Annotated in this window: 94 protein-coding genes and 4 tRNA genes (1 of these 98 cut by a window edge); 27 read left to right on the top strand and 71 right to left on the bottom strand. The window is 70.7% G+C overall.

Translation table 11 applies throughout. The annotated features are described in order from the left end of the window. Both ACIPK3_RS01935 and leuS read right to left on the bottom strand, forming a co-directional pair. Positions 1-46: the 5' end (the start) of a hypothetical protein gene (locus ACIPK3_RS01935; RefSeq protein ID WP_402565727.1), read on the bottom strand. It extends 590 nt beyond the left edge of the window; only the first 46 of its 636 coding nucleotides appear in the window; the start codon lies at positions 44-46; the stop codon falls past the left edge of the window. A 139-nt stretch (positions 47-185) separates the two neighbouring features. Further along, positions 186-3,065: a leucine--tRNA ligase gene (gene leuS, locus ACIPK3_RS01930; RefSeq protein WP_402565725.1), complete on the bottom strand. Its 2,880-nt coding sequence runs from the start codon at positions 3,063-3,065 to the stop codon at positions 186-188. Positions 3,066-3,567: 502 nt separating this feature from the next. Here leuS and ACIPK3_RS01925 point away from each other — a divergent pair. Continuing rightward, on the top strand, positions 3,568-4,794 hold the full coding sequence (locus tag ACIPK3_RS01925) for a cytochrome b/b6 domain-containing protein (protein ID WP_402565723.1): 1,227 nt from the start codon (positions 3,568-3,570) through the stop codon (positions 4,792-4,794). Next, positions 4,791-6,401 carry an NADH-ubiquinone oxidoreductase-F iron-sulfur binding region domain-containing protein gene (locus ACIPK3_RS01920; protein ID WP_402565721.1) on the top strand — a complete coding sequence of 537 codons (1,611 nt, stop codon included), beginning with the start codon at positions 4,791-4,793 and terminating at the stop codon, positions 6,399-6,401. The genes ACIPK3_RS01925 and ACIPK3_RS01920 overlap by 4 nt, the downstream gene beginning before the upstream one ends. Before the next feature lie 113 nt (positions 6,402-6,514). Here the strand turns inward: ACIPK3_RS01920 and ACIPK3_RS01915 are convergent. Then, positions 6,515-6,587: transfer RNA gene (locus tag ACIPK3_RS01915), tRNA-Ala, on the bottom strand. A 113-nt stretch (positions 6,588-6,700) separates the two neighbouring features. On the opposite strand from ACIPK3_RS01915, the gene ACIPK3_RS01910 reads away from it, so the two are divergent. Further along, positions 6,701-7,936 carry a glycosyltransferase 87 family protein gene (locus ACIPK3_RS01910; RefSeq protein ID WP_402565719.1) on the top strand — a complete coding sequence of 412 codons (1,236 nt, stop codon included), beginning with the start codon at positions 6,701-6,703 and terminating at the stop codon, positions 7,934-7,936. Here the strand turns inward: ACIPK3_RS01910 and ACIPK3_RS01905 are convergent. The 8 genes from ACIPK3_RS01905 to ACIPK3_RS01870 all read right to left on the bottom strand — a co-directional run bounded on the left by ACIPK3_RS01905 (position 7,915) and on the right by ACIPK3_RS01870 (position 12,744). Then, complete coding sequence (locus tag ACIPK3_RS01905) at positions 7,915-8,148, bottom strand: hypothetical protein (RefSeq protein WP_006136074.1); 234 nt, start codon at positions 8,146-8,148, stop codon at positions 7,915-7,917. The genes ACIPK3_RS01910 and ACIPK3_RS01905 overlap by 22 nt on opposite strands. A gap of 342 nt (positions 8,149-8,490) precedes the next feature. Next, positions 8,491-8,563: transfer RNA gene (locus ACIPK3_RS01900), tRNA-Ala, on the bottom strand. A gap of 76 nt (positions 8,564-8,639) precedes the next feature. Then, a complete protein-coding gene (locus ACIPK3_RS01895) occupies positions 8,640-9,308 on the bottom strand; it encodes a histidine phosphatase family protein (protein WP_402565717.1) in 669 nt (222 codons plus the stop codon). Then, positions 9,308-9,751 carry a ribosome silencing factor gene (gene rsfS / locus ACIPK3_RS01890; protein ID WP_402565715.1) on the bottom strand — a complete coding sequence of 148 codons (444 nt, stop codon included), beginning with the start codon at positions 9,749-9,751 and terminating at the stop codon, positions 9,308-9,310. The genes ACIPK3_RS01895 and rsfS overlap by 1 nt, the downstream gene beginning before the upstream one ends. Positions 9,752-9,848: 97 nt before the next feature. Beyond that, a complete protein-coding gene (locus ACIPK3_RS01885; protein WP_402565714.1) occupies positions 9,849-11,555 on the bottom strand; it encodes an LCP family protein in 1,707 nt (568 codons plus the stop codon). A gap of 16 nt (positions 11,556-11,571) precedes the next feature. Beyond that, the gene (nadD, locus tag ACIPK3_RS01880; protein ID WP_402565712.1) at positions 11,572-12,258 is read right to left on the bottom strand and encodes a nicotinate-nucleotide adenylyltransferase; all 687 of its coding nucleotides are present in this window, start codon (positions 12,256-12,258) and stop codon (positions 11,572-11,574) included. A 39-nt stretch (positions 12,259-12,297) separates the two neighbouring features. Beyond that, a complete protein-coding gene (locus tag ACIPK3_RS01875; RefSeq protein WP_402566872.1) occupies positions 12,298-12,471 on the bottom strand; it encodes a hypothetical protein in 174 nt (57 codons plus the stop codon). Between the two features lie 111 nt (positions 12,472-12,582). After that, entirely contained in the window at positions 12,583-12,744 is a 162-nt protein-coding gene (locus ACIPK3_RS01870) for a hypothetical protein (protein ID WP_402565710.1), read from the bottom strand. Between the two features lie 125 nt (positions 12,745-12,869). On the opposite strand from ACIPK3_RS01870, the gene ACIPK3_RS01865 reads away from it, so the two are divergent. Continuing rightward, positions 12,870-14,003: a M48 family metallopeptidase gene (locus tag ACIPK3_RS01865; protein WP_402565708.1), complete on the top strand. Its 1,134-nt coding sequence runs from the start codon at positions 12,870-12,872 to the stop codon at positions 14,001-14,003. Between the two features lie 96 nt (positions 14,004-14,099). Here ACIPK3_RS01865 and ACIPK3_RS01860 read toward each other — a convergent pair whose 3' ends face one another. After that, positions 14,100-14,639 (bottom strand): hypothetical protein, encoded by a 540-nt coding sequence (locus ACIPK3_RS01860; RefSeq protein WP_402565706.1) that lies wholly within the window; start codon positions 14,637-14,639, stop codon positions 14,100-14,102. A 14-nt stretch (positions 14,640-14,653) separates the two neighbouring features. Further along, positions 14,654-15,226 (bottom strand): MauE/DoxX family redox-associated membrane protein, encoded by a 573-nt coding sequence (locus tag ACIPK3_RS01855; RefSeq protein ID WP_402565705.1) that lies wholly within the window; start codon positions 15,224-15,226, stop codon positions 14,654-14,656. Between the two features lie 212 nt (positions 15,227-15,438). Between ACIPK3_RS01855 and ACIPK3_RS01850 the strand changes: the two genes are divergently transcribed. From ACIPK3_RS01850 to ACIPK3_RS01830, 5 genes are read left to right on the top strand one after another with little or no spacing between them, the layout of a single operon-like run. Beyond that, positions 15,439-15,609, top strand: a complete 171-nt coding sequence (locus tag ACIPK3_RS01850; protein ID WP_402565703.1) for a hypothetical protein — start codon at positions 15,439-15,441, stop codon at positions 15,607-15,609. 51 nt (positions 15,610-15,660) lie between these two features. Further along, a complete protein-coding gene (locus ACIPK3_RS01845; RefSeq protein ID WP_402565702.1) occupies positions 15,661-15,828 on the top strand; it encodes a hypothetical protein in 168 nt (55 codons plus the stop codon). Positions 15,829-15,873: 45 nt separating this feature from the next. Beyond that, a complete protein-coding gene (locus ACIPK3_RS01840; RefSeq protein ID WP_402565700.1) occupies positions 15,874-16,044 on the top strand; it encodes a hypothetical protein in 171 nt (56 codons plus the stop codon). Continuing rightward, entirely contained in the window at positions 16,044-17,957 is a 1,914-nt protein-coding gene (locus ACIPK3_RS01835) for an ABC transporter ATP-binding protein (RefSeq protein WP_402565698.1), read from the top strand. Before ACIPK3_RS01840 ends, ACIPK3_RS01835 begins: the two co-directional genes overlap by 1 nt. Before the next feature lie 44 nt (positions 17,958-18,001). Next, on the top strand, positions 18,002-18,454 hold the full coding sequence (locus ACIPK3_RS01830) for a S26 family signal peptidase (RefSeq protein ID WP_402565696.1): 453 nt from the start codon (positions 18,002-18,004) through the stop codon (positions 18,452-18,454). Here the strand turns inward: ACIPK3_RS01830 and ACIPK3_RS01825 are convergent. The 11 genes from ACIPK3_RS01825 to rplU form a co-directional block, all read right to left on the bottom strand. Next, positions 18,435-19,520 (bottom strand): hypothetical protein, encoded by a 1,086-nt coding sequence (locus ACIPK3_RS01825; protein WP_402565694.1) that lies wholly within the window; start codon positions 19,518-19,520, stop codon positions 18,435-18,437. The two genes, ACIPK3_RS01830 and ACIPK3_RS01825, sit on opposite strands and share 20 nt — an antisense overlap. 90 nt (positions 19,521-19,610) lie before the next feature. Further along, on the bottom strand, positions 19,611-20,210 hold the full coding sequence (locus ACIPK3_RS01820; RefSeq protein ID WP_402565692.1) for a hypothetical protein: 600 nt from the start codon (positions 20,208-20,210) through the stop codon (positions 19,611-19,613). 70 nt (positions 20,211-20,280) lie between these two features. Next, positions 20,281-21,567: a glutamate-5-semialdehyde dehydrogenase gene (locus tag ACIPK3_RS01815; protein ID WP_402565690.1), complete on the bottom strand. Its 1,287-nt coding sequence runs from the start codon at positions 21,565-21,567 to the stop codon at positions 20,281-20,283. 72 nt (positions 21,568-21,639) lie between these two features. Next, positions 21,640-22,068 (bottom strand): hypothetical protein, encoded by a 429-nt coding sequence (locus tag ACIPK3_RS01810; RefSeq protein WP_402565688.1) that lies wholly within the window; start codon positions 22,066-22,068, stop codon positions 21,640-21,642. Between the two features lie 130 nt (positions 22,069-22,198). Continuing rightward, a complete protein-coding gene (gene proB / locus ACIPK3_RS01805) occupies positions 22,199-23,305 on the bottom strand; it encodes a glutamate 5-kinase (RefSeq protein WP_402566833.1) in 1,107 nt (368 codons plus the stop codon). 139 nt (positions 23,306-23,444) lie between these two features. Continuing rightward, positions 23,445-24,647, bottom strand: coding sequence for a glycosyltransferase family 2 protein (locus tag ACIPK3_RS01800; protein ID WP_402565686.1), 1,203 nt, complete (start codon positions 24,645-24,647; stop codon positions 23,445-23,447). Positions 24,648-24,890: 243 nt separating this feature from the next. Next, the gene (locus tag ACIPK3_RS01795) at positions 24,891-27,008 is read right to left on the bottom strand and encodes a hypothetical protein (RefSeq protein ID WP_402565685.1); all 2,118 of its coding nucleotides are present in this window, start codon (positions 27,006-27,008) and stop codon (positions 24,891-24,893) included. Positions 27,009-27,171: 163 nt separating this feature from the next. After that, positions 27,172-28,671 carry a D-ribitol-5-phosphate cytidylyltransferase gene (locus tag ACIPK3_RS01790; RefSeq protein WP_402565683.1) on the bottom strand — a complete coding sequence of 500 codons (1,500 nt, stop codon included), beginning with the start codon at positions 28,669-28,671 and terminating at the stop codon, positions 27,172-27,174. Between the two features lie 447 nt (positions 28,672-29,118). Further along, the gene (obgE, locus tag ACIPK3_RS01785; protein WP_402565681.1) at positions 29,119-30,567 is read right to left on the bottom strand and encodes a GTPase ObgE; all 1,449 of its coding nucleotides are present in this window, start codon (positions 30,565-30,567) and stop codon (positions 29,119-29,121) included. A 125-nt stretch (positions 30,568-30,692) separates the two neighbouring features. Then, a complete protein-coding gene (gene rpmA, locus ACIPK3_RS01780; RefSeq protein ID WP_402565679.1) occupies positions 30,693-30,947 on the bottom strand; it encodes a 50S ribosomal protein L27 in 255 nt (84 codons plus the stop codon). A gap of 14 nt (positions 30,948-30,961) precedes the next feature. After that, positions 30,962-31,282, bottom strand: a complete 321-nt coding sequence (rplU, locus tag ACIPK3_RS01775) for a 50S ribosomal protein L21 (protein ID WP_401430486.1) — start codon at positions 31,280-31,282, stop codon at positions 30,962-30,964. A gap of 254 nt (positions 31,283-31,536) precedes the next feature. Here rplU and ACIPK3_RS01770 point away from each other — a divergent pair, with 254 nt between their 5' ends. Continuing rightward, on the top strand, positions 31,537-32,139 hold the full coding sequence (locus tag ACIPK3_RS01770; protein ID WP_402565677.1) for an acyltransferase: 603 nt from the start codon (positions 31,537-31,539) through the stop codon (positions 32,137-32,139). A 39-nt stretch (positions 32,140-32,178) separates the two neighbouring features. Here ACIPK3_RS01770 and ACIPK3_RS01765 read toward each other — a convergent pair whose 3' ends face one another. The 12 genes from ACIPK3_RS01765 to ACIPK3_RS01710 form a co-directional block, all read right to left on the bottom strand. Further along, positions 32,179-33,519, bottom strand: a complete 1,341-nt coding sequence (locus ACIPK3_RS01765) for a hypothetical protein (RefSeq protein WP_402565675.1) — start codon at positions 33,517-33,519, stop codon at positions 32,179-32,181. A 106-nt stretch (positions 33,520-33,625) separates the two neighbouring features. Next, entirely contained in the window at positions 33,626-34,909 is a 1,284-nt protein-coding gene (locus tag ACIPK3_RS01760; protein ID WP_402565673.1) for a nucleotide sugar dehydrogenase, read from the bottom strand. Positions 34,910-34,922: 13 nt separating this feature from the next. Further along, complete coding sequence (locus tag ACIPK3_RS01755) at positions 34,923-36,605, bottom strand: glycosyltransferase family 2 protein (protein WP_402565671.1); 1,683 nt, start codon at positions 36,603-36,605, stop codon at positions 34,923-34,925. Further along, positions 36,602-38,185, bottom strand: coding sequence for a glycosyltransferase family 4 protein (locus ACIPK3_RS01750; RefSeq protein WP_402565669.1), 1,584 nt, complete (start codon positions 38,183-38,185; stop codon positions 36,602-36,604). The genes ACIPK3_RS01755 and ACIPK3_RS01750 overlap by 4 nt, the downstream gene beginning before the upstream one ends. Positions 38,186-38,205: 20 nt before the next feature. After that, positions 38,206-40,794 carry a glycosyltransferase family 4 protein gene (locus ACIPK3_RS01745; protein ID WP_402565667.1) on the bottom strand — a complete coding sequence of 863 codons (2,589 nt, stop codon included), beginning with the start codon at positions 40,792-40,794 and terminating at the stop codon, positions 38,206-38,208. Between the two features lie 81 nt (positions 40,795-40,875). Beyond that, on the bottom strand, positions 40,876-41,892 hold the full coding sequence (locus ACIPK3_RS01740; RefSeq protein WP_402565665.1) for a Gfo/Idh/MocA family protein: 1,017 nt from the start codon (positions 41,890-41,892) through the stop codon (positions 40,876-40,878). Beyond that, positions 41,889-43,004 carry a DegT/DnrJ/EryC1/StrS family aminotransferase gene (locus ACIPK3_RS01735; protein ID WP_402565663.1) on the bottom strand — a complete coding sequence of 372 codons (1,116 nt, stop codon included), beginning with the start codon at positions 43,002-43,004 and terminating at the stop codon, positions 41,889-41,891. The genes ACIPK3_RS01740 and ACIPK3_RS01735 overlap by 4 nt, the downstream gene beginning before the upstream one ends. A gap of 459 nt (positions 43,005-43,463) precedes the next feature. Next, positions 43,464-47,630: an Rne/Rng family ribonuclease gene (locus ACIPK3_RS01730; RefSeq protein ID WP_402565661.1), complete on the bottom strand. Its 4,167-nt coding sequence runs from the start codon at positions 47,628-47,630 to the stop codon at positions 43,464-43,466. Between the two features lie 263 nt (positions 47,631-47,893). Then, positions 47,894-48,694, bottom strand: coding sequence for a TIGR03936 family radical SAM-associated protein (locus ACIPK3_RS01725; RefSeq protein ID WP_402565659.1), 801 nt, complete (start codon positions 48,692-48,694; stop codon positions 47,894-47,896). A gap of 47 nt (positions 48,695-48,741) precedes the next feature. Beyond that, entirely contained in the window at positions 48,742-49,860 is a 1,119-nt protein-coding gene (locus ACIPK3_RS01720) for a hypothetical protein (protein ID WP_402565658.1), read from the bottom strand. 82 nt (positions 49,861-49,942) lie between these two features. Continuing rightward, entirely contained in the window at positions 49,943-50,572 is a 630-nt protein-coding gene (locus tag ACIPK3_RS01715; protein WP_402565656.1) for a hypothetical protein, read from the bottom strand. Positions 50,573-50,644: 72 nt separating this feature from the next. Then, positions 50,645-52,123, bottom strand: coding sequence for an alpha/beta hydrolase (locus ACIPK3_RS01710; protein ID WP_402565654.1), 1,479 nt, complete (start codon positions 52,121-52,123; stop codon positions 50,645-50,647). A gap of 65 nt (positions 52,124-52,188) precedes the next feature. Here ACIPK3_RS01710 and ACIPK3_RS01705 point away from each other — a divergent pair, with 65 nt between their 5' ends. After that, complete coding sequence (locus tag ACIPK3_RS01705; RefSeq protein ID WP_402565653.1) at positions 52,189-53,115, top strand: MerR family transcriptional regulator; 927 nt, start codon at positions 52,189-52,191, stop codon at positions 53,113-53,115. Positions 53,116-53,119: 4 nt separating this feature from the next. Here ACIPK3_RS01705 and ACIPK3_RS01700 read toward each other — a convergent pair whose 3' ends face one another. Together ACIPK3_RS01700 and ACIPK3_RS01695 are read right to left on the bottom strand one after the other, a co-directional pair. Then, the gene (locus ACIPK3_RS01700; protein WP_402565651.1) at positions 53,120-53,839 is read right to left on the bottom strand and encodes a DUF2637 domain-containing protein; all 720 of its coding nucleotides are present in this window, start codon (positions 53,837-53,839) and stop codon (positions 53,120-53,122) included. A 24-nt stretch (positions 53,840-53,863) separates the two neighbouring features. Next, positions 53,864-54,067: a hypothetical protein gene (locus tag ACIPK3_RS01695; protein WP_402565649.1), complete on the bottom strand. Its 204-nt coding sequence runs from the start codon at positions 54,065-54,067 to the stop codon at positions 53,864-53,866. 240 nt (positions 54,068-54,307) lie between these two features. On the opposite strand from ACIPK3_RS01695, the gene ACIPK3_RS01690 reads away from it, so the two are divergent. Next, on the top strand, positions 54,308-54,892 hold the full coding sequence (locus ACIPK3_RS01690; RefSeq protein WP_402565648.1) for a TerD family protein: 585 nt from the start codon (positions 54,308-54,310) through the stop codon (positions 54,890-54,892). Between the two features lie 127 nt (positions 54,893-55,019). Then, a complete protein-coding gene (locus ACIPK3_RS01685) occupies positions 55,020-56,540 on the top strand; it encodes an FAD-binding oxidoreductase (RefSeq protein ID WP_402565646.1) in 1,521 nt (506 codons plus the stop codon). Between the two features lie 78 nt (positions 56,541-56,618). Here ACIPK3_RS01685 and ACIPK3_RS01680 read toward each other — a convergent pair whose 3' ends face one another. The 11 genes from ACIPK3_RS01680 to ACIPK3_RS01630 all read right to left on the bottom strand — a co-directional run bounded on the left by ACIPK3_RS01680 (position 56,619) and on the right by ACIPK3_RS01630 (position 72,105). Continuing rightward, the gene (locus ACIPK3_RS01680; RefSeq protein ID WP_402565644.1) at positions 56,619-58,607 is read right to left on the bottom strand and encodes a TIGR03960 family B12-binding radical SAM protein; all 1,989 of its coding nucleotides are present in this window, start codon (positions 58,605-58,607) and stop codon (positions 56,619-56,621) included. A gap of 71 nt (positions 58,608-58,678) precedes the next feature. After that, positions 58,679-60,196, bottom strand: coding sequence for a CHAD domain-containing protein (locus ACIPK3_RS01675; protein WP_402565642.1), 1,518 nt, complete (start codon positions 60,194-60,196; stop codon positions 58,679-58,681). Positions 60,197-60,304: 108 nt separating this feature from the next. Then, entirely contained in the window at positions 60,305-61,504 is a 1,200-nt protein-coding gene (rodA, locus tag ACIPK3_RS01670; protein ID WP_402565640.1) for a rod shape-determining protein RodA, read from the bottom strand. Beyond that, positions 61,501-63,747, bottom strand: a complete 2,247-nt coding sequence (mrdA, locus tag ACIPK3_RS01665) for a penicillin-binding protein 2 (RefSeq protein ID WP_402565638.1) — start codon at positions 63,745-63,747, stop codon at positions 61,501-61,503. The genes rodA and mrdA overlap by 4 nt, the downstream gene beginning before the upstream one ends. A gap of 137 nt (positions 63,748-63,884) precedes the next feature. Beyond that, complete coding sequence (gene mreD, locus ACIPK3_RS01660) at positions 63,885-64,562, bottom strand: rod shape-determining protein MreD (protein WP_402565637.1); 678 nt, start codon at positions 64,560-64,562, stop codon at positions 63,885-63,887. 13 nt (positions 64,563-64,575) lie between these two features. Continuing rightward, a complete protein-coding gene (gene mreC / locus ACIPK3_RS01655; RefSeq protein ID WP_402565635.1) occupies positions 64,576-65,517 on the bottom strand; it encodes a rod shape-determining protein MreC in 942 nt (313 codons plus the stop codon). A gap of 144 nt (positions 65,518-65,661) precedes the next feature. Further along, positions 65,662-66,681, bottom strand: coding sequence for a rod shape-determining protein (locus ACIPK3_RS01650; RefSeq protein ID WP_006133575.1), 1,020 nt, complete (start codon positions 66,679-66,681; stop codon positions 65,662-65,664). Positions 66,682-67,078: 397 nt separating this feature from the next. Next, positions 67,079-67,492 (bottom strand): nucleoside-diphosphate kinase, encoded by a 414-nt coding sequence (gene ndk, locus ACIPK3_RS01645; protein ID WP_402565633.1) that lies wholly within the window; start codon positions 67,490-67,492, stop codon positions 67,079-67,081. 48 nt (positions 67,493-67,540) lie between these two features. Then, a complete protein-coding gene (locus ACIPK3_RS01640; protein ID WP_402565631.1) occupies positions 67,541-67,864 on the bottom strand; it encodes a DUF4233 domain-containing protein in 324 nt (107 codons plus the stop codon). An 11-nt stretch (positions 67,865-67,875) separates the two neighbouring features. Further along, the gene (locus ACIPK3_RS01635) at positions 67,876-69,393 is read right to left on the bottom strand and encodes a bifunctional folylpolyglutamate synthase/dihydrofolate synthase (protein ID WP_402565629.1); all 1,518 of its coding nucleotides are present in this window, start codon (positions 69,391-69,393) and stop codon (positions 67,876-67,878) included. Positions 69,394-69,480: 87 nt separating this feature from the next. After that, complete coding sequence (locus ACIPK3_RS01630; RefSeq protein ID WP_402565628.1) at positions 69,481-72,105, bottom strand: valine--tRNA ligase; 2,625 nt, start codon at positions 72,103-72,105, stop codon at positions 69,481-69,483. Positions 72,106-72,242: 137 nt separating this feature from the next. Between ACIPK3_RS01630 and ACIPK3_RS01625 the strand changes: the two genes are divergently transcribed. Beyond that, on the top strand, positions 72,243-73,184 hold the full coding sequence (locus ACIPK3_RS01625; RefSeq protein WP_402565626.1) for a hypothetical protein: 942 nt from the start codon (positions 72,243-72,245) through the stop codon (positions 73,182-73,184). A 68-nt stretch (positions 73,185-73,252) separates the two neighbouring features. Here the strand turns inward: ACIPK3_RS01625 and ACIPK3_RS01620 are convergent, their stop codons facing one another. The 6 genes from ACIPK3_RS01620 to ACIPK3_RS01595 form a co-directional block, all read right to left on the bottom strand. Next, a complete protein-coding gene (locus ACIPK3_RS01620) occupies positions 73,253-73,537 on the bottom strand; it encodes a hypothetical protein (RefSeq protein WP_402565625.1) in 285 nt (94 codons plus the stop codon). Positions 73,538-73,727: 190 nt separating this feature from the next. Then, entirely contained in the window at positions 73,728-75,014 is a 1,287-nt protein-coding gene (gene clpX / locus ACIPK3_RS01615) for an ATP-dependent Clp protease ATP-binding subunit ClpX (RefSeq protein WP_402565623.1), read from the bottom strand. Positions 75,015-75,207: 193 nt separating this feature from the next. After that, entirely contained in the window at positions 75,208-75,873 is a 666-nt protein-coding gene (locus tag ACIPK3_RS01610) for an ATP-dependent Clp protease proteolytic subunit (RefSeq protein ID WP_402565621.1), read from the bottom strand. Between the two features lie 70 nt (positions 75,874-75,943). Further along, the gene (locus ACIPK3_RS01605) at positions 75,944-76,549 is read right to left on the bottom strand and encodes an ATP-dependent Clp protease proteolytic subunit (RefSeq protein ID WP_402566832.1); all 606 of its coding nucleotides are present in this window, start codon (positions 76,547-76,549) and stop codon (positions 75,944-75,946) included. 1,222 nt (positions 76,550-77,771) lie between these two features. Then, positions 77,772-79,133 (bottom strand): trigger factor, encoded by a 1,362-nt coding sequence (gene tig / locus ACIPK3_RS01600; RefSeq protein WP_402565620.1) that lies wholly within the window; start codon positions 79,131-79,133, stop codon positions 77,772-77,774. Positions 79,134-79,324: 191 nt separating this feature from the next. Beyond that, positions 79,325-79,401 (bottom strand) — tRNA-Pro (locus ACIPK3_RS01595). 166 nt (positions 79,402-79,567) lie between these two features. Between ACIPK3_RS01595 and ACIPK3_RS01590 the strand changes: the two genes are divergently transcribed. Continuing rightward, positions 79,568-79,638: transfer RNA gene (locus ACIPK3_RS01590), tRNA-Gly, on the top strand. Between the two features lie 71 nt (positions 79,639-79,709). On the opposite strand, the gene ACIPK3_RS01585 is transcribed toward ACIPK3_RS01590, so the two are convergent. Then, positions 79,710-79,904, bottom strand: a complete 195-nt coding sequence (locus tag ACIPK3_RS01585; protein WP_402565618.1) for a hypothetical protein — start codon at positions 79,902-79,904, stop codon at positions 79,710-79,712. Between the two features lie 460 nt (positions 79,905-80,364). Here ACIPK3_RS01585 and ACIPK3_RS01580 point away from each other — a divergent pair, with 460 nt between their 5' ends. After that, positions 80,365-81,543, top strand: a complete 1,179-nt coding sequence (locus ACIPK3_RS01580; protein WP_402565616.1) for an acyltransferase family protein — start codon at positions 80,365-80,367, stop codon at positions 81,541-81,543. On the opposite strand, the gene ACIPK3_RS01575 is transcribed toward ACIPK3_RS01580, so the two are convergent. Together ACIPK3_RS01575 and ACIPK3_RS01570 are read right to left on the bottom strand one after the other, a co-directional pair. Beyond that, positions 81,533-82,012: an HD domain-containing protein gene (locus tag ACIPK3_RS01575; RefSeq protein ID WP_402565614.1), complete on the bottom strand. Its 480-nt coding sequence runs from the start codon at positions 82,010-82,012 to the stop codon at positions 81,533-81,535. The two genes, ACIPK3_RS01580 and ACIPK3_RS01575, sit on opposite strands and share 11 nt — an antisense overlap. A 34-nt stretch (positions 82,013-82,046) precedes the next feature. Then, positions 82,047-83,222: a PP2C family protein-serine/threonine phosphatase gene (locus tag ACIPK3_RS01570; RefSeq protein WP_402565612.1), complete on the bottom strand. Its 1,176-nt coding sequence runs from the start codon at positions 83,220-83,222 to the stop codon at positions 82,047-82,049. A gap of 138 nt (positions 83,223-83,360) precedes the next feature. Here ACIPK3_RS01570 and ACIPK3_RS01565 point away from each other — a divergent pair, with 138 nt between their 5' ends. Continuing rightward, positions 83,361-84,614, top strand: a complete 1,254-nt coding sequence (locus tag ACIPK3_RS01565; protein ID WP_402565611.1) for a GNAT family N-acetyltransferase — start codon at positions 83,361-83,363, stop codon at positions 84,612-84,614. A gap of 10 nt (positions 84,615-84,624) precedes the next feature. On the opposite strand, the gene ACIPK3_RS01560 is transcribed toward ACIPK3_RS01565, so the two are convergent. Together ACIPK3_RS01560 and ACIPK3_RS01555 are read right to left on the bottom strand one after the other, a co-directional pair. Further along, positions 84,625-85,434 carry an Fpg/Nei family DNA glycosylase gene (locus tag ACIPK3_RS01560; RefSeq protein ID WP_402565609.1) on the bottom strand — a complete coding sequence of 270 codons (810 nt, stop codon included), beginning with the start codon at positions 85,432-85,434 and terminating at the stop codon, positions 84,625-84,627. 7 nt (positions 85,435-85,441) lie between these two features. After that, the gene (locus ACIPK3_RS01555) at positions 85,442-85,930 is read right to left on the bottom strand and encodes a ribose-5-phosphate isomerase (protein WP_402565607.1); all 489 of its coding nucleotides are present in this window, start codon (positions 85,928-85,930) and stop codon (positions 85,442-85,444) included. A 218-nt stretch (positions 85,931-86,148) separates the two neighbouring features. Between ACIPK3_RS01555 and ACIPK3_RS01550 the strand changes: the two genes are divergently transcribed. Next, positions 86,149-87,576 (top strand): amino acid permease, encoded by a 1,428-nt coding sequence (locus ACIPK3_RS01550; RefSeq protein WP_402565606.1) that lies wholly within the window; start codon positions 86,149-86,151, stop codon positions 87,574-87,576. Positions 87,577-87,653: 77 nt separating this feature from the next. On the opposite strand, the gene ACIPK3_RS01545 is transcribed toward ACIPK3_RS01550, so the two are convergent. Next, positions 87,654-89,255, bottom strand: a complete 1,602-nt coding sequence (locus ACIPK3_RS01545; protein ID WP_402565604.1) for a serine/threonine-protein kinase — start codon at positions 89,253-89,255, stop codon at positions 87,654-87,656. A gap of 124 nt (positions 89,256-89,379) precedes the next feature. Between ACIPK3_RS01545 and ACIPK3_RS01540 the strand changes: the two genes are divergently transcribed. Beyond that, entirely contained in the window at positions 89,380-90,108 is a 729-nt protein-coding gene (locus ACIPK3_RS01540) for a hypothetical protein (RefSeq protein ID WP_402565602.1), read from the top strand. Positions 90,109-90,227: 119 nt separating this feature from the next. Here ACIPK3_RS01540 and ACIPK3_RS01535 read toward each other — a convergent pair whose 3' ends face one another. After that, positions 90,228-90,806, bottom strand: a complete 579-nt coding sequence (locus tag ACIPK3_RS01535; RefSeq protein ID WP_402565600.1) for a biotin transporter BioY — start codon at positions 90,804-90,806, stop codon at positions 90,228-90,230. Positions 90,807-91,154: 348 nt separating this feature from the next. Here ACIPK3_RS01535 and ACIPK3_RS01530 point away from each other — a divergent pair, with 348 nt between their 5' ends. Beyond that, complete coding sequence (locus ACIPK3_RS01530; protein ID WP_402565599.1) at positions 91,155-92,540, top strand: amino acid permease; 1,386 nt, start codon at positions 91,155-91,157, stop codon at positions 92,538-92,540. Positions 92,541-92,561: 21 nt separating this feature from the next. Here ACIPK3_RS01530 and ACIPK3_RS01525 read toward each other — a convergent pair whose 3' ends face one another. Further along, the gene (locus tag ACIPK3_RS01525) at positions 92,562-93,224 is read right to left on the bottom strand and encodes a DsbA family protein (RefSeq protein WP_402565597.1); all 663 of its coding nucleotides are present in this window, start codon (positions 93,222-93,224) and stop codon (positions 92,562-92,564) included. Between the two features lie 129 nt (positions 93,225-93,353). Here ACIPK3_RS01525 and pepN (ACIPK3_RS01520) point away from each other — a divergent pair, with 129 nt between their 5' ends. Both pepN (ACIPK3_RS01520) and ACIPK3_RS01515 read left to right on the top strand, forming a co-directional pair. Continuing rightward, on the top strand, positions 93,354-95,960 hold the full coding sequence (gene pepN / locus ACIPK3_RS01520; protein WP_402565594.1) for an aminopeptidase N: 2,607 nt from the start codon (positions 93,354-93,356) through the stop codon (positions 95,958-95,960). A gap of 192 nt (positions 95,961-96,152) precedes the next feature. Beyond that, positions 96,153-97,190: a hypothetical protein gene (locus ACIPK3_RS01515; RefSeq protein ID WP_402565593.1), complete on the top strand. Its 1,038-nt coding sequence runs from the start codon at positions 96,153-96,155 to the stop codon at positions 97,188-97,190. A gap of 262 nt (positions 97,191-97,452) precedes the next feature. Here the strand turns inward: ACIPK3_RS01515 and ACIPK3_RS01510 are convergent, their stop codons facing one another. Both ACIPK3_RS01510 and ACIPK3_RS01505 read right to left on the bottom strand, forming a co-directional pair. Next, positions 97,453-99,198 carry a TIGR03767 family metallophosphoesterase gene (locus ACIPK3_RS01510; RefSeq protein ID WP_402565591.1) on the bottom strand — a complete coding sequence of 582 codons (1,746 nt, stop codon included), beginning with the start codon at positions 99,196-99,198 and terminating at the stop codon, positions 97,453-97,455. Between the two features lie 199 nt (positions 99,199-99,397). After that, positions 99,398-99,871 carry an NUDIX hydrolase gene (locus tag ACIPK3_RS01505; protein WP_402565589.1) on the bottom strand — a complete coding sequence of 158 codons (474 nt, stop codon included), beginning with the start codon at positions 99,869-99,871 and terminating at the stop codon, positions 99,398-99,400. Between the two features lie 206 nt (positions 99,872-100,077). Here ACIPK3_RS01505 and ACIPK3_RS01500 point away from each other — a divergent pair, with 206 nt between their 5' ends. Further along, entirely contained in the window at positions 100,078-103,386 is a 3,309-nt protein-coding gene (locus tag ACIPK3_RS01500) for a S8 family serine peptidase (RefSeq protein WP_402565587.1), read from the top strand. Between the two features lie 260 nt (positions 103,387-103,646). After that, positions 103,647-104,666, top strand: a complete 1,020-nt coding sequence (locus ACIPK3_RS01495) for an aspartate-semialdehyde dehydrogenase (RefSeq protein WP_402565585.1) — start codon at positions 103,647-103,649, stop codon at positions 104,664-104,666. Positions 104,667-104,722: 56 nt separating this feature from the next. Here the strand turns inward: ACIPK3_RS01495 and ACIPK3_RS01490 are convergent, their stop codons facing one another. Next, positions 104,723-105,220, bottom strand: coding sequence for a DUF1203 domain-containing protein (locus ACIPK3_RS01490; RefSeq protein ID WP_402565583.1), 498 nt, complete (start codon positions 105,218-105,220; stop codon positions 104,723-104,725). Between the two features lie 164 nt (positions 105,221-105,384). Here ACIPK3_RS01490 and pepN (ACIPK3_RS01485) point away from each other — a divergent pair, with 164 nt between their 5' ends. Further along, on the top strand, positions 105,385-107,958 hold the full coding sequence (pepN, locus tag ACIPK3_RS01485; protein ID WP_402565581.1) for an aminopeptidase N: 2,574 nt from the start codon (positions 105,385-105,387) through the stop codon (positions 107,956-107,958). Between the two features lie 91 nt (positions 107,959-108,049). Here the strand turns inward: pepN (ACIPK3_RS01485) and ACIPK3_RS01480 are convergent, their stop codons facing one another. Then, positions 108,050-109,477 (bottom strand): FAD-dependent monooxygenase, encoded by a 1,428-nt coding sequence (locus ACIPK3_RS01480; RefSeq protein WP_402565579.1) that lies wholly within the window; start codon positions 109,475-109,477, stop codon positions 108,050-108,052. Between the two features lie 128 nt (positions 109,478-109,605). On the opposite strand from ACIPK3_RS01480, the gene ACIPK3_RS01475 reads away from it, so the two are divergent. Next, entirely contained in the window at positions 109,606-110,178 is a 573-nt protein-coding gene (locus ACIPK3_RS01475; protein WP_402565577.1) for a TetR family transcriptional regulator, read from the top strand. 91 nt (positions 110,179-110,269) lie between these two features. On the opposite strand, the gene ACIPK3_RS01470 is transcribed toward ACIPK3_RS01475, so the two are convergent. From ACIPK3_RS01470 to ACIPK3_RS01455, 4 genes are all read right to left on the bottom strand, one after another. Next, on the bottom strand, positions 110,270-110,536 hold the full coding sequence (locus tag ACIPK3_RS01470) for a hypothetical protein (RefSeq protein WP_402565576.1): 267 nt from the start codon (positions 110,534-110,536) through the stop codon (positions 110,270-110,272). Between the two features lie 47 nt (positions 110,537-110,583). Next, a complete protein-coding gene (gene malQ / locus ACIPK3_RS01465) occupies positions 110,584-112,665 on the bottom strand; it encodes a 4-alpha-glucanotransferase (protein WP_402565574.1) in 2,082 nt (693 codons plus the stop codon). Next, positions 112,666-112,926 carry a hypothetical protein gene (locus ACIPK3_RS01460; RefSeq protein ID WP_402565572.1) on the bottom strand — a complete coding sequence of 87 codons (261 nt, stop codon included), beginning with the start codon at positions 112,924-112,926 and terminating at the stop codon, positions 112,666-112,668. A 259-nt stretch (positions 112,927-113,185) separates the two neighbouring features. Further along, entirely contained in the window at positions 113,186-113,722 is a 537-nt protein-coding gene (locus tag ACIPK3_RS01455; RefSeq protein ID WP_402565571.1) for an HNH endonuclease, read from the bottom strand. A gap of 360 nt (positions 113,723-114,082) precedes the next feature. On the opposite strand from ACIPK3_RS01455, the gene ACIPK3_RS01450 reads away from it, so the two are divergent. Then, the gene (locus ACIPK3_RS01450; RefSeq protein ID WP_402565569.1) at positions 114,083-115,189 is read left to right on the top strand and encodes a mechanosensitive ion channel family protein; all 1,107 of its coding nucleotides are present in this window, start codon (positions 114,083-114,085) and stop codon (positions 115,187-115,189) included. The last annotated feature ends 154 nt before the right edge of the window (positions 115,190-115,343 follow it).

Below are 115,343 nucleotides of genomic sequence, written 5' to 3'. Positions count from 1 at the left end.
CGAAAATCAGGAACAGCAGGGCGAACACGGTGATGACTGTTTCCACGCCGCTCCTCCTCAGCCCGGTGCGGCATCGGCCGCTCGCTCTCCACGGTAAACGCAACAGGCGGGCCCGGAGTTCCGGAGGAACCCCGAACCCGCCCCGTAACGAACCCTGAGGCCGCCCCTAGGGGACTGCCCCGCGCCTACGCCGGGACGATGTTGACCAGCTTCGGCGCGCGCACGATCACCTTGCGGACGCCCGCTCCGGCCAGCGCCCGCACGACGTTGTCGTCGGCCAGCGCCACCTTCTCCAGCTCCTCGTCGGAGATGGAGGGCGGGACCTCCAGCCGGGCCTTGACCTTGCCCTTGATCTGCACGACGCAGGTCACGGTCTCGTCCACCACGTACCGCGGGTCGGCGACCGGGAAGTCCCGGTGGACGACCGAGTCGGTGTGGCCCAGGCGGCGCCACAGCTCCTCGGCGATGTGCGGGGCCAGCGGCGCGACCATCAGGACCAGCGACTCGGCGACCGGGCGCGGAACCGCGCCGCCCGCCTTGGTCAGGTGGTTGTTCAGCTCGGTGATCTTGGCGATGGCGGTGTTGAAGCGCAGGCTCTCCAGGTCCTGGCGCACGCCGTCGATCGCCTTGTGCAGGGCACGCAGGGTGTCCTCGTCGGGCTCGGCGGCGGAGACGGTGATCTCGCCGGTGGTCTCGTCGACGACGTTGCGCCACAGCCGCTGCAGCAGCCGGAACTGGCCGACGACCGCGCGGGTGTCCCACGGGCGGGAGACGTCCAGCGGACCCATGGCCATCTCGTACAGGCGCAGCGTGTCGGCGCCGTACTCGGCGCAGATCTCGTCCGGGGTGACGGCGTTCTTCAGGGACTTGCCCATCTTGCCCAGCAGACGGGTGACCTGCTCGCCCTGGTACCAGTACGCGCCGTCGCGCTCCTCGACCTCGGCGGCCGGCACCGCGATGCCGCGGCTGTCGCGGTAGACGTAGGCCTGGATCATGCCCTGGTTGAACAGCTTGTGGAAGGGCTCGACCGACGACACGTGCCCCAGGTCGTACAGGACCTTGGACCAGAAGCGGGCGTACAGCAGGTGCAGTACGGCGTGCTCGGCGCCGCCGACGTACAGGTCGACGCCGCCGTGCGGCATGCCCTCGCGCGGGCCCATCCAGTACCGCTCGATCCCGGGGTCGACCAGCCGGGCGCTGTTGTGCGGGTCCAGGTAGCGCAGCTCGTACCAGCAGGAACCGGCCCAGTTGGGCATGGTGTTGGTCTCGCGGCGGTACTTCCTGGGGCCGTCGCCCAGGTCCAGGGTGACGTTGACCCAGTCCTCGTTGCGGGACAGCGGGGTCTCGGGCTGGGTGTCGGCGTCGTCCGGGTCGAAGGTGCGCGGGCTGTAGTCCTCGACCTCGGGCAGCTCCAGCGGCAGCATCGACTCGGGCAGCGCGTGAGCGACGCCGTCCTCGTCGTAGACGATCGGGAAGGGCTCGCCCCAGTAGCGCTGGCGGCTGAACAGCCAGTCGCGCAGGCGGAAGTTGACGGTGCCCTGGCCGATGCCCCTGCGCTCCAGCCACTCCGTGATGCGCGCCTTGGCCTCGGTGACGCCCAGGCCGTCCAGCCGTACGTCCTCACCGGCCGAGTTGACGATCTTCGCGTCGTAGGAGGCGAAGGCGTCGTCCCAGGCGGAGGTGTCCGTGCCCCGGCCGTCGGTCGGCTCGACCACGCACCGGATCGGCAGCTCGAAGGCGCGCGCGAAGGCGAAGTCGCGGGTGTCGTGCGCCGGTACGGCCATGATCGCGCCGGTGCCGTAGCCCATCAGGACGTAGTCGGCGATGAAGACCGGGACCTTCTCGCCGTTGACCGGGTTGACCGCGAACACGCCGGTGAAGACGCCGGTCTTGTCCTTGGCCTCGGCCTGGCGCTCGACGTCGGACTTCGAGGCGGCCTGCGCGCGGTAGGCGGTGACGGCCTCGGCCGGGGTGGCGTGGCCGCCGGTCCACACCTGATGGGTGCCCTCGGGCCAGCTGTCCGGGGTGAACGTGTCGACCAGCGGGTGCTCGGGCGCCAGCACCATGTAGGTCGCGCCGAACAGGGTGTCGGGGCGGGTGGTGAAGACGGTGATGTGCTCGCCGTCCACGGGGAAGTCGACGCGGGCGCCCTCGGAGCGGCCGATCCAGTTGCGCTGCTGGAGCTTGATGGCCTCGGGCCAGTCCAGCGCGTCCAGGTCGTCCAGCAGGCGGTCCGCGTAGGCGGTGATGCGCATGTTCCACTGGCGCAGCTTGGACTTGAAGACCGGGTAGTTGCCGCGCTCGGAGCGGCCGTCGGCGGTGACTTCCTCGTTGGCCAGCACGGTGCCCAGGCCAGGGCACCAGTTGACGGGTGCGTCGGAGGCGTAGGCCAGGCGGAACTCGCTCAGGACGTCGGCGCGCTCGGCGACGGTCAGTTCGTTCCACGCGCGCGTGTGGCCCGGTACACCGCGCTCACCGGACTCGAACTGGGCGATCAGTTCGGAGATCGGGCGGGCCTTCTTCGCCTCGTCGTCGTACCAGGAGTTGAAGATCTGCAGAAAGATCCACTGGGTCCACTTGTAGTAGTCCGGGTCGATCGTGGCGAACGACCGGCGCCTGTCGTGGCCCAGGCCCAGCCTGCGCAGCTGGGCCTTCATGTTCTCGATGTTGGCCTCGGTGGACACGCGCGGGTGCGTGCCGGTCTGCACGGCGTACTGCTCGGCGGGCAGGCCGAAGGCGTCGAAGCCCAGGGTGTGCAGGACGTTGTGGCCGGTCATCCGCTGGAAGCGGGCGAAGACGTCGGTGGCGATGTAGCCCAGGGGGTGGCCGACATGCAGACCCGCACCGGACGGGTACGGGAACATGTCCATGATGAACTTCTTGGGCCTCGCGACCGGCGCGGGGTCACCGGCCAGGTCGCCGCTGGGGTTGGGCGCCGCGTAGGTGCCCTCGGCGTCCCAGAAGTCCTGCCAGCGTGCCTCGACCTCGGCCGCGGTGGCGGCCGTGTAGCGGTGCGGCGCGGCCTCCGCCGGCGTAGCAGCGGCGGCGGGGTTCGTCTCGCTCATGATCCTCAAAGCTCCATCGGTCGTCTCTGCCAGCGACAGTTCTGGAAACGAAAAATCCCCTCACACAGGAGGGGATGCCGCGCCGATGCCGACCATCCGGTTCGCCCGGCGGTCGGGGCTGATCAGCGCGGCTCGCTAAGCAGAAGGCGTACGGCACGCATGGCGTCAGGGTACCGCAGGCGTTGAGCAAGTCGCGACGCGTTTCCGTATGCCTGCTCGACAGAAGATCACATGCCTCTTCGGCGTGGATCACGTGCCCGTTTGACACAGATCACATTGAACCTTGGTCAAAGATTACTCCGCGTAACAGCCACTACTGGGACATCGCAACGGTCTCATTGTCCTTTGATAACAACGCAATAACTCAAAGCTCGTACTGATCGGTATGGCGCCGCTTAGAGTTCGGAAGCGGGACCGCTTTCCCGGACTGCTCGGAGTTGCCCCCATGAACGCTCGTCGTAGTAACAGCTCGCTTCCCAAGCCAGGCCGTTCGGCCTATGGGATGGCGTCCGCTGCCGTCCTGCTCCTCATACCCCTGGTCGTGCTGCTCGGCGGCAGCCAGTTCCGCGAGTTCCTGAACTTCGGCGCGGGCGTGCTGTCCCTCGTCTCACTCAGCTGCTCGGTCATCTGGGGCCTGGTCGCCCAGGACCGGATCATCCTCAACACGCGCCAGCGGATCGTCGGGCAGGCGGTCCACCGGACGACAGCGGTCGCCTCGATCGCGTTCCTGCTGCTCCACATCACCACGAAGATCGCTCTCGACCACACCCAGCTGATCGCCGCGATCATCCCGTTCTCGCTCGGCTTCACCGGCATCGGCGGCCTGATCGGGCTCGGCTCGCTGGCCGGCCTGCTGATGGTCTTCGTGGGTGTCACCGGTGCCCTGCGCAGCAACTTCGCCACCCCGGCCCCGGTCGCGGCCCGCTGGCGGGCCATGCACATGCTGGCCTACCCGGCCTGGTGCGCGGCGCTGGTCCACGGGCTCTACGCGGGTCGCGCGGCCAAGCCGATCTTCGTGATCCTCTACAGCCTTTCCCTGCTGGGTGTCATGGCCGCCCTCGCCCTGCGCTCCGCTCCCGGCCCGTTCAAGCGCAAGGTCGCCGACCGGATCGTCGCGGTCCTGGGCGGCTCCGAGCGGCCGGAACTGGACGAACTGGACGCCAGCCGCTCCCGGGTGGCCGAGTCCGGCTCGCTGCCGGGGACGGCTGGCTACGAGCGGCGGTCGGCCTACGCCGACGGCGTCGTCAGCCCGCGCGGCGAGTCGCGCACCGGCTCCTCACCGCTGTACGACAGCGCGGCGGGGGCCGCCGCGCAGGAACCCGCCTCCGGCTTCGCGGCCGCCTACCGGGCCGTACAGCCGTCCTCGCGGCCCCAGCAGCAGCCCTTCGCCACCGGTCAGACCGCGCGCATGGACGCCTTCCCGGATTCCTCCGGCGCCTCGGGCAGCTGGCCGGTCCCGTCCCCGCCGCCGGTCGGCGAGGCACCGCCGTCGGCTTACGACCCGCTCCAGGACACCGGATACACCATCCCCGTCTACGGCAATCCGGGCCCCGGCGGATACGCCGGACGTGACATGTACGACACCGGTGAGACGAATGCCTTCTACGGCACGTACAACTCGAATGACACGTACAACAGCGGTCCCGCCAATGAACCATCCCCCGACACGTCCTGGGACGCGCCGGGTTCGGGCGAACCTTGGAACACGCCTTCCGGAGGCTATAGGTGAACGAGGCCCTGCCCGACGTACCGGAAGTCCGCGTGGTCGGGCTTCCCCAGCTCACGTCGGGCTTCGACCTTGTCGAAAGACTCGATCTGCCCATGCACCTCAAGGTGCACGGGCCGCTTGAGCCCCTGGGCGGCGAGCAGCTCGCCCAGCTCGCCGAACGGATCAGCCTCAAGGGCCGCGGCGGCGCGGGCTTCCCGTTCCACAAGAAGCTGCGCTCGGTCGCCGACGCGGCGATCAAGCGCGGCGTACGGCCGGTCGTCGTCGTCAACGGCAGCGAGGACGAGCCGGCCTGCCGCAAGGACACGGTGCTGATCAACCGTGCCCCGCACCTCATCCTGGACGGGGCGCTGCTGTGCGCCGAAGCCCTGGGTGCCCGCACGCTCGTGGTGGCGGTCACCCGGGAGTCCACACAGCGCTCCATGGAGCAGGCGCTCGCCGAACGCGGCCTGAGCAACGGCCGCCGCTCCGCCCTGAAGGCGTTCGTGCAGCGCAACCCGGTCCGCATGGTCACCGGCGCGGCCGCGTCGGTGATCCGCTCGATCGACGGCGGCCCGGCGATCCCGCCCGGCCGCAAGACCAGCGCCTCGCAGAACGGCGTCGGCGGTGCGCCCACCCTGCTGTCGAACGCCGAGACCTTCGCGCAGCTCGCGATCGCCGCCCGCATCGGCCCCGAGCGGTACGGCAACACCGGCCTGTACGACGAGCCGGGCACCGTCATGCTGACGGTCTCCGGCGCCGTCGCCCGTCCGATGGTGATCGAGGCCCCCACCGGTGTGCCGCTGCGCTACATCCTCCAGCTGGCCGGCGCCCCGCCGGTGCCGCAGGGCGTGCTGACCGGCGGCTACCACGGCAAGTGGATCGACGCGGCGACGGTCAACGAGGCGGTCGTCTCCCGCAACTCCCTGGACGCGGTGGGCGGCGCCCTCGGTGCCGGCGCCATTCTGCCGATCTCTCAGGAGACCTGCCCGCTGGGCGAGTCACTGCGGGTGGCCCAGTGGCTGGCCGACGAGAGCGCCGGCCAGTGCGGGCCCTGCTACCTCGGACTGCCCGCCGCCGCGCGCGGCATGGAGGACATCCTCAACGGCGGCGGTCCGGCCGCCCTGGAGGCACTCAAGCAGGTCGCCAAGAACGTGAAGCGGCGCGGCGCGTGCTCGCACCCGGACGGCTCCGCGATGTTCCTGGAGTCCACGATCAAGGCGTTCACGGACGACCTGGCCGCGCACGTCCTCGGAAACGGCTGCGGACGGCCCGTGGAGGGCGTTCTGCCGCTCTTCGAGGGCGGCAAGGGACCCGCGGGCCTCCCGGGCGGGGACGAGCCCGAGGACACCGGCGGCAGCCGTCAGAAGATCTACGTGGACTGGACGCTGTGCCGGGGCCACGGCCTGTGCGCGGACATCCTCCCGGAGGTCTTCCAGCTCGGCGCCGACGGCTTCCCGACCGTCGCGCAGGCGAAGGTGCCGCGGTACGCGGAGGCGAAGGCCCTGCGCGCGGTGCGCCGCTGCCCCGCGCTGGCCCTGCGCATCGAGGAGGACACGCGCGCGCAGGCGCCCTCCCGCAATCTCCCGGTCGTCTCCCAGGGCCGCGGCCGCCGCGCCCTCGGCCGCTGAGTGCGCGAACGGCGGGTCACCCGGCTCGGGTGACCCGCCGTTCGCGCGCTTCGGCAGGGTCCTCAAACGCCGAAGGCGGACCATCCTTTCGGATGGTCCGCCTTCGATCTCTGTGGAGCTAAGGAGAATTGAACTCCTGACCTCCTGCATGCCATGCAGGCGCTCTACCAACTGAGCTATAGCCCCTTGTTGTGTCCTGCCGGTGTCACCCGGCGACGACGCCAACATTACACGGTCCAGTGGGTGCAGCACCAAATCGTTTCCGTTCTGTACGGATTAGGGGGCTAGTGTCGGGCTTCGTGACCGTGATCGCGTCCTGGGCAGCCCGCACTCGTGTACCGGCCGCCGTCGCGGCGTGCCTGTTCTCCTTCACGGCGTTCTGGATCGCCCAGCGGGCCGCGCACGTGTCGACGGTCGACCTGATGGTCTACCGGGCCGAGGGGGCGGCCGTCCGCGCGGGAGACGATCTGTACGACCTGCGCACGACCGCCGCGCGGCTGCCCGCCACGTACCCGCCGTTCGCTGCCCTGCTGTTCACTCCGCTGACCCTCCTCGACACCCCGCACCTGCGCGCGGCGGCGGCCGCCGCGAACCTCGCCCTGCTGGTGGTCTTCGTGCGGCAGTCGCTGAAACTCGTGGGGCACGCGCGCGTGGAGGGCGTCTGGTGGGTCGCGGCGGCGGCCGTGTGGTGCGAGCCGGTGTGGACGACCCTGCGCTACGGACAGGTGAACCTGCTGCTCGGCGTCCTGGTGCTGTGGGACGTGTCACGCCGTCCGCCCGACGGCCGGGCCGGCTGGGCGGGCGTGGGGATCGGGCTCGCCGCGGCGGTCAAACTCACGCCCGCGCTGTTCGCGGTGTTCCTGTTCGCCACCGGCGCGGTGACGCGGCTCGGGGGCGGCGACGGGCGGCCGTGGCTGCGGCACGCGCGCGGAGCGGCCCTGACGTTCGCGGGGGCGACGCTGCTCGCGGCGGCCGTCCTGCCGCACGACTCGTGGCGGTTCTGGACCTCGGCGGTGTTCCGCGCGGACCGGGTGGGGCACGCCGAGGAGACCGCCAACCAGGCCCTGCGAGGCGTTCTGGCGCGTCTGCTGCACACGCCCGACCCGGGAGTCCTCTGGACCGCTCTCGCGGCGCTGGTGGCCGCGACGGGGCTTTCGGTGGCGGTCGCGGCGGAGTTGCGGGGCCACCGGGCGTGGGCGGTGGCCGTCTGTTCGGTGACGGCGCTGCTGATCAGTCCGGTGTCCTGGTCACACCACTGGGTGTGGTGCGTGCCGCTCGTGCTGCTGCTGTGGACGCGCGGGCACCGGGCGGCCGCTCTCGGCACGCTGCTGGTCTTCTGCTCGTACGCGCTGTGGTGGGTGCCGCACGGCCACGGCCGGCCCGAACTGCGCCAGGACGGCGTCGCATTCGCGTTGTCCGGGCTCTACTGCGGGGCCGGGCTGGTCTTTCTGGCGCTGGCCCTTGTGGCGTCGGCCGGACATCGTTGCCGGGGCGTGGCCGGAGTGGCGGCCGGTCAGGCCGTGACGAACGAGTAGAACCGCTTGAGCGTGCAGTGCTCCTCCAGGAGACGGCCGTAGATCGGCTCGCCCTCCAGTTCGCGGTACGTCTCGATCGGGTCGCCCTTTATGATCAGCGCCCGCGCGCATTCCTCGCACCAGTACTGGTAGTCGGGGTTGATCGGCTCCATGTCACGGACGATGGGGGTACCGCTCCCGCACCAGTCGCACTTCCGCCTGTGTGCACCCATGGGTCAGCTCCAGATGTGGCCAGCGGCCGTGCACACGCCGACCTCCTCCAGGATGCTCGCAGGCATCGCTACTCCTCCCGTCGGGTCGCGCCCCCTTCCGGCCGTTTGATTCTGCCACGGCCGGGCCGACACGGTCAGCGACGCCTCAGTACCGCCCGGCACCGACCCGCGCGCCGGAAGCGTCTCCGCAGAGGTATACGCCGCCGGGCGCCCGGTGACTCAACCAACAGTGTGCCGAAGACCGCGGCCCGGAACCGGCCTACTGAGAGAATCCGTACCCGACCGGGTAAAACAGAGAATCCCGCCCCTTGCGGGACGGGATTCTCGTCTGTCGAGCTTCTGTGGAGCTAAGGAGAATTGAACTCCTGACCTCCTGCATGCCATGCAGGCGCTCTACCAACTGAGCTATAGCCCCTCGCTGTGTTCTTCCCGCTCGGCGGGGTGAACAAGAAGAACTTTAGCCTGCGACCTGCCGGAAAGTGAAATCCGGGTCAGTCGTCGTCGCCGAGGACGGGCTCCGGGAGGGTGCCCGCGTTGTGCTCCAGGAGACGCCAGCCGCGGACGCCTTCGCCGAGGACGGACCAGCAGCAGTTCGACAGGCCGCCGAGGCTCTCCCAGTCGCGGGCGTCCAGGCCGAGCAGCCGCCCGATGGTGGTGCGGATGGTGCCGCCGTGGCTGACCACGACGAGGGTGCCGTCCTCGGGCAGCTTCTCGGCGTGCCGCAGCACCACGGGAGCGGCCCGGTCGGCGACCTCGGTCTCCAGTTCGCCGCCGCCGCGGCGGACCGGCTCGCCACGCTTCCACGCGGCGTAGTCCGTGCCGTACCGGGCGACGATCTCCTCGTGGGTCAGGCCCTGCCAGACGCCCGCGTAGGTCTCGCGCAGGGCTTCGTCGAGGGTGACGCCGAGGCCGGTGAGACCGGCCAGCTCGGTGGCCGTGTTCGCGGCCCGCTGGAGGTCCGAGGAGACGATCGCGTCGGGCTTCAGGGAGGCGAGCAGCCGGGCCGCGCGCCGGGCCTGGCCGACGCCGGTCTCGGTGAGCGCGACGTCGGTGGAGCCCTGGAAGCGGCGCTCCACGTTCCACGCGGTCTGGCCGTGCCGCCACAGGATGATCCGGCGGCCCCGGCTCCGGCTGTCGGTCACCTCGCCGGTGGCGCTCATCACCAGTCCCCGTCCGGGCCTGCCGCTTCCTCGGCGGCCTGGAGCCTGGTGTGCTCCGCGGCCTTGCCGCGGGTGGCCTTGGCGTCGGCGGGCAGCTCGATCTCGGGGCAGTCCTTCCACAGTCGCTCGAGGGCGTAGAAGACCCGCTCCTCGCTGTGCTGGACGTGCACGACGATGTCGACGTAGTCGAGCAGGACCCAGCGGGCGTCGCGGTCGCCCTCGCGGCGCACCGGCTTGGCGCCGAGCTCCTTCAGGAGCCGCTCCTCGATCTCGTCGACGATCGACTTGACCTGGCGGTCGTTGGGTGCGGAGGCCAGCAGGAAGGCATCCGTGATCGACAGGACGTCGCTGACGTCGTAGGCGATGACGTCATGGGCGAGCTTGTCGGCGGCCGCCTGGGCGGCGGCGTTGATGAGCTCAATGGAACGGTCGGTGGCGGTCACTACTTGGCTTTCCGTCGGCGGGCACTTGACCTCAAGGATCTCACGGACCGCCGGGGGCACCCCACGTGATGGGCGGATCACGCGGGTGCCCCGGGGCTCAGGAGGAGGCCGGCCGGTAGTCCCGGCCGAGGATCACCGAGACGTCCGCGCCCGAGGACACCGTGCCCTTGGCCACCGAGCTCCCGGGCAGGCCGAGGGTCTTGGCCGTCTCGATGGCGTTCGTCCTGTCGGCGGCGTCCGAGTAGAGGACCTTGGAGGTCCCCGTGGTGGCCGACGCGGTGCCGGCCTCCAGGAAGGTGAATCCGCCGTTGATGAGGACCACCCGGGCCTTCTCGCTGTTGGCCTCGGCTCCGGTGGCGTTCTGCACGGAGACCCGGACGGCGGAGCCCGCCTCGGGGCTCTTCGCGGTGCCGCCGAGGATGTTCCGGACGACGCCGGTGCTGGTCTGGGCGCTGAGCCTGCCGTCGGCCGCGGCGGGCAGCAGTGCTGTGCCGTAGTCGCCGCCCTTGGCGAGTTCGGCGAGCTTGGCGAGGAGGGCGCCGAGGTCGCTGTCGGTCAGGGAGGGGTCGAGGATCTGCGCCAGGGTCTGCACGGTGACCGTGGCGTCCTTGGCGTCGGAGGGCATCTTGCGCAGGACGCCCTGCATGACCTGGCCGAACCGCTCCAGCTGGGCGTTCGGGGACTCGCCGGATGCACGGTAGGTGGCGTAGGCGACGGCCATCCTGCCGCTGAGTGTCTGGTCCGCGCCCTTGCGGACGAGGGGGGCCGTGCCCGGCTTCTTCGCGGCCGGGTCCGGGACGTCGACGTTGGTGTCCAGCTCGATGTTGCCGACCAGCTCGACCAGGTTCTGCAGATAGGGGGTGTCCAGCCGCCAGGTGCCCTGGATGCTGGTGCCGAGGACGGTGTCGAGCTGGTCGCGGGTCCCGGAGGAGCCGTCGTCGTCGACCGACTTGGCGAGGGTCGTGGTGGTGCCGTCGTCGCCGGTCAGGGCGAGGGAGTTGGGCAGCAGGACGGTGGTGCCCCGCTTGGTGGTGGTGTTGTCGACGAGCAGCGCCGTCGAGGTGCCGCCCTTCGCGGTGTTGTGCAGGTGTACGACGATCACGTCCCGCTTCTGGGCGGTGACCGGGACCGAGGCGCCGGTCGTGGCGCCGGAGGACGACAGCCCGGGCAGCTTTCCGGCGTACCAGAGGTAGCCGACGCCGCCGGTCGCGGCCAGCGCCAGGACGACGACGAGCGCCACGAGACGGCTGCGGGCCCTGCGGCGGGCCTCCTCACGGCGCTCGGTGCGGTTCTCGGTGAAGTTCAGCCAGTCGATGACGTCCTCGGAGTCCCCGTCGGGATCGTCGACGAACGCGAACTGCTCCGTGCGGTAGTCCTGTTCCTCCGCCGCGGGCTCCGGGGCGTACGTCTCCTGGTCCTCGGCCGGGCCGGACTGCTGCGGGATGTAGGCCGTCTGCTCCGCGGTGCGGGCCGGACGGGCCGCCGGGGCCGGCTGTCCGTAGGGGTCGTGGGCGTCGTACGACTCGTGCGCGCCGTGCGACGGCGCCCGGCCGCCGGTGTCGGCGCCGGTGGCGTACGGGTCGTCGTAGGGGGCCGTCGCCGGTTGCTGCTGCCCGGTGTCGTAGCCGGTGGCGTACGGGTCGTAGCCGTAGCCCTGCTGGGGATACGAGCCGTACGGCTGCTGTGGTGACTGCTGCGGCGGCTGCTGTGCCGGGATCTGGCGGTACACGGGCTGCCCGTACTCGTCGTAGCCGACCAGCTCGTACTGGTCGCCGCCGTAGCCCGCGTCGTATCGGTCGTTCACCGGTGCCCCTCTCGGCTCACTCGCCGCGGTACAGCTCGCGCTTGTCGATGTAGCGCACGACTCCGTCCGGCACCATGTACCAGATGGGGTCGCCCTTGGCGACTCTCGCACGGCAGTCCGTGGAGGAGATGGCCAGCGCGGGAACCTCGACCAGCGAGACGCCGCCCTCCGGGAGACCGGCGTCGGTCAGGTGGTGTCCGGGTCGGGTGACCCCGATGAAGTGCGCCAGGGAGAACAGCTCCGCGGTGTCGCGCCAGGTCAGCAACTGGGCGAGGGCGTCGGCGCCGGTGATGAAGAAGAGGTCGGTGTCGGGGTTGAGCTCACGCAGGTCCCGCAGGGTGTCCACGGTGTAGGTGGGGCCGCCCCGGTCCAGGTCGATGCGGCTCACCGAGAACTGCGGGTTCTCGGCGGTCGCGATGACCGTCATCAGGTAGCGGTCCTCGGCCGGGGAGACCGCGCGATGGCTCTTCTGCCAGGGCTGGCCGGTCGGGACGAACACGACCTCGTCCAGGTGGTACTGCGCGGCGACCTCGCTGGCCGCCACGAGGTGACCGTGGTGGATCGGGTCGAACGTTCCGCCCATGACGCCGAGACGGCGTTTGCCCGTGTGCGCCGGGCCTCCGCCCGGCCCGTGCCCGGGGGCCTTCACCATGTCGTCCACCACGTCATCCGCCGGACCGGTAGGCATGTCCTGCTCTCCCATGCGTGCAGACCCTACCGGCCCGAGAGGGTGCGTCCCTGCTCAGCGGTCGCGGTTGAAGCGGGTGGTGATCCACAGCAGGAGCAGCAGGATGACGAACGCGCCGCCGCCGGTGAGGAGCGGGTCGAGGCTGTTGTGGTTGCCACCGTGCTCCTCGCCCTCGGCGGCGAGGGTGACCAACTGGGCAGCGGTGCTGTGGAAGCTCATCTTCGTCATGACCTATCGGGTGTGGGCGGGATAAAGATGTCGGCCCATCGTAAGCGGGCGGTCGCGCGCCCCTCTCGCCGACTCCGCCGTTGGGGACGGGGCGGGAACGATCCCGGCCGCTCAGTCGTCCTTCTGCTTGTACCCGCGCAACAGGAACCAGCCGGTGAACGCACAGCCGAGGAACATCACGACCAGTACGATCCGGAGCAGATTCCCCGGCCCGTGCTGTGGGGCGGCGCTCGCGGCCTCGGTCAGCCAGGCGGCTGCGGGGTGGTGCTCCATCACGTGGACTCCTTCGGCTGTACTGCCCGTCCACGGTAGCGCCGCCCGGGCTGGGCCCTGCTCCGGGGGCACATCGGACGACGCAGGCTACACACGGACGCACCGGGACGCACATGGGGGATGACATGTCCGACGACGCGCACAAGAGCGGCCGCGAGCGGGTACCGGGCAGGAGGCGCAGACGCTTCCCGGAGATCTCCTCGCGCGCGTACGAGCACCCGGCCGACCGCTCCGCCCTGGTGGCGCTGCGGAAGCTGAGCGGTTTCGACACGGTTTTCAAGGCGCTCAGCGGGCTGCTTCCGGAGCGCAGTCTGCGGCTGTTGTTCCTGTCCGACTCGGTGCGGGTCTCCGACCGGCAGTTCGCCCATTTGAACGACATGCTGAGGGACGCGTGTTACATCCTGGACCTGGAAAAGGTCCCGCCGATGTACGTGACGCAGGATCCCCGGCCGAACGCGATGTGCATCGGCCTGGACGAGCCGATCATCGTCGTCACCACGGGGCTCGTGGAACTTCTCGACGAGGAGGAGATGCGGGCGGTCGTCGGTCACGAGGTCGGGCACGCACTGTCCGGCCACTCGGTGTACCGGACGATCCTGCTGTTCCTGACGTCCCTCGCGCTCAAGGTCGCCTGGATCCCGCTGGGAAACCTGGCGATCACCGCGATCGTGACGGCGCTGCGGGAGTGGTTCCGCAAGTCGGAGCTGTCCGCCGACCGGGCGGGGCTGCTCGTCGGGCAGGATCTGCAGGCCTCGATGCGGGGGCTGATGAAGATCGCGGGCGGCAATCACCTGCACGAGATGAACGTGGACGCGTTCCTCGACCAGGCCGAGGAGTACGAGGCGGGTGGCGACCTGCGCGACTCGGTGCTGAAGATCCTGAACATGCTGCCCCGCACCCACCCCTTCACCACGGTGCGGGCGGCCGAGCTGAAGAAGTGGTCCGAGACCCGCGACTACCAGCGGATCATCGACGGGCACTACCCGCGGCGCGGCGAGGACAAGGACACCTCGGTCGGTGACTCGTTCCGCGAGTCGGCGGCGAGCTACGCGGGCCATGTGAAGAGTTCCAAGGACCCGCTGATGAAGCTGGTCAGCGATCTCGCGGGCGGTGCGGGCGACCTCGGCGGCAAGGTCCGACGCGGCTTCGCCGGTTTCTCCGGCCACACCCCCAAGGACACCCCGGCGGACGCCCCGGACGCGCCGGACGCCTCCCACGACAGCCACCCGGACGACGAGAAGCCCGAGGGGAAGAACTGACGGTTCCCGCGCGGCGCCGGACGGCTCAGGGCGTGTGAACGCCCGGCGGGGCAGGGCCCGCCGGGCGTTCGGCCATGCGTCGGGACGCGTGCCGGGTCAGGCGGCCGCCTTCGCGGGCGCCGGGATGCGGGCCGGGTCGAAGGTGGTGGCGGAGAGGGTGCCGTCCGCGCTGATCAGGCCGAAGACCGGGTATCCGGTGACCTCGAAGGCCTCGCCCAGCGGCCCGTCGCCCGCCTCGACCACGACATGGGCGACCTCGGACAGCGCGGCCACCTGCTCGCGGGTCTCCTCCTCGGTGCCGTGCACGACGGCGAGCACGCTGCGGCCGGTCTCACGGGTGATGGTGCGGGCCTGGTCCACGAAGAGCGGCAGCCGCTCCTTGCACGCCTGGCAGCCCGGCGTGAAGAAGCCCAGCATGGTCTCGCCGAGGCTCTCACGGCTGATCCGCTCACCGTCCGTGGTGACGGCGGAGAAGGCGGCCACGGTGGATCCGGCCGGGATGATCAGACCGTCGGCCACCCTGTCGGCCTTCTCGGCGGCCTGGGCGCGCAGCTTGCGGATGACGCCGAAGGTGAGCAGCAGGTTCAGCAGGCAGAGCACGGCGAGGAGGACGACGGCGGTGACCAGATAGGGCATGGGTGACTCCGGTGTCATCGTGCGGGATGGGAGGAGGAACTGCGGACCCGTCCCGGGGCTCGGGGGGTGTCGTCCTCGAAGAGGGTGCCGATCTCGTCCGTGAAGATGACGAGCAGGGCGCCGGTCAGCGCGCCGAACGCCGTGATCAGTACGCCCGGCGTCGAGGCGGGTGCCGCCGTGCCCGTCAGCGCGGCGGCCAGGCCGAACAGGGCGAGGGCGAGCAGCACACCGTTGCGGACCACGTGACGGCGGCCGATGGGCACGGTCGTGGCGCCGAAGCAGGCGCAGGACGCCTTGGTTCCGCTGCGGAGCGTACGAACGATCCCCGCGGTGAAGGCGGTGAGCAGGAGCAGCGTCAGGACGAATCCGGGCGCACCGCCCGGCTCCAGGGCGAGGAGCACCACCGCGGCGCACTCCCCGAGGATCACGGCGACCGCGACGGGGCGGTTCAGCCGGGCCGGCACCCCCATGGCGCGGGCGGCCTCCTCGAAGCGGCGGAAGGCCTCGGCGCCGCGCAGCTTTCCGAATGCGGATGCCGCGAACACGATGCCGACGACGAGCCGGACACCCAGCAGGGCATATGCCATGTGCAACCCATCTCCTTGGAACGACCGGGCCGGAGGCAATCTAACTCCGAAGTCGCTGGAGCAACAGGGCTTATTTTTCACCTCAGTTGCCACAGGAATACGGAAGATCAACTTCAACTTCTTTGCTCTTGCGCTTCTTTGACAACACGTCATAACTTCAGCACCGGCCGAACCACACCCACGGTCCGGCGCACCGACAACGGAGGTTCACCATGACCCGCACGATCGGCAAGATGGGCGACAAGCTCCTGAGCGTGCTGCTGAAGGAAGACCGGGCCGGCGCCTGCGTGCCCGAGCACGGCACGTTCTGCAAGTGCTCGGGCCACGTGAAGTACGTCTTCAGCTGCAACGGCCCCTGTGTGAAGACCACCACCCACTGCTGATCCCGCCCGACCCCCACCGTCGCCATCGCATCACGTGACCCGGAGGTGCTCATGAAGCGCATGATCGGCAAGGCGGGCGACAAGATCCTCGGTGCACTCCTCAAGGAGCAGCGGGCCGGTGCCTGCGTGCCCGAGGCGGGCGATTTCTGCATGTGCAAGAAGCACGTCGAGTACATCATCACCTGCTACGGCCCTTGCGTGAAGTTCGGCAAGTGCTGAAGCGGTTCCGTACCACCCTGTCAATCCAGTAACCAGGGGGAACACATGAAGCGCATGATCGGCAAGGCGGGCGACCGTCTGCTGCGGCTCGTGCTCAACGAGCAGTCGGCGGGGGCCTGCGTGCCCGAGGTCAACCAGCTCTGCTACTGCAAGGGCGGCCATCAGTACCGCTACTGGTGCAACGGCGTGTGCACCAAGCGCTCGAACACCTGCTGATGACACCTTCCGACCCACCGGCCGGTTCCCCGGGGGCGGCTGCGCCGCCGGGGAACCGGCTGCGGGCCCGCGCCGCCTGGACGGCGATCGCCCTCCAGTTCCGCGCCACGCCCGCCGGGGCCTCGCTGCTCTTCGGTACGACGGTGGGGGTCGGGGTGGCGCCTGCCGCCGCCGCCTGGCTCACCAAGCTGCTCTTCGACGAGCTCGGCCGGGGCGCGCAGGCCGACACCCACAAGGCGGTCACCCTCGGCATCGCGGCGGCCGCGCTGGCCGCGGTCACCGCGCTCCTGCTGCAACTCGCGGCATATCTCGATGAGTTGGTCCGCCGTCGGCTCGTCGTGGAGGTCGAGCGCACCCTGTTCGCCAAGGTCGACCGGTTCCGTGGACTGAGGCGGTTCGAGGATCCCGCGTTCCACGACCGGCTCCGGCTCGCTCAGCAGGCCTCGGAGGACGCGCCGCACAACGTCACCATGTTCACCCAGGAAGCCGTGCGGTCGGTGGCCGCGATCAGCGGTTTCGCCGGAGCCCTGCTCGCCGTCTGGCCGCCGATGGTGGGCCTGCTCCTCCTCGTCGGCGCCGCCGCGTTGCTGGCCCGGCTGTCGCTGGCCCGCCGCCAGGTGGTGGTCTGGGAGCTGAGCTCGGCCCGGCTGCGCCGGCACCTGTTCTACCGCTCGCTGCTGACCGATCCCCGGGCCGCCAAGGAGATCCGGCTGTTCGGTCTCGGCGGCTTCTTCAACGGCCGCCTGATCCGCGCGTTGAGCGACGCCACCGAGGCCGAGCTCGCGGTGGCCCGGCGCGGTGCCCTGGTGCAGTCCGGTTTCGCCGCGCTCAACGCCGTGGTCGCCGGGCTCGGCATGGTCGTCGTGGTGGTGGGCGCCGCCCACGGCAGGTTCACGGTCGGCGACGTGACGCTGTTCATCGCCGCCGCCGCGGGCGTCCAGGGGGCCTTCACCGGGATCGTGCAGCAGGCCGGCATGGCCGCCGAGGGCGCCCGGCTCTTCGGCCACTATCTCGATCTGCTCGACGAGCCCGACGACCTGCCCGGCGGCGACGCACCCGCACCGGCGCTCACCGGACACATAGAGCTGCGGGACGTCTGGTTCCGCTACGACCCGTCCGGCCCCTGGGTGCTGCGCGGGGTGGACCTGACCGTCCCCGCGGGCACCGCCCTGGGTCTGGTGGGCCGCAACGGGGCCGGCAAGAGCACCCTCATCAAGCTGCTGTGCCGGTTCTACGACCCCGAGCGCGGCGCGATCCTCTGGGACGGCGCGGACATCCGGACCATGGACGTGGCCGAGTTGCGCCGCCGGATCGGAGTCACGTTCCAGGACTACATGACGTACGACCTCACGGCGGCCGAGAACATCGGCATCGGTGATCTGCCGTACCGCGAGGACCTGGACCGGATCCGGGCCGGCGCGGCACAGGCCGGTATCGACGGGACCCTGCGGGCACTCCCCGACGGATACCAGACCCAGCTCAGCCGGGTCCATCTGGACGAGGACGACGGCACGCCCGGCGTCACCCTCTCCGGCGGCCAGTGGCAGCGGGTCGCGCTGGCCCGCTCGTTGATGCGCGGCGACGCCGATCTGCTCATCCTGGACGAGCCCAGCTCGGGCCTGGACCCGGAGGCCGAGCACGAGGTGCACCGCACCCTCGGCCGGCACCGCCGGGGGCGGACCGCGCTGCTGGTCTCGCACCGGCTCGGCGCGCTCCGCGAGGCGGACGCCATCGCCGTGCTGGTGGACGGGCAGATCGCGGAGCGCGGCTCGCACGCCGAGCTGATGAGCCTGGACGGGCACTACGCCCGGCTGTTCGGCCTCCAGGCGGCGGGCTACACGGACCGTGCGGACAGCCTCGGCGACAACGGGTCGGGGTCCATCACGGCCGAGTCGGCGGAAGCGGCCGGATGACGTCCGGAAGAGAAGACCGGAAGAGAAGAGAGGAACGGTCGCCCATGACAGGAGCGGGACGGAAGAGCACGGCGATCGCGGTGGGTGCGGTGGGTGCGGGAGCGCTGCTCCTCTCCGCCCGCGCACTGCGTTCCCGCTTCGCGCTCATCAGGGTCACCGGGTGGAGCATGGCCCCGGCCTTCGCGGACGGCGACCGGCTGCTGGTCCGCCGTACCCGGAGCGTGCGGCGCGGCGACGCCGTGGTGTTCCGCAACCCCTTCGACTACGGCGACGCGGAGGCCCGGCTGGACTGGCTGGTCAAGCGGGTCTCCGCGCTGCCGGGCGACCCCGTGCCGCCCGAGGTGCGCGAGGTGGTCGACGCTCCGGAGGGCGGGCTGGTGCCGGCCGGGTCCCTGGTCGTACGGGGCGACGCCGCCCGGACCCAGGACTCCCGCCACTTCGGCTATGTGCCCGAGGCGTCCCTGCTGGGCGTGGTGCTCACCCGGCCGGGGCCGTGACCTGCGGCTGCGCGCCCGTCGCCAGGGTGCCGCAGAGCGCCGCGACATCGCCCGGGGCGTAGGGGTCGGTGGCGGGCGGTCCGCCCGGCTCGGCCGTCTGGCCCGCGAGCAGGGGGCGCAGGTGGTTCGCGGTGTCCCCGGCGCAGCCGAGCGGGCCGGCCTGGGTGCTGGAGGAGACCAGCCGTACCTGGTGGGTGCGCAGGTCGTCGTGGCCGAAGCGGAAGGTCAGCGCGCGGCGGACGGTGAACAGGGACGCCTGGGCGGTGTCATCGCCGGCGGCCGGCCGGAGCGCGTACACCACGGTGTGCTCCGCGGTGATCTCAAGGGTCGAGGAGTCGGTCTCGGCGACCCGCAGCGTGCCCTGGACACGGATCCTGTCGTCGGCCAGCCGGACCCGGGCGGGGTCGAAGCGGACCAGCCAGCCGGTGGGCGCGTGCCGCCCGTCCGCGGCAGGGTGTTCGAAACTCTGGTCGAACTGCTCGATCTGACCGGGGTCGAGCAGGGCGCGGACGGGCCGGACCTGGCTGCTGTCGAGCACCTCGGGGTAGAGCGCGGAGCGGACGATGTAGTCCTTCGCGGTGCTCAGAGCGGCCACGACGTCACTGTCCGCGAAGTGGGCGGTGCGCCGGGCGGCGGGCAGCGGGACACCCTCCGCTCCCACGGCGAACTGGGCGGCGGGACTGTGCTCGTAGAGGTACTCGGCGTCGGCCGCACCGGGCACCTTGCCCTGCGGGGCGAGGGGTACGACGGTCATCCGCAGCGGTATGGCGGCCTGCTGGAGCTGCGCTGAGCCGTACGGGTGACGCAGGCCCATGTAGACGGCGGTGCCGAAGGCGACGGCGAGCAGCAGGACGAGGACCAGTGCCTGCCGGGACAGTCCGCGGTGCAGGACGGGGCGGCGGCGTACGGCGGGCGCGTGGTCGGCCATGCGCTCGCGCGCGGAGTACTCCTTCAGCCGGGCAGCACGGACGAACGACTCGTCGAAGACGACGGATCGGTATTCGTCCTCACCACCCACGGGGGCGCCCTCGGGTGTCCCCTCCGGTGGGTCTCCAGGCCCGCCCATACCTTCAGGGTAGGTCTCGGGAGCCTCGGGTAAACGCCCTGCTACTCCACAAGTTCTGACAGGTTCTCACCACAAACGGCGACAGGACGTTCAGGGGGAGCGCGGGGTCGCCTGGGCGGTCGGCCGGGCGGACCCGGCGGGGACGGGGGAAGCCACCGCGTCGCCCTGTTCCAGGCCGGTCGAGGCGGGCGGCGGGGCCTGGTCCTGGCTGCCCGAGGAGCCGCCGCGGTAGACGGCCGCGAAGGCCAGCGCGACCATGCCGACGCCCATCACCAGGGCGAGCAGCCAGGCGACCGGGCGGTGCCAGCGGGCCTGCCCGCCGTACATCCTCGAGGTGCCGTCGCGCTCGTGGGCCTCGGAGTCGTACTCCAGGTCTTCGAGGTCCCGGTCCGGGCCGAACGCATGGCTGTCGGGGCCGTAACCGTCGTCGAAGGCCTCGCTGCCCGCGCGGGCCCGGCGGGCCTCGGCCTCGGAGGCCTCGGCTCTCGCCCGGGCGGCGGCAAGGAGGCGTTCGACGGCGGTGGGCTCGTGCACCACGGCCGCCCGTACGAAGGCCTCGTCGAAGACCACGGAGGCGAACTCTTCGTCCGACACCCCGCGGTCGTGGTCGTCGTCGGGCTCCCAGCCGTCCGGGAACGGCGTGCCCCCCACGTCCTCCGGCACGGATCCAGAGTAGACCTGGGGGGTCAATTTGGGCAGACGGTATGGAAATTCATCCACCTGATGAGATACCCCGCGCGCCCCCGCCCGGGGCTCGCGGTCAGCGGCGGATGTGCCCGTCGCCGGTCACGATGTACTTCGTGCTGGTCAGCTCCGGCAGGCCCATCGGCCCGCGGGCGTGCAGCTTCTGGGTGGAGATGCCGATCTCGGCGCCGAACCCGAACTGGCCGCCGTCGGTGAAGCGGGTGGAGGCGTTCACCGCGACGGTGGTGGAGTCCACCAGCTGGGTGAAGCGGCGGGCGGCCTGCTGGGATGTCGTGACGATCGCCTCGGTGTGCCCGGAGCTCCACAGCCGGATGTGCTCGACGGCCTTGTCCAGCGAGTCCACCACCGCGGCGGCGATGTCGTACGACAGGTACTCGGTGTCCCAGTCCTCCGGCGTCGCCTCGACCACGGTCGCCCGGGAGTCCTTCGCGTACGCCAGCACGCGCGGGTCGGCGTGCACGGTCACCCCGGCCTCGGCGAGCGCGTCCAGGGCACGCGGCAGGAACTCGGCGGCGATGTCCTGGTGGACCAGGAGGGTCTCGGCCGCGTTGCAGACGCTGACCCGGTGTGCCTTGGAGTTGACCAGGATCTCGACGGCCATGTCGATGTCGGCCCGGGCGTCGACGTAGACGTGGCAGTTGCCGGTGCCGGTCTCGATGACCGGGACGGTGGACTCGGAGACCACGGTCTGGATGAGCGAGGCGCCGCCGCGCGGGATCAGTACGTCGACCAGACCGCGGGCGCGCATCAGCTCGCGCACCGACTCACGGCTCTCCCCCGGCACGAGCTGCACGGCGTCGGCGGGCAGCCCGGCGCCGCCAACGGCGTCGCGGATGACCCGAACGAGGGCGGTGTTCGACTCGTAGGCGGAGGCCGAGCCGCGCAGCAGCACCGCGTTCCCGGACTTCAGGCAGAGGGCGGCGGCGTCCACGGTCACGTTGGGGCGCGCCTCGTAGATGATGCCGACGACGCCGAGCGGGACGCGGACCTGGCGCAGATCGATGCCGTTGGGCAGCGTGGAGCCGCGGACCACCTCGCCGACGGGGTCGGGCAGCTTCGCCACGTCGCGGACGTCGGCGGCGATGGCGCGGACCCGCTCGGGGGTGAGCGTGAGCCGGTCCACGACGGACTCGCTGGTACCGGCCTCACGGGCCTTGACGATGTCCTTGGCGTTGGCCTCGACGATCTCGCTCGTACGGACCTCCAGGGCGTCCGCGATGGCCAGCAGCGCGTCGTCCTTCACGGACCGCGGCAGCGGCGCGAGGTCGGCGGCGGCGGCCTTGGCGCGGTAGGCGGCCTGGGTGACCGGGGACATGGCGTCGTACGGCGAGAGCGTGGTCATGCTTGAAGGGTAGTGCGCGCACCGGAGCCGTCCGGCCGTCGTCCCACACCGCGAGACGAGGTCGGGACGGGGTCAAAAGGGATGAACCCCCACCGGGGTCGCGGGCGGCGGGCCGTAGCCCTCGGCGACGCGCTGGTGGTAGGTCTCCCGGTCGATGACCTCCAGGCCGACGATCTCCCAGGCGGGCAGTCCCGCGGTCTGGCGGTGCTCGCCCCACAGACGCAGCGCCACGGCGGCGGCGTCGTGCAGGTCGCGGGCCTCTTCCCAGTAGCGGATCTCGGCGTGGGTGCCCGCGTACCGGCTGGTCAGCAGGAAGGGGTGGTCGTGGGCGAGCTGCTCCAGGGCCCGCCGCAGGTCCTTCAGGGGGACCTCCTGCCCGGAGACGCTGAGGGTGACATGCCACAGCCGCGGCAGGTCCCTGGGTTCCTCGTAGGTGTCCCCGGCCGCGACGCTCGTCAGAGCACCACGGGACGCGGCCGCCCCAGGGCGCACTCGTCTCACGACGGCCTCCTTCACGCAGCGCTCGGGAACGTGCTCCTGAGAAGAGTTGAGCAGGCCCCACGGCTCCGCGGGGCGGTTTTACGGAACGTCCCCCACCGGGGGCCGTGGTCGCTCGGTCGTTTACGCGTACTCATGGATGCAGGATCACCAGGTCGTCCCTGTGCACGACCTCGCGTTCGTAGGCGGGACCGAGCTCCCGCGCCAGTTCCCTGGTCGAACGCCCGATCAGCTGGGGGATCTCCTTGGCGTCGAAGTTGACGAGTCCGCGGGCGACCGCGCGCCCGGCGGTGTCTCGCAGCTCCACCGGGTCACCGGCGGTGAACTCGCCCTCGACGGCGGCGATCCCGGCGGGCAGCAGCGACTTGCGGTCCCCGACGACCGCGCGGACCGCGCCGTCGTCCAGGGTCAGCGAGCCCTGCGGGGTGGAGGCGTGCTGGAGCCACAGCAGCCGGTCGGCGGAGCGGCGGTCGGCGGGGTGGAAGTAGGTGCCGGTGTCGCCGCCGACGAGGGCGTCGGCGGCGTGGACGGTGCTGGTGAGGACCACGGGGATGCCCGCGGCCGCGGCGATCCGGGCGGCCTCGACCTTGGTGACCATGCCGCCGGTGCCGACGCCCGCCTTGCCGGCGCTGCCGATGTCGACGTGCGCGAGGTCGTCCGGGCCGCGCACCTCCGCTATCCGCGAGGTGCCCGGCCTGCTGGGGTCGCCGTCGTAGACGCCGTCGACGTCGGACAGGAGTACCAGCAGGTCGGCGTGGACGAGATGGGCGACGAGGGCGGCGAGGCGGTCGTTGTCGCCGAACCGGATCTCGTCGGTGGCGACGGTGTCGTTCTCGTTGACGACCGGGAGCGCGCCCATCGCGAGCAGCTTGTCGAGGGTGCGGGAGGCGTTGCGGTGGTGGGCGCGGCGGCTCATGTCGTCGGAGGTGAGCAGCACCTGGCCGACCCGGACGCCGTAGCGGGCGAAGGAGGCGGTGTAGCGGGCGACGAGCAGGCCCTGGCCGACGCTGGCGGCCGCCTGCTGGCGGGCGAGGTCCTTGGGCCGGCGGCGCAGGCCGAGCGGGGCGAGGCCCGCGGCGATGGCGCCGGAGGAGACCAGGACGATCTCCTTCTCCCCTCCGCTGCGGCTCTTGGCGAGCACGTCCACCAGCGCGTCCACGCGGTCGGCGTCGAGGCCGCCCGACGCGGTGGTCAGCGACGAGGAGCCGACCTTGACGACGATTCTGCGGGCCTCGTTCACGGCCTGCCTTGCGCTTGCCACCTTGCTCGCTGTCCCCTCGTGAACGTCCGCTGCCCTGTCCGGCAATCTACGCGAACGGGACCGGGTACCGCGCACCGGTCCGGGTGCCGGACACCCTCCGCCGCCTCCGGTGCCCCGGTCACGCCGCGGCCACGAAGCCCTTCCTCGGCAGGGATCTGCGGATCTTGCGCAGTGCGCGGCGCAGGAAGGTGTTGGCGGCATCCCGCCGGTAGCCCTCGACGTCGCGGGCCTCGCGCTCCTCGGCGAGGTAGAGGCGGTCGGGGACGCCGGCGGAGCGGGAGCGGAAGTGCGGGTAGCGCAGGTAGAGGCGGGTGCCGCGCTTCTCCAGGACCGCCTCGGCCTGCTTCTTCGCCTTGACGAACTCGATGACGTCCTTGAGCAGCTCGGGGCGCTCCATGGCGACCAGGTGCAGCCGCAGCCGCTCGTGGACACGGAGCAGACGGGCGACCCCAGGGGTCCAGTGGGCGTCCATCAGCGGCTTGGCCAGCTCGAACTTCTGCCGCCTGACCTCCTCGCTGTCGGTGAGGTACCTGGGACCGAACTGCGGCAGCAGGGTGATCAGGAAGGGCCTGACCATGAGCGTGTCGCGCCGGGGGCCAGCGGGGACCATCTCGGCGATCAGGTTCATCAGGGCCCGCGCGGAGTCGAAGCGGAGCGTGTGGCCGCCGCTCTTGGTGACGTGCTTGCCGTCGGTGCGGCCCACCAGGTAGTAGCAGGTGTAGTCGGCGACCACGGAGACGCCGTCGGCCCGCAGATACGCCTCCATGGTGAACAGCGCGTCCTCGCCGGTCCACAGGGACTCGTCGAAACGCATGCCGTGCCGGTCGAGCAGCTCGCGCCGGAACAGCTTCTGGGCGCTCAGGGTGAACTTGATCTTGGAGGAGAAGACGTCGGTACGGTCCAGCGTCCTGCCCCACATGGACCTGGGCGCGGTGCGGTTGACGCCCTCCACCCGGCCGAGGACCACGTCGGTGCCGTTCGTGTCGGCCATGGCGACCATGCGCTCCAGCGCCTCGGGGCCCAGCCGGTCGTCCGCGTCGAGGAAGAACACGTACCGCCCTGCCGCCCTGGCGAGGCCGGTGTTGCGAGGGCCGCTGGGTCCGCCGGAGTTCTTCTGCCGGATCACGGTGACCTGCATGGGGGCGCGGGCCGCGAACTCCTCCAGGTAATCGCCGGTGCCGTCCGTGGAGCCGTCGTCGACCGCGATGACCTCCAGCCGGGCCGGGTCGACGGTCTGCGCCTCGACGGACGCCAGGCACTCGACCAGGTAGGGCATCGCCTCGTACGCCCCGATGACCACAGTCACATCAGGCTGCGTCACGCCTTTCACAGATCCCCCTTGTCGGCGGAAGTCACCCCGTAGTACTTCGAACAGACACCTGGAAGACGGCCACCCCGGCAAAAGGGTTGCCCCACGGCACCCGAAAGTACGGGTGACCGGTGGGAGCTGCTCAGCGACGGCACGAGAAGGGCCGGAGGCAGGACGGTGCGCGGCATGCGGAAGGGCCCGGCCCCCGGGATCGCTCCTCGGGGGCCGGGCCCTGTGCCGCTGTCGGGCGGGTGGTCAGCCGGTGGTCACGCCGTCCGTGTCGCCGGTGGACGACAGCCGCTGACCGGGCAGCAGGTCGGCCAGCTCGCCGTCCTCCGCCGCGGCAGCGGCGGCGGCGGCGCGGATCAGCTGGCCCTGGTTGCGGGCCTCGGACTTGATCGCGAGGTTCGCCAACGCGGCGTTGAACTGCTCGATCGACTTCGGCTCGTCCGGGCCCAGCAGATACCGCTTGAGCTCGGCGCGGTCCCCGGCCAGCGGGTCCGCGGAGGGGTCGCGGACCGCGTCCAGCAGCGGACCCAGTTCGCTCGCCTCGTTGGAGAGGATCACGGCGGCGCGCACGGCCGTGTTCTGCCGCCTGAACTCGTCCACACCGACGCGGGCGGAGTCCGTGACGGCGTAGGGCTTGCCGCTGGCGATGAAGTCGGACACCACGCTGGAGATGTCGGAGACCATCGCGTCGGCGACGTTGAAGCAGTCGTACAGCCGCGGCTGGGCGCCCTCGATGACACGGTGCTGGTGGGTCGGGAACGAACTCCAGTAGGTGGCGTTCCACTCGGCGCGCAGCCGGGCGATCTCCTCGTGCGCCCGCATATCGACCAGGGCGTCACGGGAGGTCTCGGCCTCGTCGCCCTTCTCCGCGCCGGCGCCGGACAGCTCGGCGAGCCGGGCCTCGATCCGGGCCAGCTCGGACTTGGCCCGTGCCTGCCCGGCCGCGTCGGCGGTGAAGCGGGGGTCGGCGGCGCGCTGGGCGGCGGCCTTCTCGACCAGGGCCGCGACGCGCCGGTGCGCGGCGCGGGCCTTGGGGTTGACGGTGCCGGTGAAGGGGTGCGGCTTGTACAGGACACGGACCGGCGGGTCGGCCGCGACCAGCTGCTTCACGATGTTCTCGCCGGCGAGCACGAGCGAGGTGTTGCCGGGGTTGCCGTCCCAGCCTTCCCAGGTCGGCGCGTACAGCACGGTCGGGATGCGGTCCTCGGCCGGGCCCTGCCAGGTCTTGATCGGCGCCAGCTGCGGGCGGCCGACCTCCACGATGTCGTCGTCGCGGACGCCTACGTCGGCGATGGCGTAGCGGTCGCGGCCCGCGCGGCCCGCGGTCCACACCTCGTCGTACACCTTGCTGAACGGGTTGACGCTGGCCAGCTTGTCGCTGTCGCCGTGGCCGATGAAGACGTGCTTCATGGTCGGGACGCGCAGCAGGTGGATGTTCTTGCCGACGTTCGCGGGGTACAGCGCCACGCGCACGTTGGACAGGTCCAGGTTCATCAGGTGCACGCCGCCGGCCACGCAGATGACGGGAACGGTGGTGGGGGCCAGGTTGGACAGCACGATGCGGTCGCGGAGGATGATCAGCGGCCGGGTCTCCAGCTGCTCCATCGTCTCCAGCCACATGTTGACCTGGTAGGCGGAGTCCTTGGAGCCGGAGAAGTAGAGCACCGTCTCCGGCATGTACTCGCCCAGCCACTCGTCCACCGCGGCCAGCACCTGGGCGGCCTTCGGCGGGGTCTGGCCGCCGCGGACGTACGGCGTGAGCGCGATCACGTACAGCAGGCCCAGTACGACGGTGACGCCGATGCCGATGAAGCCGGGAACGTACGAGTCCACGGCCGCCGAGACCAGCAGGCCGGTGACGGCCGCGAGGTCGAGGTGGAGCATCTTCTCCGTGGAGCGGTGCATCAGGCGCCGGGGCGGGGCGTCCGGGATGCGGATACGGGACTTCAGGTCGACGTTGCGGGTGATGACCGGCATCCGGCGGCGGTTGCGGATCAGGGTGGTCAGCGCGCCGTGCGGGGCCTGGAGGCCGTAGAAGCCGATGAAGCAGGCGATCGCACCGTAGAAGATCAGGTCATCCGACAGGGGTGTCCGCGCGATCAGCAGGATCAGCAGGAGCTGCCGGATCAGGAAGCGGATCGGCAGACCGGCCCGCACCTTGCCGAGGCGGTTGAGCAGGTAGCTCCCCTTGCGGTGCAGATAGCGGTCCGCGAGGTACGTCACGGCGGCCGCGGCCGCGAAGGCGTAGACGCTCGGCACGAGCGCCGCCAGCATGAGGCCGGGGTAGCCCAGCAGCAAGAGGGCCGCTGCGGCCAGCTCGGCCGCGCTGCCCACCCGGGCGACACGAATAGCGGTAGATATCACAAAGAACCTTTTGCTGAAAAAAGGCCGGATGGACCTTGCGTACGTATTGCGGATGATCTGTGAAATATGTGAGATCTGTGAGTCTACGGATTCAGGCCCCTGTGAATACCCCGCGAACGCGTGACCACAGAGGCCCGAATATCGGCCGCCTAATTGATGTTGATTATGACACGTCGTCCTGCCGGTCAAGGACGCCGGCGAGCGCCTGCTCGAACCCGGAAGCCTTGCCCGCGGCGGCCGTCGGGTCCTGCTGGCGGACGTCGATGACATGGCCGGTCAGCTCGGAAAGCAGCACGTCGAGCGAGGTACGGGCGACGGCCTCCGAGGACAGCAGGCTGCCCTGGGGCTCCTGGCCGAAGGCCTTGGTGCGCATCGGAGTGGCGGTCCGCTCCGGGTTGACGCAGTTGACCCGGATGCCGTCGCCCGCCCACTCGTCGGACAGCGCCTGGGTGAGGTTCACCATGGCGGCCTTGGTGGAGGAGTAGAGGCTGTACTCGGCACGGCCACGGGTGTAGCTGCTGGAGGTGTAGAGCAGCAACTGCCCCTTGGTCTCGGCCAGGTACTTGTAGGAGGAGCGGGCGATCTGCACCGGGGCCAGGTAGTTGACCTTCAGCGCCTCCTCGATGGTGGCGTTGTCGGTCTCGGCGAGCTTGCCGATGCGCAGCACGCCGGCGGTGTTCACGACGTAGTCGATCCGGCCGGTCTCCGCGTACGCCTTGGACAGCGCGTCGTCGACCTCCTCCGGGTTCTCCACATGGGTGCCGGTGGTGGAGCGGCCCAGCGCGTAGACGGAGGCGCCGTAGGACTCGGCGAGCTCGGCGATGTCCTTGCCGATGCCGTAGGAGCCGCCGAAGATCACGACCGTCCTGCCGGTCAGCAGCTCGCGGTAGGCCTCCTCGCCCTTCTGGTCGGGGGCGGCCGTGGAGCCGAGCTGGAAGAGCTTGTCGGCGATGAACACGTCGACCGGCTGGGTCACCTTCATGTTGTACTCGTCGCCCGCGACGACGTGGATCGGCACGTCGGGCAGGTACTTGAGCACGACGGAACAGTCGTCCGTGGCCTGGAAGTTGGGGTCACCGGCGGCGACCTCGTAGGCGCGGCGGATCGTGGACAGCTTGAAGGCCTGCGGGGTCTGGCCGCGGCGCAGCCGGGAGCGGTCCGGGATCTCGGTGATGAACTCGCCGTCCTCACCGTGCGTGCGCGTGACGATGATGGTGTCGGCGGACGGGATGGCCACGTCGACGGCCTGGTAGCGCTCGAGCGCCGTCACACAGTCGTCGATGACGCGCTGCGACAGCAGGGGGCGCACGGCGTCGTGGAAGAGGACGTTCACGTCCTCCCCCTCGGCCAGGCCCTCGCCGATGGCGCTGATCGCGCGCTCGGTGGTCTCGTTCCGGGTGGAACCGCCCTCGATGATCTTCTTGACCTTGCGGAGACCGGCCTTGGCCACGATCTTCTCGACGTCCGGCACATAGCCCTCGGCCATCAGCACGATGATGTCGTCGATCGAGTCGGCGTTCTCGAAGGTGGTCAGGGTGTGCTCGATGACTGCCTTGCCGGCGATCTTCAGCAGCTGCTTCGGGATCGACAGACCCACCCGCTGGCCGGTGCCACCGGCCAGGATCACTGCGGTGGTTCGGGGCTTGGCTATGTGCTGGGACACAGGTGGACCTACCTCGGGACGTCAGGGAACCCGGAAATGGTCCCACTTCCGGTTACCGCGATGCAAGGCGGGCGCCCTTCATCGCATATGTACGCGCAACCTCCCATTCACCTTGCGCTCCTGGTGATGCCACATGTCCATAAGAAACCGATGAAATTGCTGTGAGTAAGTCCACTCCCCCGGTGTCCGGGTGTGTTCGCCCGGCGACAACGCGTGCACCGTGCGCCCCGGCGGCATCAGATCCAAGATCCGGGGGCCGGAAATAACGCCCGGCGGGGAGAGATCGGAAATTGCCACGGAATCCCGATATTGGAATTCCGTGGCAATGGCCGGGACCGGACCGGGACCGAAAGCAACGAGGCGGCCCGGTGACAGTGCCGCCCCCGAAGGGGGGACGCTGTCACCGGGCCGCCCGTGTGGATTGCGTGCGGGTCGCTCGTGTGCGGGTTACTCGAACGGATCGAAGGTGTCGTACTCGCGCTGTGCGTCGTCGCGCTCCGCCTGGCGGTCGCGGCGGCGCTGGGCCGCGGGGCGCTGCTCCTCCAGCCGGTGGTCCTCGCCACGCCGGCCGAGCATCTCCGCGCCGGCCATGACCGTCGGCTCCCAGTCGAAGACGACCGCGTTCTCCTCGGGGCCGATGGCGACGCCGTCGCCCGTGCGGGCGCCCGCCTTCATCAGCCGCTCCTCGACACCGAGACGGTTGAGCCGGTCGGCGAGGTAGCCGACGGCCTCGTCGTTGTTGAAGTCGGTCTGGCGGACCCAGCGCTCCGGCTTCTCGCCGCGCACCCGGAACAGCAGCTCGCCGTCGACCTCCTCACGGGTCACGGTGAAGCCCGCGTCGTCCACGGCCTTGGGCCGGATGACGATCCGCGTCGCCTCCTCCTTCGGCTTCGCCGCGCGCGCGCTGCCGACCAGGTCACCGAGTGCGAACGACAGCTCACGCAGCCCGATGTGCGCCACCGCCGAAACCTCGAAGACACGGTAGCCACGCGCTTCCAGGTCGGGGCGGACCAGCTCGGCGAGGTCCTTGCCGTCCGGCACGTCGACCTTGTTCAGGACGACGATCCGGGGCCGCTTGTCGAGGCCGCCGTACTGCCGCAGCTCCTCCTCGATGGTGTCGAGGTCGGAGAGCGGGTCGCGGTCGGACTCCAGGGTGGCGGTGTCCAGCACGTGCACCAGCACGCTGCACCGTTCCACGTGCCGCAGGAACTCGAGGCCGAGGCCCTTGCCCTGGCTGGCACCCGGGATCAGGCCGGGCACGTCGGCGATGGTGTAGACGGTCGAGCCGGCCGTCACCACACCCAGGTTGGGGACGAGGGTGGTGAAGGGGTAGTCGGCGATCTTCGGCTTGGCCGCGCTCAGCACGGAGATCAACGACGACTTGCCCGCGCTCGGGTAGCCCACCAGAGCCACGTCGGCGACGGTCTTCAGCTCCAGGACGACGTCCTGGAGGTCACCGGGCTCGCCCAGCAGCGCGAAGCCGGGGGCCTTGCGGCGGGCGGAGGCCAGCGCCGCGTTGCCCAGACCGCCCCGGCCGCCCTGCGCGGCGATGTACGACGTGCCGTGCCCGACCAGGTCGGCGAGCACGTTGCCCGCCTTGTCCAGCACGACCGTGCCGTCCGGCACCGGCAGGACCAGGTCCTGGCCGTCCTTGCCGGAGCGGTTGCCGCCTTCGCCGGGCTTGCCGTTGGTGGCCTTGCGGTGCGGGGAGTGGTGGTAGTCCAGCAGCGTGGTGATCGACTGGTCGACGGTCAGGATCACGTCGCCGCCGCGACCGCCGTTGCCGCCGTCGGGTCCGCCGAGCGGCTTGAACTTCTCACGGTGGACGGAGGCACAGCCGTGGCCTCCGTTACCCGCGGCGACATGCAGTTCGACGCGGTCCACGAAGGTGGTCATGGTTCGGTGCCTCCAAAGACGTACAGGGGTGTTGCCTGAGTGCTGCTTCCATTAACAACACGCGAAAGGCGGACCCGCCTTCCCGACTGGGAAGTGAGGTCCGCCTCGCGAGGTGAAGCGTTCGGTCAGCCGACCGAAACGATGTTCACGACCTTGCGGCCACGGTGGGTGCCGAACTGCACCGCACCGGCCTCCAGGGCGAACAGCGTGTCGTCGCCGCCACGGCCGACGCCCGCGCCCGGGTGGAAGTGGGTGCCGCGCTGACGGACCAGGATCTCACCAGCGTTGACGACCTGACCGCCGAAGCGCTTCACGCCGAGCCGCTGGGCATTGGAGTCGCGACCGTTCCGGGTGGACGATGCGCCCTTCTTGTGTGCCATTTCTCCTCAGTCCCTTACTTCGCAGCCGCGGGGATCGCCGTGACCTTGATCGCCGTGTACTGCTGGCGGTGGCCCTGACGGCGACGGTAGCCGGTCTTGTTCTTGTAGCGCAGAATGTCGATCTTCTGGCCCTTGTGGTGGTCCACGACCTCGGCCTGGACCTTGATACCGGCCAGCACCCACGGGTCGCTGGTCACAGCTTCGCCGTCGACAACGAGCAGGGTCGAGAGCTCGACCGTGTCGCCAACCTTGGCAGTGGAAATCTTGTCAACCTCAACGATGTCGCCGACAGCAACCTTGTGCTGGCGACCACCGCTGCGCACGATGGCGTACACGCGGATCTCACTCTCTCGCTCGGGAACGGCACCCTCGCAGTCCAGCTGTCCGGGAACCTGCACGGACAGCCTCTCCCGACCACCGAGGCACTCGGGAGGAAGAAAGGTTTACGAGGATGTGGCGCGCCACTCGACACGCCGACGGTCAAGGTTACGGGGCCCGGCTTGAGGGGTCAAACCGGGCCTCGGGTGCGCTGCCCCGAGCACCGCAGCCTTATGCTCACCGGGCGGAGCCACACAGCGGAGGCAGAAAAGTGAACTACAGGGTCCAGCCCAGCGCCCAGGTCGACGAGAGCGCCGAGATCGGCGACGGGAGCAGCGTCTGGGACCTCGCCCAGATCCGTGACGGCGCGCGCCTCGGCGAGGGCTGTGTGATCGGCCGTGGCGCCTACGTCGGATCCGGCGTGCGCATGGGCGACAACTGCAAGCTCCAGAACTACGCGCTCGTGTACGAGCCCGCCGAACTCGGCGACGGTGTGTTCATCGGCCCCGCCGTGGTCCTGACCAACGACCACAACCCGCGCTCGGTGGATCCCGCGGGCAAGCAGAAGCGGGGCGGCGACTGGGAGGCCGTCGGCGTACGGATCGCCGACGGCGCCTCGATCGGCGCGCGTTCCGTGTGCGTCGCACCGATCACCATCGGCCGCTGGTCGATGATCGCTGCGGGCTCGGTCGTCACCCGGGACGTCCCGGACTTCGCCCTGGTCATGGGCGTACCGGCGCGCCAGGCCGGCTGGGTCGGCCACGCCGGCGTCCGACTCGTCGAGCGGGCCGGTGAGGACGGCGTCTGGGAGTGCCCGCAGACCGGCGCGCTGTACCAGGAGAAGGACGGCGTGCTCACCGAGCACGCAGGCTGACCGACGGGACGGCGGCCGGGCGAGGGCCGGCGGCGGCCGTCAGCCGCTGGAGTCCGCTTTCGCCTCGGTCGCCGTCACCGGGGCTCGGGCCACACGCTGCCGCGGGGGCCGGTCCGGGTCCTCGCCGGGTTCCCCCGGTGTCCTCGGCGGCAGCGGGCGTACTGCTAGGTGCCGGTCGACGGCCAACGGCAGGCCCAGTACGACGGGCATCCACATCAGGACGGCGAGCCGGTCGGCCTCCTGTACCAGCGGATGGGCGCTGACCAGCAGGACGCCGCCGACGCCGGTCGCCAGGGCGAGCCCGCCGAGTCCCTCGCCGTAGCGGGCCAGGGCCCAGACCGCCAGCGCGGTGAGCAGGAGGAAGCCGGGAGCGGCGATCTGCTGCGCGGCCCAGTCCCGCCAGAACCGCGTCGCCAGCTGGAGCAGCGCCGACCACGGGTGGGCGACGTCCGGCGTGGTGAAGTGGTGCGTGAAGGTGTCCTGCAGGGTGACCTGCGAGGACGGCAGGTCCCACACGCGCATCGCCGCCACGACGGCGGCCGCGGCGGCCGTCGACACACCCACCAGCGCCACGGTGCCCGCGTGGCGCAGACGCCGGTCCCGGGAGAAGCAGAACGCGCCCGCGCCGACCGCGGCCAGCAGGGCGGCGAGGACCAGAACGGACGAGTAGCGGGTGAGCACCGCCGCGCCGTAGGAGAGGGCCGTCAACGCCACCGCACCCGGCACGGAACGCCGGCGGAACAGCAGCAGACCGCCCCACAGGATGCCGAGCACGCACACGGTGAAGAGCCCCTCCCCCAGTGCCTGGGCGCTCCACCAGCCGAGCGGGGTGGCCAGGAAGGCCAGCTGGCCGGTGAGGGCGGCCCGCCGGGCCAGCCCCGCGCCGCGCAGGAGTCCGTACACCATCAGCGACGCCGCCGCGGCCGTGACCAGTCCGAGCAGCCGCATGCCGCGCAGTACGCCGAAGGCGCCGACGAACGGCGCCGCGAGCAGCGGATAGCCGGGGCGGGAGGAGAAGATCGCCTGGTAACGCGGGTCACCGGTGGTGATGTCGGGGGCGTCCGCCCACCGGTCGAGGCAGGCGCGCTCCTCGGTCGACCTGATTGCCCGCTCGCCGCGCTTCTCCTCCGGCTGGAGCTTCTCGTCGTGCGCCCGGTGTGCGGCCCGACTGGTGCAGAAGGCGGCCAGAGCCTCGCGGTGTGCCTCCTGCCGGGAGGCCCCGAGGTACTGCTCGGCGGCCCGTGCGTACCGGTAGGAGTCGGGGAAGAGCGTCCACTGCGGGCCGGCGCCGAGCTGGAACACGGCGTACAGCAGGCAGACCAGCAGCGGCAGGGCACCCCTGCGGCGGATCGAGGCGATCGCGGAGCGGGCGTCGGACACGGGCCTGCCTCCCTCCCTCGGCGAACGGCAAGAACGGCGGTACGGCACAAACGGATGCGGCCCCGGTCAATGACCGGAGCCGCATCGTATGACGCCCAGATGTGGGTCAGCCGCCGATGACCACCCGGCGGACGCCCTTCCAGGCCTCCGGGTCGGTCGTGCGGCGCCCGTCGACCAGGACCGTCACGTCCGGCAGGTCGGCGGGGGTCAGCGTGCGGTACTCGGCGTGGTCGGCCTGGAGGATCGCCGCGGTGACCTTCTCGCCGGTGTGCGGCGGGAGGCCGTGCGCCGACAGTTCCTCGGCCGTGTACATCGGGTCGGAGACGTACGGGACGGCGCCGCGCGCCCGGAGCGCCTCCACGGTCGGGAAGACGCCCGAGAAGGCGGTCTCCTTCACGCCGCCGCGGTAGGCGGCGCCCAGCACGAGGACGTTCGTGCCGGTCAGGTCGCCGTAGGCCGCCGCGAGCAGGTCCACCGCGTACTCCGGCATCGCGGCGTTCGCCTCGCGCGCGGAGCGCACGACGGTCGCCGCCGGGTCGTTCCAGAGGTACATGCGCGGGTAGATCGGGATGCAGTGGCCGCCGACCGCGATGCCCGGCTGGTGGATGTGGCTGTACGGCTGCGAGTTGCAGGCCTCGATGACCTTCTTGACGTCGATGCCGTTCTGGTCGGCGAACCGCGCGAACTGGTTGGCCAGGCCGATGTTGACGTCGCGGTAGGTGGTCTCGGCGAGCTTGGCCAGCTCGGAGGCCTCCGCGGTGCCCAGGTCCCAGACCCCGTTGGGCTGGGGCAGGTCGTCGCGGTCGTCGAAGTCGAGGACGGCCTCGTAGAACTCGACACCGCGGGCGCCGGAGGCGTCGTCGATGCCGCCGACGAGCTTCGGGTAGCGGCGCAGGTCGGCGAAGACACGGCCGGTGAGGACCCGCTCCGGCGAGAAGACCAGGTGGAAGTCCTCGCCCGGAGTCAGACCCGAGCCCTCGGCCAGCATCGGCGCCCACCTGGTCCGGGTGGTGCCCACCGGCAGCGTGGTCTCGTACGACACGAGGGTGCCGGGCCGCAGGCCCTGCGCGATCGCCTTCGTGGCGGCGTCCATCCAGCCGAAGTCGGGCACGCCCTCGGCGTCGACGAACAGCGGGACGACCACGACGACGGCGTCGGACTCGGCCACCGCCGCCGCGGTGTCCGTGGTGGCGCTGAGCAGGCCGGCCTCGACCACCTGCTTGAGCTTGATGTCGAGGTCGTGCTCGCCGGGGAACGGCTCGGTCCCGGCGTTGACCAGCTCGACGACCTTCGTGTTGACGTCCGCGCCGATGACCCGGTGGCCCTTGGCGGCGAACTGCACGGCCAGCGGAAGCCCGATCTTGCCGAGCGCTACTACACAGATGTTCATGGGACGGTCGCTACTACTTCCTCTTGAGGCGCTTGAGGCCGCGGACGAGTTTCCTCCTGAGGCCACCGGCGAGTCGGGCACTCACCGGGGAGACCAATGTTCCCACCCGGGAAACCAGTGACGGCTTGGGCGGGTGCATCGGGGCCGTGTCGATCACCACACGGCCCTTGGAGTTCACGAGGGCCGACACCCGGTACGGGTCGGCCTCGGAGCCCCACTTGCGGGCCAGCGGCATGGGCTTGCCCTTGCCGCGTACGGGGATCTCGTAGGTCGAGCCGGCCACGTCCAGGTATACGCGCAGGCCTCGCTTGGCGGTATGCCGGTCCAGCGGGACGCGGGCGTGCAGCACGGTGGCCGCCCCGTCGTCCGCGGGTTCCGTCGTGAGGGTGCCCTCCGGGTCCGGCAGGGTGGTTCCGGCCGGCAGCCTCCTGGCGCCCGCCTTGTCCGCCGACTTGGGCATGGCCTTCTTGGCGAGCCGCAGGGCGGCGCCGGTCACGTCGCCCACGACGGGCACCCGGACGGAGGCCGTGTAGGTGATCTCCTCGCCCTCCTGCTCCCAGGCCGAGGCGAGCAGCTCGGTGCCCTGGAAGAGCCGGCCGGGGACCGATTCGCCGATCAGTTCGAAGCAGCGGTCGGGCAGGCTGATCCGCGGGTCCCGGAAACCGGGGTAGCCGGCGTAGGCGCGCTCGCCCTCGACGACGAACGGCGGTGTCCCGTTCGCCTTCTCCGAGGTGATCGCCTCGCACAGCTCCTCGATCGCGCCGGACCTGGCCAGGCAGATGCGCACCCGGCGCTTGACGTCCATGGCGTCGCGGATGCCGTCCGTGAAGTAGGTGTCCGCGAGCCGGGCGATGCCCGCGCAGATCTCCCGCTGGAGTTCCCCGTCCAGGTCGGGGAAGTCGTCCTGGACGAGCTTGGCCAGTTCCCAGGTGAAGTGCCGGCGCAGGACGGCGTCGCGCTCCGGGCCGGGCTCGATGAGACCGGCGGTGAAGTCCATGATCTCCGCCGTGCACCGCAGCCGTGCCAGGTGGTCGGCGCGGTAGGTGATGTTGCCGGCGTCGCCGCGCTTGACCGCGTAGTAGCAGGTGTAGTCCGCCAGCACCGAGATCTTGCGGGCTCGCACGCAGGCCTCGATGGTGAACGGCTGGTCGCTGCCCACCGGCAGGTGCTCGGGGAAGCGCAGCTTGTGCTGCTCGACCAGTTCCCGCCGGAACAGCTTGGTGTTGGCGAGGGTGAAGGGCAGCGCGGAGTCGATCAGCCGGACGTCCGGGTCGTTCTTCTTGTACAGGGCCTGGTGGACGTAGCGGCCGTTGGTGCCCTCCATCTTGCCGACCACGACGTCGGACCCGTGCTTGTCGGCACAGGCCACCATGCGCTTGAGCGCCTCCTTGCCGAGGTAGTCGTCGGAGCCGATGAAGTAGACGTACCGGCCCGTGGCGACCTCCAGTGCCCGGTTGCTGGGCGCCGCCGGACCTCCGGAGTTGGCCTGGTGGATCACCTTGAGGGTGCCGGGGTACCGCTCGGCGAAGCGGTCGAGTTCCCGGCCGCTGTCGTCGGTGGACCCGTCGTCCACCGCGACGATCTCCAGCCGGTCCAGTCCTATGCTCTGTCCGACGAGTGACTCGAGGCACTGCGTCAGGTACGGCATGGTGTTGTACACCGCGACGACAACGCTGACGTCGGGAGGCGCACTCATGATCTCTCCTTCGGGATCCCCCGGACCAGACGGGTGTAGAGCGCGTCCAGGACTTCGGCCTGCGCTTCCCAGGTCCAGGTGTCGAGCAGCCCCGGCTTGTCGTAGGCGGCCTTGTACTTGTCCGGGTCGGCGAGCACGGCCTTGATGGCGCGTACGAGGTCGTCGACGTCCTCGGCCCGGCAGATCTCGCCCTGACCCGTGGAACGGGTCGTCTCGGACATGGTCTTGACATCGCTCACGACCAGCGGCAGCCGGGCGTGCGAGTACTCGAAGAACTTCGTGATCAGCGCGATCTCGTGGTTCGGCCAGTGGTGGATGGGGATGCAGCCCGCGTCCGCCGCGGCCAGGAAGCGCACGACCTGCCAGTGCTTGACGTAGGGGACGGCGTGCAGCCGGTCCCCGACGCCGAGCTCCTGCGCGCGGCGCAGCAGACCCTGGATGTAGGCCGCCGCCGGGGACGGGACGACGAACGCCATGTGGACGCCGTCCAGCTTCGGCAGTGCTTCCACCATGTCGCCGAGGCCGCGCTGCGGGCCGGGCGAGCCGCTGTAGACGACCAGCGGTACGTCCGGGCCGATCCCGCACAGCTCGCGCAGGTCCGGCTCCGGCTCGGCGTCCTCGTTCGCCGGGTCCCGCTCCACGGGACGGTCGGGCGCGTTGAGCACCGTGACCGGCTGCTCCTTGAGCCCGTGCCGCTCCCGCAGCAGGTCGGCCAGCCCCTCGGAGACGGTGACCACGGCGTCGGCGTACGGGGCGTACTCGCTCTCGTGCGCCGTGTTGCCGGGGATCCAGTGGGCGTTGTCCTCCCACGGCCGTACGCCGGGCAGGAACTCGTGCGCGTCCCAGACCAGCTTGACCGAGCGGCCCGCGGCACGTGCCCGTACGGTCGCGCGGGCGCCCACTCCGAGCATCCGGAAGTCGTTGGCGTGAATGAGATCCGGCTTGAGGGCGTCTATCTCGGCGCCGTACGTCAGCTCGTAGTCCCACAGCACGGGTTCGAGGCGGCGCCAGGCCCGCTTGCCCTTGACGCCCTTCCACACGGCGGTGAAGGCACGGTCGAGCGGACCGCGCAGGGCGCGGCCCGCCTTCTGCGCCTGGCTGGTCTGGCGGGCGCGGAAGCCGACCCACTTCTGAAGGAACTTGGAGACCGGGCCGGCCACCGTCAGACGGAGCTTCTCGCCCTTACGGAACAGCGGGGAGCCGACGGCGGCGGGAGCCACTCTGAGGGCCGCCCGCCGGGTGGCCAGGTCCGCCCGCCACGCCTTGACCCACTGTCGGCGGTAGGCCGACATCGGGCCCGGCGGGTAGGCGAACGGACGGCGCAGCAGCGAGCGGTGCCGCTCGGCATGCCGCTTGGACAGCGGGGTCTTCAGCGGCAGCAGCCGGACCTCGGCGTCCCCGAGCTTCCAGGTGCGCCCGCGACCGGACCGCACGAGACCGAGCAGCACCACGTCCCAGCCGGCCGCCGCGGCGGACTCGGCGGCCTTCTGCACCCGCGAGTCGCCCTCGACCTTGTTGTCGACCAGCATGACGACACGGCCCTTGGTCGGGCGGGACGCGTCGGCGCTCTGCGCTTCCATCAAAAGCCTTTCTGAACCGGTCACTTCAGGAAATCGCTCAGGACCTGGGCGGTCCAGCTTCCGTCGTGGTAGGTGCGGGCGAACTCGACGGACCGCTCGCCGATCCGTGCCGTGCCCTCCCGGTCGGCGACGAGGGACCGGATGACTTCCTGGAGGGTGTCCGGGGTGGCGTTGACGATGGGCAGGGCCCCGTCCGTCGCGGCCTTCACTCCGTCGCTGATGTAGGCGACGACGGGCTTGCCCGCGGCCATCGCCTCCACCGCGAACGTGCCGTAGCTACCGGTCGTGAACTGGTCGAGCACCAGGTCGCAGCTCTGCACCAGCTCCCGCATCCGGGCCCACGGGATGCCCTCGGCGAGCTTGAACTCGATGAGGCCCGCGTCGTGCAGTTCGGTGAGCACCGGCATGATCCGGTCCGTGCCCTTGGTCCACCGCTTCGACGGGGCGTGCAGGACCAGCGGGCGCTCGCGCTCCATGACCGGACGATCGGTGGCCCAGGCCGCGACGTCCACGACCAGCGGCGCCCAGGTGGCGGTCGGCAGGTCTTCGAGGAGGTCCGGCGTGGTGACGAACAGCGGCAGTCCCGCCTCCGTCGCGATCCGCTTGTTCCGCTCGGCCTTCGCCTGGAGCTTCGGGGCGATGCCCTTGGGGGCGTCGTGGAAGAGCGAGAACGCGTGGCGTTCCATGTGACGGGCCGGGTGACGGATCTCGCTGCCGTGGGCGAGCAGCGCGACCTTGATCCCCGCCTGCTTGAGCGCGTCCAGATCACCGGCCACGGACGGGCCGTTGAGAAGACCGAAGACGGGCATGAAGGCGTCGACCAGGAGATGCGTGTAGCGGCCGACGATCCGCTCCACCTGCTGGAGCTGGACACCCAGCTCACCCAGCCGGGTCGCGTCCACGTACACGTCGGCCGGGTAGTCGAAGGACTGCGGCTGCTTGTTCATCACGACTTCGACCGACACGTCCGGGTTGACGCGCGTGATCGCCTGGGCGTACGCGGCTCCCTGACCGGCGTAGTTGGCCGGGCCGAGGCCCAGCCTGATGCGGGTCTCGGCGAGCCTTCGCCACGTCGGCTGACCGTCGGAGCCGACGTTCTCCACGGTCCGCACGGCGTCGGGGGTCTCCTGCACGGTCCAGGAGACCTCCGGCCGGGGGCCGGGCGGGGTCTTCTTCGACAGCTCGCGGTACAGCTGGAGCAGCTTGCCGCTCTGCGCCTCCCAGGAGAGGTCCGTGCGGACGTCCTCCGTGATCGCCGCGGCGAGCTTCTCGCGGTTGTCCATGGCCAGCGCGGCGGCCGCGGCGAAGGTCTTCGGGTCGTCCCAGGTCCACACCTCGCCCAGGCCGTGCTCCTCGACGTAGGCCTTGATGACCTTGACGTCGCTCGTCACCAGCGGCAGCCCCGCCTGGAGGTACTCGGAGACCTTCGTGGGCAGCGACACCTCGCAGTTGGGCACACGCCTGAAGGGGGTGAGGCCGAGGTCGGCGGACGAGAGGTAGTCGGCGACCTCGTGCTGCGGCACGTAGGGCACCAGGTGGATCCGGTCGCGCACCCCGCGGGACTCGGCCCGCGCGAGCAGTTCCTCCAGCAGCGGCGTGGTCCGGCCCACCACCAGCGCGAGATGGAAGCCGGGGAGCTCGGGCAGACCGTCGATGACGGCGTCCACCCCGCGCTCGGGGCCGATCCAGCCCGAGTAGACCATCAGCGGCGTCTCGCTGCTGAGGCCGCACGCCTCACGGACCGACGCGGCGGACCGGCCCGCACCGATCACCTCACGGACCGGCGAGTTGCCCACGACCAGCGGCAGTTCGGCGAGCCTGTGGTCGTCCCGCAGGAACTCCGCCATCTGCGTGGAGACGGTGACGACGGCATCGGCACGGCCGATGAACTCGGCCTCCAGGGCGGGCAGCGCGGAAGCCTGGCGGGCGTTGGGCCACTCGACGCCCTTGACGTACTCGTGCGCGTCGTAGAGCCAGGCGCACTTGCGGCCCTGGGCCCGCATCCGGGCGGCGCTGAGCGCCGCGGTGGCGATCATCGTGACGTCGTTGGCGTGGATGACGTCCGGCTCGATCTCCTCCAGCACGGGACCGAACGCGAGATCGAGATCGACGATCTGCGGCCAGTCGCGGCGCCAGTCGCCGACCGGGGCCGGGTCCTTGGGCCTGCGCCGCTGCTCCCACTTGAACGCCCGGACCCGCAGCCGGTGCGCGGACCGGCGGGCCCGCAGCAGCGCCTTGAGGGACGTACGGCGCGGAGCACCGGCCCAGTTGCTCTCGGCGGACTTCTGACGCACCCAGGCGCGGTAGGCCGCCGTGTAGCTCTTCAGAGCCGCCTGGTCCTGGAGGTGGAACTGGGTCGCGACCGCTCGCAAGGGGTGTGCCTTGCGAGCGTTCACGCCACGCCGGTAATCCGTACGTACCGGTACCCGGATCACGTCGATCGGGCCCATCTTCGACCGCTGGACACGCTTGGTGTCACTGCGGCCGATCAGGGTCACGTCCCAGCCGTCTCGCGCCGCCGCGACCGCGGTCTTCTGGACGCGGGAGTCACCCGTGATGCCGTTGGCGACGATGACCGCGAGCCTCGGCCTGCGGGCAGGGGATTCCATTGTTTGTTTTCCTCCGGATGGAACAGGAATTCCGCCCCCTGCGGGCAAGGGGGCCGGGGACTGCGACGTGCGTCTGGATGGTCAGACGGTTTCGAGGCTGTCCCGGTTCAGCAGGACGGTGCTGCCGTCCTTCGCCGACTCCAGCACCGCCGCCGCCACCTCGACCGTCCGCATGCCCTGGCGCAGGGTGCAGATGTCGGCGGGCTGGCCGAGCACGGCGTCACGGAACAGCTCGTGCTCCACCAGCAGCGGCTCACGCTTCGGTATGGCGTAGCGGATCATGTCGCCCTCGGCGACACCCCGGAAGGCCTGGAGCGCCTCCCACTCCGTCTCCACCGCGGCGTTGGAGTGGAACGTCAGGTCGGCGGTGAGGGTGTCGGCGATGAAGCAGCCGCGCTCGCCGGTGACCGAGGTGAAGCGCTCCTTGAGCGGGCTCAGCCAGTTGACCAGGTGGTTGACCATGGTGCCGTCGTCGAGCGTGCCCACCGCGGAGACCATGTCCTCGTGCGAGCGCCCGCTCTTGGAGACGGTGTGGGCGGCGATGGACGTGTACGTGCGTCCCGTCACCCAGCCGGTGAGGTCGATGTCGTGGGTGGCGAGGTCCTTGACCACGCCGACGTCCGCGATGCGGTGCGGGAAGGGACCCTGGCGGCGGGTGACGACCTGGTAGACGTCGCCGAGCTCGCCGGCCTCCAGACGGGCCCGCAGGGAGCGCAGCGCCGGGTTGCAGCGCTCGATGTGGCCGACGCCGGCCACCAGGCCGCGCGCCTCGAAGGCCTCGACCAGACGGCGGGCGCCCTCCACGGTGTCGGCGACCGGCTTCTCGATCAGCGCGCAGACGTCGGCCTCGGCGAGGCGGAGACCGACCTCCTCGTGCAGACCGGTCGGGCAGGCCACGACCGTGTAGTCGACACCCAGCTCGATGAGCTCGTCGACGGTGTTCAGGACGGGCGCGCCCTGCGCGGCTCCGTACTTGTCGCCCATCGGGTCGACGACGCCGACGAGGTCGACGCCCTCCAGACCGGACAGGACTCGGGCGTGGTGACGCCCCATGGAACCGAGGCCGACCAGGCCGGCCCGCAGCCGCTTCCCGCTCACAGCTGCTCTCCCAGGGTGTTGACAACGGACACGATGCGCTCCAGATCGTTCTGGGACAGGCCCGGGTGGACGGGCAGCGACACCACTTCGGCGGCGGCGCGCTCGGTCTCGGGCAGGTCCCAGGTGCGGCCGGCCTTCTGGTCCGGCTCCCAGTACGGCCGGAGCCGGTGGATCGGGGTGGGGTAGTACACGGCGTTGCCGATGCCGGCCTCGGTCAGGCGGGCCATCGCTGCGTCCCGGTCGCCCTGGATGCGCACGGTGTACTGGTGGAAGACGTGCCGGGCGCCCTCCGCCGTCTTCGGCGTGATCACGTTCGGTGCGGTGATGTGCGCGCTCAGGTACGTGGCGTTGGCGATGCGCTTCTCGGTCCAGCCGTCGAGCTTGCCACGCTGCACCCGGCCGACCGCGGCGGCGACGTCCGTCATGCGCATGTTGGCGCCGACGATCTCGTTGGCGTAGCGCTGCTCCATGCCCTGGTTGCGCAGCAGGCGCAGGGTGCGGGCGAGCTCGGCGTCGGCGGTGCTGACCATGCCGCCCTCAAGGCTGTGCATGTTCTTGGTCGGGTAGAAGCTGAACGTGCCCGCCGCGCCGAAGGCGCCGACCGGGGTGCCGTGCAGCGCGGCCGCGTGCGCCTGGCAGGCGTCCTCCACGACGGCCAGTCCGTGCTGCTCGGCGATCGCCATGATGCGGTCCATGGCGGCGGGGTGGCCGTAGAGGTGGACCGGCATGATCGCCGCGGTGCGGGGCGTGATGGCGGCTTCGACGGCGGCCGGGTCGAGGCAGAAGGTGTCGGGCTCGACGTCGGCGAAGATCACGTCGGCGCCGACGAGCCGCACGGCGTTGGCCGAGGCGGCGAAGGAGAACGACGGCACGATGACCTCGTCGCCCGGACCGAGTCCGAGGCCGAGCAGGGTCAGGTGCAGCGCGGAGGTGCCGGAGTTGACCGCGACACAGTGCCGCTGGTCCACCAGATCGGAGAACTCCGCCTCGAATGCGGCCACCTCGGGCCCCTGGACGACGCGGCCGCTGCGCAGGACGCGTACGGCGGCGTCGATCTCCTCCTGATCGATCACAGGGTGGGCAGCGGGTATCGGCTCGTGGGCGTCGGTCATCGACGTCCCCCCTCTTTCCTTGGTGGCCCGCTCGTGCGTACCACTTACTTGAGTAGGGACGGGACGGGTGCTCGCGCGGTTGTCCGCATCCCCCTGACGCACGCGGACCTCTCCACACAACTAGGTCTCTGCGTGATGGCAGCTGATGTGCGGACCGGGAGGACACGCGCACACGAAGACTGCGGCTCGGCGCACGGATCTCCAGTGGCCGAGCCTTCGCCAGGTTACCAGCGCGGGCAAATGATTTTGCCTCAGGGTTACCACAGTGATACCTCAGCTCGCACCAACTTCGTCACACCAGAAACATGACGTAAGGACTTGGTGAAGCTCCGCGAAACTCAGGGAAAACACAGCGCCAACACAGCTATAACGCAGCTTCGGCGGACTTGAGCCGCGCGGGACACCGTGAGTCACCGGTGTCCCGCGCGGTCCGTGTGCGGCCCGAAGGACGCGGTCGGGTCAGTCCTCCGTGGAGGTGCTCCGCGCCGCGGCCGTCTTCTTCGCCGTCGACTTGGCGGCGGCCGTCTTGGTGGTCTTCGCCACCTTCTTGGCCGTCGTCTTCTTGGCCGCGACCGTCTTCTTGGCCGCGGTCTTCTTGGTGGTGGCGGCCTTCTTCGCCGTGGCCTTCTTGGCGGTCTTGCGAGCCGCCTTCTTGGCCGGAGCGGCTTCCTCGGCGGCCTCGGCCGGCTCGGCCGGCTCGGCCGTGGGTGCCTCGTCCGCCGTGGCCGACGACACGACCACGACGGCCGCCTCCTCGGACGCGGTGGGCGCGGTGGCCTTGCGCACGGCACGGCGGCGCGGGCGGGCCGGGGCGGCACTCTCTGCGGGCGCCTCCTCGGCCGGGGCCACGGCCGCGGCCTGCTCCGCCGGAGCCGTCTCGGCCACCGGGGCCGCGGCCTCGGTGACGGTCACCACAGTCGACTCGGCGCCCTCGGGGGAACCGGCCGGCGCCGACACCTTCCGGGTGGCGCGACGGCGCGTACGGCCCTTGGGAGCGGCCTCCTCCGCCAGGGGCGCGGCGACCACCGCGTCCTCGACGGCGGTGGGCTCGGCGAGCACCTCGGCGGCGGTCTCCTGCCGCACCGGCAGCGCGGCCTCCTCGGCGGCCGTGACGGCCTGTGCGGTGGGCGCCTCGACGGGCTCCGCCGCGGCCTTCCGCCTGGGCGAGCCCGCCGGAGCGGACGCGCGACGGCTCACCCGGCGGCGGCTACGGCCCCGGGAGGCTGCGGCCTCCGCCTCGGCGACGCTGCTGTACAGCTCCTCGTCCGCCGAGAAGTCGGGCGAGGGCAGCGCCACCGGCGCGGCGGCCTCGGCCGTGACCTCGGCCACGGTCTCCTCGTCGCTGTCGGCCTCCTGCTCGGCGGTCTCGACGGGCTCGCCGACGACACCCTCGTGGGCCTCGTGCTCGTGCACGTGCCCGTCGCCGCCGCGTCCGCGCTTCTTGCGCTTGCCGCCGCCGCCCCCGACGGAGACCGGCTGCTCCATGTGCACGATCACACCGCGACCGTTGCAGTGGACGCAGGTCTCCGAGAAGGACTCCAGCAGCCCCTGCCCGACCCGCTTGCGGGTCATCTGCACCAGACCCAGCGAGGTCACCTCGGCGACCTGGTGCTTCGTACGGTCACGGCCCAGGCACTCCAGGAGACGCCGCAGGACGAGGTCCCGGTTGGACTCCAGGACCATGTCGATGAAGTCGATGACGATGATGCCGCCGAGGTCGCGCAGCCGCAGCTGACGGACGATCTCCTCTGCCGCCTCCAGGTTGTTCCTGGTGACGGTCTCCTCGAGGTTGCCGCCCTGGCCGGTGAACTTGCCGGTGTTGACGTCGACGACGACCATCGCCTCGGTCCGGTCGATCACCAGCGAACCGCCGCTGGGCAGCCAGACCTTGCGGTCCAACGCCTTGGCGAGCTGCTCGTCGATCCGGTAGGTGGCGAAGGCGTCGACCTCGGAGGTCCACTTCGACAGCCGGTCGGCCAGATCCGGCGCGACGTGCGAGACATAGCCGTGGACGGTCTCCCATGCCTCGTCACCGCTGACGATGACCTTGGAGAAGTCCTCGTTGAAGATGTCGCGCACGACCCGGACGGTCATGTCCGGCTCGCCGTAGAGCAGCGACGGCGCGTTCGAGCTGCCGCCGTTCTTCGACTTCTTCTGGATGTCCTCCCACTGCGCCTGGAGCCGTTCGACGTCGCGGCGCAGCTCGTCCTCGCTGGCGCCCTCGGCGGCGGTGCGCACGATGACGCCCGCGTCGTCGGGGACGATCTTCTTGAGGATGGTCTTCAGCCGGGCGCGCTCGGTGTCGGGCAGCTTGCGGCTGATGCCGGTCATGGAGCCCTCGGGGACGTACACGAGGTAGCGGCCCGGGAGGGAGACCTGGCTGGTCAGGCGGGCGCCCTTGTGACCGATCGGGTCCTTGGTCACCTGGACGAGCACGGACTGGCCGGACTTCAGGGCGGACTCGATACGGCGCGGGCCGTTCGCCATGCCCAGCGCCTCGAAGTTGACCTCACCGGCGTAGAGGACGGCGTTGCGGCCCTTGCCGATGTCGATGAACGCGGCCTCCATCGACGGCAGCACGTTCTGGACCTTGCCCAGGTAGACGTTGCCGACGTACGAGGTCGACTGCTCCTTGTTGACGTAGTGCTCGACGAGCACGCCGTCCTCCATGACGCCGATCTGCGTGCGGTCGCCGTTCTGGCGGACGACCATCACGCGCTCGACGGCCTCACGGCGGGCGAGGAACTCGGCCTCAGTGATGATCGGCACACGCCGGCGGCCCTGCTCACGGCCCTCGCGGCGGCGCTGCTTCTTGGCCTCCAGACGGGTCGAGCCCTTGATGGACTGCACCTCGTCGGACGGCTCGCTGGGCTTGCGGGGCTCACGGACCTTGACGACCGTGCGCTCCGGGTCGCCGTCACCGGGTTCGGCTTCGCCGGAGGAGTCACCGGCGCGGCGACGACGGCGACGGCGACGGCGGCTGCTGGAGGAACCGCCGGACTCGGCGTGCGCGTCGTCGGCGTCCTCCTCCTCCTGCTCGGCGGTGTCCTCGGCGTCCTGCGCGGCCTGCTCGGCGGCGGCCTCGTCGGAGTCGGCGTCACCGGACTCGCCGTCGGCGGCGTCACCACGGCGGCGACGGCGGCCACCACGGCGGCGGCGACGGCGCGAACCGGAATCCTCCGATTCCTCGGCCTCCTCGGTGTCCTCGCCGTCGGCGAGGTCTTCGGCGGATTCCGGGTCCTCCGGCTCCTCGGCCTGTTCGGTCTCGACCTCGGCGGGGGTCGCGGCGACCTTGGCCTCCGGCTCCTCGCTCTGACCTGCGGCGCGGCGACGACGACGGCGACCCTTGCCGGTCTGCTCCTCCGGGAGCTCCGCGGGCTCGCTGGGCTCCTCGGCGACGGCCGCCTCTGCGGCGGCTTCGGCGGCGGCCCGCTCCGGCGTCTGGAACTTGGGCTCGGCGAACACGGGGGCCTGGAACACGGCCACGGCGGGCCGCGACGGGCGGCGCGACTCGCTCTCCGGGGCCTCGGCGGCGGGCTGCCGCTGCCGGGAGGTCTGGCGTGCGGGCTCGGAGAATCCGGCGGCGGCCTGTCGTACGACCCGACGGCGGCTACGGCGCGGGGCCGCGTCCTCGGCGGTGTCGGCGGCCTCGGTGCTCTCCACGGGGGCCTCGGGGGCCTGCTCCACGGCGGGGGCCGCGGGGGCCTCCTCGGCGGCGGGAGCACCGGCGGGCGCGGAGACCCGGCGGGTCGCCCGTCGGCGCGTACGACGCCCGGCGTCCTCGGCGGCGGCCTCGCTGGTCTCGGGGACCTGGGCGGGGGCGGGCTCCGGGGCCTCGGCGACGGCCTCCACGGCACCGGCGGTCTCGACGACCTCGGCTTCCGCGGCCTTCGGGCCGCCGGTCGGCGCGGAGGCACGGCGGGTCGCGCGACGACGCGGACGAGCGGCGGGCGCGGGCTCCGCCGCTACCTCTACCTCGGTCTCGGCTTCGGTCTCGGCGGTGAGGGCCTCCGCAGCCGGGACAACCGTCTCGGCGGCCTCAGCGGCCGCGGGCGCACCGGCGGGCGCCGAGGCACGGCGCGCCGCACGACGACGCGGACGGGCGGCGGGCGCGGCCTCACTGGTCTGGGCCTCGGCGGCGGGCGCATCCGGGGCATCGGCCGCGGCAACGGTCTCGGTCACCTCGGCGGCGGGCGCGGGCGCACCGGCGGGCGCGGTGGTACGGCGGGTCGCGCGACGACGCGGACGAGCGGCGGGCGCGGCCTCTGCCGCTACCTCGGTCTCGGCCTCAGCAGGAGCCTCGGCAGCGGCCGCGACGACCGTCTCGGTGGCCTCAGCGGCCGCGGGCGCACCGGCGGGCGCCGAGGCGCGACGCGTCGCACGACGACGCGGACGGGCGGCGGGAGCCGCCGTGGCTTCGGTCTGCTCCTCGGTCTCCGACGCGACGTCGGTGACCTCCGCGGCCGGTATGGCCGGCACGGTGACCTCGGTCGAGGCCTCGCCCTCGACAGGCGGACCCGCCGGGCGGGACGCGGCACGGCGCCGCTTACGCGGCGGCAGTGTGTCGCTGGGAGTGTTCAGTTCGGAGTCCGTGACGGACTCTGCGGATTCGGTCGGTTCGAGCATGCGGGCGTTTCTCCCGTCAGGCTCCCGGGCGCCGCGCCTGGTCCGGCGCCGACCGGTTGGGGTCGGCAGCCGTTGACGTCCGCGGCCCGCGCGATGCGCGATGGCCGCCGTCCGGGGCGCGGGCGCCGCACGGGAGCTCTCTGTGTCCTGTCTCGCCGGTTCCGTACGCCTTGTCGCTTACGGCCTGGCGAAAGTCTGCTGGGCGGTGCGCTGCCCGACCCAGGTGGCTCCCGAGTACGAGGGCGACGCTACGACGCCCGCCCCTACGCGGAACCTTCCGGCACCGGCGCCGTCGCGGCGGCAGTCGCGGCGGCCGGTTGCGGCGCGGTCGCTGCTGCCTCGCGGTCGGGCGCGAGCGGGTCGGTCACCGTGCCGGTCTCTTCATCGAACAGCCCCTGCGCCAGCCTGGTCACCGCTGCGGGGACCGGCGGCGCCAGGTCGGCCACGGCGCGGAGACCGGACAGGACGTCGTCGGGTCGTACGGCAGGCGTCACGTGCCGAACAACCAGCCGCAGTATCGCACAGGGCTGGTCGGTCGGCCTATCAGCCTGCGAACTGTGCGTTTCCACGTTCCGCAGGCTCTCGAGGTTCACGACGGCGGAACGGGCGTCGAAAGTACGGACGCCGTTCTTTGTCATGCGCTGCACTTCGACGGTCTCGGCCTTGTCGAAGGCCTCGGCCGCGCGCTCGGCGTCGACCGGGTCGACACCGTCCAGCCGCAGCTCCCACACGGAGGCGGTCAGCCGGTCGGCGAGTCCCGAGGTCCTCGCCTCGACCGCGTCGATGATGTCGAGCCCGGGGGGCATCGACTCGTCGAGGAGGGCGCGCAGCGTCTCCGGGTCGCGGACCGCGGTGAGCGCGATCTCCAGGTACTCCGCCTCGCTGCCGGTGCCGGTGGGTGCGGCATTGGCGTACGACACCTTCGGGTGCGGTGTGAACCCCGCCGAGTAGGCCATCGGCACCTCGGCGCGGCGCAGCGCGCGCTCGAAAGCACGCTGGAAGTCACGGTGGCTGGTGAACCGGAGGCGGCCGCGCTTGGTGTAGCGCAGTCGGATGCGCTGCACCGCCGGTGCGGGCGGCGGGCCTTCGGGCTGTCGCTTGCCCAGTTTCTTCAGTCCTTAGTGAGTGCCGTCGTACTCCTGTCAAGAGTACGTGTCCCACGGCCCACAGGTTCCCGCCGGGCCTCCCCGAACAGCGCCCGCCGGATGTCCGCCCGGGTCTGCCGTACCGTCTCGCGCGCGGCGGCCAGCACCTGCCGGACGGACCGGCCCACGGCACGCGCGACCTCGGCGGCGGGCCGCAGCACGGCGTCCCGGACGAAGTGCCCGACCGGGGTGAGCACGGTCCGGTACACCCACCGCGACGGCTCCACCAGGAACCACCGGAAGGTCCACCGGAAGAGGGTCCCGAGGAACCGTCCGACGACCAGCGCGATCCGTCCGGCCACCCGCCAGGCGTGCCCGAGCGCCGCCCCCACCTCGCGCGCCACGACGGCCACGACCCGGCCGACGGGCACCAGCACCCAGCGGTACAGGGCGAGGGCGGGCAGGACGAGAAGGACGCGCGCGGTCCAGTACAGAACGGCGCCGATCCCGGTGATGACGGCTCCCACGAACCAGGCGAGCGCCCGTCCGGCGGGCGCGAGGACCCATGTGTACAGCCATCGCGCGGGTACGACGACGAGGTACCGCGCCAGCCACGCGCAGACGGTGTACAAGCCGAGACCGACGGCGGCGAGCAGCAGCCCGGCGCCCCTCAGCAGCCATGCGACGCCCCGCCCGGCCGGCGTGAGCACCCGCGCGTACAGCCACCGCAGCCCGGCCCCGACCCGGCGCGCCAGCCACGCGACGCCGTGCCCGGCCGGGGTCAGCACATACCGGTACAGCCGGCCGAGCGGCACGACCGTGAGCATGTACCCGAGCCACCCGAGCGCCTTCGCGAGCGGTACGACGACATGGCGCCACAGCGCCACGAGCGGCCGCACGAGGACCGCTCGGGCGGCCCACAGCAGCGCCCGCCCGAGCGGCGTCAGCACCGTGCCGGTCAGGAACCGGCCCACCGCGACGAGCGCGTCCCATGCCATCCGGACCGGCAGGACCAGGACGAGGGCGACTATCCGGACGGGCAGGCGGATCGCGACGACGAGACACCCATCGGCCTGCCCCACGGACTGCCCGGCGGGCGGCCCGGCGGAGTGCGGCGGCGGGGCTGGCGGCTTGTCGAGGTCCATACCCGCACAGACGCTCCGAACCCCCGTATGGATGCGGTGGACGGCGGTGGGCTGCGGTGGGGGCTGCTGGTACGGCGGCCGCCTATGCCGCCGCACGTGCCTTGTACGACTCTTTGTACGACTCCGGATACCGCTCCGTGAATTTGATCACACCGACCAGCAGGACGACCGGGATGACCCAGTTGAACCAGTCGTCCAGGGAGGGGACACGGATGGCCAGCCAGGTCGAGACGGCCATGAGGGCGAAGACCGCGCCCCATGCCGCGGTCAGTACCTGGTTGATGTGCTTGAAGACGGGCGAGTCCCACAGGTGGCGGGGTGTCCGCTCGCGTGCGTACTGGGCCGTGAAGGGATCGGCGAGCAGTGATCCGAGTGCCACGACGGCGATGACCGCGTTCGAGATGACCTGGGCGTATGTCTCCAGCCACAGCAGCTCGGAGCGGTCCAGGGCGAGCGCGAGGACCGAGATCACGGCGAAGAACACGATGCCGACCATGTCGAGGACGTAGAGCCTGCCGCGGAGGATGTCGCGCCCGGACAGCAGGATCGCGGCGACCAGCGCGGCCAGTGCCGCGTACTTCCAGGTGCTGGGGCTCGCGACGACCCCGAAGATGATCCAGGGCGCGAAGGACAGGAACACCCCTCCCGCTCCGCCGCCGGACTTCCCGGCCGGGGCGTCCGTCACGTCCGTGGGTGTCGGCTGCTGGTCCATGTCCCCAGCGTGCCGGGCTCACGGCCCTCCCGCACTCCGTCTGGGCGCCCTGTAGTCGGCCAGGTCCTGTCGTCACGCCCGGAGGCGGGCCGCCACCGTGCGTACGGCCTGCAGCACGGCCTCGCGGGACTCTTCGCCGGGGTTGTGGATCTCGAAGCCATGGACGCCGTGCGGGACGTCGATGATCTCGACGGGGGCCTTCGCCTCCGCCGCCGCGGTCACGAACTTCTCGACGGTCGCGGCGATCTGCGGTGCCTCCCGGCCCGCCCGGGTGAGCACGACGGGCGGTGGCGTCCGGCCGTCGGCGGGGAACGCGCGGGCCGGGAAGAAGCGGTCTCCGATCGCGCCCCAGCCCGTGAGCGGCTCCAGGAACGGGTAGGTGAGGGCGAGTACCCGCAGCCAGTCGGGGGCGGCGGCGATCCAGTCCGCGGCGAGCAGCCCTCCCCCGGAGAAGAACCACAGGGCGATGCGCTCCGGATCCACCCGGGGGTCGGCCCGCAGCAGTTCGACGCCCTCGGCCACGTCGTCCGCCGCTCGCGCGTAGTCGGTGATGCCGTGCAGCCGGTGTTCCACGACGGCGCCGACCACACCCAGGCTCGCGGCGAGGCGGGCGTACCCGAGGAAGAACGGCGAGTCGCGCGGCCCGGGTTCGCGGTCTCGCGGGACCGGGCCGCCGTGCACGAACAGCACCGCGGGCAGTGGCCCGGCCGCCGCTTCCGGCAGGTGCAGGTCCAGCCGTCCGTTGCGCACCCGGGGCAGCTCCGGGACGTCGAGGAGGAAGGGCGGCGGGACTGCCCGGTCCTCTTCGGGCGGGGTCAGGCGCCGGCCCTCGCCCGCCGCCGCACGGATCAGCACCGCGGCCAGTTCGTCCGGGCAGGAGAGCATCGGCCAGTGCCCGGTGGCCAGTTCGAAGAAGCCCACGCGCGGGTCGGCCAGCCCGCGCAGCTGCGGTGGGCCGTTGCGGACCATCATCTCGACCGTGTCGATGGTCACGCCGCCCGCCGTGCACAGGATCCCGCTGGTCGGCACATGGGCGGCGGCGCCCGTCAGCCGGAGCGGCTGGGTCAGGGTCCGCGGCGGCTGCGGTGCGGCCAGGCTGCTCAGCAGCCGAAGTCGCTCCGCCGACAGCCCTTCCGTGCTGCCCCAGCGCTGCCACTCCTGCGGTCCGGGCGCCGGGACCGGCCCGGGTTCGCCCGCCGTGTCGAGGAGTTGGTGCACGGCGGGGTCGGGCACCAGGGCCAGCGCCGTGTCGCCGTCCTGCGGCAGCCCGGCGTCCAGATACACGACGCGGGCGGTCCGCCCGGGGCGCCGGTCGGCCGCGCCGAGCACCGGGTGGATGGCGTAGTCGTGGCCGACCAGCACCACTTCGGGCATGTCGAGGGAGTCGATCACCGCGACCACGTCGTCCACATGCGTCTGAAGGCCGGCTCCCGCCCGCCCGCTCAGCGTCACGGGATACGCCTGCGCTCCCGCGTCCCGCAGCGGGCCGGTCACCTCGTTCCAGACCCTGGCGTCGGTGAACGGTCCGGAGACCAGGATGAATACGGACATGTGAGCCTCCTGGGGCGAGTTCGTCCCGGGTAACCTAGGAACTCCCCCTGAGGGAGGTTCAACTCTTGTCCGCAGACGGCCCCTTGAGCATCGGCGAGCTCGCCGCGCAGGCGCGGTCCACGGTCAAGACGGTCCGCTTCTACTCCGACCGGGGTCTGCTGCCCGAGGCCGCCCGCAGCGGCGGCGGCCACCGTCTCTACGGCCCCGAGGCACCGGCCCGGCTGCGCACCATCCGTTCGCTGCGCTCCCTGGGCGTGTCCGTCCCGGAGATCGGGCGGCTGCTGGACTCGGCGGACACGGAGGAGCCCGCGGACACGGCGGACTCGCTGGAGGCGGTGCTGGCCCGTCGGCTGGACGAGGTCGGCGGCGAACTCGCCGCACTGCGCTGGCGGGAGGCCGCGCTGCGGGCGCTGCACGAGGGTGCCCCGGAAGGGCTGGTGGAGCGACTGGAGCTGATCGGCGCGGTCAGCGTGCCGCCGAGCACGTCCGCGCTCGCGCACTACTGGCGCCGTCTGCTGCCGGTACGGCTGTCCGCGCGCCTGCGTTCCGCCGTGACCGAGGCGGCCGTACCGCCGCCGCCCACCGATCCGTCCCCGGACCAGGTCCTCGCGTTCGCCCGGCTGCACGCGCTGGTGGCGGACGCCACCGACGGCTGCCTGGCATCCCACCGGCCCGCCACCGCCGCCCACCCGGACCTGCTCTACGACGGCCTGCACGAGGCCTATCAGCTGGTGGCGGCGGCCTTGCGGACGGGCGGCGCACCCGGTCCCGGGGAGGCGCTCGACTGTTATGTGGCCGCGCACGCCCGCGCCCTGGACGGCCGGGACGACCCGGCGTTCCGCCGCGCCCTCGCCGCCCGCACGGCCGAGGCGGACCACCCGGTCATGGCCCGCTACTGGCAGCTGGCCGGGCAGTTGACGCCCGAGCCCACGCTGGGCGCGGCGGACCGCTGGCTGCGCGAGGCGCTCGCCGCGAGTACGGCGACCGCCTGAGCGCTCAGTGCTCCGGGCCCCGTGACGAGTGCGCGGCATGCCGGGGCCGGGACCGGGAAGAAACCTGGCCGACGAGTTCCCAGAAACACACCAGCGCGGTGATCGGCGGGAGTCCGACCATCACATAGGCCAGGGGGGAATGCGAGGCATGGCTGACGGACAGCGCCACCGCCATGGCCGAGGCGGTCAGCATGACGCACCACGACCGCCAGGTCCTGCGCCGTTGCACGGTGGCCCGCACGATGGACAGCGCCGCCACGAACCACGGGCCGTACACCATCAGCGGCCACCAGCGCGCCAGTTCCGGGGGGAGCACGGACGAGGCGATGCCGTGCAACTGGCCGTAGGAATAGGCGATGGACCAGCCCAGCATGCAGGCCGCGCACACCAGGATCGCCGCGATCAGGAGCGTGACGTGCAGGGCCCGCCCGCCGCCGTCGAGGAGTTGGGACTCCGCCCGCAGCCGTCGCCGCCCGCTGCGGTGGTCCGGCCGGGGGGCCGGTTCGTGCACAGGCTCCGGGACGGGCGCGGTGGCGAGCATCTGCGCCAGTTCCTCGTCCAGGTCCCAGTTCCTGGGTGTTTCGTCCTGCCAGACCTGCCCGTTCCAGGGCTGCTGCGTCGCGAAGCCGAGTGTGTCGTAGGACGACTGGCGCACCGTGTCCTGATCGGTCCTCAGGGCATACTGAAGGTCATAGAAAACTTCGTCGTCGTAGTTCCTGTCCATTCCGGAAAGCCTCCGCCCCGTCGCTCAGGATGTTCCGTCCAGGGCATGGGACACAGGCGTGTTCGGGACCCCGCCGGCGCTGCCGTACCGCTCCCGCATCACACTCATGTACTCGCTCTCCAGCTTCCGGATGCTGTCCAGGAAGTCACCGAGGACATCCGAGTAGTACCCGCGGCCAGCGCCTCCGCCGGCCGACGCGTGCTCCTCGGCATACGGCATCTGGTCCATGGATCCGCACCCCTCTCTCCCCGCACGTGTGCCTGTCACGGTCACTTAACGAGCGCCATCGGGGGCCCGGTGTCCGGCATTCGGGGAATCACGTCACCCGGAAGAGTTGTCCCGGCCTCCGATGACAACATTTAATGGGCGCAGGTATGAAATAAAGCGTGCCTGAACCATGCCGGAATCACAGGGGCGTTCGGAAGAATCGCGCACCGGCAGTCCCGTCACCCAGAGGATGAATCACGCATGATCACGCTCACGAAGGAAGACGGCCCGGCCGACCTGGACGGGGTCACCCACCTGTCCATCGGGGTGTCGTGGGACCCCACCTCCGGCTCCAGTGGCGGGGTGATGGGCATGCTCCGCCGCAAGCAGGGCACCGACCTGGACCTGATCGCCGTCGCGATGCACGGCGCGGAGCCGGTGCGCCTCGCCGGGCTCGACTCCCTCGATCCGATGGGCAACAGCTCGCTTGTGCACAGTGGTGACAACCAGACCGGGCACGGTGAGGGCGACGACGAGACCATCACCGTCGAGTTCGCGCGGATACCGAGCCAGGTCACGTCGATCGTGTTCATCGCCGCCGCCTACAAGAAGGGAAGCTCCTTCCAGGCCGCCCGGAACATCAGCTTCAAGGTGTACGACGCGACCGGCGGCAGCACCCAGCAGGTCGCCGACATCTGGCCGAGCCTGCTCAGCAACGACAACGGCTGCGCCGTGGCCAAGGCCATGCGGGTCGGCAACAGCTGGAAGCTCGAAGTGATCAACACGACCGGGAAGATCAAGCAGGGTGACGAGCACGCCCTGATGCGCTTCGCCATCAGCAAGTAACCGACTCCGCGGGGCCCCGTGCGCTGGTACTCACGCGCACGGGGCCCTGCGCGTGTCGGACAACACCGTCATGATCGTCTTGCTACTGTGCGCCTCGCCGAAACCTCAACAAAAGAGGACATACAGCATGCACGACTTCTCTCGTCGCGGCCTCTTCAAGGCGACGGCGGCGGCCGGCGCGGGCGCGGTCGTCGTCCCGGGTGTGACAGTCGCGGAGGCCCCGGGCGCAAGCGCCACGAGCCTCGGTGGAGGCGGAGGCGGTGGCGGCGGTGGAGGCGGTGGGAAGTGCCCGCCGGCCCAGCTGACCGGCCGCATCGTCCGCCCCGACAGCGCCGACTACACGGACGCGCGGCTCGGCTGGGACCAGCTCTTCAGCCACTACCCGCTGGTCATCGTCTTCGCCCAGAACGCCCAGGACGTCGTCAACGCCCTGACGTGGGCGCGGCAGAACGATGTCGCGGTGCGGGTGCGGAGCGGCCGCCACAGCCTTGAGGGCTGGTCGAACATCGACAACGGCATCGTGATCGACATCAGCGAACTGAAGTCGGTCCACATCGACGCCGACTCGCGTCTGGTGACGGTCGGTGCCGGCCTCAGCCAGCTGGAAGCGGTGACCACCCTCGCGGAACACGACCTCGCGGTGACCACCGGGACGGAAGGCACCGTGGGCCTCGCCGGAGCGACGCTGGGCGGCGGCTTCGGCTTCCTCACCCGCTGGCTCGGCATGGCCTGCGACAGTCTGGTGGGAGCCGAGGTCGTCGTCGCGTCGGGTGACGAGTGCGCCAAGGTCATCAAGGTCGACTCCCGGAACAACTCGGAGCTGCTCTGGGCGCTTCGCGGGGCCGGAAACGGCAACTTCGGCATCGTCACCTCGTTCACCTTCAAGGCCGCGCCGCTGAAGAGCGTCACCTATCTGCAGGCGACCTGGGACGGCCTCGGCGACCTGCACGGGGTGTTCGACGCCTGGCAGCGCACGGCGCCGGTCTCCGAGGACCGCCTGGGAACCCAGCTGGAGATCCACCGGACCCAGATTCTGCTGTTCGCGGTGCTCGCGGAGGGCACACCCGCGGAGATCGAGGAACTGCTGGCCCCGATCCTGTCGATCGGCAGTCCTCAGGTCTCGGTACAGGTGGGCAACTGGGGCGAGGTGTACGCGGGATTCCAGATTCCCACCGAGGAAGAACCCGCGAACTGGAAATTCTTCTCGCAGTTCACCAGAAAGCCTTTCCCGAGCGCGGCGATCGACGTCATCGCGTCCTTCATGCAGAACGCGCCGACCGACGACAGCAACTTCTTCACCCAGGCATTCGGCGGGGCGGTCAGGCGAGCCCCGCGCGGCGGCACCGCGTTCCCGCACCGCGACGCGCTCTTCTACTCCGAGCCCGGTGCCGGCTGGGGAACACGCAGCACACAGCCCGGCGTCTGCGACCCGCTCACCCCGCAGGCCCAGGCCTGGATCGCCGAGTTCAGCCAGGCCCTGCGGCCCTATGTGCACGGTGCCTATGTCAACGTGCCCAACATCGGCATGCAGGACTGGGAAACCGCCTACTGGGGAGACAACTTCGACCGCCTCCGCAAGATCAAGGCGAAGTACGACCCCCAGAACGTCTTCCAGTACGAGCAGAGCATCCCGCCGGCGTTCTGCTGACCGGCCGGCCGTTCCCCCACTCCTCCGCCGCGCGTCACTGGACCTTCGTGACGGGCGGCGGAGACCATCCGGCGCCCGTCAGTGCGCGTGACCGCCCGAAGCGGGCGCCGGGGCCGCGTTCTTGACCGTCAGCGGCAGCAACTTCTTGCCGGTCGGGCCGATCTGGATGGACGTGTCCATCTGCGGGCACACCCCGCAGTCGAAGCAGGGGGTCCAGCGGCAGTCGTCGACCTCGGTCTCGTCGAGGGCGTCCTGCCAGTCCTCCCAGAGCCAGTCCTTGTCGAGGCCGGAGTCGAGGTGGTCCCAGGGGAGGACCTCCTCGTAGGTGCGTTCGCGGGTGGTGTACCAGTCGACGTCCACACCGAAGGGGGCGAGGGCCTTGTCCGCGCAGGAGATCCAGCGGTCGTAGGAGAAGTGCTCGCGCCAGCCGTCGAAACGGCCGCCGTCGTCGTAGACGGCGCGGATGACGGCACCGATGCGGCGGTCGCCCCGGGAGAGGAGGCCCTCGATGATGCCGGGCTTGCCGTCGTGGTAGCGGAAGCCGATCGAGCGGCCGTACTTCTTGTCGCCCCGGATCTTGTCCCGCAGCTTTTCGAGACGGGCGTCCGTCTCCTCCGCGGAGAGCTGCGGGGCCCACTGGAAGGGGGTGTGGGGCTTCGGGACGAAGCCGCCGATCGAGACCGTGCAGCGGATGTCGTTGGCCTTCGACACCTCGCGGCCCTTCTGGATCACGTGCATCGCCATGTCGGCGATCTGGAGGACGTCCTCGTCTGTCTCGGTCGGCAGGCCGCACATGAAGTACAGCTTCACCTGGCGCCAGCCGTTGCCGTAGGCCGTCGCCACCGTCCGGATGAGGTCCTCTTCCGAGACCATCTTGTTGATGACCTTGCGCATGCGCTCCGAGCCGCCCTCGGGGGCGAAGGTGAGGCCGGAGCGGCGGCCGTTTCGGGTCAGCTCGTTCGCCAGGTCGACGTTGAAGGCGTCCACGCGGGTGGAGGGGAGGGACAGGCCGATCTTGTCCTCCTCGTAACGGTCCGCGAGACCCTTGGCGATGTCGCCGATCTCGGTGTGGTCCGCGGAGGAGAGGGACAGCAGGCCGACCTCTTCGAAGCCCGTCGCCTTCAGGCCCTTCTCGACCATCTCACCGATGCCGGTGATCGAGCGCTCACGCACCGGGCGGGTGATCATGCCCGCCTGGCAGAAGCGGCAGCCACGGGTGCAGCCGCGGAAGATCTCCACCGACATGCGCTCGTGGACCGTCTCCGCCAGGGGGACGAGGGGCTGCTTCGGGTACGGCCACTCGTCCAGGTCCATCACCGTGTGCTTGGAGACGCGCCACGGGACACCGGACCTGTTGGGGACGACACGGGCGATACGGCCGTCGGGCAGGTACTCGACGTCGTAGAACGCGGGGATGTAGACCCCGCCCGTCCTCGCCAGGCGGAAGAGGACCTCCTCGCGGCCGCCGGGGCGGCCCTCCGCCTTCCACTCGCGGATGATCCGGGTCATGTCGAGCACGGCCTGCTCACCGTCGCCGATGACCGCCGCGTCGATGAAGTCGGCGATCGGCTCGGGGTTGAAGGCCGCGTGGCCGCCCGCGAGGACGATCGGGTCGTCGACCGTGCGGTCCTTGGACTCCAGCGGGATGCCCGCCAGGTCCAGGGCCGTGAGCATGTTGGTGTAGCCCAGCTCTGTGGAGAAGGACAGACCGAACACGTCGAAGGCCTTCACCGGGCGGTGGCTGTCCACCGTGAACTGCGGGACGTCGTGCTCCCGCATCAGCGCCTCCAGGTCCGGCCAGACGCTGTAGGTGCGCTCGGCGAGGACGCCCTCCTGCTCGTTCAGTACCTCGTAGAGGATCATGACGCCCTGGTTGGGCAGACCGACCTCGTAGGCGTCCGGGTACATGAGCGCCCAGCGGACGTCACAGGACTCCCAGGACTTGACGGTGGAGTTGAGTTCCCCGCCGACGTACTGGATCGGCTTCTGCACATGCGGGAGCAGAGCTTCGAGCCGCGGAAACACAGACTCAGCGGACTCGACGGCCTCGGCGGATTCGGCAGGCATCTCAACGAACCTTCGTGAGCTGACAGGGGTGACCATCAAGCGTAACCCGCTCGTGGGACTCCCCCGTACGCTCAGACGGTCGCCCTCGTGCTGATCTTCTTCCAGTCGGCGGGCAGTTCCGCCTCCACCTCCGCCGCCCGGCGCTCCTCGCGTGCGTACAGCAGTCCGTAGGTGAAGGCGCTCTCGCCCGCCGCGTGTGCCACGGCGGACAGCTCGCGCAGGGTCTGCCGGGCCATGACGCTGTCCTGATGCTCGCCGAGCAGCCCCTGGAGGGACTTCATGTCCTTGGTGAGGGCGGCGGCCGGGCCGCCGAGCGCGGGGGTGGCCGCCTCGCCGGCGTACCGGGTCCGCTTGGCCTTCTTGCGGGCCTCGTGCATGGCCAGGTCGCGGTCGTGGCCGGGGTCCAGGTCCAGCGCGTGCGTGATCAGACGGGAGACCTTGGCGAAGTCCTTGCGCACGGCCTTGGCGAGGGCCTTGTCCGGCGCTCCGGCGGCCGCCTCGAGGAGCGGCGGTTCGGTGATCACGCCGTCCAGGGCGTCGAGGAGCGTCAGGTAGCGGTGGGAGTCCAGGACGCCGATCAGCCGGCCGCTCGTCCCGCCGTGGCCGGGTCCCGCCCAGTGGCCCAGCCGCTCGGGCACCGGGCCGGAGACCAGGGCGTCCGGTACCGCGTCGAGGGCTGCGGTCAGGCGCCCGGCGAGGACCTCGTGGTCGCGGTCGACGCCCAGCTCGCCCGCCAGCCACTTCAGCTCGTCGGCGATCGGGTCGGTGACGGTCCGGTCGAGGATCTTGCGGAAGGAGCGGAAGGTGCTGCGCATCCGGCGGGTGGCGACCCGCATCCTGTGCACGGAGTCCTCCACGTCCCGTCGGACGGCCGGGTCGAGCTCGACGATCGCGTCCCGCTGCGCCCGGACGTACGCGAGGACGTGGTCACCGGCGGTGACCGGCTCGGGGCGCCGCTTCGGCCGACCCGCGCCCTTGTGCCTGCGCTTGCCGGGAGTGGTCTCGGCAAGGGCTCTGGCCAGCTTGGACGAGGCCTTCGACGGTCTTACGCCCGCCTTGCGCAGCCGTTTCTCCACCTTGTCCAGGACGGCCGGGTCGGCGTCCTGCGCGAGCTCGACCTCGATCTCCGTCCACTGGGCGGCGCCCCCGCCCTCGGTGAGCCGCTCGGCGCGGACCGCGTCCACGCTCGCCTCGGCCAGCAGCTTGCCCTCGGTGTCCATGAGGTGGCGAAGGTCACGGGCGGATCGCAGCCGGACGACGGGGATCAGCTCGGCGTCGCGGACCCGGGAGCGCACCAGCCCGGCGAGTTCCTCGGGCACGGTGTCGGACAGCGGTGCCTGGATCTCGTCGCGGACACCGGGAGACACCGGGAGTTTCAGGTGCCAGCCGGCGTCGCTGCCTCCGGTGCGGCGGCGCAGGGTGATGGAGTCGGCGGCGAGGCGCTCACCGGCCGTGTCGTAGTAGGTGGCGTCCAGCTCGACGACGCCCTTGTCGAGTACGGCCGCCACCGGCCCGGCATCGGTCAGGTCCGGCAGCCCACTGTCGTCGGATTCGTACTTGCGCTCGATCTCGCGTTTCGCATCCGCCATGCATCGAATCTAGTGCCACGTGCGCCGGGATGGCAGAGCGCGCCGAGGTGAATCAGAGCCAAACTCCAGGGGCCCGGGAGGCGGCTTCGCCGTCTCCCGGACGCTCCCTCACGCCGACATCGGCCGCTGGACGCGGATCGACTGGAGGAGGCCCACCGCCACCCACACCGCGAACATCGACGAGCCTCCGTAGGAGACGAACGGCAGTGGCAGACCGGTGACCGGCATGATGCCGAGGGTCATACCGATGTTCTCGAAGGCCTGGAAGGCGAACCAGGCGACGATCCCGGCGGCGACGACCGTGCCGTACAGCTCGGTCGTCTCGCGGGCGATGCGGCAGGCACGCCACAGCACGACACCGAGGAGGACGATTATCAGGCCGGCGCCGACGAAGCCCAGCTCCTCCCCCGCGACCGTGAAGACGAAGTCCGTCTGCTGTTCCGGGACGAACTGGCCGGTGGTCTGCGAGCCGTGGAACAGGCCCGATCCGGTCAGGCCGCCCGAGCCGATCGCGATGCGCGCCTGGTTGGTGTTGTAGCCGACGCCCGCCGGGTCGAGGTCCGGGTTGGCGAAGGCCGCGAACCGGTTGATCTGGTAGTCGTCCAGGATGTGCAGCTGCCAGACGGCGATGGCGCCGAGCGCGCCCGTGCCGAGCAGGCCGAAGACCCAGCGGTTGGAGGCGCCGGAGGCGAGCAGCACACCGAGCACGATGATGACCATGACCATGACCGACCCGAGGTCGGGCATGAGCAGCACGATCATGATCGGTACGGCGGCCAGGCCCAGGGCCTGCAGGACCGTGCGGTGGTCCGGGTACTTCTTGTCGCCGGCGTCGACCCTGGCCGCCAGTATCATCGCCATCCCCAGAATGATCGTGATCTTCACGAACTCCGAGGGCTGGAGTGAGAAGCCGCCGCCGAGCACGATCCACGAGTGGGCGCCGTTGACCGTCGAGCCGAGCGGCGTGAGCACCAGCAGGATGCCGAAGACCGAGACGCCGTACAGGATCGGCACGGCCGTGCGCAGGGTGCGGTGGCCGAGCCAGACCGTGCCGACCATCAGGGCGAGCCCGATGCCGGTGTTCATCAGGTGGCGGAGCAGGAAGAAGTAGGGGTCGCCCTGGTTGATCTCGGTGCGGTTGCGCGTCGCGGAGTACACCAGCAGCGAGCCGACCAGGGACAGGGCCAGGGCCGCCAGCAGCATCGGCCAGTCCATGCGGCGGGCCAGCGAGTCACGGGCGAAGACCCGGGTCCAGCCCGCGCGCTCGGGGCCGTACCCGGAGACGGAGAAGCTGTTCGCGCCGGTCATGTGAGCTTCCTCCGGCTCCCCCTGCGGCGGGACCTTCTGCGGGTGTCGCGGTTGCGGCTCTCGGGCGAGGCGGTGGTCGCCGCCGGCTGCGACGCGTCCGGGGACGGCGAGCCCGACGGGGTGACCAGGTCCTTGGCCGGGTCGCGGGAGATCTTCGGGGACTTGATCGTGCCGTCCGGACGGACCTTCGGCAGGCTCTTCTGCGGGGTCGGCAGCAGCGCCTTCTTGTTGTCGATCGAACCGTCCGCCTGGACGCCGTACAGCGCGCTGTAGATGTTGCGCACGGCCTCACCCGAGGCGCCGGAACCCGTACCGGCCTGGGCGATGGTCATGATGACCGTGTAGTCCTTGGAGTAGGTGGCCAGCCAGGACGTGGTCTGCTTGCCGTAGACCTCGGCGGTGCCGGTCTTGGCGTGCAGCGCGATCTTGTCCTGCGGCCAGCCGCCGAACTTCCAGGCGGCGGTACCGCGCGTGATGACGCCGGAGAACGCGTCGTTCATGCCCTTGAGAGTGGCCTTGCTGACCGGCAGACGGCCGTTCTTCTTCGGCTTGATCTCCTGGACGGACCTGCCGTCGGGGCTGACGACCGCCTTGCCGATGGTCGGCTGGTACATCGTGCCGCCGTTGGCGACGGCGCCGTAGATCACGGCCTCCTGGATCGGCGTGACGAGGGTGTCGCCCTGGCCGATGGAGTAGTTGATCTCGTCACCCTCGCGCATCTTGTTGCCTTCGAGGCAGTTCTCGTACGCGATCTTCTCCACGTACGAGCCGTCCTTCTTGCCGCTCTTGCACCAGGCGTCCTTGTTGGCCTTCCAGTAGTCGAGCTTCCACTGGCGGTCGGGGACACGGCCGGTGACCTCGTTGGGCAGGTCGACACCGGTCTCCTTGCCGAGGCCGAACTGGTGGGCGGTCTTGAAGAAGTAGTCCTTGGGCTGGCCCTTCTTCGGGTTGATGCCGCCGTCCCGCTTCCATTCGCGGTCCGCGAGGCCGTAGAAGACGGTGTCGCAGGAGACCTCGAGCGCGCGGCCCAGCGAGATCGGGCCGAAGCTCTCCCCCTCGAAGTTCTTGAAGACCTGGCCGCCGACCGAGTACGAGCTCGTGCACGGGTAGCCGCCGTCCCACTCGTAACCGGCCTGGACCGCGGCGGCCGTGGAGACCACCTTGAAGGTCGAGCCGGGTGCGGCCTGACCCTGTATGGCCCGGTTGAGCAGCGGGTAGTCGGAGTTCTTCCCGGTCAGCGCGTTGTAGTCCTTGGCCGAGATGCCGCCGACCCAGACGTTCGGGTCGTAGGTCGGCGCGGACGCCATCGCGACCACCCGGCCGGTCCTGGCCTCCATCACCACGACGGCACCGGAGTCGGCCTTGTAGTTCTCACCGGTGATCTTGTCGAACTGGCCGCGGGCGATCTTCATCGCCTTGTTCAGCTCGTACTCGGAGACCCGCTGGACGCGGGAGTCGATGCTGGTGACCAGGTTCGACCCGGGCTCGGCTGCATCGGACTTGGCCTTGCCGATGACCCGGCCGAGGTTGTCGACCTCGTAGCGCGTGACGCCGGCCTTGCCGCGCAGCTCCTTGTCGTAGTGCCGCTCCAGGCCGCTGCGGCCGACCATGTCGGAGCGCAGATAGGGCGAGTCGGTGTCCTTGGCCTTCTGGATCTCGTCGTCGGTGACCGGCGAGAGATAGCCGAGTACCTGCGAGGTGTTGGACTTGCCGGGGCCCGGGTAGCGGCGCACGGCCTCCGGTTCGGCGGTGATGCCGGGGAAGGCCTCGGAGCGCTCGCGGATCTGCAGGGCCTGCTTGGCGGTGGCCTCGTCGGTGATCGGGATCGGCTGGTACGGCGAGCCGTTCCAGCAGGGCTGCGGGGTTTTGGAGTCGCACAGCCGGACCTTCTGCATGACCTCCTGCGGCTCCATGCCGAGGACACCGGCGAGCTTGGTCAGCACGCCCTTGCCGTCGTCCTTCTGCTTCAGCAGGTCGGTGCGGGAGGCGGAGACGACCAGCCGGGTCTCGTTGTCGGCGAGCGGCACTCCGCGGGCGTCCAGGATCGAGCCGCGCACGGCCGGCTGGACGACCTGCTGGACGTGGTTGCCGGAGGCCTGCTTCTGATACTCCTCGCCCTCGCGGATCTGGAGATACCACAGGCGGCCGCCGAGGGTGCCGAGCAGGGAGAGGACAAGAATCTGGATCACGACGAGCCGGATCTGGACCCGTGGGGTCCGTCCGGTCTCGGGAATGTTGGTCACTGTGGCTGCCTCCCCCTCTCAGAGCGTGGATGTGTGTACGGGCGTCCGTACGAAATACGTCCGTGCGAATGGTGAACGCCCGGCGGGTGCCCCTCCGTTCCGCCGGAATCTACCCGTTCGGGTGAACTCGGGCGGTTTCACAGCCGCTTGACCCCCTTGATACGGCCGACGCGTGTCGTCTTGGCGCGAGCCTTCGTCCTGAGCCCCCCGAGACCGCCGCGCTGGCCGCCGATGCGCAGCCCGGTGCCGGACGAGAGCCAGCCCGAGGAGATGTCGGTGGCCTTGGCGGAGGAACCGTTCTCGGTGAGCGGGTCGTTGTCGGCCTTGCGGGCCAGGAACATGACCCCGGGCACGACGAACGGAGCGAGCAGCAGGTCGTACAGGGCGGCCGAGAACAGCAGGCTGGACAGACCGACGTGCCGGGCGGCGGTGTCGCCCACCAGGGCGCCCACCCCGGCGTACAGCAGCGTCGAGCCGATCGCGGCGGCCACCACCACGACCATGGGGCCGGTGGCCGACTTGAGCCGGCCGTTCTCCGGCTTGATGAGCCCGGCGCAGTAGCCGATGACGCACAGCACCAGCGCGTAGCGTCCGGCCGCGTGGTCGGCGGGCGGGGCGAGGTCGGCGAGCAGACCGGCGCCGAAGCCGACGAGGGCGCCCCCCACATGGCCGTACACCATGGCCAGGCCGAGAACGGTGAGCAGCAGTATGTCCGGGACCGCGCCCGGCAGGTGCAGCCGGGACAGGACGCTGACCTGGCACACCAGGGCGACGACGATCAGGACCGAGGAGAGCAGGATCCGGTTGACACGCATGGGGATTCAGCTCCTACTGCTCTTGCTGGTCGTCGGCGGTCGCGGCGGCGGACGGGGTGACCGTCACGGTCACCGTCGGCGTCGGGGTGGGCTTGGGCTTGACCGGGAGCACCTCGTCGCGTGGGTCCTTCTTCGGACCCTCCACGACGACACCGACGATGTCGAGCTTGCTGAAGCCGACGAACGGCGTGACGTAGAGGGTGCGGGTCAGGCCGCCGCCCGAGGGGTCGATCCGGGAGACGACACCGACCGGGACGCCCGGCACGAACGGCTTGTCGGCCTGGGAGCCGAAGGTGACGAGCCGGTCGCCCTTCTTCACCTCCGCCTTGCCGTTGAGGAGTTCGACGCGCAGCGGACGGTCGCCCTGTCCGGAGGCGAAGCCGAGTTCGTCGCTGCCCTCCATACGGGTGCCGACGGTGAAGTCGGGGTCGTTGGCGAGGAGCACGGTGGAGGCGTCCGGGCCGACGGTGGTGACCCGGCCGACCAGACCGTCCCCGTTCAGCACGGTCATGTCCCGGCGGATGCCGTCATTGGCGCCGACGTCGATGGTGATGGTCCAGGAGAAGCCCTGGGCCGCTCCTATGGCGATGACCTGGGCGCCCTTGATCCCGTACTGCCCCTCGCCCGCGACCTTCAGCATCCTGTCGAGCTGCCCCAGGCGGCTGCGGTTGCGGTCGTCGCTGCCGAGCTTCGCCTTGAGGGTCGCGTTCTCCTTCTCCAGTTTCGCCAGCCGGTCGTGCCGCTTGTCGGAGTTGCGGATCGCGGAGACGGCGTTCCCGACGGGTTCGACCACCGAGGACACGCCGTTCTCGATCGGGCCGAAGACCGTGGCCGCGGCCTGCCGGGCGCCGTCGACCGGGGAGTTCTGGCCACCGCGGATATCCACCGTGATCAGCGCGAACGCGATGGCGATCAGCAGCACCAGGAGCAGCCGGCTCTCTTTCGTGTCCCTCACGTGCGGCGGCCGTGCCTTCCTCAATCGGAATTCAGAACTTGCTTGCGGGATGCGGGCGGGGGGTCGGCGGGAGGTTGTGCCTCTATATCAACGATCCGCCGCACGAGAGGGGATCGTCTCGTACGGCGGAATCGACGAGTTACCTCATCTGCGCGGCTGCGCGTCCAGCACCTGCTGGAGCGCCTCGAACTCCTCGACGCATTTGCCGGAACCGAGCGCGACGCTGTCCAGCGGGTCCTCGGCGATGTGGATCGGCATACCGGTCTCACGGCGCAGCCGCTCGTCGAGCCCGCGCAGCAGCGCACCGCCACCGGTCAGAACGATTCCGCGGTCCATGATGTCGCCGGACAGTTCCGGCGGGCACTTGTCGAGCGTCGTCTTCACGGCGTCGACGATCGCGTTGACGGGCTCCTCGATCGCCTTGCGCACCTCGGCGGCGGAGATGACGACGGTCTTGGGCAGTCCGGACACCAGGTCTCGGCCGCGGATCTCGGTGTGCTCGTCGGTGTCGAGGTCGTACGCCGAACCGATCGTGATCTTGATCTGTTCGGCCGTGCGTTCACCCAGAAGGAGGCTGTACTCCTTCTTGATGTGCTGGATGATCGCGTTGTCCAGTTCGTCGCCCGCGACGCGGATGGACTGGGCGGTGACGATGCCACCGAGCGAGATGACCGCGACCTCCGTGGTGCCGCCGCCGATGTCCACCACCATGTTGCCCGTGGCCTCGTGGACCGGCAGGCCGGAGCCGATGGCGGCCGCCATGGGCTCCTCGATGATGTGCACCTGGCGGGCGCCCGCCTGCGACGACGCCTCGATGACGGCGCGGCGCTCGACGCCGGTGATGCCGGAGGGCACGCAGACGACGACGCGGGGCCGGGCGAGATACCGCCGCTTGTGGATCTTCAGGATGAAGTAGCGGAGCATCCGCTCGGTGATCTCGAAATCGGCGATGACGCCGTCTTTCAGCGGACGCACGGCGACGATGTTGCCCGGGGTGCGTCCGATCATCTTCTTCGCTTCCGCGCCGACCGCGAGGATGCCACCGGTGTTGGTGTTGATCGCGACGACGGACGGTTCGTTGAGTACGATCCCACGACCCCTGACGTACACCAGCGTGTTGGCGGTCCCGAGGTCGACAGCCATGTCACGGCCGATGAACGACATTGAGTTCCCCATCAGGATTCGTCTGGCCTTCCCACGAGCTTTTGAGGGCTTTTCAGGTCGGCGAGGTGGGTGCTGTGACGTGAAGGCTTCCATCGTAGACGCGCCTGCACGAACACTGCGCGAGGGTCTTCGCCATTGTCATCATGCGTGGGGGCGCCTCGCTTCTGGAGACGGCCCAACGGGGGCACACGTTCCCCCGATCGCCACGCATATGTGGAAGGAAGCCCAAAAACGTATCGGCACCCCAGGTCAGGCGTGGGATTCGGGGTGACGGCCACTCAGAAAAATTCCCGAAATATTTGCGCCGGGGAGGAGACGGACCTGCCCTCGAGCCGCCCCGCGCCGGAGCCCGCCCGAGGCAGCCTGAGCTGCCCCGGGCGGCCCCGAGGCCTGATGCCTACGCCTTGCCCGGGAAGAAGATCTTGACCTCGCGTTCCGCCGACTCCTCCGAGTCCGAGGCGTGGATGAGGTTCTCGCGGACGATGACGCCGTAGTCACCGCGGATGGAGCCGGGGGCCGCGGCGATCGGGTCGGTGGGACCGGCCAGGGCACGCAGGCCCTCGATGACCCGCTCGCCCTCGACGATCAGGGCGACGACCGGGCCGGAGGCCATGAACTCCATCAGCGGCTCGTAGAAGGGCTTGCCCTTGTGCTCGCCGTAGTGCTGCTCAAGGGTGTCGTGGTCCAGCGTGCGCAGCTCCAGCGCGGTGATCCGCCAGCCGGCCTTCCGCTCGATACGGCTGATGATCTCGCCGGTCAGGCCGCGACGGACGGCGTCGGGCTTGAGGAGGACGAGGGTGCGCTGGCTCACGAGTGGGCTCCTTCTTACTGATATGTGCGGTGGGACGAGACTACAAGGTCAGGCGAAGCGGGCCTTGGCTTCGTCGATCTTGCGGCCGTAGTGCACGGAGGCCCACCACAGAGCCGCGAAGACCGCCCCCATGAAGTACATGGTGGGGACGAAGACACCGGAGGCGATCAGGGCGAGCTGCAGGCCCCAGCCGAGGGCCACTCCGACCGGCCGGGTGACCACGCCGCACAGGGCCACGCACAGGAACATCGCGATGCCGCTGACCGTCCACACGGTCGACGTCGACAGGTCCGGGTCCTTCATCGCCACCAGTGCGGCGAAGCCGATGACGAAGAACTCGCCGATCAGGGTCGAGGCGCAGAGCGTACGCATGGACTTCCTCCTCAGCCCTTGCCCAGCAGCAGGCGGGCCTCGCCCACCGTGATGACCGAGCCGGTGACCAGCACTCCGCCGCCGGCGAACTCGCCCTCCTCCTCGGCCAGCGTGATCGCCGCCTCCAGGGCGTCGGGCAGCCGCGGCTCGACCTGGACCCGGTCGTCGCCGAACACCTCGACGGCGATCGCGGCCAGCTCGTCGGCGTCCATGGCACGGTGGGTGGAGTTCTGGGTGACTACGACCTCCGCGAAGATCGGCTCGAACGCCTCCAGCAGCCCGCGCACGTTCTTGTCGCCGCTCGCGCCCACGACACCGATCAGACGGCTGAAGTCGAAGGCCTCGCCGACCGCCTCGGCCGCGGCCCGCGCGCCCGCCGGGTTGTGGGCGGCGTCCAGGACGATCGTGGGCGAGCGGCGTACCACCTCCAGGCGGCCCGGGGAGGACACCGCGGCGAACGCCTTGCGGACCGTGTCGATCGACAGCGTCTCGGCGCGCTGCGCGCCGATCCCGAAGAACGCCTCCACCGCCGCGAGCGCCACGGCCGCGTTGTGCGCCTGGTGGGCGCCGTGCAGCGGGAGGTACACCTCGGGGTACTCGCCGCCGAGGCCGCGCAGGGTGAGGAGCTGCCCGCCGACGGCGATCCGGCGGTCCACGACGCCGAACTCCAGGCCCTCCCGGGCCACCGTCGCGTCGACCTCGACCGCCTTCTTCAGCAGCACCTGGGCCGCGTCCACCGGCTGCTGGGCCATGATGACCGTGGCGTCCTGCTTGACGATGCCGGCCTTCTCGGTGGCGATCGCGGCGGGGGTCTCGCCGAGCCGGTCGGTGTGGTCCAGGTCGATGGGGGTGACCACGGCGACGTCGCCGTCGATCACGTTCGTCGCGTCCCAGCTGCCGCCCATACCGACCTCGACCACGGCCACGTCGACCGGCGCGTCCGCGAACGCGGCGTACGCCATGCCGGTGAGCACCTCGAAGAAGGACAGCCGGTACTCCTGCTGGGCGTCGACCATCTCGACGTACGGCTTGATGTCCTCGTACGTCTCGATGAACCGCTCGGCGGAGATCGGGGCGCCGTCCAGGCTGATGCGCTCGGTGACCGACTGGACGTGCGGGGACGTGTAGCGGCCGGTGCGCAGTTCGAAGGCGCCGAGCAGGGCCTCGATCATGCGGGCGGTGGACGTCTTGCCGTTGGTCCCCGTGATGTGGATCGAGGGGTACGCCCGCTGCGGCTCCCCCAGTACGTCCATCAGCGCGGAGATGCGGGCGACGGACGGCTCCAGCTTGGTCTCGCCCCAGCGGGTGGCCAGCTCGGCCTCGACCTCACGCAGGGCCTTGTCGACCTCGGGGTCCTCGGGCCTCGTGGGTACGTCGGCCTGCGGCGTGCCGCCCTGGGTGCGCAGGGTGCGGCTGCCGGCCTCGATGACCGCCAGGTCGGGGTCGCGATCGGTCGCCTCGGCGATGATCTCTTCGAAGGGATCGAGGGGGTCGGGCTGGTCGCTGCTGTCGTGGGGGAGGTCGCTCACGGGGCCAGTCTACGGAGCGCCACCGACAGGGGTGGGGAAGGCCCCCGGACCGTGTGGTTCCGGGGGCCTTCGCCGTCGTACGGGCCGTTACGCCGCCGGCAGCTTGTCCAGCTGGGCCTGGAGGCGGGCGATGTCCTCGTCCGCCTTGGCGAGCCGGGTGCGGATCTTGTCGACCACCTGATCGGGGGCCTTGGCGAGGAACGCCTCGTTGCCGAGCTTCGCCGTGGCCTGGGTCTTCTCCTTCTCCGCCGCCGCCAGGTCCTTGGCGAGGCGCTTGCGCTCCGCCGCCACGTCGATGGTGCCGGAGAGGTCGAGGGCGACCTCGGCGCCGGCCACCGGGAGGGTGGCCGTGGCGGTGAAGCCCTCGCCCTCCGGCTGGAGCCGCAGGAGCTGGCGGATGGCCGCCTCGTGCGGGGCCAGCGCGGTGCCGTCCAGGGTGAGCCGGGCCGGGACCCGCTGGCCGGGCTGGAGTCCCTGGTCGTTGCGGAAGCGGCGGACCTCGGTGATGACGGACTGGAGGGACTCGATCTCCCGCTCGGCCGCCGCGTCCCGGAAGCCGCTGTCGGCGGGCCACTCGGCGATGACGACCGACTCACCGCCCGTGAGGGTGGTCCAGAGGGTCTCGGTGACGAACGGGACGACCGGGTGCAGCAGCCTGAGGGTGACGTCGAGGACCTCGCCGAGGACGCGCTTGGAGACCTCGGCCGCCTCGCCGCCCGCCTGGAACGTGGTCTTGGACAGCTCGACGTACCAGTCGAAGACCTCGTCCCACGCGAAGTGGAAGAGGGCGTCGGACAGCTTGGCGAACTGGAAGTCCTCGTAGAACGCGTCGACTTCCGCGACGACCGAGTTCAGGCGGGAGAGGATCCAGCGGTCGGTCGCCGACAGCTTCGCCGGGTCCGGCAGCGGGCCGTCCACCGTGGCGCCGTTCATCAGCGCGAAGCGGGTGGCGTTCCAGATCTTGTTGGCGAAGTTGCGGGAGCCCTGGACCCAGTCCTCGCCGATCGGGACGTCGACGCCGGGGTTGGCGCCGCGCGCGAGGGTGAAGCGGAGCGCGTCGGAGCCGTACTTGTCCATCCAGTCGAGCGGGTTGACCGCGTTGCCGAAGGACTTCGACATCTTCTTGCCGAACTGGTCGCGGACCATGCCGTGCAGGGCGATGGTGTGGAACGGCGGGGTGCCGTCCATCGCGTACAGGCCGAACATCATCATCCGGGCGACCCAGAAGAAGAGGATGTCGTAGCCGGTGACCAGGACGGAGTTCGGGTAGAACTTCGCGAGCGACTCGGTCTGTTCGGGCCAGCCCATGGTGGAGAAGGGCCACAGGCCGGAGGAGAACCAGGTGTCGAGGACGTCGGTGTCCTGGTGCCAGCCCTCGCCGCTCGGCGGCTGCTCGTCGGGGCCGACGCAGACGACCTCGCCGTCCGGGCCGTACCAGACGGGAATCCGGTGGCCCCACCACAACTGGCGCGAGATGCACCAGTCGTGGAGGTTGTCGACCCAGTCGAAGTACCGCTTCTCCATCTCCTGGGGGTGGATCTTGACCTTGCCGTCGCGGACCGCGTCACCGGCGGCCTTGGCGAGCGGGCCGACCTTGACCCACCACTGCATGGACAGGCGCGGCTCGATGGTGGTCTTGCAGCGCGAGCAGTGGCCGACGGAGTGGCTGTACGGCCGCTTCTCGGCGACGATCCGGCCCTCGGCGCGCAGCGCGCCGACGATGGCCGAGCGGGCCTCCAGGCGGTCCAGGCCCTGGAAGGGGCCGGGGGTGGTGATGACGGCGTGCTCGTCCATGACGGTGATGGACGGCAGGTCGTGACGCTGGCCGATCTCGAAGTCGTTCGGGTCGTGGGCCGGGGTCACCTTGACGGCGCCGGTGCCGAACTCGGGGTCGACGTGCGTGTCCGCGACGACCGGGATGGAGCGGTCGGTCAGCGGCAGCTTGATGAGCTTGCCGATGAGGTGCTTGTACCGCTCGTCGTCCGGGTGGACGGCGACGGCGGTGTCGCCGAGCATCGTCTCGGCGCGGGTGGTGGCGACGACGATCGTCTCGTCGCCCTCGCCGTACGTCATGGAGACGAGCTCGCCGTCGTCGTCCTGGTACTCGACCTCGATGTCGGAGATCGCGGTGAGACAGCGCGGGCACCAGTTGATGATGCGCTCGGCGCGGTAGATCAGCTCGTCGTCGTAGAGCCGCTTGAAGATGGTCTGGACGGCCTGGGAGAGGCCCTCGTCCATGGTGAAGCGCTCGCGCGACCAGGCGACGCCGTCGCCGAGCCGGCGCATCTGGCCGCTGATCTGGCCGCCGGACTCGCCCTTCCACTGCCAGACGCGCTCGACGAACGCCTCACGGCCGAGGTCGTGCCGCGACTTGCCCTCCTTGCCGAGCTCCCGCTCGACGACGTTCTGCGTGGCGATACCGGCGTGGTCCATGCCCGGCTGCCACAGCGTCTCGAAGCCCTGCATGCGCTTGCGGCGGGTGAGGGCGTCGATGAGGGTGTGCTCGAAGGCGTGGCCCAGGTGCAGGCTGCCGGTGACGTTCGGGGGCGGGATGACGACGGTGTACGCGGGCTTGTCGCTCTTCGCGTCCGCCTCGAAGTAACCCCGCTCTACCCAGCGCTCGTACAGCGACCCCTCTACGTCGGCCGGCGCGTACTGGGTCGGCAGTTCGGTGTCGGGCGCTGGTTGCTGCTGCTGAGTGTTCTCGGTCACGGGAGTCAGTTTAGAGGTGTCACGGGGCCGTCCCGAAACGCCTTTGTTCTGTAACGGTGAGACCCCCGGTGCCTGGTGGTCGCCGGCCCTGGGTCAGGATGTCAGGAACACATAAGCATCTGGAGGGGAACCCAGCAATGAGTCACAACCAGCCGGGCCCGTACGGCGGTCAGCCCCAGCAGCCTGGACCGTACGGCCAGCCGGGTCCCTACGGCCAGCAGCCGCAGGCACCCCAGCCCGGCTACGGCTACCCCCAGCAGGCTCCCGCGGGCCAGCCCCAGCCCGGTTACGGCTACCCCCAGCAGGGAGTCCCGCCCCAGCCGAACCCGTACGGCCAGCCCGCGGCCCCCTACGGCCAGGGCGGCTACGTCGCGCAGCCGCCGGCGCCGGGCGGCGGCAAGAAGAAGACGGGGCTGATCATCGGAGCGGTGGCCGTGGTGGCCGCGGTCGCGGTGGGCGTCTACTTCGTCCTCGGCACGGGCAGCAAGAGCGGCTCGGACGTCGCGGACGACGGCCCGCACAAGCTGACGACGCCGGCCAAGATCATCAACGGGACGTACGAGAAGTCGGACAGCGCGAACACCTCGGATGACATGACCGACTCCGACATCAAGGACTTCGAGAAGTGGGGCGTGAAGGGCGCCAAGGACGTCAGCGCCGGGTACCAGAACGGCTCGGGCATCTCCGTGAAGACCATTTCCTTCGGCGGTGTGTACGGAACGATCGCCGACCCCGAGGCCGTCGTCGACGCCATGTTCGCCCATGTCAAGTCCGAGTCCGAGAAGGACAAGGACGCTGGAGACAGCAAGCTGGTCGGCACTCCCGAGGAGGTGAAGCCGGAGGGCTTCTCGAACGGGATCATGAAGTGTCAGGTGGCCCAGATCGACAACTCCGACTCGCCCTCCTCAAGCGCCCCTAAGACCGTGAAACTGCCCCTGTGCATCTGGGCCGACCACAGCACGGCCGCCTTCGTCTCGGCGTTCAGCTTCGCCTCCCTGGCCGCGGGCGACGGCGGTTCGGTCGCCGACACGGCAGACCTCGCGGCCAAGCTGCGCAACGACATCCGCGTCAAGGCGTAAGGACTCGCGCCCAGCATCCCCCGTAGCAGAAGGCGGCTCATGGCGATGAGCCGCCTTCGCCCGTACGGTCAGGCCCGCACGCAGGCGGGCACCGACACCGCGCTCTTCACGTCGATCCTGGCCAGGGCCACGACGCAGGCGGGGTTGGCCGCCTTGCCCAGGCCGGTGTCGATCGCCCCGTGGCTGCACGCCGCCTTTACCTTCGGACCGACGAGGTATCCGTGGCCTGCGACGTAGTTGGAGCAACTGCTCTGCGTGGCACTCGCCGGTGATGCCACGAGGATGGGCAGAGCACCAGCCGCCAGCACGACACCCGCCGCGGCAGCCATGCGCTTGGCTCTCTGGAACGTCATTGTGAGTCCTCCCGTTTTGCACAGCCGGACATTCGAATGCATGTCCGGCTCGGTCGGGTTGACTCGATCATGAACACACACCGACCTCAACTTCCCGTCCGAAGTCTGGCTCGATCCGCTCACCACTTGGCCAACACGCCGACGGGCAGGCACCCGATGCAGGGGTGTCTGCCCGTCGGTGCTGTGAGGCTCAGGCCGACTTCTGCTCCCCGGAGCCCCGGCCGCGGGCGTCGCGCGGGATCAGGGTGGGGTTGACGTTGGAGTGGACGACGTCCGCCGTGATGACGACGCGGGCCACGTCGTTGCGGGACGGGACCTCGTACATCACCGACATGAGGACCTCCTCCATGATGGCGCGCAGGCCGCGGGCGCCGGTCTGACGGAGGATGGCCTGGTCGGCGATGGCCTCCAGGGCCTCGCGCTCGAAGTCCAGCTCCACGCCGTCGAGTTCGAAGAGGCGCTGGTACTGCTTGACCAGGGCGTTGCGCGGCTCGACCAGGATCTGGAGAAGGGCCTCGCGGTCCAGGTTGTGGACCGACGTGATCACCGGGAGCCGGCCGATGAACTCGGGGATCATGCCGAACTTGACCAGGTCCTCCGGCATGACGTCCTCGAAGATGTCCTTGGACTCGAGCTCGCGCTTGGAGCGGATCGTGGCGCCGAAGCCGATGCCCTTCGCGCCGGCCCGCGACTCGATGATCTTCTCCAGTCCGGAGAACGCGCCGCCCACGATGAACAGGACGTTCGTCGTGTCGATCTGGATGAACTCCTGGTGCGGATGCTTGCGGCCGCCCTGCGGGGGCACCGAGGCGGTGGTGCCTTCGAGGATCTTGAGCAGGGCCTGCTGCACGCCCTCGCCCGACACGTCGCGGGTGATGGAGGGGTTCTCGCTCTTCCGCGCGACCTTGTCGATCTCGTCGATGTAGATGATCCCGGTCTCGGCCTTCTTGACGTCGTAGTCCGCCGCCTGAATCAGCTTGAGGAGGATGTTCTCTACGTCCTCGCCGACATAGCCCGCCTCCGTCAGCGCCGTCGCGTCCGCGATGGCGAAGGGGACGTTCAGCATGCGCGCCAGGGTCTGCGCGAGGAGTGTCTTGCCGGAGCCCGTGGGACCCAGCAGCAGGATGTTCGACTTCGCCAACTCGATGGCGTCGTCACGGCCTTGGGCGCCGCCGTTCTCGCCTGCCTGGACCCGCTTGTAGTGGTTGTACACCGCGACGGAGAGGGCCTTCTTGGCGGCCTCCTGGCCGACCACGTAGCCCTCCAGGAACTCGTAGATCTCGCGGGGCTTGGGGAGTTCCTCCCAGCGCACCTCGCTCGTCTCGGCGAGTTCCTCCTCGATGATCTCGTTGCAGAGATCGATGCACTCGTCGCAGATGTACACACCGGGCCCTGCGATGAGCTTCTTGACCTGCTTCTGGCTCTTGCCGCAGAACGAGCACTTGAGCAGATCGCCGCCGTCACCGATGCGTGCCACGGTGTGCTTCCCCTTCGCCTGGGAGACGCCTGGACGCTTTCGAATCCAGCGGCTCCTGGTGCTGCCTTATGTCCGACGGTACCTTGCCGGGCCCCCCGTTCGGGCCCCCCTTGGCACGGTTCACTTTGACGTGGACCGTGCCAAGGGCCACAGAGGGCTGGTTCGGGGAGGGCCCGAGGGAGGGTGTTCCGCGTCAGCGGACGTCGGCGTTGTTCATCTTCCGGGTGGAGATGATCTGGTCGACGATGCCGTACTCCAGCGCTTCCTCGGCCGTGAGGATCTTGTCGCGCTCGATGTCCTCGCGGACCTTCTCGATCGGCCGGTGGGTGTGCTTGGAGAGCATCTCCTCGAGCTGCGTCCGCATCCGGGTGAACTCGTTGGCGATGATCTCCAGGTCGGAGAGCTGACCGCGGCCGGTGGAGCCGGCCGGCTGGTGGATGAGGACGCGCGAGTTCGGCAGCGCCATGCGCTTGCCGGGCGTACCGGCGGCGAGCAGGATGGCCGCGGCGGAGGCCGCCTGGCCCATGCAGACCGTCTGGATGTCCGGCTTCACGAACTGCATCGTGTCGTAGATCGCCGTCAGCGCGGTCATGTCGCCGCCGGGGCTGTTGATGTAGATCGAGATGTCCCGGTCGGGGTCCATCGACTCCAGGCACAGCAGCTGCGCCATGACGTCGTTGGCGGAGGCGTCGTCGATCTGGACGCCGAGGAAGATCACTCGCTCTTCGAAGAGCTTCGCGTAGGGGTCGTACTCGCGGACGCCCTGGGAGGTGCGCTCGACGAAGCGCGGGATGACGTAACGGCTCTCGGGCCGCGGCCCTTCGTAGAGGCCGCTGGCGGCGCCGGGGAAGTTGCTCATGTGCGTGTTCACCGTCCTGGTGGCGTTCTGGGGGCTGGGTTCTCGGCGGAGCGTGGCGTGGCCGGGCCGGTCAGGCACCGGTGCCGCCGCCTCCCGGAACACCGGAGGCATGCGTGATGATCTCGTCGATGAGGCCGTACTCCTTGGCCTCTTCCGGGGTGAACCAGCGGTCGCGGTCACCGTCGCGGATGATCGTCTCGACGGTCTGACCGGAGTGCAGCGCGGTCAGCTCGGACATCGTCTTCTTCGTGCGCAGCAGGTACTGGGCCTGGATCTTGATGTCCGAGACCGTACCGCCCAGGCCCGCGGAGCCCTGGTGCATCATGATGTCCGTGTGCGGCAGGGCGAAGCGCTTGCCGGCGGTGCCGCCGGTGAGCAGGAACTGGCCCATCGAGGCCGCCATGCCCATGCCGATCGTGACCACGTCGTTCGGGATGTACTGCATGGTGTCGTAGATCGCCATGCCGGCCGTCACCGAACCGCCGGGGCTGTTGATGTAGAGGTAGACATCCTTGTTCGGATCGGCGGCGAGGAGCAGCAGCTGGGCGGTGATCTTGTTGGCGATGTCGTCGTCCACCTGCTGCCCGAGGAAGATGATCCGCTCGCCGAGCAGCCGGTTGTAGACCTGGTCGCCGAGGCCACCGCCGAAGGAAGGCTCGCCGGCGGCGGAGGGCATCAGATTCGTCACGTATCCACCTGCTCGTCTTACGACGGCGCCGGGCCGTCTCGCGTGTTCCTGCGTAATCCTGCGTAATCCTGCCGGGGGCTTTCGGGAGACTCCCCTGCCCTCGTATTCAAGGACCCTAACGCGCGGGTCCCTTCGGGGAATCCCGCGGAAGGGGGTGTTCGCCGGGGGCGTAGCGAGGGGGACCTGCGGGGCGGGGGGTGTACGAGCGCGACGCATCCCCTCGGGGAGGAGGAGGGGGCGGGGGTTGGCGGGGCGTCGCGGTGAGGGGGCGCGGGGCGGATGCGCGGTGGTGGTGGGCGCACAGAGTGGCGGGGGGGGCGGGACGGACGCGGGTGGTGGGGGGTGCCGGGGGGGGGCAGACGCGCGGGTGGTGATGGGCGCACAGGGTGCCGGGGGGCGGGGGGCGGGACGGACGCGGGTGGTGGAGGGTGCCGGGGGGCGGGGCAGACGCGCGGGTGGTGGCGGGAGCACGACGGTGCCGGGGCAGGGGGACGTGCCCGCGGTGGCGCGCGGGCCGGCCGCCTGCGGCGAGGCCCGGGGCGCGGGCACCAGGGGGCGGTGCAGGCGTGGAGTCGACGCCGGTACAAGCGAGCGCGCGGGGGCGGGGGCGGCGACGGCCGGAGGCGAGGCCCGGTGAGGCTGGGGCCAGGTGTGGAATGCGGACCAGTGGCGCGCGGTCCGGTCACTGGTGTGCGGGCCCCGAGGGCGGCCACCAAGGCGATGCAGGTGGGGAGACGACGCCGGTACGGGGCAGCGCGCGGGGGCGGCTGCGGCGATGGGCCGGGGCCGGGGGCCGGGGGCCGGGCAGGTGTGGATGCGGAGGGGGCGCGTGGCCCGGCCGTCGGGGGCGGGGCTCGGGTGCCGGGGCGGTGCAGGCGCGGCAGTGACGCTCATGCGCCCCCAGGGCGACCACAGCGCCCGCACCCGGGGCGGCCCAGGAGGCCGAGCGTCCGGTACCGGATGGCGCCGCCGGTGGCCGTACACGCCCGTGGCAGTGGCCGCAGCCCCGGTGCGGCTGTTCCTCGCTCCTCCCCGGGGCCGGGATGTGCGACGGGCCCCGCGCCGGTGGCCGTGCACGCCCGTAGCAGTGGCCGTAGCCCGGTGTCCGCGCCCCGGGCTGTTCCTCGCTCCTCCCGGGCCGGGATGTGCGACGGGCCCCGAGGAGAGTTCCTCGGGGCCCGTGCGGGGTGTTTCAGGGGTGCCGTGGGGGTCAGCCCTCGGTGGTCTCGGCCTCGGCGGCCTCGACCTCGGTCTCGTCGTCCTCGTCGTCCAGGTCGATGATCTCGCCGTTGGTGTCCTTCACCGTGGCGGCCTCGACCACGACGGCCAGGGCCTTGCCGCGGGCGACCTCGCCGACGAGGAGGGGCACCTGGCCACCCTCGACGACGGCCTGGGCGAACTGGTCGGGGGACATGCCGGAGGAGGCGGCGCGACGCATGAGGTGCTCGGTGAGCTCCTCCTGGTTGACGTTCAGCTTCTGCGTCTTGACCAGCTCGTCGAGGACGAACTGGGTCTTGATGCCCTTGACCGCGGCCTCGCGGGTCTCGGTCTCGAACTCCTCGGCGGTCTTGCCCTGGATCTCCAGGTACTTGTCGAGGGTCAGGCCCATCTGCCCGAGCTGGTGGTGCTCGAGGTTGTGCTTACGGGTGTTGACCTCGTCCTCGAGGAGCTTCTCGGGGACGGGCACCTCGACCAGTTCGAGCAGCTTCTCCAGGACACGCTCCTGGGCCTGCGTGGCCTGGTCGTACTGCTTCATGTTCTCAAGGCGCTTGCGGCTGTCGGCCTTCAGCTCCTCAAGCGTGTCGAACTCCGAGGCGAGCTGCGCGAACTCGTCGTCCAGCGCAGGCAGTTCACGCGCGGCGACCTGGGTCACCTTGACGCTGACCTCGGCCTCCTTGCCGGCCGCGGAGCCGCCCTTGAGCTCGGAGGCGAAGGTGGCCTCGCCACCGGCCTCCAGGCCCTTCACGGCGTCGTCGATGCCGTCGAGCAGTTCGCCGGAACCGATGGTGTAGGAGACGCCGTTGGCGACGCCGTCCTCCAGGATCTCGCCCTCGACCTTGGCCTCCAGGTCGATGGTGACGACGTCGCCGTCCTCGGCGGCGCGCTCGACCGGGGAGGTGGAGGCGAAGCGCTCACGGAGCTGCTCGACCGACTTCTCGATGTCCTCGTCGGTGACCTCGACCGCGTCGACCTCGACCTCGATGCCCGAGTAGTCCGGGATCTCCACGGCCGGGCGGACGTCGACCTCGGCGGTGAAGTTCAGCGTCTCGCCGTCCTTCAGCTCGGTGATGTCCACCTCGGGCTGGCCCAGCGGGCTCAGCTCGGCCTCGTTGACCGCCTCGGTGTAGAACTTCGGAAGCGCGTCGTTGACGGCCTCCTCCAGCACCGCACCACGGCCGAACCGCTGGTCGATGACGCGGGCGGGGATCTTGCCCTTGCGGAAGCCCTTCACCGTGACCTGCTGGTTGATCTTCTTGTACGCCGCGTCGAGGCTGTCCTTGAGCTCCTCGAAGGGCACCTCGACAGTGAGCCGAACCCGGGTCGGGTTCAGGGTCTCCACGGCGCTCTTCACGGTTCGGTCTCCTTGTGGCTGACTTCTTGGGTTTCGCCGGAGCCAGAAAGGTCCGGCGGATCTCGCCGCCCGGGGGAGTTCGTAGGCCTAGTGGGCCGGGACACACGGGCACGCAGCTTGCATAGTAACCGCAGCAGCTGAGCGCCCCAAAAGCCGATCATCGGACGGGACGGACGAACGTTCTCGGCCGGTGGTCGGGGTGGCGGGATTTGAACCCACGGCCTTCCGCTCCCAAAGCGGACGCGCTACCAAGCTGCGCCACACCCCGTCTGGTGCGACACGTAGGGTACATGCCCGCGGACAGTACGGCCGCCGCATTCGGTGAGCGGCGGGGTGCGGGGTGGCGCGACACGGCGGGGAGTGTGCGCCGACGGTGTTCCACCCGCTACGATGCCTCCTGTGCCGCGGTCGGTTCGACCTGCGGCGCGTCCTGCGCGGGCGTAGCTCAATGGTAGAGCACTAGTCTTCCAAACTAGCTACGCGGGTTCGATTCCCGTCGCCCGCTCTGTGCCCGAAGGCCCAGGTGAGAGATTGCAGTTCTCTCCCTGGGCCTTCGGCGTTCACAGCTCTCGGCGGTCAGAATTTGATCGAGTTGATCGACTCGGCTATCGAATCAAGGAACCGCTGGATGGAGGGGGCCATGCCGGTCGAGGCGAGGAAGAAGCCGAACAGGACCGCGACGATGGCGGGCCCGGCCTTGATGCTCCCTCCCCGGATCAGGACCACAAGGATGATCGCCAACAGCAGTACCACGGACAGTGAAATGGCCACACTGATCACACCCTCGGTCGGTCCGCTCTCCCGGCCCGGGGGTACATCCCCGCACCCCCACCACAACCATCGTGCCACCAACCCGGGCGGCCTATGCGGCGCATGACACATCGTCGAGTCCGGCCCCTCGGCGGACACCTCCCCACAAGGCAACCCGCACAGTAATTCGAGTTCACCCCCACGCGATCGCCACAGGTAATTGCGCGACATCATTTCCATGCCCACGCATATTGTGCGCCGCTAATTCGAGCCGTTGACCAAGAGACAACGATATGCACCAATTAGTAGGGATGAATCAGGACATCAGGGGCGAATCAAGGTACGCAGTGTGCCCACCATCACGTATCCGGTGACGTCATCTTCATGTGAATCCGGGGCAGCAGAAACCCCATAACCAGGGCTCATCAGGATTCACATCGGGGTTTTACGAAATCCCTCGGACGACGCTAGGGTGCCTCAGATGTTTGACGCCGCCTCGACCCCCGGCCAGTCCCGACGGCCGCTCCCGCCGGCACAGTCGCCGGCGAACGGAGTCCCGAGCCCGCGCACTCTGACAAGCGAGCAAAGCGGCACCAGACCGGGCAAAGGGCGTGACTCGTTCTTCGACAACGCCAAGTACCTGGCGATCGTGCTCGTCGCGGTCGGTCACTCCTGGGAGCCGCTGAAGGACGACAGCCGCATCCTGGAGGCCCTGTACAGCTTCGTGTACGCCTTCCACATGCCGGCGTTCATCATCATCTCCGGCTACTTCTCGCGCAGTTTCGACATGCGCCCGGACCGGCTGAAGCGGCTCGTCACCGGCGTCGCCGTGCCGTACATCGTCTTCGAGACCGCCTACCCCCTCTTCAACCGGTTCGTGAACCACGTCCCCGACCAGGACATCAGCCTCCTCGATCCCTGGTACCTGACCTGGTTCCTGTGCGCGCTGTTCGTCTGGCGGCTGACCACCCCCATCTGGAAGATGGTCCGCCACCCGCTCGCGCTGGCCGTCGGGCTCGCCATGCTGGCGTCCGTCAGCCCGAGCATCGGTGACGATCTCGACCTCCAGCGCGTCCTTCAGTTCCTGCCGTACTTCGTGCTGGGCCTGTGCATGAAGCCGCACCACTTCGAGCTGGTGCGGCGCCGCTGGGTGCGGATCGCGTCGGTGCCGGTGGCCGCCGCCGCGCTGGCTATCGCCTGGTGGAGCGTGCCCCGGATGAGCACCTCGTGGCTCTATCACCGCCAGTCCGCCCAGGAGTTCGGCGCGCCCTGGTGGTGCGGCCCGCTCATGGTCGTGGGCCTGCTCGCCTGCTCGCTGACGCTGACCGCCTGCTTCTTCGCCTGGGTGCCGGGCCGGCGGATGTGGTTCACCTCGCTCGGCGCGGGCACCCTGTGCGGCTATCTCCTGCACGGCTTCCTGGTGAAGTACGGCGACCACCAGGGCTGGTTCGAGCACTCCTGGCTGCACCACCCGCTCGGCGAGATCCTTGTGAGCGCCCTCGCGGCCACCGCCGTCACCCTGCTGTGCACCGCGCCGGTGCGGCGCCTGTTCCGGTGCGTCATGGAACCGCGGATGGACTGGGCGTTCAAACGGGACGCGGCCGAGTCCGCTCGCGAGCGCCGGCGGACGGAACCCGTGCGCGAGAAGGTCAGCGCGTAGCGGTGCCGTCCGGGGCGGCCAGGCCGAGAAGTGCCCGCATCCGCGCGTACTTCCCGGTCAGCCGTTCGCGGACCGGAGGTTCAAGGACGGCGAGCCGGTCCGGGTCCGCGTTGTGCGCGAGGTCGGCCTCCTTCACCAACAGCGCGCCGGGCGTGGCCAGGATCCGGCGCGCGTAGGCCTCCGGCTCCTCCCCCGCCCGTTTGGTGACGGCGAACACGATGTCCTTGGTACGGCGGCTCAGCGCGGCCTCGTCGAGCCATCGCGCGGACAGCGCGTCGTCCTCGACGGCGTCGTGCAGCCAGGCGGCCGCGATCTGGTCCTCGTCGCCGCCGCGGGCCCGCACCCCCTCCGCGACTGCCCGCAGGTGTTCGGCGTACGGCCGTCCCGCCTTGTCCGTCTGGCCCTCGTGGGCGGCGCGCGCGACGGCTTCGACCTCGGTCAAGGTGAGCTTGCGATGCGTCTCGGTCATCGCGCCAGTGTCTCGCGTCGCCGTCCCGCGCGGCTCAGCTCGCCGACGAGTGCGCGGCCTCGCGGCAGATCAGCAGCAGCGCCCGGTCGTCGTTGACGTCCTTGGCCACGGCTTCGATCAGATGCCAGGCGGCGCCGTGGAAGCCGCCGGCCACATACCGGTCGGCCTCGCCGGTGAGCCGGTCGATGCCCTCGACGATGTCCCGGTCGGAGGTTTCCACCAGACCGTCCGTGAACACCATCAACACGTCCCCGGGGCGGAGCGATCCCTTCACGGAGTCGAACTGCGCACCGTCGTACACACCGAGCAGCGGTCCCTCGGCCGTCTTCTGCTCCCAGCGTCCGCTGCCCGCGCTGAGCTGGACCCCCGGCGGATGTCCGGCCGTGTACAGCTCGTAGTCCCCGGAGTCGAGGTCCAGGACCAGATGGATCGAGGTCGCGAAGCCCTCGTCCCAGTCCTGGCGCAGCAGATATCCGTTGGCCGCGGGCAGGAAGGCATGCGGCGGCAGCGATCCCAGCAGTCCGCCGAACGCCCCCGACAGCAGCAGCGCGCGGGACGCGGCGTCCATGCCCTTGCCGGAGACGTCCGTGAGGACGACCTCCAGCGTGCGGCCGCCGTTCGTGCGGGCCGCGACGACGAAGTCGCCGGAGAAGGACTGGCCGCCCGCGGGCCGCAGGGCCATCTCGCGGTGCCAGCCCGGCGGCAGCTTCGGCAGTTTGCTCTGCACCCGGATCCGCTCGCGCAGGTCGAACAGCATCGTGCCGCCGCGCCGCCACGGCACTCCGACCCGGCTGCGGAACTGGGCCGTGACCAGTCCGAAGAATCCGCAGGCGGCGACCACCAGGACGACGCCCGGGGTGACCCGGGACGGCCCTTCCGTGTACGGCCCGAGGCGGACCGACTCGACGATCAGCGCGGTGGCCGCCGTCGCGTAGAGCCCGAGCAGGCTCGCCGGGCGCAGCAGCAGTCCCCCGGCGATGACCGGGAGCACGAGTGTGGCCGGTGCGCACCAGACCGAGTTGGCGAGCGTCATGGCCGCGAGGACCGGGATGGTCAGCAGCAGTCCGGCGAGCGCGATCCAGTCCGAGCCGTCGCCGCGGAAGTAGTCGACGGCGCTTCGGCGCAGGCCGACGCGGCCCCGGTGCCACTGCATCCGCCACCGGGCCGTCAGTTTCTCGGCCTTCGCGCGCCGCTCGCCTCCTGATGCCATTAGTTCGGGACCCTATCCATCGGACCAGCCGCTTGGCACGCGAGGTCCGACTTATCCCCCGTCCGAGATCCAACACGGCGCGGGGCGGGGCGGGAAAAACGGTCGCTCGTCCCGTATGGCCCCTGGTACGCATGGCTCATGGGAACCAACATGGCGGGCAGTCCCGCGGCCGACCTGCGCGTGGTGCGGCCGGAGGAGCAGGACACCTGGTACGACAGTCTGATCCGCTCCTTCGGTGGAGTCCCGGAGTCGCCCGAGGAGCGACGGCTGTGGCTCTCGCTGATCGAGACCGACCGGTCGCTCGCCGCGTGGGACGGGGCGGAGGTCGTCGGCACCGCCGGGGCGTTCGCCTTCCGGCTGACGGTGCCGGGCGGTGCCTCGGTGCCGGCCGCGGGCGTGACGATGGTGAGCGTGTCCGCCACCCACCGGCGGCGCGGGGTGCTGACGTCGATGATGCGGCGGCAGTTGGACGACGTACGGGCGTGGGGCTGGCCGCTCGCGGTACTGACCGCGTCCGAGCCGGTGATCTACGGCCGGTTCGGGTACGGCGTGGCGACCTACCACGTCAACGCGGAGATCGACACATCCCGGGTACGGCTGTCCGTGCCGCCCGGCACCGATGACGTACGGATCCGGTACGCCGCGCCGGACGCCGTCCTCGACGTGTGCGAGGCGATCTACGCCCACCGGGTGCCGCTGCGTCCCGGGCTGCCGGCCCGGCAGCCCGGCTGGGAGCGGGTCGGACTGCTCGACCCGGAGAGCGAGCGGGACGGGGCGTCGCCGTTGCAGTGCGTCGTGGCGGAGCGTGACGGGGAGGCGGTCGGCTTCGCGCGGTTCCGGGTCAAGCTCGACTGGGAGCCGGCCGGGCCGAAGGGCCGGGTGGTGCTGGAGGACCTGGAGGCGGTGGATCCGGCCGCGCACGCCGCGGTGTGGCGGTTCCTGTTCGGGATCGACCTGACCTCGACGGTCGATGCGCGGCGCCGCCCGGTGGACGAGCCGTGGCAGTACCTGGTGTCCGACATCCGGCGGTGCCGGCTGCTGGTGCGGGACTCGCTGCACCTGCGGCTGGTGGACGTGGGGGCGGCCCTGGAGGCGCGCACCTATCAGGCCCCGGTGGATGTGGTGTTGGAGGTGGAGGACGTCTTCTGCCCGTGGAACGACGGCCGTTGGCGGCTCACCGGGGACGGGAGGGGAGCGGTCTGCTCCCGCACCGAGGACCCGGCCGACCTCGCCCTGTCGGTGAGGGAGTTGGGAGCGGCGTACCTGGGCGGTGTCTCCCTCGGCTCCCTGGCCGACGCCGGCCGGGTGCGCGAACTGCGGCCCGGTGCCCTGGCGGAGGCGGCCCTGGCTTTCGGTTCACCGGTGGCGCCCTGGCTGCCGCACGGGTTCTGAGGTCCTGTCGTCAGCGCCGCTGGCAGGTCGGACACCAGAAGAGGTTGCGGGCGGCCAGGTCTGCGGTGCGGATTTTGGTGGCGCAGATGTGGCAGGGGAGGTTCGCCCGGCGGTAGACGTACACCTCGCCGCCGTGGTCGTCGACGCGTGGCGGGCGGCCCATGGCCTCCGGGGTGTGCTCGGGGCGGACGGTGTCGATGCGGTTGTTGCGGACGCCCTCGCGCATGAGGTCCACGAGGTCGGCCCAGATCGCGGCCCACTCGGCGGCGGTGATGTCCTTGCCCGCGCGGTACGGGTCGATGCCGTGCCGGAAGAGGATCTCGGCGCGGTAGACGTTGCCGACGCCCGCGATGACCTTCTGGTCCATGAGGAGGGCGGCGATCGTCGTACGGCTGCGGCGGACGCGGGCGCAGGCGGCCGAGGGGTCGGCGTCGGCGCGGAGCGGGTCGGGGCCCAGCCGGCCGTGTATCGCCCGCTTCTCGTCGTCCGTGATCAGGGCGCAGGTGGTGGGCCCCCGCAGGTCGACGTACCCGGTCGCGCCCGCGAGGCGCAGGCGGACCGTGTCGGTGGGCGGGGGCGCCGGGGCGTCCCCGAAGCCGACCTTGCCGAACAGGCCGAGGTGGATGTGGACCCAGTCGGTGTCACGGAAGCCCAGGAAGAGGTGCTTGCCGTGGGCCTCGGTCCGGGTGAGCTCGGCTCCGTCCAGCAGTTCGGCGGCGTCGGAGAACTTCCCCTGCGGGCTGGTGACGCGCGGGCGCGTGCCGATGAACCGGCCGGCGTAGTCCTGCGCCAGCCGGTGGATCGTGTGGCCTTCCGGCACTCGGGGCTCAGTCCTGCTGGGGGTGGTGCGCCGGGATCGGGGGCAGGTCGCCCGTCGTCTCGTACTCCGACAGCATGTCGATGCGGCGGATGTGGCGCTCGTCACCGGAGAACGGGGTGCCCAGGAAGGTCTCGACGAACTTGGTCGCCTCCTCCTCGCTGTGCATGCGCGCGCCCACGGCCACGACGTTGGCGTTGTTGTGCTGCCGTCCGAGGGAGGCGGTCTCCTCGCTCCAGGCGAGGGCGGCCCTGACGCCCTTGACCTTGTTCGCGGCGATCTGCTCGCCGTTGCCCGAGCCGCCGATCACGATGCCGAGGGCGTCGGGGTCCGCGGCGGTCCGCTCGGCGGCACGCAGGCAGAAGGGCGGGTAGTCGTCCTGGGCGTCGTAGATGTGCGGGCCGCAGTCGACGGGCTCGTGCCCCGCCGCCTTCAGCCACTCGACGAGGTGGTTCTTGAGTTCGAAGCCCGCATGGTCGGAGCCGAGATACACGCGCATGGGACGAGTGTGACATGTGCGTATCGGGGCAGCAGCTCAGGGTGTCGATCAGGGGGAACAGATCGGCGGAAATGTGAATCTGGCCATAGAACCTCAAGGGAACCTCAAGTAACAATCCGGAATCGAAGGTTCCCGAATCGGTTCACCTCCGATTCACTGGACCGGCTCGTACACCGCTCGGTACGGGTAAGCCCAACAGGCGCAAAGGAAATCCGCCCATGACCCCTGGTTCCGGACTTCAGGCAGGCCTCAAGAACCGTCATCTTTCGATGATCGCCATCGGTGGTGTGATCGGTGCCGGACTCTTCGTCGGCTCCAGCACCGGTATCGCCACCGCGGGCCCCGGCATCCTGCTCTCGTACGCCCTCGTCGGCACGCTCGTGGTGCTGGTGATGCGCATGCTCGGTGAGATGTCTGCCGCGAACCCCACCTCCGGCTCGTTCTCCGCGCACGCCGACCGAGCCCTCGGCCGCTGGGCCGGGTTCTCCATCGGCTGGCTGTACTGGTTCTTCTGGGTGGTGGTGCTGGCCGTGGAGGCCACCGCCGGCGCCAAGATCCTCGAAGGGTGGATACCCGCAGTACCGCAGTGGGGCTGGGCCCTGATCGTGATGATCGTGCTCACCGCCACCAACCTGGTCTCCGTCGGCTCCTACGGTGAGTTCGAGTTCTGGTTCGCCGGGATCAAGGTCGTCGCGATCGGCGCGTTCATCGTCGTCGGCGCGCTCGCCATCTTCGGTGTGCTGCCCGGCGTGCACGCCGACAAGGCCGACATCGGCAACCTCACCGGTCACGGCGGCTTCCTGCCCCACGGCCCCGGCGCCATCCTGACCGGTGTGCTGCTCGTCGTCTTCTCCTTCATGGGCAGCGAGATCGCCACACTGGCCGCCGGTGAGTCGGAGAACCCGCAGCAGGCCGTCACCAAGTCGACCAACAGCATCATCTGGCGTATCGGTGTCTTCTACCTCGGCTCGATCCTGGTCGTCGTCACCCTGCTCCCGTGGAACGACCCCGCCATCAAGAAGGACGGCTCCTACGTCGCCGCCCTGGACTCCCTCGGCATCGCGCACGCCGGCGAGATCATGAACTTCATCGTGCTGACCTCGGTGCTGTCCTGCCTGAACTCCGGCCTCTACACGGCCTCCCGCATGGCGTTCTCGCTGGGCCAGCGCGGTGACGCGCCGAAGATGTTCGCGCGGACCACCTCCCGCGGTGTGCCGATGGCGGCGATCATCGCCTCCGTGGTCTTCGGCTTCGTCGCCGTGTTCTTCAACTACGAGTTCCCGGACTCGGTCTTCCTCTTCCTGGTGAACTCCAGTGGCGCGGTGGCCCTGTTCGTGTGGCTGGTCATCTGCTTCTCGCAGCTGCGGATGCGGAAGATCATCCAGCGTGAGGCGCCGGAGAAGCTCGTCGTGCGCATGTGGCTCTACCCGTACCTGACCTGGGCGGCGGCCGCGCTGATCGTCTTCGTCCTCGGCTACATGCTGACCGACACCAAGGGTGAGAGCAGCGGGCGTACCACCGTGCTGCTGTCGCTGCTGGTCGCGGCCGCCGTGATCGCGGTCGCGGTGGTCAAGGAGCGGTTCTTCGGTGGCCGCCCGGCGGCTGTGGAGGCCGAGGCCAAGGCCGACGAGGTGACCGTCGGCTGACGAGGCGGTCCGATCGATCCGTTCGATCCGATCGCGTGAGGGGAGGGAACCGGCCCGGTTCCCTCCCCTCACGCGCGTCACAGCACCGTGAACCCGTCCCTGACCCTGTTGTAGACCGGCAGCGCCCTGGGCTCGGTCTCCGGCTGGTACCAGGTGTTGATCTGGTAGGACTTCCCGTCCGCGTCGAAGCCCAGCAGCCGGGCGTGCCAGTGGACGCCCCCCAGCGTGAAGGTGTACTCCCAGACGACCGCGGGGTGGCTCCGGAAGGTCGTCCGCTCCAGGCGGATCTTGGCGTAGTCCCGGCCCGCCTGGGCGTTCTGCTCCGAGGTGCGCCAGGTGGTCATGAGGTCGCCGCGCGCGAGGGAGGACTTGGCGACGAGTTCCTGCCGGCCGTCCGGGGCGGTGTAGTGCACCTCGGAGCCGGTCTTCACATCCCGCCGCCAGCCCGTCGGCGGCGCCCACGCGAACCCGCCCGCCTCCCGGCGCACACCCGGCGGCAGGCTCCGCGGCCGGGACGTGCCCTCGACGGTGGGCGACGGGGTGGGGGTGCCCACGGAGGTCGAGGGCGACTCGGAGGCCGGAGGCGGTACGGGGGGCGACGCGGAGTGCGCTCCACCCCGCTGTCCGCCGTACGAGGTGACCAGCAGGACCGCGGCCACGGCGACGACGGCGGCCAGCCCCAGCACGGCGAGCACCACGGTACGACCCCGGGAGCGCGCCTGCGCCGCGGGGACCGGACGGGCCTCCCGCCGGGTCGGGGTCGGCGTCGAAGGCGGTGTCGCAGCCGGCGTCGGGGCAGGGATCGGCATCGCCGTCACGGTCGCGGTCCGGGCCGGGGGTGGAGGCGAGGGTGGCGGCGGGGGCTCGGCGACCGGCCACAGCGCGTCCTCCAGATCGGCGAGGCCCGGTCTCATCGTCGGTTCCTTGTGCAGGAGAGCCGCCAGGACGTGCCGCAGCGGACCCGCGGCGGCGGGGAGTTCGGGTTGCTCGTACAGCACCGCGTGCAGCGTCGGGAATGTCGAGCCGCGGTCGAACGGGGACCGGCCGGCCAGCGCCGCGCAGAGAGTCGCGCCTAGGGACCAGATGTCGGACGGCGGACCCTGCGGGCGCCCGGAGACCCGCTCGGGGGCCATGTAGTCGGGTGAGCCGACGAGCATGCCCGCCATGGTGAGCACCGTGGCGTCCTGGATGGCCGCGATGCCGAAGTCCGTGAGCACCACCCGCCCCGCGGCCCGCTCGACGAGCACGTTCCCGGGCTTGATGTCCCGGTGCAGCACCCCGCCCGCGTGCACCTGCCGCAGTGCCGCGACCAGGCCGAGGCCGATCCGTGCCGTCTCCCGCGGCCCGAGCGGGCCCTCCTCCGCCATGATCCGTTCCAGCGAGCGCCCGGTCACCAACTCCATGACGATCCAGAGCCGTTCTTCCTCGTCCACGACGTCGTAGATCCGGACGACGTTCGGGTGGTCGATCCGGGCCGCCGCCCGTGCCTCCCGCAGTACGCGTTCACGTCGGGTACGCGCGTCCTCCGGGTCCAGTCCGGATATGCGCATTTCCTTGACCGCGACCTGACGGTCCAGCATTTCGTCGGCCGCCCGCCACACCCGCCCCATTCCCCCCTGGCCGATGCTTTCGACCAGCCGGTACCGCCCCGTCACAAGTAACCCTGGAATACCCGGCATTACGCCGCACCCCCCTCAATGGTCACACTTCGGGCCTTACCAGCATAGTGCGGGGAAATCTTGTGGTACCTCTTCAAGTACTGCGAATTCAGGCGCAGTCCAGGGGGTTACAAGGGGGACGAACATGAGTTCTCGTCGTTTGACGGCCATTGCGGGATCGCTGGTCACGGCAACTTTCTCGGCCGTGATGATGCTTCCGCCGACGGCCGCCGCCGATGACCAGGGACCGGGAAGCGGCAAAGGGGGAAAGGCGGTCGACGAGGCGCCGGCGGGCGTGCGGCTGACGACGCTGCTGCCCGAGAAGATCTCGGTCGACAACAGTTCGCGGAAGACGGCGATCACCGCCACGGTGAAGAACGAGGGGAGCAGGGAAAGCGGCGACCTCAGGCTTTTGGTGGTCGGATTCGACGGTTTGAAGGTCACGGGCGTCAAAGGCTGTTCCGTGATCGCCGAAAAGGACCTGCCGGCCGGTTCCAACAGCGGTTTCAACTGCCCGGTCGGCAAGCTGGCCGCAGGCAGTTCGAAGTCGTACGCCGTCGACGCGACGTACGACCTGCGCAAGGCCGGGAAGATCTGTCTGCCCGTCCAGGGCGAGGACGGGAAGAAGACGTTCTGGCAGCAGGGCCCGGTGCCGTTCGGAACGGTGAACCCGTCCCCGAACGCCCCGGCCACCCCGCTGCTGCTCGGCACCGACAACAAGCCGGTGGCCCCGGGCGGCGACGAACTGCCCAGGACCGGGGTGGGCCGTGACGTGCTGCCGCTCGGGGCGACCGGTGCCGCGCTGATCGCGGCCGGTGCGGCCGGGCTGTGGTGGGCGCGGCGGCAACCGCGACCGGCGCGGGAGCGGGGCTGAGGCCGTGCGAGAGCGGGGCTGAGGCCGTGCGAGAGCGGGGCTGAGACAGAAGGGGCTGAGACAAAAGACCGCGCCGCCGACGGGAGCGACCCGTCGGCGGCGCGGACGTCAGTTCACTTTCAGCGCTTCCCCACGAGCTTCCACGCGGCGGGCAGCAGCCCCATCGCCAGGGCGGCCTTCAGGGCGTCGCCGATCAGGAACGGGGTCAGGCCGGCCGCGATCGCGGCGGAGGCGGACATGTCGGCGGCGTAGGCGAGGTAGGGCACCCCGACGGCGTAGATGATCGCCTCGCCGAGCAGCATCGCGCCCGCCATCCGCGGCATGGAGCGGTCGGCACCGCGGCGGGCCAGCGCGCCGACGACGGTGGAGGCCAGGATCATCCCGAGGACGTAGCCGAAGGAGACGGCGCTCGAGCCGGAGGTGCCCTCGGCGAACCACGGCACCCCGACGACACCCGCGACCGCGTAGAGCGCGAGGGAGAGGAAGCCGCGGCGCGCGCCGAGGGAGGTGCCGACGAGCAGGGCGGCGAAGGTCTGGCCGGTCACCGGCACCGGGGAGCCCGGCACCGGGACGGCGATCTGCGCGGCGAGGCCGGTGAGCGCGGCGCCGCCGACCACGAGGGCGACGTCGCGCACCCGGGACGCGGGGAGCAGGTCGGCGAGGACTCCGGGGCGGCTGGCGACGGTGGCGGTGCTCATGGGGACTCCGGATGTGGGCGCTGGGGACACGGCGACGCTATCCCAGGGCACCGGCGCCGATCACCGTCAGCGATCGACAAAGCCGGGATCAAGGACTTGGTGGGCTGTGCACAAACGATGGCGGTTACACCTGGTACGTCGTGATGCCGATCACTGAGGTGAGGATGTGCGGGTCACCTCGCGGCGCGTCGGCGGGATTGTCGACTCCCACCAACCGACTCGGGTAGCCACACGTTCACCCTGAGTGCGGACGGTGTCCAGATGCTGGGCGGCTCCTTCGCGGGAGCGAACGAACCGCCAAGACTTGCGGACGATTTTGCCGTCTACCGCACTGGACGAACCGTGCCCATGCCCAGCAGCACCACGACCGAGTCGTCCCCGCCGCAGGAGAACGCCGCCCTCTCCCACGGCCTCAAGCAGCGCCATCTGTCGATGATCGCCCTCGGCGGGGTGATCGGCGCGGGCCTGTTCGTCGGCTCCGGTGCCGGTATCGCCGCGGCCGGACCGTCCATCGTGATCGCCTACACCCTCTCCGGCCTCCTGGTGATGCTGGTGATGCGGATGCTCGGCGAGATGTCGGCCGCCTACCCGTCCTCGGGTTCCTTCTCCGCGCACGCCGAACGGGCGATGGGCCCGTGGGCGGGCTTCACCGCGGGCTGGTCGTTCTGGGTGCTGCTGTGCACCGCCGTCGGCCTGGAGGGCATGGGCGCCGCGCACATCGTCGGCGGCTGGCTGCCGGGCACGCCCGAGTGGGCGTGGGTCGCCCTGTTCATGGTGGTGTTCTGCGGCACGAACCTGGCCGCGGTGAAGAACTTCGGCGAGTTCGAGTTCTGGTTCGCCGCGCTGAAGGTCGGCGCGATCTCCCTGTTCCTGGTGCTCGGCGTGCTGGCCGTCGCGGGCGTGCTGCCCGGGACGGACTCGCCGGGCGCCTCCCACCTCACCGACTTCCTCCCGAACGGCGGCGAGGGACTGGTCGTCGGACTGCTCGCCTCGGTCTTCGCGTACGGCGGCCTGGAGACGGTGACGATCGCGGCGGCCGAGTCGGAGGACCCGATCAAGGGCGTGGCGAGTGCCGTACGCACCGCGATGTGGCGGATCGCCCTGTTCTACATCGGCTCGATGGCGGTCATCGTGACGCTGGTCCCGTGGAACGCCGAGTCGGTCGTGACGGACGGGCCGTACGTCGCCGCCCTGAAGGAGGTCGGCATTCCCGGCGCCGACCAGCTGATGAACGTGGTCATCCTGGTGGCGCTGCTCTCCGCGATGAACGCCAACATCTACGGCTCCTCGCGCATCGCCTACTCGCTGGTGGCGCGCGGCCAGGGCCCGAAGTTCCTCGCGAAGGTCTCCGGCGGGGTCCCGCGCCTCGCCGTGCTCACCTCCTGCGTGCTCGGCTTCGTCTGCGTGCTGCTCAGCTACTGGCGGCCGGACGACGTCTTCAAGTGGCTGCTGAACATGATCGGCGCGGTGATCCTGGTCGTCTGGATCTTCATCGCGGTCTCGCAACTGCTGCTCCGCCGCCGCGTGGAGCGCGAGGAGCCGCAGAGGCTGGTCGTCCGGATGTGGGCGTTCCCGGTGCTGACCTGGGTGGCGCTGGCGGCCATGGCCACGATCCTGGTCCTGATGGCCCGTGAGCCCGGCACGCGGGTGCAGCTGTACTCGACCGGCGCGATGACGCTGGCCCTGGCGGCCGTCGGCTACACATGGCAGCGGGCGCGCGCCAGGGCCTCCTGACGGTCAACGGGAGGGGACGGCTCAGAGGTTGCTGAAGTCGGGGCCCTTGGTCCGGGTCCGCTTGATCTCGTAGAAGCCGGGGACGGAGGCGACCGCGAGTGTGCCGTCCCAGAGGCGGAGCGCCTCCTCGCCCTTCGGGGCGGGGGTGACGACCGGGCCGAAGAAGGCGATCTCGTTGCCGTCGGGGCCGGGGACCGCGATGACCGGGGTGCCGACCTCCTGGCCGACCTTCTCGATGCCCTCCTTGTGGGAGGCGCGCAGTTCGGCGTCGAACTCGAAGTTCTCCTGCTCGGCGTAGTCGATGAGGTCGGCGGGCAGGCCGACGTCCGCGAGGGCTCCGGCGATCGCTTCCAGGGTCGGGCCCTCGCCATTGTTGTGGATGCGCGTGCCGAGCGCGGTGTAGAGGGGGCCGAGGACGTCCGCGCCGTGCTTCTGCCAGGCCGCGGTCACCACGCGCACCGGCTTCCATGCCTTGACGGCGAGCATCTCGCGGTATTCCTCGGGGAGCTGGTCGAGCTTGTCCTCGTTGAGCACGCCGAGGCTCATGATGTGCCAGCGGATCTCGATGTCCCGGAACTTCGCCACCTCCTCCACCCAGCGAGAGGTCATCCAGGCCCAGGGGCACAGCGGGTCGAACCAGAAGTCGACGGGGGTCCTGCCGGCGGGCGGTGCGGTTTCGGACATGGCGCTCCTCGGAAATCGGTCTCTTGAACGAGCAACATTCACTTCCGGCGACGCATTCCCCGGTGCCCCCGGTCAGGCACGCATGGCAGGATCGGTCCCGTCCGCACCGTCCCCAGAGGAGAACCGCCCGTGCCCGGTGAGAACCTGTCCCGTGACGAGGCCCGGGAGCGGGCCGCCCTGCTGTCGGCCGAGGGGTACGAGGTGTTCCTCGACCTGCGATCCGCCGTCGGCGACGGGGGCGGGGACGGTGAGCCGCGTACGTTCCGCTCGGTCACCACGATCCGCTTCCGTTGCAACGAGCCGGGCGCGTCGAGCTTCGCGGACCTGGTCGCGCCGGGTGTGACGGCCGTGTCGCTGAACGGCAGGGATCTCGACCCGAGCGAGGTCTTCGACGGCTCGCGGATCGCCCTGGAGGGGCTGGCCGCCGAGAACGAGCTGGTGGTGGACGCGCGCTGCGCCTACTCCCGCACCGGCGAGGGCATGCACCGCTTCGTCGACCCCGAGGACGGCGAGGTGTACCTGTACACCCAGTACGAGCCGGCCGACGCCCGCCGTGTCTTCGCGAACTTCGAGCAGCCGGACCTCAAGGCGCCGTTCCGCTTCGAGGTGCGGGCCCCGGAGGGCTGGACCGTGTGGAGCAACGGGGCGGGGGAACTCTCCGACGGGGTGTGGCGGTTCGCGGAGACGAAGCCGATCTCGACGTACATCACCTGCGTGGTGGCGGGCCCCTACCACTACGTCACCGACTCCTACGAGCGGGTGTCGCAGGACGGTACCCGCCTGGAGATCCCGCTGGGCGCCATGTGCCGCAAGGGCCTCGCGCCGTACTTCGACGCCGACGACGTCTTCCTCGTCACCAAGCAGGGCCTGGACTTCTTCCACGACCACTTCGACTACCCGTACCCGTTCGGGAAGTACGACCAGGCGTTCGTGCCCGAGTACAACCTCGGCGCGATGGAGAACCCGGGCCTGGTGACCTTCCGCGAGGAGTACATCTTCCGCGGGAAGGTGACCCAGGCGTCGTACGAGGCGCGGGCCAACGTGATCCTGCACGAGATGGCGCACATGTGGTTCGGCGACCTGGTCACCATGGAGTGGTGGGACGACCTGTGGCTGAAGGAGTCGTTCGCGGACTTCATGGGCAGCTTCGGGACGGTCGGCGCGACCCGTTTCGCCAATGGCTGGGTCACCTTCGCCAACCGCCGCAAGGCGTGGGCGTACCGCGCGGACCAGCTGCCCTCCACGCATCCCGTCACGGCGGACATCCGTGATCTCCAGGACGCCAAGCTGAACTTCGACGGCATCACCTACGCCAAGGGCGCGAGCGTGCTGAAGCAGCTGGTGGCGTACGTCGGCCAGGACGCGTTCCTGGAGGGCGCGCGCCGCTACTTCAAGCGGAACGCGTACGGCAACACCCGCCTGGGCGATCTGCTGTCGGTGCTGGAGGAGACCAGCGGCCGTGACATGGCGGCCTGGGCCCGCTCCTGGCTGCAGACGGCCGGGGTCAACTCACTGACCCCGCAGGTGCTGCTGGACGCGGACGGCCGGGTGGCCGAGGTGGCCCTGCTCCAGGAGGCGACGGTGATCGCCCCGGCGGAGCACCCGGAGCTGCGCCCGCACCGGGTGGCGGTGGGCCTGTACCGGCGCACGCCCGAGGGCGCTCTGGAGCGGTACGCACGGGTCGAGGCGGACGTGGACGGCCCGCGCACGCTCGTACCGGAGCTGGTGGGCGCCGAGGCTCCGGAGCTGGTTCTGGCCAACGACGACGACCTGACGTACTGCAAGCTCCGTCTGGACGAGACCTCCCTCGCCACACTGCGCGAGCACCTGGCGGCGGTGACCGATCCGCTGGCGCGCGCCCTGTGCTGGTCGGCCCTGTGGAACATGACCCGGGACGCGCTGCTGCCGGCCCGGGACTTCGTGGACCTGGTGCTGCGGCACGCGGCGCACGAGTCGGACATCGGCGTGCTCCAGATGCTGCACGCCTGGACGCACTCGGCGCTGGTGCACTACGCGGAGCCCGGCTGGCGGGCCACCGGTGGGCGCCTGCTGGCGGACGGGGCGGCGGCCGAGCTGCGGCGGGCCGAGCCCGGCAGCGAGCACCAGCTGGCGTGGGCGCGGTTCTTCGCGACGGCCGCTTCGGACGAGGCGGATCTCGGGCTGCTCCAGGGTCTGCTGGACGGTACGGCGTCGATCGACGGGCTCGACATGGACCAGGAGCTGCGCTGGGTGTTCCTGGAACCGCTCGCGGCGCACGGGGTCGCGGACGAGGCGGCCCTCGCGGCGGAACTGGCCCGCGACGACACGGCGTCCGGCAAGCGGCACCAGGTGCGGTGCCTGGCCGCCCGGCCGTCGGCCGCGGTGAAGGCGCAGGCGTGGGCGCGGGTGGTGGAGTCGGACGCGCTGTCCAACGCGCTGGTGGAGGCGACGATCACGGGCTTCGCCCAGTCGTCGCACCGGGAGCTGACGGCGCCCTACGCGGAGAAGTACTTCGCGGTGATCGAGCGGGTGTGGGCCGAGCGGTCGATCCAGATCGGCATGGACATGGTGCGCGGGTTGTTCCCGTCGCTCCAGGACTCGCCGAAGACGCTGGACGCGGCGGACTCGTGGCTCGACGCGCACGAGGACGCGGCTCCCGCGCTGCGCCGACTGGTGCTGGAGGCCCGGGACGATCTGGCGCGGGCGCTGCGGGCCCAGGAGTGCGACGCGGCGAGCTCGGCGAGCTCTGGCCAATGATTCGGCCGTCCGTGACCGTTACGGAATTCAGGCAATAACAGCCGTAACCCCTGGCCCCACCCGAACGGACCAGGGGTTTTCCATGCCTACTCGGCATCCGAACAACCGTCCTTTAGCACCCTGTTGTCCGGATTTGCCGACAGGCGTGTAACAGGGGTTAAGGAGCGGATCCGGCGCGGGAATCCCGTCGGCATGACCCACAACACCCCGCTCTCCCCCCGCCCCCTCCGTCACCTCGCCGAGGTGCACCGCCGTGTGCTGTCGACGGCCCAGCTCCGCGCCCACGGCATCTCGACCGCCGAGCAGCACGAGCAGTGCCGCCCCGACGGCCCCTGGCAACAGGTGCTGCCCGGGGTGGTGCTGCTGCACCCAGGGCCGCCCACCAACGCGGAGCGCCTGCACGCGGCCCTGCTGTACGCGGCACGCGAGCCGGTACCGGGCGTGCCGACCCAGCCCCGGCCCGACGCGCCGCACCGCCCGCTCTACGCGGAGGCGATGATCACCGGCCTCGCGGCGCTGTCCCTGTACCGCTTCACCTCCGTCCCCCAGCTCACCGTCCAGGAACGCGTCGACGTACTGGTCCCGCGGCCACGGCGGCTGCGCAGCACCGGCCATGTCCGCATCGTGCGCACGCCGGATCTGCCGGTGCCCCTGCTGATCGCCGGGATCCCGGTGGCTCCGGTACCGCGCGCCCTCGCGGACGCGGTGGCGGAACTCACCGAGGCGGACGCCGTACGCCGGCTGCTGACCGAGGCGGTACGGGACGGGCACTGCGAACCGGTCGCCGTGGTGGCCGAGTTGAACCGGGCGAAGCTGCTCACGCGCCCGCACGTGGTGGACGCCGTGGACTCCCTGCTGGCCGAGGGGAGGGCGATCGCGGAGGACCGCCTGTACCGGATGGTCCAGGAGTACGGTCTGCCCGACCCGGTGTGGAACGTGGACCTGCGGCTGCCGGGCGGCCCGCACCTCGGCGGTCTGGACGCCTACTGGCCGGACCTGGCGGTCGCGCTGGAACTGGACATGAGGGCACCGCGGCAGGAGGACGACGCCCTGTGGTCGGAGTACGCCCGCAAGCGGGAACTGCTGGAGCGGCTCGGCATCACGGTCGTCCACATCACCCCGGCGAAGCTGCGGGAGTCCCTGCGGCAGCAGGCGGCGGTGGTGCGTACGGCACTGATGGCGTCCCGGGACCGGGATCCGGCCGCACCGGTGGTGGTGCTGCCCCGGTAGGGAGGGACCGGGAGTGCGCAGGAGGGGAGAGGAGGGGCCGCCGCCCGGTGACACGGGCGGCGGCCCCTCCTCGTACGCCGGTGACTGCCGGGGACGCGACGGCGCCCCGTGGGCCCACTCGTCACTCAACGAGTCCATGCGCTCTTGGCACAAGCAAACCGACGCTACCCAGGGGCGTGCGGCGCCACCAACCATGCATCCGTCAAGATCGCATCAAACCGGGAAGGGGGACGGGAAGGGGAGAGCCGAAGAAGCGCGGAGCTCAGCGCTTCTTCAGGACCAGTTCGGTGTTCCGGTCGCCCGGGGTGCCCGCGAGGGTCTTGCTCGCGCCGGGGGCGTTGAAGGACAGCTCGCGGTAGAGCGCGGCCAGACCGGTCTGGGAGAGGTCGGTGAAGTCGGTGTGGTGGGGGGCGGCGGACTCGATCAGTGTGGTGAAGAGGGAGAGCGTGCCGTCCTTGTTGTCGACCAGTTCGATCACCCGGGCGAGCTGGGGGAAGTCGACGTGGGAGGCGGTGGAGATCTCCCAGAAGGAGCGGCCGCCGGACGCCTTGTGCGGGGTGATGACGTTCTTGTGGATGTGCCCGTTCACCCAGGCCAGGACGTTGGTGTGGCGCGCGAGGAGGGAGACGGCCTCGGCCCCGGTGTGGCGGCGGTCGCCGGGGTGGGCCGGGTCGGGGCGGGTGTTGGTCATCGTCTTGCTGGTGTGGTGGCTGAAGACGACCGCGTACGAGTCCTTGTTGTGCTTCAACGTCCTGTCGAGCCACTTCAGCTGGGCCGTTCCGATGGAGCCGTCGTAGTGGCCGCCGGCGTCGGTGGTGTCCAGGCTGATGCCGATCACGTCGTCCGAGATGCGGAAGACGTAGTACTGGGTGCCCGCGGCAAGGTTCGCCGCCGAGTAGCCGTGGCCGACCGGCCCGTGGCCCCGGTGGGCCGGGTCCAGATGGGCCTTGAGGTAGTCGGCCACGGTGTAGGGGGCCCGCTTCTCGTCCGGGGTGACCGAGCGCGCGGAGCGGGCGTGGGCCTTGAGGAAGTCGCGGTAGCCGATGCCCCTGGGGTCCCTGGCGTGGCTGACGGCGTCCTGCAGCTTCCTGGCGTCGGCGTCGGGCACGCTCATCAGCTTCTTGCCGCTGATGGCCGCGTGGGCGAGGTAGGGGTCGCCGTGGGAGCCGTAGCAGCCGAGCGGGAGGGAGTCGTGGTTTCCGACCGTCGAGTACCAGGGCAGCCCGAGGCCGGGGCTGCGGACCTCGCGGATCGCGGCGGCCAGATAGCCGTCGAGCTGCGGGAACCCGAGCGTCTTGTCGTTGTCGCGCAGTGTCGAGCCGGGCTGCCAGTAGAGCTTGAGGCCGCTGTTCTGGACACCCTCGTAGTGCCGCGGGTCCCCGGTGTTGGGGGTGAGGTGGCCGCCGCTCATGATCTTCATGAACCACTCCAGTTCGGAGTGGGCGTTGTTGTCGGTGTTGTCGCCGGTCGTCATGACGAAGCGCAGCGGGGAGCCGGTGACGGGCGCGCCCCGCAGCGCGTTGACCCGTTCGACGAGCGAGACGGCGCCCTGCACGGTCAGCGCCTCCTGCGGGCGCCAGGTGTGCTTGTTCGCGGCGCGCAGGAACTCCAGGCGCAGCGGGTGCTGGGCGTCGATCAGATGCAGGTCGGTGAACTGCACGAAGGAGGCGAGGGCGGTGCGGCGGCTCGCGCGCCCGGACTTGGGGGTGGCGAGGTCGGCGCGCACGACGCGCCGCCACCCGGGGCCGTCGCCGAGGCGGCGGTAGCCGGAGGCGGTGCGGGGGGTGGCGACGGAGGCGACGGTGGTGCCCCTGGTGTAGGGGGCGGGCGGGGTCGCGGGGACCCGCTCGGAGGCGGCGGCCGGGATCTCGGACGTGGTGGCGGCCTGGCTGTCGGTGGGCCGCAGGGCGTAGCCGACGCCCGCGGTGACGGACGCCGCTCCGGCGGCGAGGACGGTACGGCGGCTGACCCCCAGCGCGGGGGTGGCGACAGAGCGTGTGCGCGACATGGCGCGGTCTCCCCGGGTGCGAACGCGTCGGCGGTGGCTGCGAGCGCCCGCCTGTCGCGGACAACCCGCTCGCCTGGATCGTCGGCAGCGGGGATGACCTGCGCGTGAACGAGGCGGCAACGGGCGACGCCGATCGCCGTACGGGGATCCCGGGGTGCGCGGGCCGCCATGGAGATGCTTTCGGGCGGCCCGGAGGCGGTCACTCCATGTTCATCTGCCGGGGTAGGAGCAACCGCCCCGACGCCGGCCGCTCCCGCCACAGCCGCAGCGCGGTGTCGACCAGCCGGATCCGGTCGAGACCGGGTACGGCGGCCAGGTCCTGCCAGGCGGCGAGGTCGGTGGAGCCGTCGACCTCGTTGCGGAGCTCGCCGCCGGTGATCCGGGCCTCGTAGACGATCCGCACGCCGTGCTGGTCCGTGGGGCGGCGCAGCCGGGTGTGCCGGAACACATGGCGGGCGGAGTCAACGCCGAGCAGCCCGGTCACCTCGATGCGGTATCCGGTCTCCTCGGCCACCTCCCGCCGCACGGTGTCGTAGGGATCCTCGCCGTGCTCCATGCCTCCGCCGGGCAGCACCCATTCGTGCTTGCCGCCGGGAGCCGGCGAGCGGGCCAACAGGATCTGTCCGTCTCGGACACACACGGCGTAGGCCGCCACCCGCAACTTCTGGCGCACGGGGGGACGTTAACGTGTACCAGGCGTCCCGCTCACTACACGTATTCCAGGCGGAACCGCTCGATTCGGGACTCGGCCCCCCAAATCAGATAGCGGGTTTTCCCCATACATGGATCTCGATTCGGTCAACGGTCCCCAAAGCCCGATCCCTTGGGTAAGGCTGTGCGCTCGTCCGGCACTGGAGTGTCTACCAACAAGGGATGCCGATGACCCACACCCCTGAGCGCGATCCGATATCCGGCCCGAGACGCCTGGCCCGCATAGCCGTGGCCGTGGGCGTGGTGGCCGCTCTCTCCGCCGCCGGGCCGATCCCGCTGGCCCTCGCCTCGGACGCGCCGCCCGCCACGGCCGACCCGGGCGTCAAGTCCGCGGCCGCGAAGCTCGGTTCGGACGACGCCTCGCTGCTCGCCGACGCCAAGGCCGACGGCGACAAGAACGTCACGATGATGATCGCGACCGCGCCGGGCCAGACCGAGCAGGTGGCCGAGCAGCTGGACGCGGTCAAGGGCGGCTCGGTGGGCCGCACCTACGACAAGCTCGGCTATGTGCGGGCGACCGTCCCGACCGGCAAGGCGGACTCGGCGATCGCCGCCGCCGCGAAGCTGTCCGCGGTGCACGCGATCGACCTGCGCCAGGAGATCCAGCTCGACGACCCGACGCCCAGCGCGGACACCGCCAAGGGCGCCGGGGGCAGGCGGACCGCCGCCACCTACCCCGCGCCGGGCAGGAACACCCCGGCGAAGAACCCGTACAACCCGTCCTTCGAGACCGGCGCCGTGGACTTCGTCCGGCAGCACCCGAAGGCGGACGGCCGGGGCGTCACCATCGGCATCCTCGACTCCGGCGTCGACCTCGGCCACCCGGCGCTGCAGAAGACCAGCACCGGCGAGCGGAAGATCGTCGACTGGGTGACGGCGACCGACCCGCTCCTGGACAGCGACCAGACCTGGCGTCCGATGGTGACGTCCGTGTCCGGCCCGAGCTTCACCTACGGCGGCAAGTCGTGGGCGGCGCCCGCGGGGTCGTACCAGATCAGCACGTTCAAGGAGTCGTACACCACCGGCGGCGACGCGGCCGGTGACGCCAACCGCGACGGTGACACCACCGACTCCTGGGGCGTCCTGTACGACGCGGCGGCCGGTACGGTCACCGTCGACCTGAACAACAACAACGACTTCACCGACGACGCGCCGATGAAGCCGTACAAGGACGGCTACCAGGTCGGCTACTTCGGCACCGACAACCCGGCCACCGACGTGGTCGAGCGGCAGCCGTTCGTCGTGCAGATCCGCAAGGACGTGGCGATGGACCCGCTCGGCGGGACCTGGGTCGGCAAGAAGGCCGACTTCGTCAACATCGGCGTCATCGAGTCGGAGCACGGCACGCACGTCGCCGGCATCACCTCCGCCAACGGCCTGTTCGGCGGCAGGATGAACGGCGCCGCCCCCGGCGCGAAGATCGTCTCCTCCCGGGCCTGCACCTGGACCGGCGGCTGCACCAACGTCGCCCTCACCGAGGGCATGATCGACCTCGTCACCAACCGCGGTGTCGACATCGTCAACATGTCGATCGGCGGCCTGCCGGCGCTCAACGACGGCAACAACGCGCGCTCCGAGCTGTACACGCGGCTCATCGACACCTACGGCGTGCAGCTGGTGATCTCCGCGGGCAACTCGGGCCCCGGCGCCAACACCATCGGTGACCCGGGTCTGGCCGACAAGGTCATCTCGGTCGGCGCGGGCATCTCCAAGGAGACCTGGGCCGCCAACTACGGCTCCGAGGTGAAGAAGAAGTACCAGCTTCTCCCCTTCTCCTCCCGTGGCCCGCGCGAGGACGGCGGCTTCACGCCGACCCTCGTCGCCCCCGGTGCGGCGATCAACACCACCCAGACCTGGCTGCCGGGCTCCCCGGTCGCCGAGGCGGGCTACCCGCTGCCGGCCGGCTACTCGATGCTCCAGGGCACCTCGATGGCGTCCCCGCAGGCGGCGGGCGCGAGCGCGCTGCTGCTGAGCGCCGCCAAGGAGAAGGGCCTCACGCTCACCCCGGCCACCCTGCGCACGGCGCTCACCTCGACCGCCGACCACATCAGGGGCACGCAGGCGTACGAGGAGGGCGCGGGCGCCATCAACATCGTGGACGCGTGGAGCGCGATCCGCCACGACGCGACCGCCCACGACTACACCGTCAAGGCGCCGGTCGACACCGCGATCGACTACGCCCTGAAGACGCCGGGCTTCGGCACGGGTCTGTACGACCGTGAGGGCGGTCTGAAGGCCGGGCAGAAGAAGACGTACGACGTCACGATCACCCGTACCTCCGGCCCCGACAAGGCGGTCCGGCACGAGCTGCGCTTCGAGAACAACGCCGGGCACACCTTCCGGATCCTCGGCGACGACGTCGTGAGGCTGCCGCTGAACCAGCCGGTGACCGTCAAGGTCCAGGCGTCCCCGAAGTCCCAGGGCATCAAGAGCGCCATCCTGGAGCTCGACGACCCGAGGACCGTCGGCGTCGACAAGCAGATCCTCACCACGGTCGTGGTCGCCGCCCCGGTGAACTACACCTTCGCCAAGTCGAGCTCGGTGCAGCGCAACACCTCGCAGTCCTACTTCCTGAACGTCCCCGAGGGCGCCAAGTCCCTCGAGGTCGCGATCAGCGGGCTGAAGGACAAGAGCCAGACGCGGTTCATCGCGATCCACCCGTACGGCACTCCGGTGGACAACACCTCCACGCCGTACTGCTACAACAACTACCTCGACGGCAACGGCTGCAAGCCCGACGTGCGTTCGTACGCCGACCCGCAGGCCGGCGTCTGGGAGATCGAGGTCGAGGCGCGCCGCACCTCGCCGCTGCTCGACAACCCGTACAAGCTGGAGGCCACCGTGCTCGGCGCGGCCTTCGACCCGGAGACCGTGACCGTGCCCGAGGCCAAGGTCGGCACCCCGGCCACCGCCTCCTGGAAGGTGAACAACGGCTTCGCGGCCCTGGAGGGCAAGCTCGTCGGCGGCCCGCTCGGTTCCTCGAAGACGGACCGGCCGTCCATCGCCCAGGGCGCGAAGCAGACCACCACGGTGACCGTGCCGGAGGGCGCCAAGTCGCTGGACGTCGCCATCGGCGGTGTCTCCGACACGGCGGCCGACCTGGACCTGACGGTGTACGACGCGAGCGGCAAGCAGGTCGCGCAGTCCGCGGACGGCGACTCCGAGGAGGCGGTCTCCGTCCCCTCGCCGGCCGCCGGTACCTACACCATCGAGGTCGTCGGCTACTCGGTCCCGTCGGGCAGCACCGCCTACGACTACCGTGACGTGTTCTTCTCCGCCTCGCTCGGCACGGTCACCGTCGCCGACTCGGCGCCGGTGAAGCTCGCCACGGGCGGCTCGGCCACGGTGAGCGGCCAGGTCACGGCGGCCGCGGAGGCTCCCGCGGGCCGCGAGTTCTTCGGGCGGGTCCAGCTGGTGAACGCGCGCGGCACGGTCGCGGGCACCGGCAGCGTGAAGATCGAGAAGGTCACGCCGTAACGGATCACGTGCGGTGAGGGGGCGGGCGTCCTGCGGGGCGCCCGCCCTCGCGTGTGCGCCCACCCTCGCGTGTGCGGTCGGCCTCCCGTGTGCGGTCGGCCACCGTGGGTGACACGGAGACGTTCGGGGGCGCGTCCGGAGTCGTATGTCACACGGGGGCGCCGTCCCATCACCCGGACAATGGATTGGACAGGACGGGCGTGGAGAGACGCATCATGGAGCGGCCACCAGGCCACATGCACATGAGTACGGAGGAACCCGTGAAGGTCGGAATCGTCGGAGCCACCGGTCAGGTGGGCACGGTCGTGCGCAGGATCCTCGTCGAGCGGAACTTCCCGGTGGACGAGCTGCGCCTGTTCGCCTCGGCACGCTCGGCCGGGACGGTCCTGGACGGTGTCACGGTGGAGGACGCGGCGACCGCCGACTACACGGGCCTCGACATCGTGATCTTCTCCGCGGGCGGCGCGACCTCCAGGGCGCTGGCCGAGAAGGTCGCCGCCCAGGGTGCCGTCGTGATCGACAACTCCTCCGCCTGGCGCAAGGACCCGGAGGTGCCCCTGGTGGTCTCCGAGGTGAACCCGCACGCCATCGCGAACCGCCCCAAGGGCATCATCGCCAACCCGAACTGCACCACCATGGCCGCCATGCCGGTGCTGCGCCCGCTGCACGCGGAGGCGGGCCTGGAAGCCCTGGTCGTCGCCACCTACCAGGCGGTGTCCGGCTCGGGCGTCGCGGGCGTGGCGGAGCTCCACGGGCAGGCGCAGAAGGTGATTGCCGAGGCGGACAGGCTGACCCACGACGGCGAGGCGGTCGACTTCCCCGAGCCGGGCGTCTACGCGCGGCCCATCGCCTTCAACGTGCTGCCGCTCGCCGGCAGCATCGTGGACGACGGTCTGAACGAGACCGACGAGGAGCAGAAGCTCCGCAACGAGTCCCGCAAGATCCTGGAGATCCCGGAGCTGAAGGTCTCCGGCACCTGTGTGCGCGTCCCGGTGTTCTCCGGCCACTCCCTCCAGGTCCATGCCCGCTTCTCCCGCCCGATCTCCCCGGAGCGGGCGACCGAGCTGCTCGCCGACGCGCCGGGCGTCGTCCTCACGGACATCCCGACCCCCCTCCAGGCGGCCGGCAAGGATCCGTCGTACGTCGGCCGCATCCGCCGCGACGAGACCGTGGACAACGGCCTGGCCCTGTTCCTCTCCAGCGACAACCTGCGCAAGGGCGCGGCGCTGAACGCCGTGCAGATCGCGGAGCTGGTGGCGGCGGAGCTGTCCGGCAAGTGACGCACGGGGAAGGGGCGGTCACGTGATCGTGGCCGCCCCTTCCGTCGTACCCGCGGTCATACCCGCCGGTTCCGGCGGACCTCGTACAGGAAGCAGCCGAACTCCACGGCCCGCACATGGACGAGCGCCACGTCCGGGTCCGTGAACGCCTCGGCGCAGGCGCCCTCCAGCGCGCCGGGCCCCTCCTCCACCAGGCGTCCGCCCAGGATGTGCCCCTCGGCCGAGTAGCGGCGGACCGTCCGGCGGCTGCCGGTGAACGGCCAGTTGCCCGCGTCGGGTCCCCCGCACTCCTCGGCGTGGACGAAGACGGGCCCCTGCTCGTCGTACGCCCCCGGATCGGCACCCGTCTCCGCAGCCCAGCGGCGCAGCGGCGCGTACGACACGAGGGCGATCCGCTCTCCCGGCACGCTGTGGCGCAGGCAGCAGCGCAGCGGCGCGCCGCCCTCGTGGTCCGTGAAGGGCGCCATGGGGCGGCCCGCGTCGTCGGCGGCGCGCAGTTCCCTCAGAGCCGCGGTGGCGATGGGGTGTGCGGTGGGTGCGGTGAGTGGCGTCATGTCCTCAAGGCTCGCGCGCGCCGGTTCCCGGCACCGGCGGGAAACGGACGTCGTGTGCGGAGGGCAAGGGCGAGGGCGGGGTGCCGCCGTGTACCCGGCCACCCCACATCGGCCCGCGCTCATGGAAGGATGTGCGAACCCACACATAACGAGGAGATGACCGCGTGCCTGGCACAAACCTGACTCGCGATGAGGCACAGCAGCGGGCGAAGCTGCTTGCCGTTGACTCGTACGAGATCGATCTCGACCTCTCCGGCGCGCAGGAGGGCGGCACCTACAGGTCCGTGACCACGGTGCGCTTCGACGTCGCGGAGGGCGGCGGCGAGTCCTTCATCGACCTGGTGGCCCCGGCGGTCCACGAGGTGACCCTCAACGGCGACCCGCTCGACGCCGGCACGGTCTTCAAGGACTCCAGGATCGCCCTGCCCGGGCTGCTGGCCGGGCGCAACATCCTCCGGGTCGTCGCCGACTGCGCCTACACCAACACCGGCGAGGGCCTGCACCGGTTCGTCGACCCGGTCGACGAGCAGGCCTACCTCTACACCCAGTTCGAGGTGCCGGACGCCCGCCGGGTGTTCGCCTGCTTCGAGCAGCCGGATCTGAAGGCGACGTTCCAGTTCACGGTGAAGGCGCCGGCCGGCTGGACGGTCATCTCCAACTCGCCGACGCCGGAGCCCTCGGACGACAGCTGGGTCTTCGAGCCGACGCCGCGCATCTCGTCGTACATCACCGCGCTGATCGTCGGCCCGTACCACTCCGTGCACAGCGTGTACGAGAAGGACGGGCAGAGCGTGCCGCTCGGCATCTACTGCCGTCCCTCGCTCGCCGAGTTCCTCGACTCGGACGCGATCTTCGAGGTGACCCGGCAGGGCTTCGACTGGTTCCAGGAGAAGTTCGACTACGACTACCCGTTCAAGAAGTACGACCAGCTGTTCGTGCCGGAGTTCAACGCGGGCGCGATGGAGAACGCGGGCGCGGTGACCATCCGCGACCAGTACGTCTTCCGGTCCAAGGTGACCGACGCGGCGTACGAGGTGCGTGCGGAGACGATCCTGCACGAGCTGGCCCACATGTGGTTCGGCGACCTGGTCACCATGGAGTGGTGGAACGACCTGTGGCTGAACGAGTCGTTCGCCACCTACACCTCGATCGCCTGCCAGGCGCACGCGCCCGGCTCGCGCTGGCCGCACGCGTGGACCACGTTCGCCAACTCCATGAAGACATGGGCCTACCGGCAGGACCAGCTGCCGTCCACGCACCCGATCATGGCCGAGATCAACGACCTGGACGACGTGCTGGTCAACTTCGACGGCATCACGTACGCGAAGGGCGCGAGCGTCCTCAAGCAGCTCGTCGCCTATGTCGGCATGGACGAGTTCTTCAAGGGCGTGCAGGCGTACTTCAAGCGGCACGCGTTCGGCAACACGCGGCTGTCCGACCTGCTGGGCGCGCTGGAGGAGACCTCCGGGCGGGACCTGAAGACCTGGTCGAAGGCGTGGCTGGAGACGGCCGGCATCAACGTCCTGCGCCCGGAGGTGGAGACCGACGCCGAGGGTGTCATCACCTCCTTCGCCGTCCGCCAGGAGGCCCCGGCGCTGCCGGCCGGCGCCAAGGGCGAGCCGGTGCTGCGCCCGCACCGCATCGCCATCGGCTTCTACGACCTGGACGAGACCGGCGGCAAGCTGGTGCGCACCGAGCGGGTCGAACTGGACGTCGACGGCGAGCTGACGGCCGTACCGCAGCTGGCGGGCAGGCACCGTCCGGCGGTCGTCCTGCTCAACGACGACGACCTGTCGTACGCGAAGGTCCGTCTGGACGAGCAGTCCCTGGCCTTCGTCACCGAGCACCTCGGCGACTTCGAGTCCTCGCTGCCCCGGGCCCTGTGCTGGTCGTCGGCGTGGGACATGACCCGCGACGCCGAACTCGCCACCCGTGACTACCTGTCCCTGGTGCTGTCCGGCATCGGCAAGGAGTCGGACATCGGCGTCGTGCAGTCGCTGCACCGCCAGGTGAAGATGGCCATCGAGCTGTACGCCGACCCGGCCGCCCGGGAGGCCCTGCTCACCCGCTGGACGGACGCCACGCTGGCCCACCTGCGGTCCGCGGCGCCGGGCGGCGACCACCAGCTGGCGTGGGCGCGGGCGTTCGCCGCTGCGGCACGTACACCGGAGCAGCTGGACCTCCTGGAGGGCCTGCTGGACGGCACGCACACCGTGGAGGGCCTGGCCGTCGACACGGAGCTGCGCTGGGCGTTCGTGGAGCGCCTCGCCGCGGTCGGCCGCTTCGACGAGGCGGAGATCGCGGGCGAGTACGAGCGGGACAGGACCGCCGCCGGCGAGCGCCACGCGGCCACCGCGCGCGCGGCCCGGCCGACGCCGGAGGCCAAGGCGGAGGCGTGGGCGTCGGTCATCGAGTCCGACAAGCTCCCGAACGCCGTGCAGGAGGCGGTGATCGGCGGCTTCGTGCAGACCGACCAGCGGGAGCTGCTGGCGCCGTACGCGGACAGGTTCTTCGAGGTCCTGAAGGACGTCTGGGACTCGCGTTCGCACGAGATCGCCCAGCAGATCGCGATCGGCCTGTACCCGTCGATCCAGGTGTCCCCGGAGACCCTGGCCCAGACCGACACCTGGCTCACCACGGCCGCTCCCAACGCGGCCCTGCGCCGCCTCGTCTCGGAGTCCCGCTCGGGCATCGAGCGGGCGCTGAAGGCACAGGCGGCGGACGCTACGGCGTCGTAGCGGCAGCCCGTACGACGAAGGGGCGCCCGGTCCTACCGGGCGCCCCTTCTCGTTGGGGCGCGGTGCGGGCGACGAGCCGCTCGGGGTGACGTCACCCCACGTGGGCGGCGAGCGCCGCCTCGATCGCCGCCGGGGTGGCGGAGTCGGCGGCCCAGGCCACGTATCCGTCGGGGCGCACCAGCACGGCGGTACGGCGGTCGCCCGCCCAGCGGACCGGGGTGAGGCGGTCCGTGCGGTGCCGGTCGTCCTGGTACGGGTCCGGGGTGATCAGCACGAACCGGCCGCCGCGCAGCGCCTCGTAGAGCCGGCCGCCGCCGGCCAGGGCCACGTCCGGGACGCGGGCACCGGTGAGGCGGTGGGCGCCGCGGGGGGCCGGGTAGTGGTAGCCGATGCCGGTGACCTGGCCGACGGCTCTGCGCCGGGCCGGGCCGACGGTGTTCAGGAACCTGACCAGAGCGGCGCGCAGCGCCAGGGTCCAGGGGCGCTTGGCCATGGCGAGCCGGACGATGCCGCCGCTGCTGCGGAGCACGGACCGGCCGACGGGGTGGCGTTCGGTCTGATAGGTGTCGAGCAGCGACTCGTCCGCGTGGCCGCCCGCCACCGCGGCCAGCTTCCAGCTCAGGTTGGCCGCGTCCTGGAGGCCGGTGTTCAGGCCCTGGCCTCCGGCCGGGGTGTGCACGTGCGCCGCGTCCCCGGCGAGGAAGACCCGGCCGACGCGGTAGGCGGGGACCTGACGCTCGTCGCAGTGGAAGCGTGACATCCAGCGGGCGTCGTACATCCCGTAGTCGCGGCCGAGGGCGAGCCGGGTGATCTCCTTGATCTCCTCGAGGTCGAGCGGCTCGCTGTCGGCGACGTTGCGGCTGCGGTGCCAGCCGATGACCCGGTGGTAGCCGTCCCCGAAGGGCGCGAGCAGGGCGAAGGCGTCGCCGACGGCGTTGACGGTGAGCACGCTGTCCGGCTGCTCCGCGAGCCGGACGTCAGCGAGGACCACGGAACGGATCACCGACCGGCCGGGGAAGGGCAGTCCGACCGCGGCGCGCACGGCGCTGCGCATGCCGTCGGTGCCGACCACACGGTCGGCCCGCAGGCTCCCGCTCTCCCCCTCGGGGCCGCGGAAGTCGACGGTGACACCGGTGGCGTCCTGGGTCAGCCCGGTGAGCTCCGTGTCGTACCGGAACTCCACCCCGGCCTCCACCGCGCGCCGCTCCAGCACCTTCTCCACCTCGTACTGCGGGATGACGAGGACGTGCCTGAAGCGGGAGGGGAGCGTGTCGAGGTCGATGTCGAGGTAGCCGAAGAGGCTGATCCGGTCGAGGCGCTGTCCGACGGCCTCCAGCTCGTCGGCGAGACCGCGGGCGTCGAGCTGCTCCAGGGTGCGGGCGTGCAGGACGAGGGCCCTGGAGAGGTTGCTGAGCCCGCGGGGGCGCTTTTCGAGGACGGTGACCGGGACCCGCGCGGCCGCGAGGTCGCCGGCGAGAAGCAGACCGGTGGGGCCGGAGCCCACGACGATCACGTTCATGAGTGCCTCCTGGGACTGCTCGCGTGCACTGTCAACAATTGTTGGCCAACACTCGTTGGCAACGCTACACCGCACACTCACCAAGTCAACACTTGTTGGCCCACAGATGTGGGCCTACGCTTGTTGGCATGATCGGAAGTTCCAGTCCCGCACGCCGCTCCGACGCCACCCGCAACTCCATCCTCGCCGCGGCGCGTGAGCGTTTCGCCGCCGACGGGTACGAACGGGCGACCATCCGCGCCATCGCCAAGGACGCGCGCATCGACCCGTCGATGGTGATGCGGTACTTCGGCAGCAAGGACGGACTGTTCGCGGCGGCGGTCGCGATCGACCTGCGCCTGCCCGACCTGGCGGCGGTGCCGCGCGAGGAGCTCGGCCAGGCGCTCGTGGGCCACTTCCTCGACCTGTGGGAGGGCAACGAGAAGCTGACGGCCGTGCTGCGGGTGGGTACCGCCACCCAGGCGGGGTCCGAGCATCTCCAGGGCGTCTTCCGCGACCAGTTGCTGCCCGCGACCCGGCAGGCGTGCCCCGATCCCGAGCAGGTTCCGGCCCGGGCCGCGCTGTGCGCCGCGCAGCTGCTCGGGCTGGCGCTCACCCGCTATGTGCTGCGCTTTCCGCCCGCGGTGGCACTGACCCGCGAGGAGCTGACCGCCTGGCTCGGGCCCACCGTGCAGCGGTACCTCACGGCGAGCCACCCGTGACCGGCGCCCCCGTGCACACGCCGAGGGCGCCGGTCCCACCGCGGCAACGCGGCGGAGGACGGCGCCCTCGGCGGAATTCGGACGGGTGGGCTCAGACCTTGGCCTTGACCCTCGCCCCGGTGGGCTTGTGCACGCGGATCTTGGACTTGTCCAGGACCATCACCAGGCCCGCGATGACCACGAACAGGATGATCGGGAGCACGACGTAGAGGCCCAGCGTCTGGACGACGCTCAGGCCCTTACCCGGGTCGTCGCCGTCGTCGCGCGTGAGCGCGAGCGCGGGGGACGACATGAGCAGCATCATCAGCGTCGTACCGGCAGCCAGGGCGCCGGCGCGCAGGGCGTTCTTCTTGTCCACCTGCCAAAAATATCCAACGCCGATCGGGAGCGCGCGTCCGGGGTGCCCTACCGGACGCCGGCCCGCAGCACGTCGAGCAGCGCGCGCAGCCTCGGTGAGGCCGCGAGTTCCTCCAGGGTCACCGGGCGGCCCTCGGCGTCGGCGACGGGCAGGCGCCAGTTCGGGTACTGGTCCCAGGTCCCGGGGAGGTTCTGCGGGCGGCGGTCGCCCACACCGTCCGGGAGCCAGGCGCCGACCATACGGGCGGGGGTGCGCAGCAGGAAGCCGTACACCGCCTGGATCCGTGCCTCCTCGGTCGCGGTCGCCCCGTCAGGCAGCAGGCCGAGCCGGGTGAGCAGGGCCAGCCACTCGGTGGTGTCGGCAGCGGCCGCCGCGCGCTCCTCCTCCAGTGGGCGGGTCAGCAGACCGAGGCCGTCGCGCAGTTCCACGTGCTCGCCGGTGAGGCGGGCGGCGGTGGACGGCAGGTCGTGGGTGGTCGCGGTGGCCAGGGAGTCGGCGCGCCAGTCGGCGGGCGGCAGGGGACTGCCGTCGCCCTCCCAGTCCCGTTCGAACCACAGCACGGAGGTGCCGAGCACTCCGCGCCGTCGCAGCGTCTCGCGCACGCCCGGTTCCACGGTGCCCAGGTCCTCGCCGATCACCACCGCCCCGGCCCGGGAGGCCTCCAGCGCGAGGAGGGCGAGCATGGCCTCGGCGTCGTAGCGGACGTAGGTGCCCTCCGTCGGGGGCTGTCCGCGCGGCACCCACCACAGCCGGAACAGGCCCATCACATGGTCGATGCGCAGCGCGCCCGCGTAGCGGAACAGGGCGCGCAGCAGGCGCCGGTAGGGGGCGTAGCCGGTGGCCGCGAGACGGTCCGGGCGCCACGGCGGCAGGCCCCAGTCCTGGCCGCGGGCGTTGAAGGCGTCGGGCGGGGCGCCCACCGACATCCCGGCGGCGAAGTACTCCTGCTGCGCCCAGGCGTCGGCGCCCCCGGGATGCACGCCGACCGCGAGGTCGTGCACGATCCCGACCGGCATGCCCGCCTCGCGCGCGGCACGCTGGGCCGCGGTGAGCTGGGTGTCGGTCAGCCAGGCGAGCCAGGAGTGGAAGCCGACCCGGTCGCCGAGCTCGGCGCGGGCGCGGTCGGTGGCCGCCGAGCGGGGATCGCGCAGCTCCGGCGGCCAGCCGTGCCAGTCGGACCCGTGCACCTCGGCGAGCGCGCACCAGGTGGCGTGGTCCTCCAGGGCCTCCCCCTGCTCGGCACGGAACGCGGCGAGGGCGGCCTGCCGGCCGGGTCCGAGGGGTACCGCCCGCACCAGCTCCAGCGCCTCCCGCTTCAGCTCCCACACCGCGTCCCGGTCGATCAGCGCGTTCTTGTCGAGCACGGCGGCACGCAGCCGGTCCGCCCGCTCCAGCAGGGCGCGGACCCGCTCGCGGTCCTCCACGTACGCGAACTCGGGGACGTTCTCCACCCGCAGATGGACCGGGTCGGGGAAGCGGCGGGAGGAGGGCCGGTAGGGCGAGGGGTCGGTCGGGGCGCCGGGTACGGCCGCGTGCAGCGGGTTGACCTGGACGAATCCGGCGTCGGCGGTGCGTCCGGCCCAGTCCGCGAGCTCGGTCAGGTCACCGAGGTCGCCCATGCCCCAGGAGCGCCGGGACAGCAGGGAGTAGAGCTGGACGAGGAGTCCGTACGAGCGTCCGGCGGCGGTGGGCAGCCGGGCCGGGGCGACGATCAGCCGGGCCTCGGCGGTACGACCGTCGGGAGCGGCGGCGGTCACCCGGTGGACGCCGGTCGGGAGCCCTTCGGCGGTGGCGCGGGTCTCCCCCTGCTCGGTCTCGACCCGCAGCCGGGTACCGGGCGGCAGCGCGCCGAGGGCCGTGGGGGCGTCCTCGGAGGTGCCGGTCCAGTGGACCAGGGTGGGCGGCAGCAGGCGCTCGCGCAGTTCGCCCTCGCGGGCCGCGAGCGAGGTGCGGACGCCGAGCGGGGTGCTCGCGTCGACGCCGAGGGCGGCCAGGGCGGCGGTCACGGCAGTGGCGGACGCGGCGACCGTGTGGCCCGGGGAAGGGCTGTAGGCGGTGGCGACTCCGTGCAGCCCGGCGAGCCGGGACAGCTCCTCGTCGGGCGGGTCCGCGGGCCCGGGCGCGGTCACCTACCGCCCCGCGCCGCTCAGGAGCAGGCCGGTGAGGTCCGCGGTGGCGTCGGACTCGCTGGTCAGGGGGGCCGCCTCGGCGAGCGGCGGCTCGCTGGTCAGCGGCTCGGCGTCGGGCAGCGGCGGCTCGCTGGTCAGCGGGGCCTCGACGCAGGCGCTCTCCGCGCTGAATACGCAATAACCGGGGTCGTCGGATGTGGCGGACTGCTCCGCCTCGGGTTTGCACTGGGCCGGGAGCGAAAGGTGAGCCGATACGGCCACGGGGGCCTCCTTGTCGGTACGTCGGTACGCCGGTGCGCCGCCGAGCGCCGGGTCACGAGGGCCCGGGCGGTTTTCCGGATTACCGCAGGCCTACCCAGTCGGCGGGACGGCACTCCCGACGGCCGCCGAAGGGATGCCCGGATCACACTTCGTCCGCGGTGCGCCGGGGGCGCCGCACGCCCGTCCGGCCCCGGGAGCACAGGGGACTCCCGGGGCCGGTACACACGTGCGTACGCCGGGTACGCGAAGGCCCGGACCGTCAGGCGGAGATGCCGTCGATCCGGGCCATGGCGTCGTCCGCGCCGTACGGCTGCAAGTACGGCAGCCAGCGCGGATCCCTATGGCCGGTGCCGATGATGCGCCAGGCCAGGCCGGTGGGCGGAGCAGGTTTGTGGCGCAGCCGCCAGCCGATCTCCACAAGGTGGCGGTCGGCCTTCACGTGGTTGCATCGGCGGCAGGACGCCACCACGTTGTCCCAGACGTGCTTGCCCCCGCGGCTGCGCGGGATGACGTGGTCGACGCTGGTTGCGACGCCACCGCAGTACATGCACCGGCCCCCGTCGCGGGCGAACAGGGCCCGCCGGGTGAGCGGCACGGGACCCCGGTAGGGAACCCGGACGAATCGCTTGAGCCGGACCACGCTGGGTGCGGAGACTGTGACGGTTGCGCTGTGCAGAAAGGCGCCGGAGTCCTCCAAGGCGACAGCCTTGTTCTCCAGGACGAGGACGAGCGCGCGGCGGAGCGGTACGACACCGAGTGGCTCGTACGACGCGTTGAGGACCAGGACATGCGGCACGGGTGCCTCCTTGGGCGTCGGCGGCGCGTGGCTCGCGCCGGGACGATCTGCAGCCAGTCTCCCCTCTTGCCTGGTGGAAGCGCCACCATGTCCCGGTAACGGGCTCGGAGTGTTTTCAACCACACCGGACGCGTCCTCCGGTATTCATCCCCCGGACCAGGCCCAGTTCAAGCGTGGGGCGGGTCGGACGCGCCCCGGTCGTGCCCCCGTGAGCAGGGTCTCGCCCCCTCCGATCGGGAGGGCGCACACACAATGCCCCGTTAGTGTGGTTGCTCTGTCCGTCCGGTGACCTTCTCGTGACCTTGACTGCCCGTGACCGCCCCACCGGAGTGGACAGCGCACCACCTGGAGGTACCTGCCGTGTCCTTGTCCGCCGTCCTGCTGGCCGCCGGTGTGTCACCCTCGCCGACTCCCTCGGAGTCGCCGACCGTGACCGTCCCGACTCTCAAGGACGCCCAGGAGAGCGCGACGAACGCCGCCGGCTGGGTCGAACAGAACTGGTCGACCTGGCTCGCCATAGGCCTGCGGGTCGTGCTCGTCCTGGTCATCGCGGCGGTCCTGAGAACGGTCGTACTGCGGGCGATCACCAAGCTGATCGACAGGATGGCCCGGACCGGCGAGACCCCGGACGGCGCGGCCCTGACCGGTCTCCTGGTCAACGCCGAGCGCCGCCGTCAGCGGTCGCAGGCGATCGGCTCGGTGCTGCGTTCGGTGGCGAGCTTCGTGATCCTGGGCACCGCGGCACTGATGGTGCTGAGCACCTTCGAGATCAACCTCGCCCCACTGCTGGCCTCCGCCGGTGTCGCGGGCGTGGCGATCGGTTTCGGCGCCCGCAACCTGGTCACCGACTTCCTCTCCGGTGTGTTCATGATCCTTGAGGACCAGTACGGCGTCGGCGACCAGATCGACGCGGGCGTCGCGTCCGGCGAGGTCGTGGAGGTGGGCCTGCGGGTGACCAAGCTGCGCGGCGACAACGGTGAGATCTGGTACGTCCGCAACGGCGAGGTCAAGCGCATCGGCAACCTGTCCCAGGGCTGGGCCACGGCGGGTGTGGACGTGACCGTGAAGTCCTCCGAGGACCTGGACCGGGTGCGGGCCACGCTCGACGAGGTCGCCGAGAAGATGAGCAAGGAAGAGCCCTGGAACGAGCTCCTGTGGAGCGCCATCGAGGTCCTGGGCCTGGACTCCGTGCTGATCGACTCGATGGTGGTCCGGGTCTCGGCCAGGACCATGCCCGGCAAGTCGGTGGCCGTCGAACGCGAGCTGCGCTGGCGCATCAAGCGCGCCTTCGACGAGGCCGGCGTCCGCATCGTGGGCGGCGCGACGGCCGTGTCCCTCGACGAGGACCTCCCCGACCCGACGGCCACGGTCGCGGCCCCGTCGTCGTTCGCCAACGCGGACTCCCCGCAGTCCATCGCTGCGACCCCGATCACCGCGCAGCGGGCGGCGGCACCTCAGCCGAAGTAGGAGCAGGAGCAGAAGCAGAAGCAGAAGCAGAAGGCGCGGAGGAGGGGGGGGGCGGGGGGCGCCCCCCCCCCCCCGCCCCCCCGGGTCGTTTCGCCCCCGCGCCCCCGGGCTTCGGTGGCGTCGGAAGGGAAGTTTACGAAAAGCCGCCGGCCCG

Source organism: Streptomyces sp. NPDC086787, from assembly GCF_044745865.1.
Taxonomy (GTDB): Bacteria; Actinomycetota; Actinomycetes; order Streptomycetales; family Streptomycetaceae; genus Streptomyces.
Note: the sequence above shows the minus strand (reverse complement) of the source record. Positions and strands in the feature narration are given on the sequence as shown.

Coding starts and splice junctions, on each gene's coding strand:
- ACIPK3_RS01895 (WP_402565717.1), bottom strand. CDS start 9,308: ATGAGCGCCACCGGCGAGGTGACCGACAGCCGGAGCCGGGGCCGCCGG.
- ACIPK3_RS01815 (WP_402565690.1), bottom strand. CDS start 21,567: ATGACCACGCTCTCGCCGTACGACGCCATGTCCCCGGTCACCCAGGCC.
- ACIPK3_RS01730 (WP_402565661.1), bottom strand. CDS start 47,630: ATGCTCGAACCGACCGAATCCGCAGAGTCCGTCACGGACTCCGAACTG.
- mreD (WP_402565637.1), bottom strand. CDS start 64,562: ATGCGTGTCAACCGGATCCTGCTCTCCTCGGTCCTGATCGTCGTCGCC.
- ACIPK3_RS01545 (WP_402565604.1), bottom strand. CDS start 89,255: ATGCCGGGTATTCCAGGGTTACTTGTGACGGGGCGGTACCGGCTGGTC.
- ACIPK3_RS01855 (WP_402565705.1), bottom strand. CDS start 15,226: ATGGCATATGCCCTGCTGGGTGTCCGGCTCGTCGTCGGCATCGTGTTC.
- ACIPK3_RS01480 (WP_402565579.1), bottom strand. CDS start 109,477: ATGAACGTGATCGTCGTGGGCTCCGGCCCCACCGGTCTGCTTCTCGCC.
- ACIPK3_RS01510 (WP_402565591.1), bottom strand. CDS start 99,198: ATGTCGCGCACACGCTCTGTCGCCACCCCCGCGCTGGGGGTCAGCCGC.
- ACIPK3_RS01865 (WP_402565708.1), top strand. CDS start 12,870: ATGTCCGACGACGCGCACAAGAGCGGCCGCGAGCGGGTACCGGGCAGG.
- rodA (WP_402565640.1), bottom strand. CDS start 61,504: ATGACCGGCGCGAACAGCTTCTCCGTCTCCGGGTACGGCCCCGAGCGC.
- ACIPK3_RS01535 (WP_402565600.1), bottom strand. CDS start 90,806: ATGAGCACCGCCACCGTCGCCAGCCGCCCCGGAGTCCTCGCCGACCTG.
- ACIPK3_RS01695 (WP_402565649.1), bottom strand. CDS start 54,067: ATGGACCAGATGCCGTATGCCGAGGAGCACGCGTCGGCCGGCGGAGGC.
- ACIPK3_RS01850 (WP_402565703.1), top strand. CDS start 15,439: ATGACCCGCACGATCGGCAAGATGGGCGACAAGCTCCTGAGCGTGCTG.
- ACIPK3_RS01875 (WP_402566872.1), bottom strand. CDS start 12,471: ATGACGAAGATGAGCTTCCACAGCACCGCTGCCCAGTTGGTCACCCTC.
- ACIPK3_RS01840 (WP_402565700.1), top strand. CDS start 15,874: ATGAAGCGCATGATCGGCAAGGCGGGCGACCGTCTGCTGCGGCTCGTG.
- ACIPK3_RS01550 (WP_402565606.1), top strand. CDS start 86,149: ATGACCCCTGGTTCCGGACTTCAGGCAGGCCTCAAGAACCGTCATCTT.
- ACIPK3_RS01580 (WP_402565616.1), top strand. CDS start 80,365: ATGTTTGACGCCGCCTCGACCCCCGGCCAGTCCCGACGGCCGCTCCCG.
- ACIPK3_RS01835 (WP_402565698.1), top strand. CDS start 16,044: ATGACACCTTCCGACCCACCGGCCGGTTCCCCGGGGGCGGCTGCGCCG.
- ACIPK3_RS01650 (WP_006133575.1), bottom strand. CDS start 66,681: ATGTCGTTCATCGGCCGTGACATGGCTGTCGACCTCGGGACCGCCAAC.
- ACIPK3_RS01610 (WP_402565621.1), bottom strand. CDS start 75,873: ATGAGCAACTTCCCCGGCGCCGCCAGCGGCCTCTACGAAGGGCCGCGG.
- ACIPK3_RS01605 (WP_402566832.1), bottom strand. CDS start 76,549: ATGCCCTCCGCCGCCGGCGAGCCTTCCTTCGGCGGTGGCCTCGGCGAC.
- ACIPK3_RS01540 (WP_402565602.1), top strand. CDS start 89,380: ATGAGTTCTCGTCGTTTGACGGCCATTGCGGGATCGCTGGTCACGGCA.
- ACIPK3_RS01575 (WP_402565614.1), bottom strand. CDS start 82,012: ATGACCGAGACGCATCGCAAGCTCACCTTGACCGAGGTCGAAGCCGTC.
- ACIPK3_RS01925 (WP_402565723.1), top strand. CDS start 3,568: ATGGCGTCCGCTGCCGTCCTGCTCCTCATACCCCTGGTCGTGCTGCTC.
- rpmA (WP_402565679.1), bottom strand. CDS start 30,947: ATGGCACACAAGAAGGGCGCATCGTCCACCCGGAACGGTCGCGACTCC.
- ACIPK3_RS01825 (WP_402565694.1), bottom strand. CDS start 19,520: ATGGGCGGGCCTGGAGACCCACCGGAGGGGACACCCGAGGGCGCCCCC.
- ACIPK3_RS01640 (WP_402565631.1), bottom strand. CDS start 67,864: ATGCGTACGCTCTGCGCCTCGACCCTGATCGGCGAGTTCTTCGTCATC.
- ACIPK3_RS01555 (WP_402565607.1), bottom strand. CDS start 85,930: ATGCGCGTGTATCTCGGCTCCGACCATGCGGGCTTCGAACTCAAGAAC.
- ACIPK3_RS01690 (WP_402565648.1), top strand. CDS start 54,308: ATGATCACGCTCACGAAGGAAGACGGCCCGGCCGACCTGGACGGGGTC.
- ACIPK3_RS01680 (WP_402565644.1), bottom strand. CDS start 58,607: ATGCCTGCCGAATCCGCCGAGGCCGTCGAGTCCGCTGAGTCTGTGTTT.
- ACIPK3_RS01475 (WP_402565577.1), top strand. CDS start 109,606: ATGATCGGAAGTTCCAGTCCCGCACGCCGCTCCGACGCCACCCGCAAC.
- obgE (WP_402565681.1), bottom strand. CDS start 30,567: ATGACCACCTTCGTGGACCGCGTCGAACTGCATGTCGCCGCGGGTAAC.
- ACIPK3_RS01525 (WP_402565597.1), bottom strand. CDS start 93,224: ATGTCCGAAACCGCACCGCCCGCCGGCAGGACCCCCGTCGACTTCTGG.
- ACIPK3_RS01715 (WP_402565656.1), bottom strand. CDS start 50,572: ATGGACCAGCAGCCGACACCCACGGACGTGACGGACGCCCCGGCCGGG.
- ACIPK3_RS01710 (WP_402565654.1), bottom strand. CDS start 52,123: ATGTCCGTATTCATCCTGGTCTCCGGACCGTTCACCGACGCCAGGGTC.
- ACIPK3_RS01570 (WP_402565612.1), bottom strand. CDS start 83,222: ATGGCATCAGGAGGCGAGCGGCGCGCGAAGGCCGAGAAACTGACGGCC.
- ACIPK3_RS01745 (WP_402565667.1), bottom strand. CDS start 40,794: ATGGAATCCCCTGCCCGCAGGCCGAGGCTCGCGGTCATCGTCGCCAAC.
- ACIPK3_RS01500 (WP_402565587.1), top strand. CDS start 100,078: ATGACCCACACCCCTGAGCGCGATCCGATATCCGGCCCGAGACGCCTG.
- ACIPK3_RS01760 (WP_402565673.1), bottom strand. CDS start 34,909: ATGAACATCTGTGTAGTAGCGCTCGGCAAGATCGGGCTTCCGCTGGCC.
- ACIPK3_RS01860 (WP_402565706.1), bottom strand. CDS start 14,639: ATGCCCTATCTGGTCACCGCCGTCGTCCTCCTCGCCGTGCTCTGCCTG.
- ACIPK3_RS01490 (WP_402565583.1), bottom strand. CDS start 105,220: ATGACGCCACTCACCGCACCCACCGCACACCCCATCGCCACCGCGGCT.
- ACIPK3_RS01905 (WP_006136074.1), bottom strand. CDS start 8,148: ATGGGTGCACACAGGCGGAAGTGCGACTGGTGCGGGAGCGGTACCCCC.
- ACIPK3_RS01530 (WP_402565599.1), top strand. CDS start 91,155: ATGCCCAGCAGCACCACGACCGAGTCGTCCCCGCCGCAGGAGAACGCC.
- ACIPK3_RS01845 (WP_402565702.1), top strand. CDS start 15,661: ATGAAGCGCATGATCGGCAAGGCGGGCGACAAGATCCTCGGTGCACTC.
- ACIPK3_RS01675 (WP_402565642.1), bottom strand. CDS start 60,196: ATGGCGGATGCGAAACGCGAGATCGAGCGCAAGTACGAATCCGACGAC.
- ACIPK3_RS01620 (WP_402565625.1), bottom strand. CDS start 73,537: ATGACGTTCCAGAGAGCCAAGCGCATGGCTGCCGCGGCGGGTGTCGTG.
- leuS (WP_402565725.1), bottom strand. CDS start 3,065: ATGAGCGAGACGAACCCCGCCGCCGCTGCTACGCCGGCGGAGGCCGCG.
- nadD (WP_402565712.1), bottom strand. CDS start 12,258: ATGGGAGAGCAGGACATGCCTACCGGTCCGGCGGATGACGTGGTGGAC.
- ACIPK3_RS01685 (WP_402565646.1), top strand. CDS start 55,020: ATGCACGACTTCTCTCGTCGCGGCCTCTTCAAGGCGACGGCGGCGGCC.
- ACIPK3_RS01720 (WP_402565658.1), bottom strand. CDS start 49,860: ATGGACCTCGACAAGCCGCCAGCCCCGCCGCCGCACTCCGCCGGGCCG.
- ACIPK3_RS01870 (WP_402565710.1), bottom strand. CDS start 12,744: ATGGAGCACCACCCCGCAGCCGCCTGGCTGACCGAGGCCGCGAGCGCC.
- ACIPK3_RS01565 (WP_402565611.1), top strand. CDS start 83,361: ATGGGAACCAACATGGCGGGCAGTCCCGCGGCCGACCTGCGCGTGGTG.
- ACIPK3_RS01700 (WP_402565651.1), bottom strand. CDS start 53,839: ATGGACAGGAACTACGACGACGAAGTTTTCTATGACCTTCAGTATGCC.
- ACIPK3_RS01830 (WP_402565696.1), top strand. CDS start 18,002: ATGACAGGAGCGGGACGGAAGAGCACGGCGATCGCGGTGGGTGCGGTG.
- ACIPK3_RS01750 (WP_402565669.1), bottom strand. CDS start 38,185: ATGGAAGCGCAGAGCGCCGACGCGTCCCGCCCGACCAAGGGCCGTGTC.
- ACIPK3_RS01735 (WP_402565663.1), bottom strand. CDS start 43,004: ATGACCGACGCCCACGAGCCGATACCCGCTGCCCACCCTGTGATCGAT.
- ACIPK3_RS01625 (WP_402565626.1), top strand. CDS start 72,243: ATGAGTCACAACCAGCCGGGCCCGTACGGCGGTCAGCCCCAGCAGCCT.
- ACIPK3_RS01755 (WP_402565671.1), bottom strand. CDS start 36,605: ATGAGTGCGCCTCCCGACGTCAGCGTTGTCGTCGCGGTGTACAACACC.
- ACIPK3_RS01515 (WP_402565593.1), top strand. CDS start 96,153: ATGACCCACAACACCCCGCTCTCCCCCCGCCCCCTCCGTCACCTCGCC.